Below are 115,343 nucleotides of genomic sequence, written 5' to 3' on the forward strand. Positions count from 1 at the left end.
CCGGTGATCTGGTCATTGACCTGGGTTTCGCCTTTGAAGCCGATACGCACGTAAGTCTGGTCGCCATCGCTACCGTCGTCATCGGAGAAATAGTGCAGACCATCAACTTTACCGTACAGGTCTAATTTGTTGCCGTCTTTGTTATAAACTTCAGCCGCATTCGCTGCGCCTGCTACCAGCAGAGCTGGTACCAGGAGGGATAGTGCTTTAACTTTCATGTTATTAACCCTCTGTTATATGCCTTTTATATGCTTTTTTTAGTTGCCACTGCTTTACTGGTTATTGGTTGCCCATTAACCCGTCGGCGAAACCATTTTGCGGCAAAATACAGAATAATCCAACTGGAATATGATACGAAAACTTCTAAGATGTTTCAGTTTTCCATATAGGTGTTTCATTTTGTGAATTTTTGGGAACTTTTTTTTGCTACAAATAGCTAAAAATATCCGCACTAATAATCAAAATAAAAATATTAAATAACCCAATCAATCACTTAGGTTAAAAAAATGTTTTAGCACTGATTGCCAAAACAAAACCTGTGAAGGCGACTAGAATAGATATCGCTATCATCATTAACTTTATTTATTACCGTCATTCAGTTCTGAATGTCTGTTTACCCCTATTTCTACCGGATGCTTCGCATCCGGTTTTTTTTTACCTTTCTTTACGTTAATTGATAAAGGATGTACTACCGCCTGGAAATCATAACGACTATTAATTAATCATTTTAATCACTTAAGGTGATAATTCCCGCTCCGTTTGTTGCGGTATTTTGTTTGATATTTTGTGCGACTCTCGGTACCTGAATTGTCTTTTGTACCGCCAGAGGAAGACATCATCCCCACCACGTGTCTTACTCCACGACCGTTTCGCTGTAGTAAAAATCAGGTAACTGGCTCGTTAAGAGTCTGGAATTTCATCCATTACCCTTTATACTGCGAGCAGTACAAAATCATGCAGCATAATGGCTTACATCAGCTTTCTTAATGTGGCTGCAATGCAAAAGCATGGTCAACACAGTATCTCAGTTGCGCTAACGGCTCTGAGCTTTTTTCGTCTTTCAGTGCGGTCACAACGGGTACACATGCAAAATGAGTCAGTCTGATACAATGAGCCCTTCTAAGTTCTCCCTGATGCCAGCAAGCCTTACGCGCTACTTTCTGCTGCTCATCATTGTATTGCTGGTAACAATGGGTGTGATGATCCAGAGCGCGGTCAACGCCTGGCTCAAAGACAAGAGCTATCAGGTTGTCGATATCACTCATGCCATTCATAAACGGGTTGATACCTGGCGCTATGCCACCTGGCAGCTTTACGACAATGTCGCCGCCACGCCGCTCACCGCCGGAGAAGGCCTACAAGAAACGCGTCTCAAGCAGGACGTGTACTACCTTGAGAAGCCTCGCCGGAAAACCGAAGCGCTGATTTTTGGCTCGCATGACAGTTCGACGCTGGAGATGACCCAGCGTATGTCAACGTATCTGGATACGCTCTGGGGCGCGGAAACGGTTCCCTGGTCGATGTATTATCTGAACGGTCAGGACAACAGCCTGATCCTGGTCTCAACGCTGCCACTGAAAGATCTCTCCTCTGGTTTTAAAGAATCCAACGTCGGCGGCGTCGTCGATTCTCGCCGCGCGGAAATGCTTCAGCAGGCCAACTCGCTGGACGAGCGTGAAAGCTTCTCTGCCCTGCGCCGTCTGGCCTGGCAAAATGGCTATTACTTTACGCTACGCACGACCTTTAACCAGCCGGGACATCTGGCGACGGTGGTGGCCTTTGATTTGCCGGTTAACGATATCATTCCGCCAACTATGCCGCTGGAAAGCTTCCGTCTGGAGCAGGACAATACGCCGTCCGCGCTGCGCACGGCGGAAAAGGAGGCGGCAGACAGCGCCAGCGTTAACCTTAACGGCTCGCGTATTGAGATTGCTTCCGCTATCAACTCCACCGGCATGCGCCTCGTGTGGCAGGTTCCTTTCGCCACGCTGCTGCTGGACACCCTGCAAAATATCCTGCTGCCGCTGTTGCTGAACATCGGTCTGCTGGCGCTGGCGCTGTTCGGCTATACCACCTTCCGCCATCAGCCAATACGTCAACAGGGTGAACCTGCCACGCCAGCGGTGGCGAATAATGAACTGCGGCTGCTGCGCGCGATTAATGACGAAATCGTCTCCCTGCTGCCGCTGGGTTTGCTGGTGCACGATCTGGAGTCCAACCGCACGGTACTGAGTAACAAGATCGCTGACCATTTGCTGCCGCATCTTAATTTGCAGAATATTACCAGCATGGCCGATCAGCACCAGGGCGTGATTCAGGCGACGATCAACAATGAACTGTACGAGATCCGTCAGTTCCGCAGTCAGGCGGTGCCGCGCACGCAAATCTTTATCATCCGCGATCAGGACCGGGAAGTGCTGGTCAGTAAAAAACTGAAACAGGCTCAGCGGCTGTATGAAAAAAACCAGCAGGGCCGCACCGCCTTTATGCATCATATCGGCGATGCGCTGAAACAGCCGGCCAGAACGTTAGCTTCTGAAGCCGCGATGCTGGGGACGGACGAAAGTAAAAAACTTGCCCATCACGCTGATATTCTGGTGCGGCTGGTGGATGAAATCCAGCTGGCAAATATGCTGGAAGACGGCAGCTGGCAAAGCGCCTCCCGTGAATTTTCGATTCAGGAATTGATTAACGAGGTAGTGCCGGACGTGCTGCCGGTGGTAAAACGTAAAGGTTTGCAGCTGCTGATCAACAATAACCTGCCCGCCAGCGAACAGCGTTATGGCGACCGTGATGCCCTGCGACGGATCCTGCTGCTGCTGATCCAGTATGCGGTCACCGCCACACAAATTGGCAAAATCACCCTGGAAGTGATCGCCGACGAGTCGGCAGAAGATCGCCTGACGTTCCGCATCCTGGATACCGGCAACGGCGTCTCTTCGCGTGAAATCGACAATCTGCACTTCCCGTTCCTTAACGATACTCAGGCCGATCTTTACGGTAAGGCCAATGCGCTCACCTTCTGGCTTTGCGACCAGCTGGCGCGTAAACTGGGCGGCCATCTTAATATCAAATCTCACGATGAACTGGGCACGCGCTACTTATTGCATGTGAAAATGGCGGCCAGTGCGCCGGAGACAGAATCGGATGAACGTTTGCTGGATGATGTGGTGGCGATGATTGACATCACCTCCAGCGAAATCCGCAGTATCGTCGTCAGACAACTTGAAAACTGGGGTGCCTCATGCATTTCCCCGGATGAAAGAGGCGGGAGTCAAGAATTTGATCTCTTTTTAACGGATAATCCGTCTAATCTTACAGCCGCGGGCTTGCTTTTAAGCGATGATGAGCCTGGCGTGCGAAGAATTGGCCCCGGTCAGCTACGGGTCAATTTTAATATGAGCAATGCTATGCAGGATGCTGTACTGCAACTGATTGAAGAGCAACTGGCTCAGGAAGAGAGTGTGGAGGCTCCCGGCGCAAACAATGAAAACGCCGAACTCCACGCCAGCGGCTATTATGCGCTGTTTGTTGACACAGTACCGGACGATGTTAAGAAGTTGTATACTGAAGCGGCAACGGATGATTACGCTGCGCTGGCGCAGACGGCTCACCGCCTGAAAGGAGTATTTGCCATGCTTAATCTGGTACCCGGCAAGCAGCTATGTGAAACTCTGGAACATGTCATTCGTGAGAAAGACTCTCCAGGCATAAAAAAATACATCAGCGACATTGACGCTTACGTCAAGAGCTTACTGTAGCAAGGTAGCCTTATAGATGAACAACATGAACGTAATTATTGCCGATGATCATCCCATCGTCCTGTTTGGTATCCGTAAATCACTGGAACAGATCGAATGGGTGAACGTTGTCGGCGAATTTGAAGACTCCACAGCATTGATAAATAACCTGCCAAAGCTGGACGCTCATGTGCTGATCACCGATCTTTCCATGCCAGGCGACAAATACGGCGACGGGATCACTTTGATCAAGTATATCAAGCGCCATTTTCCCGGCATTTCCATCATTGTCCTGACAATGAACAATAACCCGGCGATCCTGAGCGCGGTGCTGGAACTGGATATCGAAGGGATCGTCCTGAAGCAGGGTGCACCAACCGACCTGCCAAAAGCGCTGGCGGCGCTGCAAAAAGGGAAGAAGTTCACCCCGGAAAGCGTGTCGCGCCTGCTGGAAAAAATCAGCGCCGGTGGTTATGGCGACAAGCGTTTATCGCCTAAAGAGAGTGAAGTACTGCGTCTGTTTGCAGAAGGTTTCCTGGTTACGGAAATCGCCAAAAAGCTCAACCGCAGTATTAAAACGATCAGCAGCCAGAAAAAATCAGCGATGATGAAACTGGGTGTGGAAAACGACATCGCTCTGCTGAATTACCTTTCTTCGGTAACCCTGTCCTCTGCGGATAAAGAGTAATTCCCCTTTTCACCCCGGCCAGTGGCCGGGGTGATACTCCCCTATTCCCTGGCTTTTCTGACGCGATTGGCGTAAATGGTTAACGTCTGCTTAAGCACATCCAGCGTTACCGGCTTCGATAAACAGCTATCCATTCCCGATTCCAGACAACGCTGCCGCTCTTCTGCCAGCGCATTGGCCGTCACGCCCACCACCGGCAGCGTCAGTCCGAGCTGACGAATACGCTGCGTCAGGCGATAACCATCCATATTCGGCATATTCACGTCGCTGAGAATAATATCGATATGATTTTTGCTTAACACGTTGAGCGCATCCACGCCGTCGTTTGCCGTTTTACACTGATAGCCCAGCGATCCGAGCTGATCGGCGAGCAGACGGCGGTTAATCGGATGATCGTCAACTACGAGGATCATCATGTCGTCATTGGCGGCGATAGCGCTTTCACCCGCAGGCAGCGAGGCACTGCTGTCGGTGCTTTCGACATCAAGACTGTAAATTCTCGCCATCAGCGCCATCAGCTCATGCGGTGCAGCGACGCTGTGAACCCACTCTCCCGGCGCGCGCTCCAGTGGAATACCGATGTGGCGGCGGCAGAAAGCGATCGTCGCCCGTCCACCCCATCCCTCCGGCGGGGTGCCATCAGTAATGAGCGTATCTTCATGGTCGGGATATTGCCCTTCGTAACGCTCGACGCGCACGCCGTGGCGTTGCAGCAGGTTTTCGAGGAACAGATACAACGACGCATTATTCACCGCCAGCCAGCAGCGCTTATTACTGAGGCCGTGCAGCGAAAGTTGCGGCATATCTTCTACGCCGTACAGCGGAATGCGAATGGTGAACTGGCTGCCCATGCCCGGCTCGGTATCGACAGAAATATCGCCGTCCATCATGCCGATCAGCTTCTCGCAGATCGCCAGCCCAAGGCCGGTTCCCTGGAAGTTACGCTGCACGCCCGTCCCGACCTGGAAGAACGGATCGAACAGGCGCACCACTTCTTTTGCCGGGATACCCACCCCGGTATCGCGCACGCGAATGGAGAGGTATTCTTCGCTGCGCTGAATATGCAGGATAATACAGCCGGTATCGGTGAATTTGATGGCGTTGCTCAGCAGGTTAGAGATCACCTGTTGCAGACGCATCGGATCGCCCTTCATCTGCAGCGGAACGTCAGGCTCCACAAAGCAGTACAGCCCAAGCTGTTTTCTGACCACCAGCGGCAGATAGTTGGCCGTAATGTGACTCATCACCTCACGCGGCGAGAACTCGCGCGGCTCAATTTTCAACTGCTCGGATTCGATTTTCGAGAAGTCGAGAATATCGCTAATAATTTTCAGCAGCAGCGCCGAAGAGTTGTTCATCGCCGTCACCAGCCGGTCGACGCTTTTCGGTAACTCTTTGGTTTGCAGCAAATCGAGGTTGCCGATAATGCCATACAGCGGGGTGCGCAGTTCATGGCTGACGGTTGCCAGGAACATGGACTTCGACTGGCTGGCCTGCTCGGCGGCATGCGCCATTTCCTGAAGCGACTCTTCCATTTTGACGCGCGAAGAGACATCCACCAGCACGCAAATTGCCACGTTCTCGTTGCGGTAGCGCGAGTGAACGAAGCTGATTTGCAGATTGGTATTATTACTGGTCAGCACGTCAACAAAATTAACCTGCTGGCCGCAGATGATTTGCGTCAGCCGCTGGCGATCTTCGTGTGTAAGCATGTTGAGATAGTCATGCGCCAGCTCGTTACTCAGGATGTTAGTGCCGTCGAGGGTACGTAAAATACAGATCCCCACCGGCGCAGAGGCAACAATTTTGCGGTTGAACTGCTCATGCTCCTCCAGCCGCTGCGCGTCGGTTTCCGCCGGAATAAACAGCTTGCGCTCATACACCCGCGCCAGCCAAATCAGTCCGATACCGACCAGAATATTCAGCAGCGCTGCATTCATTATCAGCATCCGGATACGTTCCAGCACTACGTCTATCGGTACCGAATACACCACGCTCAGGGAAGATGGCAGCAGGTTTTTCTTCAGCACCAGCTCGCGGTAGCCGGAGGTATAGCCAAACCACATCCGCTCCTGCATCCAGCGGGAATCGATTTGCAGGGTGTTTTCCGGCCCGGTCAGCGCAATCAGCGAATGCCCGCTTTCATCGAGGATCGTCACGCCCATAGGCAGGTTGCCGGGTGTAAAAAAGTTTTCCATGCGAATGGTTTGCTCAACGCCCATCAACGCCTGTAAACGGTTTGCCAGATAGACGGGCGTTAAGGCATAAAAATAGCCGATGCCCGGACGCGGACCACGGCTGATCCAGAACAGATTATCCCCCCGCTCTTCCTGCGGCGCGCTGCGGTATTTCATGATCCGCTCATGTAGCGCGCTTAATGCTTCATCGCGTTCTACCGGAATATCACGCAGGCCAAAGTTCGCCATGCACAGATTTTCACCGCCGATCAGAAAAACGCGGTTCAGATCGTAGGCCGCTGAGAAATTGTCCCGCCAGTAGCGCATAAACCACGCCATTGATTCCAGCGACCCACGCCAGGTATTCCCCATAGCGGAACAATCAGAATCAGGGAATAGCGGCGCAAACTCAGGAATATTCATATCATTGAGGCGATTTCGTCCCGCTAAAACGCCATTTTCAGCCGTAAGACGATTCTCAGCGATGTATTTAAGCTCTTTCATCACATCGGAGGTTCGCTGGATATAACGCTGCGCCTGATCGGCGTTTAACGCAAATTCCTGATGAATTTCAGCTTCCCGGTCATGAAGCGCATTGACGATGTAAAAGACAGAGGCCAGCGCGATAAGCAGCCATAGCAGCAGCGCCAGCGCGCGAAACATATAGCGCGAGATTTTGAGCGTATTACGAAAGGAGGCAAGGTATTTCAAAGGAAGCAGCCATCAGAACCATCGGGATGGAAATAAAGTAGCGGTAAAACACGCTACCCGCAACGGTAATAAAAAGGGCCGGATGATCCAGCCCTTTCTTTACGCGTTCTGTATTAACGACAGGTGATAATCGTTATTCGTCGGCGTCGTCAGCAACGTCGTCATCGGTATCCGCTTCCGGGGCGATGTCTTCATCCCCTTCTGCCACGCTACCGTCGATTGAATCCAGTTCTTCATCATCAACCGGTTCAGCGACACGCTGTAAGCCCACCACGTTTTCATCTTCCGCGGTACGGATGAGGATCACGCCCTGAGTGTTACGGCCTACCACGCTGATTTCCGATACGCGGGTACGCACCAGCGTTCCGGCATCGGTGATCATCATGATCTGGTCGGTGTCAGTAACCTGCACTGCACCCACCACGGAGCCGTTACGCTCGGTGACTTTAATGGAGATAACGCCCTGAGTGCCGCGGGACTTGGTCGGATACTCGCTTTCCGCGGTACGCTTACCGTAGCCGTTTTGCGTGACGGTCAGAATGGCACCTTCACCGCGCGGTACGATCAGCGAAACGACCTTATCTTCTCCGGCCAGCCTGATGCCACGCACGCCGGTCGCGGTACGTCCCATTGCACGCACCGCGCTGTCTTTAAAGCGCACCACTTTACCCGCGGCTGAGAACAGCATGACTTCATCTGCCCCGGAGGTCAGATCAACGCCAATCAGTTCGTCGCCGTCGTTGAGGTTCACCGCGATAATACCGGCAGAGCGCGGACGGCTGAACTCGGTCAGCGCCGTTTTCTTCACGGTACCGCTGGCGGTCGCCATAAAGACGTTCACGCCCTCTTCGTACTCGCGTACCGGCAGAATCGCGGTAATACGTTCGTTGGCTTCCAGCGGCAGCAGGTTGACGATAGGACGCCCACGCGCGCCACGGCTCGCTTCCGGTAGCTGGTAAACCTTCATCCAGTACAGACGGCCACGGCTGGAGAAGCAGAGGATGGTGTCATGGGTGTTGGCCACCAGCAGGCGGTCGATAAAGTCTTCTTCTTTAATACGGGCGGCTGACTTGCCTTTACCGCCACGACGCTGGGCTTCGTAATCGGTCAGCGGTTGATATTTCACGTAACCCTGGTGAGACAGAGTGACGACCACATCTTCCTGGCTAATCAGATCTTCGATATTGATATCAGCGCTGTTGGCGGTGATTTCAGTACGGCGCGCGTCACCAAACTGCTCGCGTACCAGTTCAAGTTCTTCGCGGATCACTTCCATCAGACGCTCAGCGCTGCCGAGAATGTGCAGCAGTTCAGCGATCTGTTCCAGCAGCTCTTTGTACTCGTCGAGCAGTTTTTCGTGCTCAAGGCCGGTCAGTTTCTGCAAACGCAGATCCAGAATCGCCTGTGCCTGCTGTTCGGTCAGATAATACTGGCCGTCACGCACGCCGAATTCTGGCTCCAGCCATTCCGGACGTGCGGCGTCATCACCGGCACGTTCCAGCATCGCAGAAACGTTACCCAGATCCCAGGAACGCGCGATTAAACCCGCTTTCGCTTCAGCCGGCGTCGGCGCACGGCGAATCAGTTCGATAATCGGATCGATGTTCGCCAGCGCAATCGCCAGCGCTTCAAGGATATGCGCCCGATCGCGCGCTTTACGCAGTTCGAAAATAGTACGGCGCGTCACCACTTCACGGCGGTGACGCACGAAGGCGGCGATAATGTCTTTCAGGTTCATGATCTTCGGCTGGCCATGGTGCAACGCCACCATGTTAATACCGAAAGAAACCTGCAGCTGAGTCTGCGAATAAAGGTTGTTGAGAACCACTTCACCGACCGCGTCGCGTTTCACTTCAATCACGATGCGCATGCCGTCTTTGTCAGACTCGTCACGCAGCGCGCTGATGCCTTCCACGCGTTTGTCTTTCACCAGCTCGGCGATTTTCTCGATCAGGCGCGCTTTGTTTACCTGATACGGGATTTCGTGAACGATGATGGTTTCACGCCCGGTTTTCGCGTCAGCTTCCACTTCCGCGCGAGCGCGAATGTACACTTTGCCGCGACCGGTACGATAGGCTTCTTCGATGCCACGGCGACCGTTGATGATCGCGGCGGTCGGGAAGTCCGGGCCGGGGATATGCTCCATCAGCCCTTCAATGCTGATGTCTTCATTGTCAACATACGCCAGACAGCCGTTGATCACTTCCGTCAGGTTATGCGGCGGGATGTTGGTGGCCATGCCGACCGCGATACCTGAGGAACCGTTAACTAACAGGTTCGGGATCTTGGTTGGCATGACATCTGGAATTCGCTCGGTTCCGTCGTAGTTATCGACGAAATCCACCGTCTCTTTTTCCAGGTCGGCCATCAGTTCGTGGGCGATTTTCGACATACGGATTTCCGTATAACGCATCGCTGCGGCGGAGTCGCCGTCGACAGAACCGAAGTTACCCTGGCCATCTACCAGCATGTAACGCAGGGAGAATGGCTGCGCCATACGAACGATGGTGTCATACACGGCGGTATCACCATGGGGGTGATATTTACCGATAACGTCACCCACCACACGGGCAGATTTTTTATAGGCTTTGTTCCAGTCATTGCCCAATACGTTCATGGCGTATAGTACGCGACGGTGAACCGGCTTCAGGCCATCGCGGACATCCGGCAGCGCACGGCCAACAATGACCGACATCGCATAATCCAGATAGGAGCTCTTCAGCTCTTCCTCGATGTTAACCGGTGTAATTTCTCTCGCAAGGTCGCTCATCTAACCGCTATCCCTCTACTGTATCCCGGATTCAAAGGTCGCAAATTATAACACAATCGTCATAAGACAGGTAAAGGGAATGGCGCTCAGGGAAGGCTTTATTCATCCTGGTGTGCTGATATACTCAAACGAATTGCCAAATAAGGAGTAAAAGCGCCAATGAATGCCGAAAAAGCCCCGGTGGCCCCGAATGTTGACCATCAGGAGATTGCCAAATTTGAAGCGGTCGCCTCACGCTGGTGGGATCTGGAAGGTGAATTTAAGCCCCTGCACCGCATTAACCCGCTGCGTCTGGGTTATATCGCTGAGCGCTCAGGCGGCCTGTTTGGTAAGACGGTGCTGGATGTCGGCTGCGGCGGGGGCATCCTTGCCGAGAGCATGGCGCGTGAAGGCGCGACCGTTACCGGGCTGGACATGGGCGCAGAGCCCTTGCAGGTTGCCCGTCTGCACGCGCTGGAAAGCGGCGTCACCGTGGAGTACGTGCAGGAAACGGTCGAGGAACATGCGGCTCAGCATGCACAGCAGTACGACGTCGTGACCTGTATGGAAATGCTTGAGCACGTACCGGACCCGCAGTCGGTGATAAATGCCTGCGCGCAGCTGGTTAAACCCGGCGGTCACGTTTTCTTCTCGACGATCAATCGCAACGGTAAAGCCTGGCTGATGGCGGTCGTCGGCGCGGAATATGTCCTGCGGATGGTGCCGAAGGGCACGCACGACGTGAAGAAATTCATTCGTCCTTCTGAACTGCTGGGCTGGGTGGACCAGACGTCGCTTAAGGAAGTTCATATGACCGGGCTGCATTACAATCCGCTGAGCAATACCTTTAAGCTCGCGCCTGGCGTTGACGTTAACTATATGTTGCATACAACCGCCAAAAACGACTGACCTTAGTAAAAATAGTTCTGAAGATTGCGCGGTATCAAACGGCGCAATCTTTCAGGTCGTCGAAGAAATCAGCGCTCGATCAAAAATTCTATTTTTTTTCCAGAATATTGACATGCCCTCCAGCCCTTATGTGACGTGGATTTTGCCTTTCTTACGCTTCCGCAACCTCAATTTAACCTCAAAATCAACTCTTGTACTCAAAAGAATCCTTACTAGAATACTCACCATATAGCGTTCATTTTATTCATCACCCCCTACATATAGTATTTATCCACAGAGTTAGTCACAGCGACGTTTTGTGGATAAGCGGGGGATATTTCTTCACGGACAGGTAAAAACTACATGAATCAGAGTCTGCTGGTGACAAAGCGCGACGGTCGTACCGAGCGTATCAATCTCGACAAAATCCATCGTGTGCTGGATTGGGCGGCAGATGGGCTGAGTAACGTCTCTATTTCGCAGGTAGAATTGCGTTCGCATATTCAGTTCTATGACGGCATCAAAACCTCCGATATCCATGAGACGATCATCAAAGCGGCGGCGGATTTGATTTCCCGCGACGCGCCGGATTATCAGTATCTGGCCGCTCGCCTGGCGATTTTCCACCTGCGTAAAAAAGCCTACGGTCAGTTTGAGCCGCCTGCCCTGTATGATCATGTGCGCAACATGGTTGAACTGGGTAAATACGATACCCATTTGCTCGAAGATTATACTCAGGAAGAGTTTGCGCAGATGGACGCGTTCATTCAGCACGACCGCGATATGACCTTCTCCTACGCCGCCGTTAAGCAGCTGGAAGGCAAATATCTGGTGCAGAACCGCGTCACTGGCGAAATCTACGAGAGCGCCCAGTTCCTGTATATTCTGGTTGCCGCGTGCCTGTTCTCAAATTATCCTCGTGAAACCCGCCTTGACTACGTAAAACGTTTTTATGATGCGGTGTCGACCTTCAAGATTTCTCTGCCGACGCCAATCATGTCAGGCGTGCGCACCCCAACCCGCCAGTTCAGCTCCTGCGTGCTGATCGAGTGCGGCGACAGCCTTGACTCCATCAACGCCACCTCCAGCGCGATCGTGAAATACGTTTCCCAGCGCGCCGGTATCGGCATCAACGCCGGACGCATCCGTGCGCTGGGTAGCCCGATTCGCGGCGGTGAAGCGTTCCACACCGGCTGTATTCCATTCTACAAGCACTTCCAGACCGCGGTGAAATCCTGCTCGCAGGGTGGCGTGCGCGGCGGGGCAGCGACGCTGTTCTACCCAATGTGGCACCTGGAAGTCGAAAGCCTGCTGGTGCTGAAAAACAACCGCGGCGTGGAAGGCAACCGCGTGCGCCACATGGACTACGGCGTGCAGATCAACAAACTGATGTACACCCGTCTGCTGAAAGGTGGCGACATCACGCTGTTCAGCCCGTCTGACGTCCCTGGCCTGTACGACGCCTTTTTTGCCGATCAGGATGAATTCGAGCGCCTGTACACAAAATATGAACAGGACGCCAGCATCCGTAAGCAGCGTATCAAAGCGGTTGAGCTGTTCTCGCTGATGATGCAGGAACGTGCCTCTACCGGCCGTATCTACATCCAGAACGTCGACCACTGTAACACCCACAGCCCGTTCGATCCGCAGGTTGCGCCGGTTCGTCAGTCAAACCTGTGTCTGGAAATCGCCCTGCCGACTAAACCGCTTGACGATGTTAACGATAAAAACGGCGAAATCGCCCTGTGTACGCTCTCCGCGTTCAACCTTGGCGTGATTAAAAACCTCGACGAACTGGAAGATCTGGCGGTGCTGGCCGTGCGCGCGCTCGATGCCCTTCTCGACTATCAGGATTACCCGATCCCGGCCGCCAAACGTGGCGCAATGGGACGTCGTACCCTGGGTATTGGCGTGATCAACTTTGCCTACTGGCTGGCGAAAAACGGCAAGCGCTATTCTGACGGCAGCGCCAACAATCTGACCCATCAGACATTTGAAGCGATTCAATATTATCTGTTGAAAGCTTCGAATGAGCTGGCGAAAGAGCAAGGTGCCTGCCCGTGGTTCAACGAAACCACCTATGCGCAGGGTATCCTGCCGATCGATACCTATAAGAAAGATCTCGACGGCATTACCGATGAGCCGCTGCATTATGACTGGGAAACGCTGCGCGAATCCGTCAAAACGCACGGTCTGCGTAACTCCACGCTGTCAGCCCTGATGCCGTCTGAAACCTCGTCGCAGATTTCAAACGCCACTAACGGCATTGAACCGCCGCGCGGCCATGTGAGCATCAAAGCGTCGAAAGACGGCATTCTGCGCCAGGTAGTGCCGGATTATGAGCTGTTGAAAGACCAGTACGAACTGCTGTGGGAAATGCCGAATAACGACGGCTATCTGCAGCTGGTGGGAATTATGCAGAAGTTTATCGACCAGTCGATTTCTGCCAACACCAACTACGATCCGACGCGTTTCCCGTCAGGTAAAGTGCCAATGCAGCAATTGCTGAAAGACCTGCTCACCGCCTACAAATTTGGCGTGAAAACGCTGTACTATCAGAACACCCGCGACGGCGCGGAAGATGCTCAGGACGATCTGGCACCGTCTATTCAGGACGATGGCTGCGAAAGCGGCGCGTGTAAGATCTGATGAACTCTGCCGGGTGGCGCTACGCTTACCCGGCCTACGGTTTCACGGTTTGAAGGCCGGATCCGCTATCCGGCACGCATCCCACAAAGGACTCACTTTCATGGCATACACCACCTTTTCACAGACGAAAAATGATCAGCTGCTGGAACCGATGTTTTTCGGCCAGCCGGTGAACGTGGCACGCTACGATCAGCAAAAATATGACATCTTCGAAAAGCTGATTGAAAAGCAACTCTCCTTCTTCTGGCGCCCTGAAGAAGTCGACGTCTCCCGCGACCGCATTGACTACCAGGCGCTGCCGGAGCACGAAAAACACATCTTTATCAGCAACCTGAAATACCAGACGCTGCTGGACTCTATTCAGGGACGCAGCCCGAACGTGGCTTTGCTGCCGCTGATCTCGATCCCTGAACTGGAAACCTGGGTAGAGACCTGGGCCTTCTCCGAAACGATCCACTCACGCTCTTATACGCATATCATCCGTAATATCGTTAACGATCCGGCGATTGTATTTGACGATATTGTCACCAATGAGCAGATCCAGAAGCGTGCTGACGGCATTTCCAGCTATTACGATGAATTAATCGAGATGACCAGCTACTGGCATCTGCTGGGCGAAGGCACGCACCAGGTGAAGGGTAAAACCGTCACGGTTAACCTGCATGAGCTGAAGAAAAAACTCTACTTGTGTCTGATGAGCGTGAACGCGCTGGAGGCCATCCGCTTCTACGTCAGCTTCGCCTGCTCATTTGCCTTCGCCGAGCGTGAACTGATGGAAGGCAACGCCAAGATTATCCGCTTGATCGCCCGCGACGAAGCGCTGCACCTGACCGGCACTCAGCATATGCTGAACCTGCTGCGCTCCGGAACCGACGATCCGGAGATGGCGGTAATCGCTGAAGAGTGCAAACAGGAATGCTATGACCTGTTCGTACAGGCGGCGTTGCAGGAGAAAGAGTGGGCAGGCTATCTGTTCCGCGATGGCTCTATGATTGGCCTGAACAAAGATATTCTGTGCCAGTACATTGAGTACATCACCAATATCCGCATGCAGGCCGTGGGTCTGGATTTGCCGTTCCAGACCCGCTCGAACCCTATTCCGTGGATCAATACCTGGCTGGTGTCCGACAACGTACAGGTTGCACCGCAGGAAGTGGAAGTCAGTTCTTATCTGGTCGGTCAGATTGACTCTGAGGTCAATACCGACGACCTGAGCGATTTCCAGCTCTGATGAGCCGGGTCACGCTGTGCATCACTGGCACCCATTTGCTGTGCCAGGATGAGCACCCGTCGCTGCTGGCGGCGCTGGAATTTCATCAGGTGACGGTGGAATACCAGTGTCGTGAAGGGTACTGCGGCTCCTGTCGCACCCGGCTGGTGGCAGGTCAGGTCGAATGGCTGACGCAACCGCTGGCATTCATTCAGCCCGGCGAGATTTTGCCCTGCTGTTGCAGGGCGAAAGGCGATATTGAAATTGAGATTTAAGCGGCTTAATGCAGTTCTCTGGTGGAAACCAGCTTGACGTTGCCGCGCATTTTCATCTGTACGATATACAGCGCACCAGCAAGTACCACCACCACCGCGCCTACCAGATAAATCGCCCGATACCCTGCCCCCTCAACCATCAAGCCCATAATAAAGGCACCCATGGCCATGCCGGCATCCATCGCATTAAAAAATAGCGAGTTGGCGACGCCGATTTTATGCGGCTCAACCGAACTGATAATCTGCGTCTGGAATACCGGGGTGACTGAGCCGTAGCCAATACCGATCAGCGCCCCTGACAGCACCATAGTTACGCTGCCGTGGGTATAGCCCAGCACCACCAGCCCAAGAGTAAAGGCCAGCAGGCAGGGATAGACCACATACTTTGGCCCTTTCTTGTCGCAGAGGTTGCCGGTGAAAGTACGGCACGCCATCAGAAATAGCGCGTAACAGAGCAGAAAATTACTGGCCGCCGCCATTAAATCCAGCTCGTGCGCCATTTTGAAACGCACTATCCGCATATTAAAATTATCCCCTATGAAGCCAACAGCGCGGAAATAATAGACTCGCTGCAAAAAGCAGACATCGATGCCGGCTTTGTCCATTTTCCGATAAATGGCCTGTATTCTGTCCCGGTTTATACCGATAAATTTTGCGTGGTAGTGCCTGAACAGCATCCTTTTGCGCAGCGTGAGAATGTCGCCCTTGAGGCGTTATTTAATGAGCCGCTGATTATCAGTAAAGGGCGCTATGAATTAAGTATTATGAGCCTGTTTAAAGAGCATAACATCACGCCCAGAATTAAATATGAATTTAACCATCCGGCAACGGCCATCAGTTTTATTCGTCAGGGGCTGGGGATCGCTCTGTTACCCGAGCTGACGCTAAACAGCGTGGAGCATAATCTCTGTTCTGTGCCGCTGGAGCCAACCTTTTACCGGACTATTTCGCTGGTCAGTAAAGAAGAACCCATCAGCGGTAGCCCGCTCGCGTTGCTGAATGCCTGCCTGCAACATTCTGCGACCGTGAAGTAGCCGGGCGGCCTTGCGCCGCCCGGCCAGTATTACCGTTGCTTCTGCGCAAGGGCAGCATGGTGACGCTTCTCGCCGATCATCACCACAATCAGCAGGAGCACGGCCAGCACGCTGCCGCCAATCATCACAATAAATCCGCCGTCCCAGCCAAAGAAGTCGACGGTATAACCGACAATCGCACTGGCCGCTACCGATCCGCCGAGGTAGCCAAACAGGCCGGTAAAGCCCGCCGCCGTACCCGCCGCTTTTTTCGGTGCCAGCTCAAGGGCATGCAGACCAATCAACATTACCGGGCCGTAAATCAAAAAGCCGATGGTAATCATACAGACCATATCGACCGTCGGGTTGCCCGGCGGGTTAAGCCAGTAAACCACGGTGGCAATGGTCACCAGCGTCATAAAGAAGACGCCGGTCGCACCGCGGTTACCACGGAAGACTTTGTCCGACATCCAGCCGCAAAGCAGCGTACCGGGGATCCCCGCGTATTCATATAAGAAGTATGCCCAGGAAGATTTATCCAGCGCAAAATGCTTCACTTCTTTCAGATAGGTCGGTGACCAGTCGAGAATGCCGTAGCGCAACAGGTAAACAAATACGTTAGCAATGGCGATATACCACAACAGTTTGTTGGGCAGTACGTACTGCATAAAGATTTGCTTCGCGGTCAGTTCCTCTTCCGCTTTCTCGTTATAGTCATCCGGATAATCGTTTTTGTACTCTTCAATAGGCGGCAGGCCGCAGGACTGCGGGGTGTCGCGCATCAGGGAGAAAGCAATGACAGCCACCACAATCGCGGCAAACGCTGGCATATAGAGCGCCGCTTTCCAGTCGTTAAACCACGCCATCCCCAGCAGAAATAACAGCGGAGGAATACCGCCACCGACGTTATGCGCGCAGTTCCACACCGAGACGATCCCACCGCGCTCTTTTTGCGACCACCAGTGGACCATCGTGCGCCCGCACGGCGGCCAGCCCATGCCCTGAAACCAGCCGCAGATAAACAGCAGCACAAACATGATGGCGATGCTGGAGGTGGCCCAGGGCACAAAGCCCATAAACAGCATCACTAACGCCGCCAGAATCAGGCCCGCCGGGAGGAAAACGCGCGGATTCGACCGGTCGGAAACCGAGCCCATAATGAATTTGGAGAAACCGTAGGCGATGGAAATCCCCGACAGCGCAAAACCCAGGTCGCCGCGTGAAAACCCTTGTTCAACCAGATACGGCATGGCGAGAGCAAAGTTTTTACGCACCAGATAATAGGCGGCATAACCGAAGAAGATCCCCAGGAAAATTTGCCAGCGCAGTCGACGATAAGTCGGGTCAATTTCCGCCTCAGGCAGGCGCGCCCGATGAGGAGCAGGTTTAAAAATACTCAGCATAATAGCCTCCGTGGCCATGTCATATTCAGAGGTAAAAAGCAGAACGTCTGCTTCAGGGGGTTCATACGTTATAAATCGGCAACCACAGGCTGAAGTAAAGCACAGATTGTTACATTTTTATGACAAATGTTCAGAAAGGCGCATGCGGTCACATTTAATCTTCGTAAAATGCGCGAATGTGCTCGAAATCAAACATTCCTTACCTTTTCTATGGCTAAATGTTAATAAACGAACAGTAAGGGGAAGGCGATGAAGGCACCGGTAGCGCAGGAAAGTGATGTGATTGTCATTGGTGGCGGAGCCACCGGTGCCGGTATCGCGCGCGACAGCGCCCTGCGCGGGCTGCGGGTTACGCTTCTTGAACGCCATGATATTGCGACGGGTGCCACGGGGCGCAATCATGGATTGCTGCACAGCGGCGCGCGTTATGCGGTGACCGATGGCGAATCAGCGCGCGAGTGCATTAGCGAAAATCAGATCCTCAAACGCATCGCCCGCCACTGCGTTGAACCCACCGATGGCCTGTTTATTACCCTGCCAGAGGATGAGCTGTCATTTCAGGCAACCTTTGTCAGCGCCTGCGAAAGCGCCGGGATCCGCGCGGAGATTATCGACCCGGCCCTCGCCAGGCGGATTGAACCCGCGGTTAACCCGCACTTAACGGGTGCCGTCAGAGTCCCGGATGGCACCCTCGATCCTTTCCGCCTGACCGCCGCGAACATGCTGGATGCCCGCGAGCACGGTGCCACTATTCTTACCGCCCATGAAGTGACCGGGCTGGTGCGCAACGGCGCGACGGTGTGCGGCGTGCATGTCATTAATCATCTGACCGGCGAAGCGCAGACGCTTTATGCCCCGGTCGTGGTCAACGCGGCAGGGATTTGGGGTCAGCGCATCGCGGAGTATGCCGACCTGAGTATTCGCATGTTTCCGGCCAAAGGATCGCTGCTGATCCTCGATCACCGTATTAATCAACACGTGATCAACCGCTGCCGCAAGCCTTCCGACGCCGATATTCTGGTGCCTGGCGATACCATTTCGCTGATTGGTACCACCTCCCTGCATATTGATTATGCTGAGATTGACCAGAATCGGGTGACGGCCGAAGAAGTGGATATTCTGTTGCGCGAGGGGGAAAAGCTGTCGCCGATTATGGCGCAGACCCGTATTTTACGCGCCTATGCCGGGGTTCGCCCGCTGGTCGCCAGCGATGACGATCCGAGCGGGCGCAACGTCAGCCGGGGCATTGTTCTCTTCGATCACGCCAGCCGCGACGGTATGGAAGGCTTTATTACCATTACCGGCGGCAAACTGATGACCTACCGGCTGATGGCGGAATGGGCAACCGACGCCGTCTGCCGCAAGCTGGGAAACCATCAGCCGTGCACCACCGCCAGCACGCCGCTGCCCGGATCGCAGGGGCCGGTGGAACATACGCTGCAACGCATGATCTCGCTTCCTGCGCCGCTGCGCGGCTCGGCGGTATACCGCCACGGCGACCGCACTCCCTCCTGGCTGGGCGAAGGCCGCCTGCACCGCAGCGTGGTGTGCGAATGTGAAGCGGTGACCGCCGGAGAAGTCCAGTACGCGGTGGAAAATCTGGCCGTCAACAGTCTGCTCGATCTGCGCCGCCGCACCCGCGTCGGCATGGGAACCTGCCAGGGCGAACTGTGCGCCTGCCGCGCCGCAGGCCTGCTCCAGCGGTTTAACGTCACCACATCAGCCCAGTCATTACGCCAGCTTTCCGACTTTCTTAACGAGCGCTGGAAAGGCATCCAGCCCGTCGCGTGGGGCGATGCGCTGCGCGAAAGTGAATTTACGCGCTGGGTTTATCAGGGCCTGTGCGGTCTGGAGAAGGAGCAAAAGCATGAGATTTGATACGGTGATCATCGGCGGCGGTCTGGCGGGTCTGCTGTGCGGGCTGCGATTACAGAATGCAGGTCTGCGCTGTGCGATTGTCAGCCGGGGGCAAAGCGCCCTCGCCTTCTCCTCCGGATCGCTCGATCTGTTAAGCGTCCTGCCGGATGGCACGCCAGTCAGTGATATTCGTACCGGTCTGGAAAAACTTGGCGTGCAGGCACCAGAACATCCCTATTCGCTGCTGGGGGTGGAAACGGTGCTCACGCTGGCCCAACAAACGCAGCACCTGCTGGCGGAATGCGGGGCATTAATGCAGGGAAACCTCAGCCACAATCACTCCCGCGTGACGCCGCTCGGCACGCTGCGCAGCGCCTGGCTTAGCCCGCAGGAGGTACCCGTCACGCCGCTGACTGCCCGGCGAATTTGCGTGGCGGGCATTACCGGCATGATGGATTTCCAGCCCCACCTCGCAGCCGCCTCGCTGCGCGACTACGGACCCACGGTGGAGGTCGCCGAGATCGACCTGCCAGAACTGGATATGCTGCGCGACAATCCCACGGAATTTCGCGCCGTCACCATCGCCCGCGTGCTGGACGATGAAGCGCACTGGCCGCGGCTTTATCAGGCGCTTCTGCCGCTGGCGCAGCGCTGCGATGCCCTGTTTATGCCCGCCTGCTTTGGCCTGGAAGATCGTCGCCTTTATGAATGGTTAAGCCAGCGGCTTCCCTGTTTGCTGCATTTATTACCGACGCTGCCGCCGTCGGTGCCTGGTCTGCGTCTGCATCGTCAGCTACAGCGTCAGTTCGTTAAATCCGGCGGTACCTGGCTGCCTGGCGACGAAGTTAAGCGGGTCACGCTGAGCGAAGGAAACGTGAGCGAAGTCTGGACCCGTCATCATGCGGATATTCCGCTGCGTCCACGTTTTGTGGTTCTCGCCAGCGGCAGCTTTTTCAGCTATGGCCTGCTGGCCGAACGCAACGGTATTCGTGAGCCTGTTTTAGGGCTTGAGGTCCAGCAAACCGCCAGCCGCGCCGACTGGTATGCGCGTGATTTTTTTGCCCCTCAGCCGTGGCAGCAATTTGGGGTGAAGGTCGATAGCCACCTGCGTCCGCAAGCGGCTGGCGAAACCCTTACCAATGTGTTCGCGGTCGGCGCGGTCCTTGGCGGATTTGATCCGATTGCCCAGGGTTGCGGCGGCGGCGTCTCAGCCGTTACCGCGCTATTTGCCGCCCGGCACATTATCGCGCTTGCCGGAGGCCAGTCATGAGCGATACGCGTTTTGAAAGCTGCATCAAATGCACGGTTTGTACTACCGCATGCCCGGTGAGCCGCGTTAATCCACGCTATCCCGGCCCGAAACAGGCCGGGCCGGATGGCGAACGGCTGCGTCTGAAAGATGGCGCGCTGTATGACGAGGCGCTGAAATACTGCATCAATTGCAAACGCTGTGAGGTGGCCTGCCCGTCAGACGTGAAGATTGGCGACATTATCCAGCAGGCTCGCGCGCGCTACGCTACCACGCGTCCTTCATTACGGAATATTATACTGAGCCATACCGATTTAATGGGCAGCCTGTCCACGCCCTTCGCGCCCGTGGTTAACGCCGCAACCTCGCTGAAGCCGGTGCGTCAACTGCTTGATCATGCATTAAAAATTGACCACCGCCGCACGCTGCCAAAATATTCTTTTGGCACCTTCCGCCGCTGGTACCGGAGCGTGGCGGCGCAGCAGGCGCAGTACCCCGATCAGGTCGCCTTTTTCCACGGTTGCTTTGTGAATTACAACCATCCGCAGCTGGGTAAGGATCTCATTCGCGTGCTGAATGCGATGGGCACCGGCGTACAGCTACTGAGTAAAGAGAAATGCTGCGGCGTGCCGTTAATCGCCAACGGTTTTACCGATAAGGCGCGCAAACAGGCAGTCAGCAATGTGGCGTCGTTACGGGAAGCGATTAGTGAGAAAGGTATCCCGGTCATCGCGACCTCTTCCACCTGCACGTTTGCCCTGCGCGATGAATATCCGCAGGTGCTGGACGTGGACAATAGCGGACTGCGCGAACATATTGAACTGGCAACCCGCTGGCTATGGCGCAAACTGGATGCGGGGCAAAGGCTGCCGCTGAAAACGCTGCCGCTGAAAGTGGTGTATCACACGCCGTGCCATATGGAAAAAATGGGCTGGACGCTGTATACGCTAGAGCTGCTGCGCCTGATCCCAGGGCTGGAACTCACGGTGCTGGACTCGCAGTGCTGCGGAATTGCCGGCACCTACGGCTTCAAGAAGGAGAATTACCCGACGTCGCAGGCAATAGGCGCGCCGCTATTTCGGCAAATTGACGAGAGCGGTGCCGATCTGGTGGTGACGGACTGCGAAACCTGCAAATGGCAAATTGAGATGTCCACCAGCAAACGCTGTGAACATCCCATTACGTTACTGGCGAAAGCGCTGGACGGGTAACAGCGCCACATTAGCAGAAGTGCCTACAGCGCCAGCGACTCCACCACGTTAATCCAGCCGTGTTCGCTGGCAATCGGTTTACCCGCCAGCCAGCGGCGCAGCATATTGAGCGCCATCATCGCCGCAACCTCCTGGCGGACCTGAAGGGAATGACGGGTGGCACTGAACTTCACCCGCAGCGCCCACGTACCATCCGGGGTAGAGAGGGCAAAGTTCAGGTGATCGGACTCCAGCCCGGTCACTGCCAGCGCCAGTCCGGCAAAATGGCTGCGGCGACGCTCTCTCACCCAGCGCGCCGTCTGCGCCAGCGTCTCTTGCTGGGCGGGGATCACTTCTGAAGCCAGCAGCGGCGCTCCGGCGCGCGAAAGCTGTAATGCCACCAGACCGGCGGTAAACTGTTCGCTGAGGGTCAGACTAAGCTGTCGTTCCTGAAGCTGGTGGGTAATTTCCGCCGGAAGTCCATCGGTGCCTTCGAAAATCAGACTCTCCCCGGCGACGCGTTTCACTTCCGGCCACAGGGCCAGCATCGCGTCGCGCTGCGCGGCAGGTCCGGTCAGCTTCAGTTCAATAATCGGCATTGAAGAGCGGTAGCCCATCGTGACGCCCGGCGGCAATGCCAGCGGATCGAGGCTTTGCGCTAAATCGCTTTCTGAACGACCAAAGGTGGTCAGACGCAGGCACAGCGGCGGTTCGACGTGGGTATAACGTTTCTGTAAACGCGGCAGGATCTGCTGCTCGACCATCACTTTAAATTCCGACGGCACGCCGGGGGTGAAAAAAATCAGGCAGCGGTTAAGCTCAAGGGCAAATCCACAGGCGGTTCCCACCGGATTGTCCACCAGCTCCGCGCTGGCCGGAATTTCGGCCTGCTTACGGTTACTGGGGGCCATGACGCGTCCACGTTCGCTAAAAAAGCGCTCCATTTGTACCAGCCACACTTCATGCAGCACCAGCGCTTCACCTTTCGCCGTGGCGGCGGCTAAGGCGCTTAAATCGTCACTGGTCGGCCCCAGTCCACCGTTAACGATCAGCACATCTGCATGTTCGCTGCGCTCACGCAGGACGGCGACTAAATCGTCCAGGTTATCGCCAACCGTATTGCGGCGAGAAAGCGGAAATCCCTGAGTAAATAAAAAATCGGCAAGCCAGGCGGCGTTGGTATCGACGATCTGCCCGTGCAGCACTTCGTCACCCGTGGATAGCATCTCCACATTTATCATCATTTTCTCCAGCAAAAGAGGACGATTCACTATAGCGCATGCGGAGGGGAAAAAAAGCGGCGCGGCGATTTACCGCACCGTGGGGATCAGAAGCTGGCATTCACGCCGACGTAAGGGCCGTCTGCCACCGCGCTGTCGCGGTCACCATCTTTACCGGACAGATTGATATAGCGATAACCGGCTTCAACGCTTAACGGACGCATGATGGTCATACGCGCACCCGCGTTAGCTTCCTGGTAATCTTTCACCCCGCTGGAGAGGGAGTCAGGAGAATAGTAATACTCGCCAAACAGACGGAAACGATCGCCGATTTTCCACTGCAGGCCACCGCCAACTGCCGCGGCATAGCCCTCATCGCCTTGCTGAGGATTAAGGTAAACACCTTTTCCGCCAGCGGTCGCCAAAAACGGACCCAGCGGAATATTTAAACCTAAGCCCAGCCCAGCGATATCGCCGTCATCATCGTTATGCGCCCAGTTGCCGGTCATGGCCAGGCCAGTAGACTCGGTGCCCAACCCTACGTCGATATTGGTGTAATCCTCACCGGCCTGGCCGCTAATGCTAAGCGCGTTAGCGGCAGCAGAAACAAAAAGCAGTCCACATACGCCTACCAGAATTCTTTTTTTCATTGTATTGCTTCCACACAAATGCAAAGTAAACATCCCAAAACGCCGGGATTGTACAGCTGAATCAGAGAGAAGCAATGCACGAAAAACGCGATCGCAGGTAATAAATGTAAAACAGGATTACCGCCAGGTTGAGAGGTACAAGGTATGGTTGTAATAGCGAAAGACAAATTGCGTGAGATCAATATTTTGCTTACAAATATGCTCTAGATTAATTTCTTAAATTAAACGGAAATTAAATATTTTTTTAACATTTATATCCTGAATAATTCGAGTTGCATCATACAGTAGGCAAATGAATATATCTCCAGGGACATCGATAATGATGAAACTGGGATAAATAAGCCTGATGCAGTTTGAAGTATGACGGATATGTCGGGAGATAAAGATGAGCAAAAAAGGATTAACCACCTCCGCTGGCGCACCGGTTGCGCATAATAATAACGTCGCCACTGCCGGTCCTCGCGGTCCCATGCTGTTACAGGACGTCTGGTTTCTGGAAAAGCTGGCACACTTTGACCGCGAGGTGATCCCGGAACGTCGTATGCACGCCAAAGGCTCTGGTGCGTATGGTACGTTTACCGTCACCCAGGATATTACCCGTTACACACGCGCTAACCTATTTTCTGCGGTTGGCAAAAAAACCGATCTGTTTTTACGCTTCTCTACCGTCGCAGGTGAGCGCGGCGCGGCAGATGCCGAACGCGACATTCGCGGTTTCTCGATTAAATTTTATACCGAAGAAGGCAACTGGGATTTAGTCGGTAATAACACGCCGGTGTTTTATCTGCGCGATCCGCTAAAATTCCCGGACCTGAATCACGTAGTGAAACGCGATCCGCGCACCAACCTGCGCAATCCGACCTATAAATGGGATTTCTTTTCGCATTTGCCGGAATCGCTGCATCAATTGACCATTGATTTCAGCGATCGCGGTCTGCCCTTCTCGTATCGCACGATGCATGGTTTTGGTAGTCATACGTTTAGTTTTATTAACCATAACAACGAACGCTTCTGGGTGAAGTTCCACCTGAAATCCCGGCAGGGGATTGCCAACCTGATGGACGATGAGGCCAAACGGCTGGTGGCAGAAGATCGGGAAAGCTCGCAGCGTGATTTGTTTGATTCCATTGAAAAAGGCGATTTCCCGCGCTGGACATTTTACGTGCAGATCATGCCAGAGGCTGAGGCATCAAACGTGCCTTACAACCCGTTCGATCTGACGAAAGTCTGGCCGCACGGGGATTATCCGCTGATTGAAGTTGGCGTGCTGGAACTGAACCGTAACCCGGACAACTATTTTGCCGAGGTGGAACAGGTGGCGATGTCGCCCGCTAACGTGGTACCGGGCATTGGTTTCTCTCCGGATCGCATGTTGCAGGGCCGTCTGTTTTCCTATGGCGATGCGCACCGCTACCGTCTCGGCGTCAATCACCATCAGATCCCGGTGAATGCCCCGCGCTGCCCGTTCCATAACTACCATCGCGATGGCGCGATGCGCGTGGACGGCAACAGCGGCAACGGTCCAACCTACGAACCGAATAGCTTTGGCGTGTTCCAGGAGCAGCCGGATTACAGCGAACCGCCGTTAAGCCTGGAAGGTGCAGCCGATCACTGGAATCACCGCGAAGATACCGACTATTTCAGCCAGCCGCGTAAGCTGTATGAGTTACTGAGCGAAGAGGAGCATCAGCGGATGTTCGCCCGCATTGCCGGGGATATGAAAGATGTGCCGGAGTTTATTCAGCAGCGGCAGATTGGCTTATTTAGTGAAGTGCATCCGGAGTACGGCGCAGGCGTGGCGGCCGCGCTGGCGGCATTGAAGGAAGCAAACTAATCACCCGAAGGGGCTTTATGCCGGGCGGCGCTGTGCTTGCCCGGCCTGTAAAATTCTGCCATATCAATGAGCTGGCATTGTCACCGCATTGCCGGGTGGCGGCTTCGCCTTACCCGGCCTACATTTCATTGGTGGTTTGGGGATCATTGCGGGGTGGAGATTTCATTACTCGTAGGCCCGGGCAAGCGCAGCGCCGCCGGGCATGTTGTGCGCTGGTGCGTCGTTTAACACCATGCCAAAAACCTTCACCTCGTCTGCTTATTGCCCTGCTACCCACGCCTGTAACGCCTGCCGGGAGATTTTGATCCCCCCGGTCTTGAGCGTATCGGGCAGTGGCAGCCAGCGTACCGGCTGCTGAAAACCGGCGAGTTTGTCTTTAACCCACAGGGATAGCTGCGCGCTATTCAATGGCGTATCGCTCTCCACCACCGCCACCGGGCGTTGGCCAAATTCCGGGTCCGCGACGGGCACCACAAATACCTGCATCACCTGCGGGTGCGCGGCAATAACCCGCTCCACCTCTTCCGGCTGAACGCCCTCCCCGCCGCTGAAAAAGAGATTATCCAGCCTGCCGAGAATGGTTAGCCTGCCGTCACGCAGTTCACCGCAGTCGCGGGTGGCAAACCAGCCCTGGTCGTTTACCAGCGGCAATACGTTTCCGTCACGCCAGTAACCTTCAGCCATACTGGCGGCACGCAGCCAGACTTCGCCGTTGACCAGTTGTATTTCTCGCCCCGGCAACGGCGTACCCACATCGGCCAGACCGTCCGCTTCCTTCGCGCAAACCGTTGAGGCGAATTCCGTCAGACCATAGCCGCACCAGCTGCGAATGCCGCGCTGCTGCGCCTTGCGGGTCAACTCAACCGGGATCGCCGCCCCGCCCAATAATACGGCTTTCAGCGCGATGCGGGCATCGTTCTCTAACAGCCGCCAGAGTTGCGTCGGCACCAGGGAAGCATGAGTACATCCTTCAAGCGCCTGCTCCAGTGGCTGCTTCACGCGCACCGTCAGCCGCGCACCCGCCCGTAACCAGCGCCAGAGTATTCCCTGCCCGGAGACGTGAAACAGCGGCAGCGAGAGCAGCCAGTCGTCGTCACGGGCAAAGGGGATCATCGCCAGCACGCCTTTGGCGCTGGCAAGATGCGCCTCGCAGGTATGCACCGCCGCTTTCGGCAGGCCCGTTGAGCCGGAGGTCAAGGTCATTGAGGCCAGACGCTGAGGCTGCCAGACGACGGCATCCTGTCCTTCCGTTTCTTCCAGTCTTAACGCGGTGAGACCGGGAAAATGCCCATCGCTTTCCGCATCCAGCGCATGATGCAACGTCAGCCGGGGCAGCAGCCGATCCAGCAACGGCTGAGGTAACTGCGGATTGACTGGCAGTACTCTTGCGCCGCACTGCAACAGCGCCAGCCATGACAGGAGCACCGAAGGATGATTCGCGCCGCGTAACATCACGCCATCGCCCTCGCGCACGCCCTGCGCCGCAAAGCCTGCCGCCAGGGCGTCAATGCGCAGGCACAGCGTACTCCAGCTTAACGTCTGGTTGTCGAGACGCAGCGCCTGCGCCTCGCCCCGCAGCCGTCGCCAGTGTCGCCACGGCCAGTCGGTAAAGATCATAGCAGCGGCTCCAGCGCGCATTTATCCAGGCACGGTAACGGGCTGCCGGGCCAACGGCGAAGCAATTGCGATTGCATCAAACTCAGGGTATCAAGACCGGGAATCGTCTGCGGCGTCAGCCAGGCGGCAATGCGTGCCAGCTGGGTCAGCCCTAAGCTGGACTCAATCGACGAACTGATCACCGCCGTCAACCCCAGCGCGTGGGCGGCGTTGACCTGCTCACGCACCTTTTGCACACTGCCGGTTAATGTCGGCTTGATGATAACCGCCCGCAGTCCGGGCTCCGCAGCAAACACAAAATCCGCCTCGCGCAGGCTTTCGTCCCACGCGATACCGATTCCGCTTTCCCCGGCAAACGCGCGGGAATCTTCGCGGGTTTTGCATGGCTCCTCCAGAAAGGCAATGCGATCACGCCAGGCAGGGTTAACGTATTTAGCAAACTGCTGCGCCTTGAGCGGCGTCCAGGCGCGGTTGGCGTCAAGCCGAAGTTGCAGATCCGGAATGGCTTCCAGCAGCAGGTTGACCACCATACCGTCACGCACCGCCTCATACAAACCGACTTTCACCTTCGCCACTTTCTCGCCGGGCATCGCGGCCAGCACCGGCAGAAGCTCATCCGGATCGCCGGTGCACAGCGGTGCGGCGCGATAGTCCGCCGCCTGCGGTAGCTCGCCGTTCAGCTCAGCCAGCGCGCAGCTGGTGCCAAACGCTACCGAAGGGAGGACGGGCACGTCAGTCTCGCCGTACTGCTGCCAGCGCTGCGCCCACTGAAGCAGTTCAGCCTGCGCCTCTTCCCGGGTTTCCTGACTGAACCCGGGCAGCGGGGAGATCTCTCCCCACCCTTCGCGCTCACCGTCACGCAGGCATAAAAACAGACCGTCGCGGGTTTTTAAACGCCGGTCCCGCAGTACGACGCCCGCGTCCATCGGGATCTGCCAACGCCAGACCTGTGCGCGACGCATTATGGGTTCCGTTTGAATTTACTGAAGTCAGGCTGACGCTTCTGATTAAACGCGTTGCGTCCTTCCTGCCCTTCTTCAGTCATATAGAACAGCATAGTGGCGTTACCCGCCAGCTCCTGCAATCCAGCCTGACCATCGCAGTCAGCATTCAGCGCGGCTTTCAGGCAGCGCAGCGCCATCGGGCTGTTTTGCAGCATCTCACGACACCAGCGCACGGTCTCTTTTTCGAGATCCGCCAGCGGAACCACGGTGTTAACCAGGCCCATATCCAGCGCCTGTTTTGCATCGTACTGGCGACACAGGAACCAGATTTCACGCGCTTTTTTCTGCCCGACGATACGCGCCATGTAAGACGCACCCCAGCCGCCGTCAAACGAACCTACTTTCGGCCCGGTCTGACCAAAAATTGCATTTTCAGCGGCAATCGTCAGATCGCACATCATATGCAGCACGTGACCACCGCCAATGGAATAGCCAGCCACCATCGCCACCACCGGTTTTGGACAAGTCCGGATCTGGCGCTGGAAATCCAGTACGTTCAGATGATGAACGCCAGAATCATCCTGATAGCCGCCGTAGTCACCGCGTACTTTCTGATCGCCACCGGCACAGAAAGCCCGATCGCCTTCGCCGGTCAGAATGATCGCCCCGATATTGTCATCGTAGCGGGCATCGGCCAGCGCCTGAATCATCTCTTTAACGGTCAGAGGACGAAACGCATTGCGCACCTGCGGACGATTAATGGTGATTTTGGCGATGCCATCAGCAGATTTTTGATAGCGAATATCGGTGTAACCTTCCGAACAGTCCTGCCATTCAGCGGGGGCGTAAAGCATGTTTTCATCAGGATAAATCATCTTGTTTCCTTAGATCAGAGTGGCAATAGCTGCACCAGAGCGGCCGCAACGCCAGCGGGTGCTTCCCGGTGGGCGTTATGTCCGGCGGCAGAAATACAGTGGCAAGGCACGTTAAGTTCATCAGCAATCGCCCTGAACTTCGCGTCACGCTCGCCGCAGAGATACCAGAAGGGAAAATCCCGGGCATGGAGTGCCGGGCGTAAATCAGGCTGCACCGCCAGCGAGGTCGCCAGCAGCATATCCGCCAGCGCCGGACCGTTATTCTGCTGGCGGAGTAAAACCAGTTCATCACGCTGCGCGGCGGTAAGCGAGGCAAAAACGGGCTGCTGATACCAGAGCGCAAAAACCTCGTCGAGCGGCGGGTGACGAAAGCGCCCGGCCCAGCGCTGGTCTGAGAGCCAGCGATCGTGGCGGGCTGTGTCATCCTGCAAGCCCGGATGCCCGCCCTCCACCACCACGCCCCGCAATCCGGGCCATTTGGACTGGCAAGCCCAGTGCATCGCAACGCGGCCGCCGAGCGAGTACCCCACCAGCCAGACTTCAAGTATGTTGTAACTAATTAGCGTAGCGGTAAGCGCCGCATCCACGTCGGCGAAATCATCAACCCGCAGCGCCGCTGAACCGCCGTGACCGGGCAAATCAATATAGAGACGCGAATAGTCCTGAAACTGCTCCCCGATTTCACGCCATTCGCGGTGGTCGCCGGAAAAACCGTGCAGGAAAACCAGCCAGGGCTTCGTCGCCGATCCACGTTTGGCCACCGCATGGAGTTTCACAGCTGGCTTACCTGGGCAAGAAGATGCTGCAGGGTCTGCGCCCCGTCGGTGCCGTTCACCACCACCTCAACAATCGTTGCAGAAGGCATTCGCCATGCCCCCGCCAGCGCATCTTCAAACGCTTCCCAGTCACTGACGCGGGCATAGCCGAGGCCAAACATTGCCGCCGCATGATCAAAGTGAAGGTTTTGCGGCATCGTGTAGAAACGTTCGCGTTCGTTAACCGGGGTCGGCAGCAGGGAAAATATCTGCCCGCCGTTGTTATTGACCACGATAAGCACCAGCGGTGCTGAGACCTGACGCAGCAGCGCCAGGCTATTAAGATCGTACAAGGCCGATAAATCACCAACCATCGCCAGCGTCGGTCTGGCGCTGGCACGCTGAACACCCGCCGCGGTGGCGATCAGCCCGTCAATGCCGCTGGCCCCGCGATTGCTGTACACCGGATAGCCAGCGGGAAGCTGGCCCAGGGCGTCAATCAGACGCACCACCAGGCTGTTGCCGACAAAAAGCTGCCCCTGTTCCGGCAGATAGTCGCTGATACGGTGCGCCAGCTGTGCTTCGCCAAACGTCTCGCGACTGGCCTGCACTTTCTGCCATGCCTGCTGCGCCAGCTGCGGAACGGCCACGCACCAGGGCTGGCGTTTTTCTGCCGGATGCGTCGCCAGCCAGTCGCTTACCGTGCTGACCAGTCGACGTCCACGGTGCTGTGCCGGATCAAGACGTCCGGTAAGATTATCGACCAGCCAGTACTCTTCCGGCGCGCAGCTCATTTGCCACTGCAACAGCCGTTTCCCGGTCAGACTGCTGCCGAACTGCACCACGATCTGCGCCTGCTGAAGCTCGCTGACGGCACGCGAATTGCCAAGCCATAAATCCGCGCAGGGCAGCGGCTGCCCGGTCTGCGCCAGCACATCGCCAATCAGCGGCCAGCCCAGCGTTTTCGCCCATTCCGCAACCTGTTTTCCCTCGCTCGCGCTCATTCTGCCGGCAATCACCACACCGCGTTTTTGCCGCCAGTAAAACCAGTCGCGCTGGGTCTCGCTCTTAAGCGTCAGGGTACTCTGTAGCCAGGGCTTTTCATCCTGCCACCAGTCGCCCAGCGCCTGTTGCCACGCCAGGTCGGTCTCATCCATTTCACCGTACAACGGCTCGGCAAAAGGACAGTTAATATGGACGCCGCCCGCGTGCAGAGTGCCGAGCGCGTTGTCAATGGAGGACACCAGCCATCTGGCAGGAATATCCGGGCTGGGGCGAGGCAGAGACAGCGATCCGGCAGGATGAGTGGCAAACATGCCCGGCTGACGAATCGCCTGGTTTGCGCCGCAATCAATCAGCTCCGGTGGACGGTCGGCGGTGAGAAGAATAAGTTTTTCACCGGTCAGCCCCGCCTCAATCAGTGCCGGATAGAGATTCGCCACCGCCGTTCCGGAGGTGACAATCACCGCTACCGGCTCGCCGCTGACTTTTGCCAGCCCGAGCGCCAGATGTCCCAGCCCACGCTCATCAAAATGGGTGTGCGGGATAAGCGTTCGGTTTGCCGCCGCCGCAAGCGTCAGCGGCGTGGAGCGGGAGCCGGGTGCGATACATACATGCCGTACGCCGTGACGCGTTAAGGCTTCAAGAATGACCGTCGCCCAGCGTCGGTTAAATGCGCTTACTGACATAAATTTGTCCGCTATCAATATTGCGACACATTATAAATAATAGAAAATGATGAATTTTTGATATGGGTCGGGATTGTGTGAGTCATTGCAACAAAAGCGGCAATAAATCCGGTCACGCGGTTTCAAGAGAGAGAAGGAAGATCGTGGGCTATACAGTCAGGGAATCAAACGTCTCCTGCTTAAAACCCGGCAATTATAAAGGGTACTGCCGTAAAAGGCAGTACCCATGAGGAGGGAGCGTCAGAAAATTAGCCGCGAAGCAGCAGACCCAGTACCAGACCCGCTGCTGCACCGATACCCACGCCCTGCCACGGTTTTTCACGCACGTAGTCATCGGCGCGGTAAGCAACTTGTTTTGCCCGGTAATAATAGGTGTCAGACGCCTGGCTTACGCGGTTTTTCACGTCTTCCAGAGACTGCTCGGCGCGGGCTTTCAGCTCAATGTATTTCTGATCGGTAGGATCCCCGGAGGAGCGCAGTACTTCCTCCAGCGTCTCGCTCAGAAGAGTCAGATCGTCGTCGATTCGTGATTCATAAGAGTGATAAGACATTTGCTTTCTCCATGTTTTACAAGGCCAGTCAGTTAACTATAGACAATGACTTTGCGTTACGCCTGGTCAACTTCGCGTGCCATGCCGATATGCGGAATATCATCCTCAAGATAAATGTCCGTCACCGGGCGGAAGCCGAACCGGGCATAGAAATTTTGCAAATGAGCCTGCGCGCTCAGGTATAACGCGTGCTGCGGCCAGTGCTGCTCGCAGCTTGCCACCGCTCTGGAGAGAAGCTGATACCCCAGTTTTTCACCGCGAACCGCCTCGCTGACAATCACCCGGCCAATCACCACCGGGTCATATTCGCTGTCACTTTTCAGAATCCTCGCATACGCCACCAGCGTATTATCGCGCCAGCCGAGGAGATGCCGGTTCTCGCCCACCAGATCGTCATCATCAATATCCAGATACGGACAGTTTTGTTCAACGACAAAGACTTCACAGCGCAGTTTGAGCAACGCATAAAGCTGAGGAACGGTTAACTGCGAATGATGAAGATCCTGCCACTGAATCATGCCGTGCTCCTTAATGAGATCGTCGCGTTATAATAAGGTTTTCATACGCGGCGAGGATAACAATTGATGGAATTAACTTTTTTGGGAACGTCCGCCGGGGTGCCGACCCGTACGCGTAATATGACGTCGATTTTAGTCAATTTGCAACAGCCAACCGCATCAGCCATATGGCTGTTTGACTGTGGCGAAGGCACTCAGCACCAGTTGCTTCACACCGCTTTCCATCCTGGCAAACTGGATAAAATCTTTCTTACCCATCTGCACGGTGACCACCTGTTCGGTCTGCCCGGCCTGTTATGCAGCCGTTCGATGCAGGGTAACCCGCAGCCGCTCACGCTCTACGGACCACAAGGGTTACGCGAGTTTGTCGAAACCGCGCTGCGCTTAAGCGGCTCGTGGACCGATTACCCGCTGACGATTGAAGAAATCAGCGCCGGGCACGTGTTTAGCGACGAACACTATACCGTCACGGCGTTTGCCCTAAATCATCCGGTCGAGTGTTACGGCTACCGTATCGAGGAGCACGACAAACCCGGCGCGCTGAATGCCGCCGCGCTGAAAGCCCAGGGCATTGCGCCCGGCCCGCTGTTCCAGCAGCTCAAACAGGGGTTGAGCGTCACTCTGGAGGATGGTCGGGTGGTTAACGGTCAGGATTACCTGAGCGCGCCAACGCCGGGTAAAACGCTGGCTATTTTTGGCGATACCGCGCCCTGCCCCGCTGCCTTAAGCCTCGCTGACGGCGTGGACCTGATGGTGCATGAAACCACGCTGGAGCACGCCATGGCGGAAAAAGCCAATAGCCGGGGGCACTCCTCAACGGTCCAGACCGCCGAACTGGCAAAGGCGGCCGGGGTTGGCAGGCTGGTCGTGACTCACGTCAGTTCCCGCTACGATGCTGCTGGCTGCGCAGAGCTTCTGGCTGAATGCCGTCGCATCTTTCCTGAAACCCAACTGGCGGAAGATTTCGCCGTCGTCACGGTTTGAACGTAAAGCCCTCGATTTTTTCTACAAGGTGCCGATAACCCGGTAATACGGTTTCGCGTTTACCTTACCTCCTGAGGGCTTTATGGATACTTTTCAGAAAGACATCGACGACAGGGCCAATCTGACCCTGTCGAACCGCTTCGAACTGCTGCTGTTTCGGCTGGGCGAGTCCGCCCATGATGCGAAATCCGAGCTGTTCGGCATTAACGTCTTTAAGCTGCGCGAGATTGTGCCGATGCCGGCCTTCACGCGCCCGGCGGGGATCAAGCCGCCGCTGCTCGGAATGGTCAATATTCGCGATCAAATTATTCCGGTGATCGATCTGCCTGCCGTCGCTGGCTGTAAGCCCTCAACAGGGCTGAATATTCTGTTAATTACGGAGTACGCCCGCAGCGTGCAGGCCTTTGCGGTGGAATCGGTGGAAAACATTATTCGCCTCGACTGGACGCAGATCCACACCGCCGAGAAAGCCATTAACGGTCAATACATCACCAGCATTGCCTGTCTTGATGAAGATAAAAACAGTAATAATCTCGCGCTGGTTATCGACGTTGAACAGATCCTGTATGACATCGTTCCGGCGGAACACGATCTGCACGCCACCAACTTGCAGACGCAAAAATTTAAGGTCAAAGACGGCTCTACCGCCATCGTGGCGGAGGATTCGAAAGTGGCAAGAATGATGCTGGCGAAAGCGCTGGAGTCGATGGAAATCCCGGCGCAGCTGCATATTACCGGTAAAGAAGCGTGGGAAAAAATCGAAAAGCTGGCTGAAGAAGCCCGCAATGAAGGCGTACCGGTGACCGATAAAATTTCGCTGGTGCTCACCGACCTCGAGATGCCGGAGATGGATGGCTTCACCCTCACCCGCAAGATCAAAACCGATGAGCGCCTGAAACACATTCCGGTGGTGATCCACTCGTCGCTGTCCGGCAATGCTAACGAAGATCATATTCGTAAAGTGCAGGCCGACGGCTACGTGGCCAAGTTTGAGATTAACGAACTCTCGTCGGTCATTCAGGAAGTGCTGGATCGCGCGGCAACAAACGGTCAGGGACCGCTGATCAGCCGCAAAAGCGCCTGACGTTAAAGGGGATGCCTGTCATGCAGACATCCCCGGACAATCAATGAGATAAGCCTTCCGCCAGTTTTACCAGTTTGATAAACTCCGCGCGATAGCCCTGTTTATCTTCCCCGCGGGCCTGTTCACCCCATTTGATAATTTGCGGCCAGGTCGTATCCGCCAGATATTCTGAACCACGCAGTTTTTCCCCGTATGCCGCTACCGCAGCCCGGAAACGAAAATCTTCAGAAGCGTTAGTAAAGGTTGGCATCTCTCCCTTAACGACCGGGAACTCGGCTAAGGTGCTTTCGCTGGCCTGCGGCGCTTTCCAGCGCAGCTTGATCCACGCCAGCTCGCTTGATTTTGTTGGCTTTGATGCGGCGTTGTCCTGAGCGTAGCGCAGTTTATCCACCGAGGCTTTCTGCCCGTTAAGCGTCAGTTCAAAGAACAGCGTGACGTGTTTACCCGCGCCGATATCACCAGCATCCACCTTGTCGTTATTAAAATCCTCGTCGCGCAACTGGCGTTTTTCATAACCAATCTGCCGGTACTCGGTCACCCACTGCGGGTTAAATTCGATTTGCGATTTTACATCTTTGGCAACGGTGACCAGCGTTTGATGCATTTCATCATTGAGGACTTTTTGCGCCTCAGAGAGGGAGTCGATATAGCTGTAATTGCCGTTACCTACATCAGCAATTCTAACCATCATGGCTTCGTTGAAGTTGTCATCGCCGACGCCCAGCGTGGATAAGGTGATACCTTTCTCGCGCTCTTTTTTCACCAGCGCTTCGATGTCTTTGGGATCGGTAATACCGAGGTTAAAGTCACCGTCGGTGGTCAGCAAAATACGGTTTACGCCGCCTTTAATAAACCCTTTTTCAGCCTGCTCGTAGGCCAGCCGTAACCCAGCCTCTCCTCCCGTACCGCCATAAGCATTCAGGCTGTCAATTGCCGCTTTAATCGCGTTTTTGTCATTCCCTGCCGTGGACTCAAGCGCGACGCGAGTTTCGCCCGCGTAAGTCACGATGGTGATGTGATCCTGCGCGCGCAGGTCGTTAACCAGCAGCTTTAATGCTGACTGGATCAGCGGCAGGCGTTCTGCGGAGTGCATTGAGCCGGACGTGTCAATGAGAAAGACCAGATTGGCAGGCGGCAGCTCCACGGTCTTCATGTCCCTTGCCTGAACATCGACTTTTAACAGCGTGCGCTGCGCATTCCACGGCGAGGGAGCCAGTTCGTATTTGACCGCAAATGGCATCGGTTTACTGGCGGCCTGTGAGGTGTTGATATCTTTTTTAACCTGAGGGGCAGGAAAATAGTTGAGCATCTCTTCTACCCGCACGGCGTCGGGCGGCGGCAGTTGCCCCTGATTCAGAAAGCGCCGCACGTTAGCGTAGCTGCCAGTGTCTACATCCAGACTAAACGTGGCGAGGGGTGACTGGCTTACTTGTTTGATCGGGTTTTCATCGTAGTGTTCGTAACGTGCGGTACCCGTCCTGGGGTTTGAAACACCATTAAGGTTTGCTTGCAGGCGACCGCTTAGTGCAACGGGCACTTTCTGTGCCCGTGCTTTAGCACGTGACGGCATCTCATATTGCGTTGCATCGGCTGCTGCCTGAGCTTCGGCTTCAGCTGCCATCTTAGCGGCGCGTGCTTTAGCTTCAGCATTAGCTTTATCTTCGGCTGCTTTTTCCGCTGCCTGGCGGGCGGCCTCGGTTTGACTTTTCGCGATGGCGTTATCCCCGGCCTGAGCGCTATTTTCTTTCTGAACAGCCTGCTCCTGTTTTGGCTCATCCGGATTATTTCCTTGCGGGTCGGAAGGCTCTGGCCCACAGCCTGAAAGAATAACTCCACCCATCAACAGCATTAATGCTTTTCTATTAAGCATACAAATTCCTTTTCAATTATACCCGGTAATTCCCGGCAGATAGCCTGCATTATATTCCGCTTTACTTTTATTATCAGCATAGCGAAAGTAAAATATCGCATCACCCGCAATCGATAACCGCCAATAATAAAAAACACAATTATATTTTTGAGGTAAATAATGTTCAGGTTTAAACGGGGGTTATTCACCGCTCTGTTCATGGCTTTTATTGTTATCGCGTCTGCCGCTGCAATCCTGTATCAGCCCTGGGTGACGCCCTTGCCTCCCGGTAAACAGCATGCCGATCCACAACGGCTGGAGAAAGACGTTCGCTATTTCTCCGAAACGCTTTTTCCACGCAGCGCCGATCGCCGCGAACATCTGGACGCCGCAGCAAAGTATATTACGCAGGTGTTTGAGCAACATGGCGCACAGGTCAGCGAACAGGCTGTGCCGATAACGGGAGGCCCTTTCCGTAATATCATCGCCCGCTATGGCCCGCAGCAAGGCCCGGTGATTATCATCGGTGCGCATTATGACGCCGTGGCCGGAGATGATGGTGAGGCGATGCACTACACGCCCGGCGCGGACGACAACGCCAGCGGCGTCGCCGGTCTGCTGGAGCTGGCTCGCCTGCTACAACACGCGCCGCTAAAAACCGGCGTCGAACTGGTCGCCTATGCTTCGGAGGAACCGCCCTTTTTCCGCAGCGATGAAATGGGCAGCGCGGTCCATGCCAGCACTGTGCAGCGCCCGGTAAAACTGATGGTGGCGCTGGAAATGATCGGCTATTACGATTCACAGCCCGGCAGTCAGCGCTATCCCTTTTCCGCACTCAGCACGTTATATCCCGATCGCGGAGATTTCATCGCCGTAATTGGACGACTGAACGATATCAGCGCGGTGCGCCAGGTGAAAGCGGCGTTGCTGGGTGCCGAAGGCTTACCCGTCTACTCCATCAACGCCCCGGAATGGGTGCCTGGTATCGACTTTTCCGATCATATGAATTACTGGCGTCAGGGCATCAGCGCTGTGATGGTGACGGATACGGCATTTTATCGTAATACAGAATATCACCAGCCGGGAGATACGGCGGATCGGCTGAATTATGAGAAAATGGCAAAAGTGGTGGATGGGGTTTTTATATTATTGATGAATGATAAAAATGAATAAAGCTTTCCGGCTGCTGGCGGATGCATTTTTATTACTGCCATGCTATTAATAATTAATCTTTATTATGCATTATCATTTCAGGCCAGGAATCGTCAATGAAACTCCCTTTTTTAAATCATTCCTTATCCATAGAGGCTGATGGCATTTGTCCCGGTCCTTTTCCGCCTTGCGGATTTCTTCCTCTTGCGGACGCGGCACTGGGTAATGGTGACTGTTTTGGCTTGTACTGGCCACTGGAGAAAGAAAACAACGATCCTATCGTTTGTGAGCTTTACCACGACGAATGGCTTATGGTGCCAGCATTCTCCAGCGTAGAGAAATTCAGAGAATGGCTGGATATCAATGACGGCGATCCTTATGAAAATGATATCGCGATTGAAGATCACAGCTTTGCTCCTGTGCAATTCAGGTTAGCCAAAGAATATCTGTCTTCCGGGGAAATGGATGACGCCCTGCCCCGCTTAATCAACGCCACAAAGCAATTGCCCGAAGTCAGTGAGTATTGGTTAACCCTTGCTGGTCAGCATCGTCGGCGCAGAGAAGACGATGCTGCCGCTGAAGCAGCGCTTAACGCCTGGCTCAGTAACTGGACCTTCGGTATGCCAGATAATAAAGTTATTCAGATGCTGACTCAGGCAGCCAGACTGCCTCAATTCAGGGACGATCCTGTTGTACGCAGAGTAGCGGCAAAAGAAATGGATCTGAACTATGGTGGCGTTAAAGAAAATACTAATTACCTGATGATGCAGGCCTGTATTGATGATTATTTTTCTCAAGACAAGCCACGATTGGCACTAACGTTATTGCACAATTATGGCTATATCATGTCCAGTGAGACGACGGCGTTTCAGGATCGATATGGTTTTAATTTAAATGAATGGCGAATGCAGTTCAGTAAATTGTGTTCAGAGCATCTGGGTGATGCGCGTAACCATGCGGAATAACATATTATGTAGTACTATTATTTACCCGGCTAACTAAATAAAAAAGCTGTTCCTTAATGAAACGAAATGCTTTATTAAGGAACCTTTTGATGACGGCATGGAAACACATCAAGATTATTTTTAGCCAGCGTCACCAGGGCGTCATCAATGGCGTACTCCTGCTGATGATACAGCGCTTCTAACGCGTTAAACCGCTTGTCCTGGCAGACTATTTCATGTGCTTTTTTACCATGCACTGATAAGAGTTCATCATAATATTTCCTTGCAGTCATCAATGTTGCTGCCAGCTTATGTAACCCCAGCATTGTTAATTGTTCACAATATCTCGTCAATTCAAAGAATAGTGCGCTGGAGAAATCTTCCCAGCCATCATAATTTCGCCATTCGCAAACCAGCATAAAGCAGCGTAAAACGGGCGGCAGATTTTTCAGATCATCATCGCAAAACCAATAGCGGCGAGTGAGGTTCCATTCATACGCAATGGCTAACGCGATCTTGTCTACCGCTTCATTTTTATTGTTATATTTACGCAGGATTAATTCAGTCAGCGTATAGCGTTTTTGTTCTATAAGTTTGAGGGACTGCGCAAAATCATAGCCAGCCTGAAGCAGAAAGCGCTCTGCCTCCTGAAGCGTGATACCCGCTTTTTCCTTCAACAAAGCCGTCTGTTCGGCATGAAAACACGTCACTGCCGCGGCGACATCGCCTTTGGTTTGGGTTAACAATCGTTGGGCAGGTTTTATACCTACGGGGATGCGTTCCCTCAATTGCTGAATTTCAGTCCACAAGTGGATGCTCATTTTCACGTCCCTGTCTGATAATGCGTTCCTTTTATAACATGTTCGAAAAAAGATCGGTTAATGTATCGTTGGGAATGTGCCATAAAAAAACCGCCGGTTTCAGAGCGCTGACAAATGTTAGTCCGTGGAATTATGCCTGGCGGCGCTGCGCTCACACAGGCCTGTGGATCACGAATAACCTGTTGATATTCATCATTTTCGTAGGCCGGGTAAGGCGAAGCCGCCACCCGGCAAAACGGCGCATACAATAGCCAGGCAGGTTTGTTATCGACCATAAAAAAACCGCCTATTCCGGCGGTTTTTTTACTTCTGCATCGCGCTTACATCAGCGGTAATGCCCGCTGCACAATACTAATCAACGGCTGCGGCCAGACGCCGAGGATCAGCACCAGCAGCGCGGAGATCAGCACCACGATACCGCCCGCGCTGTACTGCCAGTTTGATGGCGCATCGCGGTTCAGTTTCTCCGGCGCGCTCAGGTACAGACTCACCGCCACGCGCAGGTAGTAGTAGAGACCAATCGCGGAACCGACCACCACCGCGCCAACCAGCCACCACAGGTTCGCCTGGACACCGACGGCCAGCACGTAAAATTTACCGATAAAGCCGAGCGTCATCGGAATACCCGCCAGCGACAGCATCATCACCGTCATCACCGCGGCCAGAATCGGACGGTGCCAGAACAGACCACGATAGGAGAACAGCGAATCAGCATCCGGGCCGCGATACGGGCTGGACATCAGGCTGACCACGCCAAACGCGCCGAGGCTGCTGAACAGATAACCGGCCAGATAAACGCCTACTGCTTCCATCGACATCTCGCCGCTTTGCAGGGCAATCAGCGCCACCAGCAGGTAGCCGAGGTGGGAAATGGAGGAGTAACCGAGCAGACGTTTGATGTTGGTCTGGCTCAGCGCCATCAGGTTACCGAAGATGATGGAGGCAAAGGCAATAATGCCCAGCACCACGCGTACCGCTTCACTGTGGCCGACCGGGGCATAGAGGAACAGACGCATTACCACGCCGAAGATAGCGATTTTGCTTGCCGTCGCCAGGAAGGTGGAAACCGGCGCAGGCGCGCCCTGGTAAACATCCGGCGTCCACAGGTGGAATGGCACCAGCGACAGTTTAAAGCCGAGGCCAACGATCATCAGACCAAGCCCCGCCAGCAGCAGCGGCTCGTGCAGCATGCCGTCGCCGAGGCTCTTACCGATGGCGAGGAACGACAGGTTGCCGGACTGCGCATACACCAGCGCCATGCCGAACAGCAGGAAAGACGAGGCTGCGGCAGAGAGGATGGTGTATTTGATGCTGGCTTCCAGCGAGCGTTTCTGGCGGAAAGCGTAACCCACCAGACCAAACAGCGGCAGCGAGATCAGCTCAATACCGAGGAACAGCGACGCCAGATGGTTGGCGTTTGCCAGCAGGATCCCGCCCAGCGCGGCAATCAGTACCAGCAGGTAGAACTCTTCCTGGTTATCGTTATAGCCTTCCAGCCACGGATAGGCAAAAGTACAGGTGGCGAGGCTCGCCAACAGGACCAGCCCGGTATACAGCATTGCATATCCATCGACGCGCATCAGCGGCGTGACGTCCATTGCGCCCGCCTGGCCAACAAACCAGAGCGAAACTAACGCGACATTAAGCCCAATGACCGACAGCGTGGCATTGAGAAAATGATTGCGTCGCCACGCAATGCTGAGCATCACGACCACCACCGTCAGACCGACGATTAGCAGCGGTAGCAGCGCAATCAGGTGTTGTGGAGTTATTGTCATGGCGATTTACGGCCTTGTAGTAGAAACGGAATTAACAAACCACTGCTGGATGTTGCTCATCGCTGAATGCGAGGTATCCAGAATCGGCTGAGGCCAGAAGCCCAGCAGTACCAGCAGCACAACCAGTAGCAGAATGATAGACAGCTCGCGCAGCGACATTCCCGGCAGTTCTTGCGCGGCGATTTCGCTCTTCGCTTTACCGAAATACGCGCGGTGCAGCATCGCCAGCGAATATACGGAGGCGAACACCAGACCGAAGGTTGAAATCACCGTAATGACCGGAACCACCTTGTAGCTGCCGAACAGGATCATAAATTCGCCGACGAAGTTACCGGTGCCCGGCATCCCGAGCGTTGCCACTGCGAAAAACAGCGACATGGCTGGCAGCCATTTAATTTTGCTCCACAGACCGCCCATCATGCGCATGTCACGGGTATGCAGACGCTCATAAAGCTGGCCGCAAATAATGAACATCCCGGCGGCAGAAAGTCCGTGGGCAATCATCTGGATCACCGCGCCCTGGTACGCCAGCTGGCTGCCAGTGTAAATTGCAATCAGCACGAATCCCATGTGCGACACGGAGGTGTAAGCAATCAGACGTTTGATATCGGTCTGGGCAAAGGCCATCCACGCGCCGTAGAAAATGCCGATCACGCCGAGCCACATGGCAATCGGCGCAAATTCCGCCGACGCGTTCGGGAATAATGGCAGGGAGAAACGTAGCAGACCGTAGGCCGCCGTTTTCAGCAGGATGCCCGCGAGGTCGACGGAACCGGCAGTCGGGGCCTGCGAGTGTGCGTCAGGCAGCCAGCCGTGCAGTGGCACCACCGGCATTTTCACCGCAAAGGCGATGAAGAAGCCCAGCATCAGCAGGTATTCCACACCGTGCGACATCGGCGTTTTCAGCAGCGCTTCGTAGTCGAAAGTCCAGACGCCGGTCGCGCTGTAGTGCACGAATACCAGCGCCAGAATGGCAATCAGCATGACCAGACCGCTGGCCTGGGTATAGATGAAGAACTTGGTGGCCGCAGAAATACGCGTCTTCCCGTCGGAGGCTTTGTGGCCCCATAGCGCAATCAGGAAGTACATCGGTACCAGCATCATCTCCCAGAAGAAGAAGAACAGGAACATATCGATGGCGAGGAACACGCCGATAACGCCGCCGAGGATCCACATCAGGTTCAGATGGAAGAAGCCCTGATATTTTTCGATCTCACGCCATGAGCAGAGCACCGCCAGTACGCCAAGCAGACCGGTCAGGGTCACCATCAGCAGCGACAGCCCATCCAGCGCCAGATGAATGGAGATACCAAAACGCGGGATCCACGGCAGCAAAAATTCTGACTGCCACTGCGGTAAACCGGCGGATTGCGTCAGAGAATAGCCACCCTGCAACCAGAGTTGCAGGGAGAGCAAAAACGTCAATCCCATGGTGATCAGCGCGATCCAGCGCGGCACCTTCACGCCGAAGCGTTCGGTCTGCCAGCACAGGAAGCCGCCGATAAAGGGAATTAGTATTAGCCAGGGTAATAGCATGGCGATCTTTGTTCCTTGTTTAAGTCTCCTGAGAGACCTGATTTCAACGAATTCTCACAAAACTCACGTGGGACTTTGGGACTTGATGCCCGGTGGCGCTGCGCTTACCGGGCCTACTCTATGCAGGTCGGGTCAACACAGCCCGACCATCCCAAAGTCTCAACTCAACGCAATACCATCAGCAGACCCAGCACCACGACTGCGCCAATGCTCATCGACGCCACGTACCAGCGCAGATAACCGTTTTCGCTGAACAGCAGTCCTTTACCTGCAAAGCGGGAAAGGATAGCCGGGATGTTCATCAGCGCGTTAAGCGGATCGCGACGGATAAGCCAGGCAATGCCAAGGAACGGCTTCACGAACACTTTGTCGTACAGCCAGTCAAATCCCCAGGCATGGAACCACCAGGTGCCGAAGAAGCGGCCCGGTGCGCTGTTCGCAATTGAAGTCACCAGCGTGCGTTTACCCAGCCACAGCCAGGCAGCAATCAGGATACCGGCAATCGCCACAACGCCTGAGGTGAACTCCAGCGTCAGTACACGTCCGTGCTCCATCTCAGTGGTATGCGGCAGCACATTCTGCAACGGCGGCACAATCAGCGCGCCGAGGAAAGTGGACAGCAGCATCAGCACGATCAGCGGCAGATGGTGAGTGATCCCCTTCCCTGCGTGGGCGTGGATCTGTTCTTTGCCGTGGAAAACAATGAAAATCATCCGGAAGGTATAGAGCGAAGTCATAAACGCCCCGACCAGACCGGCAACCATCAGGTTGATGTGACCGTTGGCCATCGCACCTGCGAGGATTTCGTCCTTACTGAAGAAACCTGCGGTAATCAGCGGCAGCGCCGACAGCGCCGCGCCACCAATCAGGAAGCTCAGGTACACCAGTGGAATCGACTTACGCAGGCCGCCCATTTTAAAGATGTTCTGCTCGTGGTGGCAGGCCAGGATCACCGAGCCGGATGCCAGGAACAGCAGCGCTTTAAAGAACGCGTGGGTCATCAGGTGGAAAATCGCCGCATCCCACGCCTGAACGCCCAGCGCCAGGAACATGTAGCCAATCTGACTCATGGTGGAGTAGGCGAGCACGCGTTTGATGTCGGTCTGTACCAGCGCGGCGAAACCTGCCATCACCAGCGTCACCGCACCGACGATACCGACCAGATGCAGGATTTCCGGGGTCATCAGGAACAGGCCGTGCGTACGTGCAATCAGATACACGCCCGCGGTGACCATCGTTGCGGCGTGGATCAAAGCGGAGACCGGCGTCGGACCGGCCATCGCATCAGCAAGCCAGGTCTGCAACGGCAGCTGTGCCGATTTACCGACCGCGCCGCCCAGCAGCATCAGCGTTGCCCACTGCAGCGTGGTGCTGCCGTTGGCGAAGTGCTGCGGTGCCAGTTCGACCATTTCGCGGAAGTTCAGCGTACCCAGTTCGTTATAGAGAATGAACAGCGCGAAGGCGAGGAACACGTCACCGACGCGCGTCACCACAAAGGCTTTCATCGCTGCCGCGCCATTCTTCGGATCGGTATAGTAGAAGCCGATCAGCAGATAGGAGCACAGGCCCACGCCTTCCCAGCCGAGATACATCAGCAGCAGGTTATCGGCCAGCACCAGAATGACCATGCTGGCGATAAACAGGTTAGTGTAGGCGAAGAAGCGGGAGTAGCCCTCTTCCCCACGCATGTACCAGGAAGCGAACATATGGATCAGGAAGCCGACGCCGGTTACTACCGAGAGCATGGTCAGCGACAGGCCGTCCAGCACGAGGTTAAAACCGATATTAAAATCGCCGACCGACATCCAGGTCCACAGCGGCTGGCTGAACGGGGTACGATCGCCATTCAGGAAATCCATGCCGACAAACGCGGTGACCAGCGCCGCAAGGCCGATAGAGCCCACGCCAACCGTGGCTGAGAGATTCTCAGACCAGCGTCCGCGTGAGAACGCCAGCAGAAGGAAGCCAATCAATGGCAGAATAATGGTTAAGGCAAGCATGTTCATCCACGCAACTCACTTACTGAATCGATGTTCAGATTCTGGCGGCGACGATGGAGCTGCAGCAACAGCGCCAGGCCAATACTCGCCTCGGCAGCCGCAAGGCTGATGGCGAGAATGTACATCACCTGACCATCGGTCTGGCCCCAGTAGCTTCCCGCCACCACAAAGGCCAGCGCGGAAGCGTTAATCATGATCTCAAGCCCAATCAGCATAAACAGCAGATTGCGGCGGATGACCAGTCCGGTTAAACCCAGCACAAACAGAATGGCTGCAAGGATCAGCCCATGTTGTAAGGGGATCATGCGTGCTCCTCCGTTTTTCTTTTCGCGCTGTCATTCGGACGGTTGCTCAGCACCTCGCCCGCGCGATCTTCGCGCCCGACGTGGAAAGCGACAACCAGACCCGCCAGCAGCAGCATAGAAGCCAGTTCAACCGCCAGAACGTAAGGGCCAAACAGCGTAATGCCAACCGCTTTCGCGCTGATTGCCGCGCCGTCGATACCCTGATCGTTAACGTGCAGAATGGCGTAAATCATCACCACCAGCAGCACCGCGGATAACACCGCAGGGCCAGCCCAGATTTGCGGCTTCAGCCACTGGCGCTCCTGTTCGATTTCAGAACCGCCCAGGTTGAGCATCATCACCACGAAAACGAACAGCACCATGATGGCCCCGGCGTAAACGATGATCTCCAGCGCCCCGGCAAAATACGCGCCGAGGGAAAAGAAAACCCCCGCAATCGCCAGCAGGGACACAATCAGATACAGCAGCGCATGGATCGGATTGGTATGCGTAACGACCCTGAGCGTCGTCAGGATGGCAACCAGGCCACAGATATAAAAAGCGAACTCCATTGCCCCTCTCCTTACGGTAACAGGCCTTTGACGTCGATAGGCTTAGCTTCGTTTTCCGCTTCGCCCTTATCTTTGCCGTCGATTGCCATACCTGCCATCCGGTAGAAGTTATATTCCGGGTATTTGCCCGGACCGGAGATCAGCAGATCCTCTTTTTCGAATACCAGATCCTGACGCTTGTACTCGCCCAGCTCAAAGTCCGGCGTCAGCTGAATCGCCGTGGTCGGACAGGCCTCTTCGCACAGGCCGCAGAAAATGCAGCGTGAGAAGTTGATGCGGAAAAATTCCGGATACCAGCGGCCATCTTTGGTTTCCGCTTTTTGCAGCGAGATACAGCCTACCGGACAGGCTACCGCACACAGGTTACAGGCAACGCAGCGCTCTGAACCATCCGGATCGCGCGTCAGCACGATACGGCCACGGTAGCGCGGCGGCAGGTAAACCGGCTCTTCCGGATACATGCGCGTTTCGCGTTTGGCGAAGGCGTGCAGGCCGATCATCCAGATACTACGAACCTGGGTGCCGAAGCCCACTACTAATTCTTTTAAGGTCATGGTCTATAAGCCCCTTATTGCGCCTGCCAGAGAATGACAGCCGCCGTTACCAGCAAGTTGATCAGCGTCAGCGGCAGGCAAATTTTCCAGCCGAAGGACATTACCTGGTCATAACGCGGACGCGGTAACGATGCGCGGATCAAAATAAACATCATCATAAAGAACGCCGTTTTGATGGCGAACCAGATGAATGGCGGTAAGAACGGGCCCTGCCAGCCCCCGAAGAACAGGGTGACAATCATCGCCGATACAGTAACGATACCGATGTATTCCCCCACAAAGAACAGACCGAATTTCATGCCGGAATATTCAATGTGGTAACCGTCAGCCAGTTCCTGCTCGGCTTCCGGCTGGTCAAACGGATGGCGGTGACAGACCGCCACGCCCGCGATGGCAAAGGTCACAAAACCAAAGAACTGCGGAATGACGTTCCAGATGTCGGCCTGGTTATTAACGATGTCGGTCATATTGAATGAACCGGCCTGCGCCACCACGCCCATCACGGACAATCCCAGAAACACTTCATAGCTCAGGGTCTGCGCAGACGCACGCATCGCACCGAGCAGCGAGTATTTGTTATTACTGGACCAGCCGGCGAACAGCACCGCATAGACTGCCAGACCCGCCATCATCAGGAAGAACAAAATCCCGATGTTCAGGTCGGCCACTACCCAGCTGGGACTAACCGGCACGATAGCGAAGGCCAGCAGCAGCGAGGTGAAAGCGATCATCGGTGCCAGGGTAAAGATGACGCGGTCCGAGAATTTCGGGATCCAGTCCTCTTTAAAGAACATCTTGATCATGTCCGCGACCAGCTGGAGCGAACCGCCCCAGCCCACGCGGTTCGGTCCGTAACGGTTCTGGAACAGACCGAGCAGACGACGTTCGCCGAAGCTCATGAACGCGCCGCAGGTTACCACCACCAGCAGGATCACAACTGCTTTCAGGATGCTTAACAGAACATCAATAACTTCCGGTGTTAACCAGCTCATGCTTGTGCCTCCCGCAGATCCTCAAGACGTGCGCCAGCCAGTACCGGGGCGATACCCGGCATCCCCATCGGTAAGCCCACCTGCCCTGCCGTCAATCCTTCGGCAATCACCACCGGCAGGCTGACGGTCTGGCCTTCATAACTGAAGGAGACGTTGGCCCCGGCGTTAACGCCAAGTTTGGCTGCATCCGCCGGATTCAGGCGAATATAAGGCTGCGGCATACGCTGCTGGAACACCGGCGAACGCTGCGACATTTCATCGCTGCCGAACAGATGGTAGTAAGGCGCGATACGCCATTTCCCGTCTTCTGCCCGGAAGCTTTCCGGCACGCTGGCAAAGAAATCCAGCCCCGTTTCGGAGGCTTCAATCAGGCGCACGCCCGGATCGCCATGACGCAGATGCCCACCCACTTCGGCCTGGAACTTGTTCCACGCCTGCGGGGAGTTCCAGCCCGGTGCCCAGGCAAACGGAATTTGCGAGCGCGGCGCGGACGGCTGGTTGTTCCCTTCCATGGAGAAGGCGAACATAGTGTCTTTATCCTGCGGCTGACGCGGTTCATGCACGCTGATATTGGCGCGCATCGCCGTGCGGCCACTGTAGCGGTGCGGTTCACGCGCCAGTTTCTGTCCGCGAATACGAAACGCGGCATCCGGCGCAGCATCTTTAATGCCTGCCAGTTGCGGCATCGCCGCGATGGCCGCGTCAATGACATGGTCAAGCTGCGTCCAGTCCACTTCGCGATTTTCGACGGTGCTGTGCAACGAATGCAGCCAGCGCCAGCTTTCCAGCATGACGGTGCTGTTATCGTAATACGCCGGATCGTAAACCTGGAAGAAGCGCTGCGCGCGGCCTTCGTTGTTAATGACCGTGCCGTCGCTTTCAGCGAAGCTCGCCGCAGGCAGAACCAGATGCGCATAATCCATAATGGCGGTGCGCTGATGGTCAACCACCATCACCAGCGGTGCTTTGGCAAGCGCAGCATCAACGCGAGCGGCGCTGGCGTGACGATGCAGATCGTTTTCCAGTACCACTACCGCGTCTGCCGCGCCGGATTCCAGCTCGTCAAGCGCGTCGTCCAGCGAGCCGCCGCCAATCATGCCGAGGCCCATGCTGTTAACCGCGCGCGCAATCATGGTGATGCCCACGTCCGCGCCACGCCCGTGAAGTGCTTTCGCCACGTTGGCCGCCGCCTGGATCACATCCGCGCTGCCCGAGTTAGTCCCGGAGATAATCAGCGGTTTCTTCGCCCCCGCGAGGGCCTGTACCACGACGTCAATTTTGTTTTGCAGATCGCGATCGATACCGTCTACCGCCGGCGAATTGCTGTCCAGCGCGTTAGCGATGGCAAAGCCAAAGCGCGCCTGATCTTCCACCGGGGCACGGTAGGTCCATGCCGCGATGTCGTCCAGACGGGTGCTATCGACGTTGGTCACAAACAGCGGATGCTTCGCACGCTGGCCGATGTTCAGGATGGCGGCAATCTGCCAGTCGGCGACTTTCTGCGCCGCTGCCATTTCGCGCGCTTTACCCTTCACTGCCTGACGCACGGCCAGCGAGACGCGTGCGCCGGTCTGGGTAATGTCTTCACCCAGAATCAGCACCGCATCGTAAGATTCGATTTCACGCAGCGCCGGGGTACGGATGCCGCCTTCGCGCAGCACTTTCAGTACCAGTTCAAGGCGCTGCTGCTCGCCGCGCGCGATGCCGGTATAGAAGTTTTCCGCGCCGACCAGTTCACGCAGCGCGAAGTTACTTTCAACGCTGGCGCGTGGTGAGCCGATACCAATCACTTTTTTCGACTGGCGCAGAATATCCGCCGCGCCCTGCATCGCCTGTTCGGCGTTGAGGGTGATGACATCCGCGCCACGGCGCTGTACCGGCTGACGCGGACGGTCTTTCAGGTTCACGTAACCGTAGCCAAAACGACCGCGGTCACAGAGGAAGTAGTGGTTCACGGTACCGTTATAACGGTTTTCGATGCGACGCAGTTCGCCGTAGCGCTCACCAGGGCTGGTATTACAGCCCAGCGAGCACTGCTGGCAGATGCTCGGTGCAAACTGCATGTCCCACTTACGGTTATAACGCTCGGAGTGGGTTTTATCGGTGAACACGCCGGTCGGGCAGATTTCCACCAGGTTGCCGGAGAATTCGCTTTCCAGGGTGCCGTCTTCCGGACGACCGAAGTAGACGTTGTCGTGCGCGCCATACACGCCCAGATCCTGACCGTCGGCATAATCTTTGTAGTAACGCACGCAGCGGTAGCAGGCGATGCAGCGGTTCATTTCATGCGAGATGAACGGCCCCAGATCCTGATTGCGGTGGGTACGTTTGGTAAAACGATAACGACGGAAGCTGTGGCCCGTCATTACGGTCATATCCTGAAGGTGACAGTTGCCGCCCTCTTCACACACCGGACAGTCGTGCGGGTGGTTGGTCATTAACCACTCCACCACGCTTTCGCGGAACTGTTTCGCTTCTTCATCATCGATGGAGATAAACGTTCCGTCCGAGGCCGGCGTCATACAGGACATGACCAGGCGACCACGCGTGTCTTCCGCGTTTTGATATTGCTTCACCGCACACTGGCGGCAAGCCCCGACGCTGCCCAGCGCCGGGTGCCAGCAAAAGTAAGGAATATCAAGGCCGTGAGACAGACATGCCTGTAGCAGGTTGTCCGCACCGTTGACCTCGTATTCTTTGCCGTCTACATGAATCGTAGCCATTAGCATGCTTCCAAATTAAAAATCGTTAACTCACCAGCGCGCTTTCAGCAGGTTCGGCTGAATACCACCAATCACATGGGTATTGCTGAAGGTCTGCTTGATGCCTGCTTCGAATTCGTCGCGGAAATATTTAATCGCGCTTTGCAGCGGTTCGACCGCGCCTGGCGCATGTGCACAGAAGGTTTTACCCGGCCCGAGGAAACGACACAGTTGCTCAAGTGTCTCGATATCCCCCGGCTGGCCTTCGCCGCGCTCAAGCGCGCGCAGAATTTTCACGCTCCACGGCAGACCGTCGCGGCACGGCGTACACCAGCCGCAGGACTCGCGGGCGAAGAACTCTTCCAGGTTGCGCACCAGCGGCACCATGCCAATTTCATGGTCAACCGCCATCGCCAGCGCCGTACCCAGACGGCTGCCCGCTTTGCCGATGCTTTCAAATTCCATCGGCAGATCAAGATGCGCTTCGGTCAGGAAGTCGGTTCCCGCGCCGCCCGGCTGCCAGGCCTTGAATTTCAGCCCGTCGCGCATGCCACCCGCATATTCTTCGAGGATTTCGCGCGCGGTGGTGCCAAACGGCAGCTCCCAGACGCCCGGATTTTTCACCCGGCCGGAGAAGCCCATCAGTTTGGTACCCGCGTCTTTGCTGGTTGAAATGCCCTGATACCACTCCACGCCGTTGGCAAGGATCGCCGGTACGTTACACAGGGTTTCGACGTTATTGACGCAGGTCGGTTTGCCCCACACGCCGCTGCTCGCCGGGAACGGCGGCTTGGAACGCGGGTTGGCGCGACGGCCTTCCAGAGAGTTAATCAGCGCGGTTTCTTCGCCGCAGATATAGCGCCCTGCCCCGGTATGCACGAACAGTTCGAAATCAAAACCGGTGCCGAGAATATTTTTGCCCAGCAAGCCCGCTTCGGTAGCTTCAGCAATCGCGCGGCGCAGATTTTCCGCCGCTTCGATATATTCGCCGCGCAGGAAGATGTAGCCGCGGTACGCTTTCAGGGCGAACGCGGAGATCAGCATGCCTTCCACCAGCAGGTGGGGCAGCTGCTCCATCAGCAGACGGTCTTTATAGGTGCCGGGCTCCATCTCATCGGCGTTACACAGCAGGTAACGGATGTTCATGGATTCGTCTTTCGGCATCAGGCTCCACTTAAGACCAGTGGAGAAGCCCGCGCCGCCGCGACCTTTCAGGCCGGAGTCTTTCACCGCGTTAACGATATCGTCAGGGGCCATGCCGGAGAGCGCTTTGCGCGCGCCTTCATAGCCATTTTTGCTCTGATATTCGTCCAGCCATACCGGCTGCTTGTCGTCGCGCAGACGCCAGGTCAGCGGATGCGTTTCGGGAGTGCGTATAATGTTCTTCATTTATACTGCTCCAGCAGATCGGGGATCGCCTCCGGCGTCAGATGGCTGTGAGTATCCTCATCAATCATCATGGTCGGCCCTTTGTCGCAGTTGCCCAGACAGCAGGTCGGCAGGAGAGTGAAACGCCCGTCAAAGGTGGTCTGGCCCGGCTTGATATTGAGTTTTTTCTCAATCGCTGCCTGAATGCCCTGATAGCCAGTGATATGGCAAACCACGCTGTCGCAGTAGCGGATCACGTGACGGCCCACCGGCTGACGGAAGATCTGGCTGTAAAATGTCGCCACGCCTTCAACGTCGCTGGCCGGAATTTGTAAGACTTCAGCAATAGCGTAGATCGCGCCATCCGGCACCCATCCACGCTGCTTCTGAACGATTTTCAGCGCTTCAATGGACGCGGCACGCGGATCTTCATAGTGATGCAATTCATGTTCGATTGCTTCACGTTCTGCCGCACTCAGCTCAAAAGCCTCGGTCTGTGGTTGTTGATTTTCGTGCATAATTAGCGGTCCACGTCTGACATAACAAAATCGATACTGCCCAGATAGACAATAAGATCCGACACCAGGCTGCCGCGGATCGCCGAGGGGATCTGCTGCAGGTGCGCAAAGCTTGGGGTGCGCACGCGGGTGCGGTAGCTCATGGTGCTGCCGTCGCTGGTCAGGTAGTAGCTGTTGATCCCCTTGGTCGCCTCGATCATCTGGAAGGATTCGTTAGCAGGCATGACTGGCCCCCACGATACCTGCAGGAAGTGGGTGATCAGGGTTTCGATATGCTGTAGCGTGCGCTCTTTCGGCGGCGGCGTCGTCAGCGGATGATCCGCTTTGAACGGGCCTTCCGGCATGTTATTGAGGCACTGCTCAAGAATACGCAGGCTCTGGCGCAGCTCTTCAACTTTCAGCATTACGCGGGTATAGCAGTCGGACACCCCGCCGCCGAGCGGAACTTCAAAGTCGAAGTTTTCGTAGCCAGAGTAAGGACGCGCCTTACGAATGTCGAAGTCAATGCCGGTCGCACGCAGGCCCGCGCCGGTGGTGCCCCACTCCAGCGCCTCTTTGGCACCGTAAGCGGCCACGCCCTGGGCACGGCCTTTCAGAATGGTGTTGCGCAGCGCCGCTTTCTCATAGGACGCCAGACGTTTCGGCATCCAGTCGAGGAATTCACGCAGCAGACGATCCCAGCCGCGCGGCAGATCGTGCGCCACGCCGCCGATGCGGAACCATGCCGGGTGCATACGGAAACCGGTAATGGCTTCCACCAGATCGTAGATTTTCTGACGGTCGGTAAAGGCGAAGAACACCGGCGTCATCGCGCCGACGTCCTGAATGAAGGTCGAGATATACAGCAGATGGCTGTTAATGCGGAACAGCTCAGAGAGCATCACGCGGATGACATCAACGCGTTCCGGCACCTTAATGCCTGCCAGTTTTTCTACCGCCAGTACATAGGGCATCTCGTTAACGCAGCCGCCGAGGTACTCGATACGGTCGGTATACGGAATGTAGCTGTGCCAGGATTGGCGCTCGCCCATCTTCTCAGCGCCACGGTGGTGGTAGCCGATGTCAGGCACACAGTCGACAATCTCTTCGCCGTCCAGCTGCAGGATTATACGGAACGCACCGTGCGCGGACGGGTGGTTCGGGCCGAGGTTGAGGAACATAAAGTCCTCGTTTTCGGTACCACGCTTCATCCCCCAGTCTTCCGGCTTGAAGGTCAGCGCTTCCATTTCCAGATCTTGTTTCGCTTTGGTCAGCTCAAACGGATCGAACTCGGTGGCGCGCGCCGGATAGTCTTTACGCAGCGGGTGGCCGGTCCAGGTCTGCGGCATCATAATGCGCGTCAGGTGCGGGTGGCCTTCGATATCAATACCGAACATTTCCCAGGTTTCACGCTCGTACCAGTTGGCGTTAGGGAAAAGTTTGGTGAAGGTCGGCACGCGCAGGTCGTTTTCAGACAATGCCACCTTGAGCATGATATCGCGATTGCGTTCAATGGAAATCAGGTGGTAGAAAACGGAAAAATCCGCGGCGGGTAACCCGTCACGGTGCGTGCGAAGACGTTCGTCCATGCCGTGTAAATCAAACAGCATGACGTAAGGTTTTGGCAGTCTCTTTAAGAAATCGCCCACTTCCAGTAACTGCTCACGCTTAACCCAAACAACGGGAACCCCGGTGCGGGTCGCCTGAACGGTAAAGGCATCCGGCCCAAAACGGTTGCGCAGTTCGCCAATGACCGGGTCATCCAGATGGTCCCGGGTCTGCCATGCAGCGTCTTGCGCGGTTAAATCGGTCATAATGTTCACCATTGCAAATGGTCCGTGGTGACTGTCCGGCAGAGCTTCGCGCTATTTGTTTTGCTATGCGAAGATGTTGTCCTCTGCCGACAGGCGCAAATTAAATCTCGTCAGGCGTACGCAGATTAGTCACTGCAATACGTTCGCCGCGTTTACGCTCGCGTTCCGACTGCATGTTGGCGCGGTACACGCCCTGATCGCCGACCACCCATGACAGCGGACGACGCTCTTTGCCAATCGACTCCTGCAGCAGCATCAGTGCCTGCATATAGGCTTCCGGACGCGGCGGGCAGCCGGGGATATACACATCCACCGGGATAAATTTATCGACGCCCTGCACCACCGAGTAGATATCGTACATACCGCCAGAGTTGGCACAGGCGCCCATGGAAATAACCCATTTCGGCTCCAGCATCTGATCGTACAGACGCTGGATCACCGGGGCCATCTTGGTAAAGCAGGTTCCCGCTACCACCATGAGATCCGCCTGACGCGGCGAGGCACGCAGAACTTCTGCGCCAAAACGCGCAACGTCATGCACCGCAGTGAATGACGTCACCATTTCGACATAGCAGCAGGACAGGCCGAAGTTGTACGGCCAGATTGAGTTTTTACGGCCCCAGTTCACCATGTCATGCAGGGCGTGCTCAAGCTTGCCCATGTACACGCTTTTGTTAACTTCCTGCTCGAGGGGATCGGTTACAATCTCCTGTTTTTGCAGGGGGTAACGGTCGTTCTCACCGTTAGGATCTATGCGGGTGAGCGTATAATCCATCTTATTGCCTCGCTTCTGGCGTTAACGATTAGTGCGGTCTGTTTCCGGGTTCATCAGTTCACGGCGCGAACGTACAGGCGTCCAGTCCAGGGCACGCACACGAACGAGGTAAACCAGGCCAGCCAGCAGCACTAAAATAAAAATTGCAGCTTCTGCAAAACCTACCCAGCCACTTTCGCGGATTGAAGTCGACCATGCAAAGAGATAAAGGGCTTCTACGTCAAAGATAACGAAGAACATCGCGACCAGATAAAACTTGGCGGACAGGCGCAGTCGGGCAGTGCCGACTGAATCAATACCCGATTCAAAGGGGGTGTTTTTGTGCCTGGCACGGGCGCGGCCGCCAAGATACCAGCCGCCAACCAGCATTAAGCAGCACAGGCCGATGGCAACGACGAGAAATACAGCGAATGCCCAGTGATGAGCGATGACTTCAGTGGATGTTGACATACGCATTGCTTAGCTCAAAAGGTAGCACTAAAACCCCTGCTCTTAACGGCAGGTGAGCGCCACATCTGTTCATGGGGAGGAATAAAAAACCATACATTTACTGGGTAAATATTAAAACCGCTAAATGATGTGGTTTTTTACTCCTTTCTATAACCTTTTGTCAACTTTAACAAAAGTTTCTTCACATTAATTCACATCAAACACGTTTCATTAACATTTAGTGCCTTTTCCCCTGAAAGAAACCGGGTTCATTGTCAGGGTTTGGCGCTGTTGAATCGTGTCCGTCAGCGACAGAGAAATGTATTACCCTCCTATTTTGACAGGATTTTGCCGTAATGCCTCCCCCTAATGAGGAGTATTTTCTTGATCTGTGACACGCTTTTGTTAATCCAACCCTAAAAAAGGCAACAAATTTGCGGTAATTATTAACATTAGCCAATAGTCTGAAGAGAAAAAGGGTTATTCAACAATAAAGGTTAAACAAGGACTTAAGCGTGAAGCAGCCAGAAAACCAGCTGGAGACACGATCGGTGTACATTGACAATTGTTCAAAAAATAAACCACAGCGACGTTTTCTGTCGTCTGCGGTTTATTTTTACATTTACAATTTGTTACGGGATAACGCGGAAAGCGTTACTCGACATCCTCTTCAATGACGAGGTTTTTCTCTCCCCCTTCATAGGTAGGCAGCGGACTCAGCAAAGGACGTTGAGCGTCATACAATGTTCTGAAAATAGTATGCGCCAGCTCATTGGTGCTGTACGGGTTATAACAGAGCTGATAGTCCGTATCCGGTAATGAAGGTAATCCGTCGGCACGCCCTAATACCCGCAACTCCGGTCCCATCATTTCCACAGGTCGGGCGGTCACGCCTAACCCGGCTTTTACGGCACTCCTGACCGCAGAGAGCGTGGAGGCGACATAGGCAAGCCGCCATGGAATTTGGGCTTCATCCAGGGTGCGAATGGCCATTTCCCGGAACGGGCTCGGTTCATCAAGGATGACCAGCGGAATCGGCTCCGATTTCTGTAACATAAATTCCGCTGCACAATACCACAGCGTAGGGGAAGTCCGTAACATCTGACAGGCAAACTGCGACGGGCGTTCGGTGGTCAACATCAGGTCGACTTCCTGACCTTCCATCATGTCAACAAGAGTCGAGTTGTGCTTTATACGAATATCCAGCGCCAGCCGCGGCCAGGCTGAGCTAATACGGTTGAGCAAAAACGGCAACAGAATATCAGCAGATTCGCTGGATGCCCCGATAGTCAACTCGCCGTGTAAATCATTGAAGACCAGCGACGAACACGCTTCATCATTAAAACGCAGGATTTTGCGTGCGTAGCCCAAAAGCTGGATCCCCTGTTCGGTGAGCAGCTTATTACGACCATGACGAACAAAAAGCTCTTTTTCTACCAACTGTTCGAGCCGCTGCATCTGCTGACTGACGGCAGATTGAGTTCGACAAACCGCGACAGCCGCCGCTGCAAAGGTGTTGCAATCGGCGACCGCCACAAAGGTTCTCAGCAGATCGAGGTCGAGATTAATTATCGGACGATTTGCGTTAATCATATTTTTCCACTTACAGGCTGCTCGCAACTGACCTGCCTGGATTGATGCTGTGCTCAAAAAGTCAGGCAATTCCATTTATACCCACCCGACAGGTTTGTCCTGCACAGGGGATCTGAACGAGCGTTATTGCAAATACATACCTGCTAACACTCAGCAGGCTCCCTGGCTATATTTTGAAATGCAAAAGTAAGAAAGAATATTCACGCCGGGCATTTATAGATAACGTCAGCCATAAATACTTCACGCCTGCAAACTACCGTGCAATACGGTTTGTGACCGCTTTGCACGATATTCCTTACTATATTGCAAACGAAACATAAGCAATAACAACGTAATAAAGCATTTTCACATGAAGGTCATGGCCGCGACTGGCACGCCCCCAGACTATTCATACTGGTATCTTAACCGAAAAATTCTTCGGTTATAAGAGCATCTACGAATAATCTTACAAAGATCTTTTTCGTCGTCGGAATTCACTTTATTCAATTAACATTTACTTAAGCTGAATCATAAATAATAAAGAACCTTTAATTATCTAATGAATATTTTATTAACAATATTTAACACCAAATTCACATAAATGGTTTCATATATTAGAGATATATTGCTCAGACAAATAAATGACACCGTTGGACAGTACAGAAGATATGCGCTTGCTTAGGGCGGTCTATGAGTGCGCTTAGCCACCGATTTTCAGCATAAAATAGAGTTCTGTAAGCGGAACAGCAGACATAAATCACCCCCTTTACTATTACATTAAAGGTTAATAGCGTTTATATGATGTAAAGCAGCAAGAATGCGCGGGCTGAAAACCGCTATTTCGCGAAATCTTCATCTATAGACCCTTCAAAAAACGCCCTGTGGGGAGTACATTATTCGGTAACGCTTCCACGGCAGGGAGTGGTACTCATCGCTAAAAGGTCAAGGTTCATGTCCCCCATCGAAAAATCCAGCAAATTAGATAATGTCTGTTATGACATCCGTGGCCCGGTTCTGAAAGAGGCAAAACGTCTTGAGGAAGAGGGTAATAAAGTTCTGAAGCTTAACATTGGTAACCCAGCCCCTTTTGGCTTTGAAGCACCCGATGAAATTCTGGTCGACGTGATCCGCAACCTGCCGACCGCGCAGGGCTATTGCGATTCAAAAGGGCTGTATTCCGCACGTAAAGCCATTATGCAGCACTATCAGGCGCGCGGTATGCGCGACGTCACCGTTGAGGATATTTATATTGGTAACGGCGTGTCTGAACTGATTGTGCAATCTATGCAGGCGCTGCTCAACAGCGGCGATGAGATGCTGGTTCCGGCTCCGGATTACCCGCTGTGGACGGCGGCTGTCGCGCTCTCCAGCGGTAAAGCCGTACACTATATTTGCGACGAATCCTCCGACTGGTTCCCGGATCTCGACGACATTCGCGCCAAAATCACTCCGCGCACCCGCGGGATTGTCATCATCAACCCGAATAACCCAACCGGCGCGGTGTATTCCAGAGAGCTGCTGCTGGAGATCGTCGAACTGGCACGCCAGCATAATCTGATTATCTTTGCTGATGAAATCTACGACAAGATCCTCTACGACGAGGCAGAGCATCACTCTATTGCCCCGCTGGCTCCGGATTTACTGACCATCACTTTTAACGGGCTGTCAAAAACTTACCGTGTGGCGGGTTTCCGTCAGGGCTGGATGGTGCTGAACGGGCCGAAGAAACACGCGAAAGGCTATATCGAAGGGCTGGAGATGCTGGCCTCCATGCGCCTGTGCGCCAACGTTCCGGCGCAGCACGCGATTCAGACCGCGCTCGGCGGCTATCAAAGCATCAGTGAATTCATTCTGCCGGGCGGACGGCTTTACGAGCAGCGCAACCGGGCCTGGGAACTGATTAACGATATTCCTGGCATCTCCTGCGTTAAACCGAAAGGCGCGTTGTATATGTTCCCGAAAATCGACGCCAAACGCTTTAATATTCATGACGATCAGCGCATGGTGCTCGATTTTCTGTTACAGGAAAAAGTATTGCTGGTCCAGGGCTCCGCCTTTAACTGGCCGTGGCCGGATCACTTCCGCATCGTGACGCTGCCGCGCGTGGACGAACTGGAAATGGCACTCGGCAAATTTAGCCGTTTCCTTTCCGGCTATCATCAGCTTTAATTTCGCCTTCTCTGGCCGCCGGGGTTTGCATCCGGCGGCCCTCTCAGCGCACAATGCCCTTCACTGTTGTTGTTCAAAAGGGTCACCATGAGCCAGAGTCATTTCTTTGCCCACCTCTCCCGCCTGAAGTTAATTAACCGCTGGCCGCTGATGCGCAATGTGCGCACCGAGAACGTTTCTGAGCATAGTTTACAGGTTGCGATGGTTGCTCACGCGCTGGCGGCGATCAAAAACCGCAAGTTTAACGGCACGCTGAACCCCGAACGTATTGCGTTGCTGGCAATGTACCACGATGCGTCGGAAGTGCTGACCGGCGACTTACCGACGCCGGTGAAGTATTTCAACTCGCAAATTGCCCAGGAATATAAGGCAATTGAAAAGATCGCCCAGCAAAAACTGGTGGATATGGTGCCGGAAGAGCTGCGCGATATTTTTGCCCCGCTGATTGATGAGCATCAGTACAGCGAAGAGGAGCGGTCCATCGTCAAGCAGGCCGATGCGCTGTGCGCGTATTTAAAATGCCTCGAAGAGTTATCTGCGGGGAATAACGAATTTTTGCTGGCGAAAGGCCGCCTGGAAAAAACGCTGGAAGTCCGCCGCAGCGAGGAGATGGATTATTTCATGCAGGTGTTTGTGCCAAGTTTTCATTTGTCGCTGGATGAGATTAGCCAGGACTCGCCGCTGTAACCGGAGTATCGCCCACAGCATTGGCCCGGTGCACACGATGCCGGGTGGCGCTGCGCTTACCCGGCCTACGGTATATTACCCGGACTTACGCCTGCAAATTAAGTCAGTTTAAGGCCGGGTAAGGCGAAGCCGCCACCCGGCAAAACTGCACAATGCCCCAGCCGCCCTCCGTCAGAACGGAAACAGCACCGGGATAAGCAGCACGCAAACCACCATTACCAGCACGGTAAACGGTACGCCGATTTTAACGAAATCGCTAAAAGTGTATTTCCCTGGCCCAAGCACCAGCGTATTGACCGGCGAAGAAACCGGGGTCATAAAGGCGGCTGAAGCCGCCATCGCCACCATCATGGCAAAAGGATATGGCGAAACGCCCATCGATTTGGCCGCGGCCAGCGCGATGGGGGCCATTAGTACGGCGGTGGCGGTGTTCGAAATAAACAAGCCGATTACCGCGCACATGATAAACAGGCAAATCAGCATAAAATACGGTCCCCTGCTGCCGCCAAGTTCCATCAATCCTTTCACCACCAGATCGATACCCCCCGTTTTTTGCAGCGCCAGCGCAAAAGGCATCATGCCGATGATCAGGATCACACTCGGCCAGTGAATCGCTCTGTAGGCGCTGGCGGCATCAATACAGCGAAACTTCGCCATCAGCAGGCAGGCAATAATGGCTGCCACCGGGTTGGGGATTTCATCGGTCAGCATCAGGGCTACCATCAGCATTAAACAAAATACCGCGTGCGGAGCCTGGCTGTGTGCAGGAGACGCGTCGCTCTCCTCTACAGGCATGTTATGTACCACAAAGTCGCGCCCGGTTTGTGCCAGCTGGCTTATCTGCCGCCAGTTTCCCACCACCAGCATAATGTCGCCAACCTGCAAAGGTTCATCGACCACCGCCCCTTCCATGGCAACGCCGTTGCGCTTCAGGCCGACGATATTCAGTCCATAGCGAGTACGAAAAGCCATCTCGCGCACCGTTTTACCCACCCGCTCAGAATCAGGGATCAGCGAAATTTCCGCCATGCCGACATCCAGCGCCTGCTCGGAGAAATACTCCCCGCGCAAAATCATCGGTTCCAGCATTTGCTCGCCGCAGAACTGGCGTAAATCGACGTCCGCCGCCGACATATCAATCAGCAGGACATCACGGGCACGAAACTCGGAAACCCCGTTAACATTGACAATTACCCGCCGGAAACGTCGCCAGCGCTCCACGCCAATCACGTTGGCACCGTATCGCTCACGCAGTTTAAGATCGTCCAGCCGCTGTCCGACCATCGGTGAACCGGGACGAATGGCCAGCCGCCGCGCCCGTCCCGTCAGATGATAAGCTTTGATTAAGTCACGAAACGATGAGCGTTTGCTGCTCTCGCGCAGGGGATCCTGTTTTTCGCCGTTCAGCATAAAGCGCATCAGCAGCATGTAAATCACGCCCAGCACCAGCACCACCACGCCAATTGGCGTGACGCTGAAAAAGCCAAACCCGTCCATGCCTGCACGCAGCAATTCGCTGTTGATCACCATGTTCGGCGGCGTGGCCACCAGCGTCATCATGCCGCTAATCAGCCCGGCAAAACTTAGCGGCATCATTAGCCGTGAGGGGGAGGTTTGCATCCGGGTGGCGACGCTGAGCACCACCGGAATAAAAATGGCGACGACGCCCGTCGAGCTCATGAATGCCCCCAGGCAGGCGACGGTGAGCATCAGGTAGACCAGCATTTTGATTTCGCTGTTGCCAGCGACTTTGATTAGCCACGCCCCCATACTGGTCGCCACGCCGGTACGCACCAGCCCGTCGCCAATGATAAACAGGGCCGCAATCAGGATAACGTTCGGATCGCTGAAGCCGGAAAAGGCTTCTTCCGTCGTTAACGTGCCGCTCAGAATAAACGCCACGATCACCAGCAGCGCCACCGCATCCATGCGAATTTTACCCGTGGCGAACAGAATGATCGCCACCGCCAGAAGACAGAGAACCCAGATTAATTCACCGTTCACAACATATCCTTGTCAGCCCAGGGGAATTCTTATAGTGCCATAAAAAAGCCCCGCAGAAGCGGGGCTATATCATGAGATCAGGCGTTAATGCTTACCCTGACCGTACTATCGGGTTGTTTTTGCACGACAACGTTGGCAAGCGTGTTGAGATTAAAATCGACTTCATTCAGTCGTGGCATATCCTGGGGAACGTTTACCGCCATCACGCGACACCCGGCGGCCAGACCAGAAAGCACGCCAGCGGCAGCATCTTCCACCACCATGCACTCCTGGGGAGCCAGACCCAGCAGCTCAGCGCCGAGCAGATAGGCATCCGGCTCCGGCTTGCCGCGTTTCACGCGTTCGGCGGTGACAAACACCTCTGGCATCGGTAAACCCGCCGCTTTATGACGCGCATGGGCGACAGGAACGGAGCCTGAAGTCACAATGGCCCATGGAATATGATGTTGCTCAAGCGTCTTCAGCAGCTCCAGCGCCCCCGGTAACGCCACAATACCGTTAGTGTCGGTGGCTTCAATGCGCTCAAGAAGGGTAAATTCAGCAAGAATTTCTTCTTCCGGTCGTCCCGCCAGAAAGTGACGCAGGGAGGTGATCGCCTGCTTACCATGGATGTAATTCAGTATTTCATCATGGCTGATGCCAAACCGATCTGCCCACTGGCACCACGATCTTTCCACCACGGGAAGCGAATCGACCAGCGTCCCGTCCAGATCAAACAGAAATCCTTTGCACAGCACAGCACTCTCCCTCAGGCGTTGATGATTTGGTTAATCTCGTTGCTGCTCAAATGATACTGCCGCGGGCAGTTATGCCAGGCGCTCAGCATACGCTGATATTTTTCCCACATCGGAGTTTGCGCATTGAAACCGTGAGTTCCCGCGTCGAAATGGGTATAGCGGCCTTCGGTATTGACCATAAAACGGACGTAGCTGAGGTAGCGCGCTTCGGTCGCCGCATCAAAGCCGAGAAAGGTCACGCGACGCTCGTCGATGGTGTCCTGATCTTTGAGATTGTCCCAGGAGACGCGCAGCGCGTGGTACATCTCCATAATATCAATGATCGAGCGGCAGGTTTCTTCAGTGAGCTGGCCGAATTCACGATCCAGTTCGCGCATTTGCAAGCCGTAGCCACGCTCAATGATGGTTTGCAGACGACGATAGCGTTCGGCATTATCCGGGTCGAGCATGGTCATCATTTTGTACTGATTAGACAAAATCAGGCGTTGAGCGTTGGTCATTTCCATTTCTGACTCCTTTAGCACTTCTCGGCGTTAAAAAAAGAGGCACATTATTTATGTGCCTTCTTTTATATGCGTAATTGGAGGGTATTACAAATCATCCAGGAAAGTTTTATCCAGTTGTTTGAAGGCGCGCTTAAGCGTGTCAGCTAATGCCTGGTAATCCGGTTTGCCTTCGACTGGCGCAAGCGCCTGCCCGGATTCCTGAAGTTTCCCACGCACTTCATAAAACCAGTTTAAAATAGAAGGAGGGAGCGGCGTGACTGAGCGTTTACCCAGCCACCATAGTCCCTGCATTGGCAGGCTGATGGCAAAAATGGCCGTGGCGACCGCAGGCCCAAGTTGCCCACCCAGCGCGATTTGCCAGCAAAGGGTGAAGATAGCAATGGGAGGCATAATACGAATACCGAAACGTGTCGCCCGGATCGCCCGATTTTCAACAAACACCGGCGCGAGGCGTTTTTCCATCGGCCACGTCTTTGCGTAGTGCTGACCCCGACGAAAATGGCTGAAGAATCCCGACGGGCTGATTTCTGGTGTCGACATGGCTCTACCTCAACTTCACATATAAAAATTAAAAAATTTGTGCAAAACAACAACTGAGTACGGCATCGTTCAAAACATTTTGTCACGGGGGCCCGGTATCAGGTATCCTGTGCCCGCTGAGATGGCCTTAGTCCCCATTCTCTGGCTTGTCAACTTGTCGTAAAGCCAGCTGTTGGCTGAAAATTACGCAAAATGACATAGACTCAAATGAATTTCTTCCATCGTGCCCGAAAAGCGATTTGAGCATGATGTTAATCATAAATGTCAGTGTCGTCATGCGCTACGCTTTAGACTCCTGACGTTTTTTTAGCCACGTATCATAAATAGGTACTTCCATGTCGAGTAAGTTAGTACTGGTTCTGAACTGCGGTAGCTCCTCACTGAAATTTGCAATCATTGATGCAGTCAACGGTGACGAGTACATTTCTGGTTTAGCCGAGTGTTTCCATCTTCCGGAAGCACGTATTAAATGGAAAATGGACGGCGGTAAACAAGAAGCGGCTTTAGGTGCAGGTGCCGCTCACAGTGAAGCGCTGAACTTTATCGTTAATACTATTCTGGCACAAAAACCAGAACTGTCCGCTCAGTTGACCGCAATCGGTCACCGTATCGTTCACGGCGGTGAAAAATACACCCGTTCCGTAGTGATCGACGAGTCGGTGATTCAGGGTATCAAAGATTCCGCCTCTTTTGCACCGCTGCATAACCCGGCGCACCTGATCGGTATCGCTGAAGCGCTGAAATCCTTCCCGAATCTGAAAGATAAGAACGTTGCCGTATTCGATACCGCGTTCCATCAGACTATGCCGGAAGAATCTTACCTCTACGCCCTGCCGTACAGCCTGTATAAAGAACACGGCGTTCGTCGCTACGGTGCACACGGCACCAGCCACTTCTACGTGACTCAGGAAGCAGCAAAACTGCTGAACAAACCGGTTGAAGAACTGAACATCATCACCTGCCACCTGGGCAACGGTGGTTCTGTTTCTGCTATCCGCAACGGTAAATGCGTTGATACCTCTATGGGTCTGACCCCGCTGGAAGGTCTGGTCATGGGCACCCGTTCTGGTGATATCGACCCGGCAATCATTTTCCATCTGCACGATACCCTGGGTATGAGCATCGAACAGATCAACAAGATGCTGACTAAAGAGTCTGGCCTGCTGGGTCTGACCGAAGTCACCAGCGACTGCCGCTATGTTGAAGATAACTACCAGGCCAAAGAAGACGCGAAACGTGCAATGGACGTTTACTGCCACCGTCTGGCGAAGTACATCGGTTCCTACACGGCGCTGATGGATGGTCGTCTGGATGCGGTTGTCTTCACCGGGGGTATCGGTGAAAACGCGGCGATGGTACGTGAACTGTCCCTCGGCCGTCTGGGCGTACTGGGCTTTGAAGTTGACCACGAGCGCAACCTGGCTGCCCGCTTCGGCAACACCGGTTTCATCAACAAGGAAGGCACCCGCCCTGCGGTGGTGATCCCGACTAATGAAGAACTGGTCATTGCGCAAGACGCCAGCCGTCTGACTGCCTGATTCACCTCACCGCCAGCCAATGCTGGCGGTGCTGTTTTATCTCCCGCCCACACCGGGTGGTAACGAAAGAGGATAAACCGTGTCCCGTATTATTATGCTGATCCCGACCGGAACCAGCGTCGGCCTGACCAGCGTCAGCCTCGGCGTGATCCGCGCTATGGAACGTAAAGGCGTGCGCCTGAGCGTGTTCAAACCTATCGCGCAACCGCGTGCCGGTGGCGATGCTCCTGACCAGACCACCACTATTGTGCGTGCAAACTCTGGCCTGCCAGCGGCTGAACCGCTGAAAATGAGCCACGTTGAATCTCTGCTTTCCAGCAATCAGAAAGATGTGCTGATGGAAGAGATCATCGCTAACTACCATGAAAGCAGCAAAGACGCTGAAGTTGTGCTGGTAGAAGGTCTGGTACCGACCCGCAAACATCAGTTTGCCCAGTCGCTGAACTACGAAATCGCCAAAACGCTGAACGCCGAAATCGTGTTCGTGATGTCTCAGGGTACCGATACCCCGGAACAGTTGAAAGAGCGTATTGAGCTGACCCGCAGCAGCTTCGGCGGCGCGAAAAATGCCAGCATCACCGGCGTTATCGTCAACAAGCTGAATGCGCCGGTTGACGATCAGGGCCGTACCCGTCCTGACCTGTCCGAAATTTTTGACGATTCCACCAAAGCGCAGATCGTGAAAATCGATCCGGCGCAGCTGCACGGCTCGCTGCCGGTGCTGGGCGCGGTGCCGTGGAGTTTCGATTTGATTGCCACGCGTGCTATCGATATGGCGCGTCACCTGAATGCCACCATCGTTAACGAAGGCGACATCAATACCCGCCGCGTGAAATCCGTGACCTTCTGTGCACGCAGCATCCCGCACATGCTGGAACATTTCCGCCCGGGCTCACTGCTGGTGACCTCCGCTGACCGTCCTGACGTGCTGGTTGCCGCCTGTCTGGCCGCCATGAACGGCGTTGAGATTGGTGCCATTCTGCTGACCGGTGCCTACGAAATGGACCCGCGCGTCAGCAAACTGTGTGAACGCGCATTCGCCACCGGCCTGCCGGTATTCATGGTGAACACGAACACCTGGCAGACCTCGCTGAGCCTGCAGAGCTTCAACCTGGAAGTGCCGGTTGATGACCATGAGCGTATTGAGAAAGTGCAGGAATACGTTGCCAGCTATATTAACGCCGACTGGATTGAGTCTCTGACCGCAACGTCAGAACGCAGCCGTCGCCTGTCTCCGCCGGCATTCCGCTATCAGCTGACTGAGCTGGCGCGCAAAGCGGGCAAACGCGTGGTGCTGCCGGAAGGCGACGAGCCGCGTACCGTTAAAGCCGCGGCTATCTGTGCCGAACGTGGTATCGCGACCTGCGTACTGCTGGGTAACCCGGATGAAATCACCCGCGTTGCCGCGGCTCAGGGCGTGGAACTGGGCGCTGGCATCGAAATCGTCGATCCGGACGTGGTACGTGAAAGCTACGTTGCTCGCCTGGTTGAGCTGCGTAAGAGCAAAGGCATGACCGAAGCCGTTGCCCGCGAACAGCTGGAAGACAACGTGGTTCTCGGCACCCTGATGCTGGAGCAGGACGAAGTTGACGGTCTGGTTTCCGGTGCGGTGCATACCACTGCCAACACCATCCGTCCGCCGCTGCAGCTGATTAAAACCGCGCCGGGCAGTTCACTGGTGTCTTCCGTGTTCTTCATGCTGCTGCCGGAACAGGTTTATGTTTACGGTGACTGCGCAATCAACCCGGATCCGACTGCAGAGCAGCTGGCTGAAATCGCTATCCAGTCTGCGGATTCCGCGATTGCCTTCGGAATCGAACCGCGCGTGGCGATGCTGTCCTACTCCACCGGCACCTCTGGTGCAGGCAGCGACGTAGAGAAAGTACGCGAAGCAACGCGTCTGGCGCAGGAAAAACGTCCTGACCTGATGATCGACGGCCCGCTGCAGTACGACGCCGCGGTAATGGCAGACGTTGCGAAATCCAAAGCGCCGAACTCCCCGGTTGCCGGGCGCGCTACCGTGTTCATCTTCCCGGATCTGAACACCGGTAACACCACCTATAAAGCGGTACAGCGTTCTGCTGACCTGATCTCCATCGGGCCGATGCTGCAAGGGATGCGCAAGCCGGTGAACGACCTGTCTCGTGGCGCGCTGGTTGACGATATCGTCTACACCATCGCTCTGACCGCGATCCAGTCTTCACAGCAGCAGTAATCCTGCTTATTAAAAAAGCCGCAACGGTTATCGTTGCGGCTTTTTTTTACAGCTTACGCAGGATCAGAATGACCAGCGGACATTGGCGTTAACCGCATTATCGCGGGTATCAGAGCCATATTGCCCCTGGTAACCGAGATCCAGACTGGCAGTACGAGACAGCCTGACGCTTACGCCAACATCACCCACCAGCGTATCCTCATCCACCGCGTTACCCTGAGTGACAAACGTGTCGCTGCCGGTAAACGCCATCCGCGATGACGCCGTTTTATCGCCATAAGCATGCTGCCAGCCGAGCGAGCCATACAGGCTGACATTCTGCGGCAGTTCGGTAATACCGCGAACGCCCAGCGTGGAGAAGAAGGTGTCCATAGTGTCATTACGCACGCTCAGCGCGGCGGCACCGCCTTTTTCCTCAAAACTATCCGTGTGCAGGCGAACATAGCTCAGATTGATGAACGGCTCGACGTTGAGTTCCGGCTGGCCAAAACGGTAAGCCGCTTCGGTGAACGCCAGCAGCGAGTTCGCATCGTAATCCGATTTCAGACGATCCGAGAAGCCGCTGAAATCAACATTCCGTTCGCCGTCGATTTTATGCCAGGTATAACCGACTGCGCCGCGCAAGGAGAACGCCTCCTGCTGTCCTGCCGCGTACAGACCGAGATGGTAGTTATCGCTGTCGATGCTGGAACGACGGCTATCGACGTCATAATCACCCCGGCTGTAGCCAAAATAGCCGCCGATGCGCACGTTGTTGTCATCCAGTTTGCGATCGGCCCCAATCAGGAAACCAGCGGTGTTGCCATCCAGCTTACCGGTATTACCGTCGCCGCTGTTTTTGCTCCATGAGCCAAACGTCTGGCCCCATACGCCGTTGTTCTGATCCTGCAGCGGCTGTACCAGAGACATCGCCATCGGCGGTACGGGCAGCGCGTCATTATCGAACACGCGCAGCATACGCTGATTCAGGACATTGAACAGTTTGTTACTGCCCGCAATCAGGTTTGACTGCATGGACGGATAGACTTCGCCTGAGAGCTGGTTAAACGCCTCACGCGCTTCTGGTGCACTTAACAACAGCAGCGAGTTATACAGCGCCAGCGAAGGACCGCTCTGGGTCAGCGTGGAAAGTGCGCCAGCGGTATTCCACTGGTTGCTGGTTTCCGCCACCGTCTGGAAAATGCCCGGCTTGCTGCCGCCTGGGTTCTCGCCACCCGGATTTCCAGCGCCGGGGCTTTCACCGCCCGGGTCACCACCGCCGGGATTCTCACCGCCCGGGTCACCACCACCCGGATTTTCACCGCCCGGATCGCCACCGCCGGGATTCTCACCGCCCGGGTCACCACCGCCAGGATTTTCACCGCCCGTATCTTTCTGCGCGATAGTTAAGTCAACCGCATTTGCGCTCTGGTTAAGCGCCACGTCCAGGAAGGCGGATTTGGAAATCGCCGAGGCAAACTGACCGTCAATACCGCCATTTGACGTCAGGATGCGGTAGTTTTGTCCGGTCTGATAGCTGGTCTGCGGATCCAGGGCGGTTACCTGTACCTTTGCCTGGTCGCTAATGGTGGTTTTCCCCTCCACCAGCAATTGATCGCTGCGACCATCGCCTGCGATATCAACGTCGTAGAACGATTCACCGATAAAGTTAAGATAGCGCTTTAACGTCAGCGTACCGATATTGCCGTCACCCGGAGAAATATGACCGCCAGCCAAAATCTCAGTTTGTCCCAGCGTACCGTTACCGCCCAGCGTACCACCGTCTTTGATGGACGCGGCGCTGCTGTAACCCAGCCCGTTGCTGACATCCGCGCCAGCGGTGCCGTTGAGGATCAACGTACCACCGTTCTCGGCGCTGAGGGTTTGCACATCGAAAGGACTGTCTTCTTCGCGGGTATTGATGTCGCCTGCGATGATAATTTTCCCACCGCGGGCAGTAACGTTAGCCTGCAGTTGCGTCAGATCGCCAGTTAGCGTCGTCTGCCCGGCAGTATTAATTACGTCGCCTTCGCCGCTCATCGTGTTGCTGAATTCATAATTTTCTTCAGTATGGTTAAAGTACACATAGCTGCCGAAAAGTCCGCCCCGCAGATTTATTGCGGTTTGCGCGTCAATAACCCCTGCCCTGCCTGCTGCGTCAAGCGTTGGCTCAGTCAGGCCAGTGCCGGTATCCATATTGCCCCGGCTACCCACGATCAGCGCACCCCGGTTCGAACCTGAACCGGACGTTCCCAGCACCAGTTCGTTATTGCCGGCGGAGAACACCCCGCCATCGGCCACCGACAGTACGCCATTGCCGTAATCCCCTACCGCAACGCTGCTGCCGCTGGTAAAGCGTGAACCTTCACCGGCAATATATAATTCGGCGGTTTTACTCGATCCTGATACACCGTTAACCTCGACGTTGCCGACATTCACCGCCCCGCCGTTCAGTACGTCCAGATCGCCGTTAAGGGTAAGCGCGTTGGTGACATTCCACCGGGAGTTATTGCCCGTCACCGTCACTTTTGGATTGCCTTTGTCAGCCTCATCGGGCTCGAAGCCATCACCAATGCGCGCCTGATTTGCCGTCTCCATTACCGCACCCTCTTCAATCAATACGGTGGAGCGCGCGCCTAAATCAGTCCCTACGCTGAGATAGTTGCTGGTAACCCGGGAACCTGCTCCCATCGCAATAAGGTGGCTGTCATAACCCCGATTCGCGCCAACGACGATCTCTTTCGCGCTGGCCAGTGCGCCATCTTCGACCCGCAGCGTGGCCAGTCCGAGATTCAGGTCACCACGTAAAACATACTGATCGTTGACCGCATTTAATTCGGCATTGGGTCCTCTGACGGTTACCAGACTGTCATAAACCTGGCCGTTAGATACCCTGCCAATATTAATGTTATAGGCGGTAATCTTGCCATTATCGATAAGCAGATTGGCGCTTTGATTACGTCCTGCATACATATTTCCGGTATAGCCCAGCGACTCGGTAACGGTCGATTCGCCGTCAAAAATAACATCATCAGCGCGTGCACTGTCGACAGGTGCCAAAAATAGTAGGGGTGCCGAGAATAACGCGAGGTAAAGTTTTGAAAGCGGTGTTTTAACCGCTAGCGGATGCGACAGATTTTCACTCACGGGCTTTCTCCGTTTTTTATTAGCGTGATATCGCGAAGGTCGCTGTTATAAAAAATCCAGTTCACCACGATGTTTAACCCGTTATTTCGCGAAAGCAGGCTTGCAGGTTTACTTGTCAGCGCAGCGAGAGCTTATTGTTTTCTCTCGCGTCGCCAGGCAGTGGCCGGGAACAGTAACATTGTTCCCGTAACAGATTATTTATGGGTAACTATTGGCACGCAGGTTGGCGCACTTAATGTTGGCGCAGAACCTAAAATGCCCGGCATCATCAGTGATGAACAATCAAAAATTCGCCCTTTTTCGGTCGTCGCCCGATAAGAAAGTTTTTGCCCGCCCAGCGCATCAGGCTGCGCGCCATTCACATTCGTTACGGTAATTTCATCGGATGAACCAAGGCCCAGCATTTTTGCTGTTTCCGCTTGCAGCAACGGAACTGCCTGATCGGTTTTCATTGTGGAACAACCCGCTATCATCATCGTAGTGGTTAAAGCGATGAGTACTTTTTTCATAAATTATCCTTTTTCTCCAGACAGTTGCAAACGCTGAATGGCTTTATATTTTCTTATACCAACATCCTGAGATAATATATTTTGCTTTCCTAAACAAAAAAACCCTCCTAAAGTAGGGAAGGTTCATTAATAAAATTCGTCAGTTTTTTCTGAGACCCACAGTGAAAAGGAGAGACCTTTGCACCAGGATTATGCGTTGGTCGTCGATGACCATCCGTTAGTCGCCAGCGGTATTGCCAATTTCCTCAATACGCATTGTCAATTTAAAAAGGCGTGCGTGGTAACCTCCGAGGATAATTGCTACCGTCATATTTTGGACTACGGCCCCCCACGTTTATTGGTTATTGACTTTTGGCTCTCTTCCGGCACCGCTTTGAAATTACTTAAAGAAATAAAAGAACGCTATCCTAAGGTACGTCTGCTGGTTGTCAGTGGTGATGAAAATAACGAACTATGTTTAAAAGTACGACATGCTGGCGGGCATGGTTTCGTGCTGAAAAACGAGTCGCCAGAAAAATTCGCGCGGGCGGTAATGGCACTGAAAGAAAATAAAGAATGGTTTCCGGTAGATGATCCAGCAGCGGTAGTAAGCGATAATGATTTGCTGCGGAAATTTAACTTAACGCCGCGCCAGATAGACGTTATCAATATGATGATGCGCGGCTTACCAAATAAAAGGATCGCGTCACAACTCTCAATTTCTGAGCCTACCGTAAAAGAGCATATTAGCAATATCCTGAAAAAAATTGGCGTCAATAGCCGGGTTGAGGCCATCACTCTGCTCCACAGCAAGCGTGGGTCATCGCAATGATTTTTTCTCAGGATTTACAAAAAGATGGCATTTCTTCTCGTGCGCAGATCAGCATGCTCGACAACACGTTTCTGCGCCTGGTTTTCAGTTTTTCCGCCGTGCCTTTTGTTGGTATTCCCTTCGCGATCTGGCTTTATTTACTGGACGATGAACTGGGTCCGACGATTGCCTGGATAATCTTTTACCTGTTCTGCGCCGTCGCCATCAGAATATGGCATCGCCATTATCTGCGTGATAGCCAGGAACATGAGGCAGATGCCGTATTACGCCGCTGGCTACCGCGGGTTAATAATATCGCGTTCATCCATGGGCTAGGTATCTCGTCGCTCTATGCCATTATGCCGCAAACGCGTAATTTCGATTTTTTCCTGCTACTTAATATCAGCATTGCCGCCATTGTCGCCGCTAATGCAACCCATTTGACCCCGGTGATCAGCACCTTCACCCGCTTTTTCTTCGCCTCCTGGGGAGTATTAATTTTTGGCATGCTCTGGCGGCTTAACGACGCTATGGTCATCGTGTTGATGCTGAACCTGCTGTATGGTTTTGCCATTTACCGTCACGCCTTAACGTCGCATGCATTTTTCATCCAGCAGGCGCGGCTTGAAGAACAAAGCTCCCGCCTGGCGGAACAGTTTCGTCAGGCCAAAGAAGAGGCGGAACAGGCGTTGCTGGATAAAAACCAGTTTCTGACCACTGCCAGCCACGATCTGCGCCAGCCGGTGCATGCGATGGGATTTCTTATTGAAGCGATTATTCACAAAAATCAGGATGACACCCTCACGCCACAACTGTTGGATCTGCAACAAAGCGTGCGTTCAGTACACCTGATGTTCAATTCGCTGCTCGATCTCAGCAAAATAGAATCCGGCAACGTCAGTATTGCCACCACGCGGGTGGATATCGGTGCCCTGCTCAATTCAGTGATAGCCTTGTTTCGTGAAGAGGCCAATAGCCGTTCGTTGACCCTGCGCATCTGGCGACCCAAACGACGCATTATCGTGATGGGCGATCCGCTACTCATGCGGCAATCGCTGATTAACCTGATACAAAATGCGCTGCGCTATACACAACAAGGTGGCGTGCTGGTCGCCATTCGTCCGCGCGGAGCGGAGTGCCTGACAGAAGTCTGGGATACCGGCGTAGGTATCGCCGATGAAGAGAAAGGCAAGATTTTCTCCCCTTACTATCGCCCCGAACTGGCATGGAAAATCGACAGTGCCGGTCACGGCCTGGGGCTGGCCGTCGTCGCACGCTGCGCCAAGCTGATGAAGGTCAGGTACGGTATGCATTCTGTTGAAGGGAAAGGCTCGCGGTTCTGGATGCGTTTTACCCAGTACGTCGGGGACGAAAATATGCCTGAAAGCCTGCCTGCCGGGGAAAATACGATTGCACCCGCGCGCTATGCGCCGCTGCGCGGTTCCTGCCTGGTGGTGGATGACGATCCGCTGGTCACCTCGGCGTGGGAAAGTTTGATGAGTACCTGGGGGATCACGGTGCGCTGTGCGGCCTCTGCGGGGGAGGCTTTCGCCATCATTGATGAGGGTTTCAGGCCGTTTGCCGTGCTGTGCGATCAGCGCCTGCGATCCGGTGAGAGTGGCTTTGATGTTCTTAAAGCGCTGTTCGAACGTCTGCCGGAGGTGAGCGGCGCGATGGTCAGCGGCGAATTCAATTCGCCAACGTTGCAGGAGGCCGAGGAGGAAGGCTATCTGGTGCTGCGCAAGCCGCTGGAGCCTGCGAAGCTGTATGCCCTTTTGACGCAGTGGAGCACGCGTTAGCTCAACTGAAACACTTTCCCGCGCGGCACAAAAGGCAAGCGCCTCCCCTGCGGTAACAGCCACGCATGTTCCATTGCCACGCTTATCCGATCTTCACAATAGCCGTCGGTGATCACCAGCACCGGCCCGCCTTTGGGAAAATCGCCTTTCATCGCCAGCGCGCTGAGCATGTCTATTCCCGGCTGTAGCACGGTACCGCCGCGCCCCTGAAGGGCGAAATGATGTAAAAGCTGCTCTGGCGGCACCCAGCCGCGATCGTACGCTCTGGCATCACAGCAAATAAAACGTACCGCAAAAACCTCCCGCGCCAGAGAATAGCTGGCAATCGCGCCCAGCGCTTTGCCCAGCAGCTGCGGATCCATTGAACCTGAGGTGTCGAGCACGACGCCAAACACCCGCGAACGGCGCTCCTCTTCTGAGGGTTTCATTATTGCCGGACGTGGAATGGCGGGCGTGGCGCTCTGGCGACGCGAGGGCCGGGCGTAGCTGCGCCGCTGTTCCGGCGGTGGAAAATGCTCGTCAAACCACTCTGCCAGCGCCACATCCCACGGCACCGGCGGCTGGGCCAGACTGCGGATCTCTTCGATAAGGCCCGCCGGCAGCGTTCCGCGCGTCGGGGCATAAAGACAGCGGTCCAGCCCCTGATACAGCGCCCGCCGACACCAGGCTTCGGCATCGGTAAACCGGCTTTCATTTTCTTCCGTCAGGATGTCGCCCCCGGCACGCCCGCGCAGGGTGATTAACTTGCGCGACTGACGCATATTCTGCGCCAGCGCATCGTAGATCTCTTCCGCCGACATCATGCTGAACTGGGGATCGTAAAGCAGCCCCAGTTCTGGTGGCGTGCCGACCTGCATCTGGATCAGCCAGTCGTTGATAATAAAATCGCAGGCGACGTTCCACAGTTCAGCATCGCGTCCGCGACGGCGCGAGGCGTGGTTCAGCCCCGCATGCAACAGTTCATGCGCGAAGACGAACACCAGTTCATCATGCTGCAGGCGGGCGTGAGGGTTAATCCAGATCTTGCCGATGCTGACGTCAATCGCCGCCACGGCAATGTCGTACTGGCTGCAAAGCTGGCCGTCCTCTTCGATATCAAAACTGGCGGCCAGCGCACCCAACAGCGGATAAAGCGTCATAATGTGCTGACGCGCTTTCTGCGCCGCGCTCATTTTGTACTGGCTGCGATCGGAAGGTTGATAGCCCCCCGCCTGCTCCAGCGCCAGACTCACGCTATTGCTTAGTCCGTCAGCCAGCAGCATTTTCCAGTCGGGAGGCGAAGAATAGTATTTCTTCGGCGTGGAAAAATGAAAGCAGCTTTGTTCACCGCCGCAGTAGCGCATATGCCACTGATACAGCTCATCCGCGATGCCCTCTTCGCGCATCTGGCGAAAAAGCGCGTCGGCATCCGCGTGGTTTCCCTGCGGAAAGGGAAAAGACTGTAACTCTTCCGGCAACGGGCCGATTTTCAGCTCGTCGCAAAAGCGCATCATGGCGATCAGCACTGCCAGCTCCCATTGCAGCGCGGGCGCTGGCGCAGGGTCGCGGATCAGACCAAAGCCGAGCGCCGACAGCGCCTGGGCGATCATCCGCGCCCACTGCTCAGGCGTGGCATGCCGCTTTGCATTGAGCCATAAATAGCCGTCGTTGCCGATACTTAACCAGCCTTTCGAAGAGACGCAGGTACGGTCATGGTCAAAACGCTCGTACACCCGCGACCACATCGGCGCAAACAGCGGATGTTTCGCCACGATAGCAATGCCCGCTTTGCACGCCTCAAGCGCCGGATTGCGCACCGCTTTACTCATGACGATTTTGCCCGTGCCGCCAGACGAGGCAAATCGCGCGCCACCTCAATCAAAAACCAGGCAGGTAATTTTTTACCATTTTCATCCTCGCTCATCACCGACTGGGCAATCTCCACGCTAATGCGCGCCAGGGTTTTCAGGCAATCTTTCGCCTGCACCGCCAGCCGTTTGTGCTCGCTGCGCAGGGATTGATCGTCAACCGGCAACTCTTTATACAGATAAGAGCGGAATGACTGGGCCAGAAAATAGAGCACGTCGCGATCGGCAGGATCGTCCGGCCACACCGCGTCACCTTTTAAAATCGCCGTGACCGTATGCTTCTGGCGGATTTGCTTAACAAAACCTTTGAAGCTGCCTGCATGTGCCGGAGAGAGCAGCCCGTAAATCAGCGCCTCGAGCATTTCGACCGGGATATCTTCACCGAAGGAGAACAGCGCATCCGACAGCATATGCCAGCTGCGCGGCGTGGAAAAAGGCTCCTCGTGTTTTGGCGGTTCATTCCAGAGCTGATCCGGGCGCAGCTGGATGTATTCCACCACCCACGGATGAAGCCCGGCGTCATTAATCGCCCAACGCAGCCACTGGCGATGATCGGCACGTAAGTGAACGTGTACCATACGGTTAATCAGCGCCGATGGCATCGGTTTAACAATCGCGGCATCTTTTGCCCGGTTCCCGGCACCGATGACCACCGTGCCTTCCGGCAGGCGATATTCACCGATACGCTGTTCCAGGATCAGGGAATAGAACGCTTTCTGGATTTCATGTGAAGAAGCGTTGAGCTCATCCAGAAACAGTACAAAGGGTTTTTGGCGCACGATATTCGCGGGCGGATAAAAACGCGAACACTGGCCGTCAATTTGCGGGATACCGAGAAGATCTTCCGGCGCCAGCTGGCTTCCGAGCAGGGAAACGCACTCCATCCCCACTTCATCGGCGAAACGCCTTACCAGCGCACTTTTACCAATCCCCGGCGCGCCCCACAGAAACACAGGACGGGTGATGGCAACGTTAAGGAGAAAATCAAACGTTTGTTCAGGGGTTAGCTGAATCGCAGACTGCATGCGGTGATTCCTTTTCGTCGTTATGCACAATTTTCAGCATAACCTTTTAAAATACGCCTCACCGGCGTCACCGCAACTGCTAAAAAAAGCAGTGGCCTTTATAAATTCCGAATTTTGCCCCGTCCCTTAACGCCATATGGAATAATTATTCCACTATTCGCATACTTATGCTTTCGCCTTGCAACAGGGATAGTTTGCTATGTCTGCTATACAGAATGCTCAACCGGTCAGAAAATGGGCGATGCCCGACACGCTGGTCATCATCTTCTTTGTCGCTATCCTGACCAGTCTGGCGACCTGGGTTATCCCGGTCGGCCTGTTTGATAGTCAGGAGGTGCAGTATCAGGTTGATGGACAAACCAAAACCCGCCACGTTGTTGATCCTCACTCATTTCGCATCCTGACCAATGAAGCGGGAGACGCGCAGTATCACCGCGTTCAGCTTTTTACCACTGGCGAAGAACGCCCCGGTCTGATGAATTTTCCTTTTGAAGGCTTAACCTCCGGCTCTAAATTCGGCACCGCCGTCGGCATTATCATGTTTATGCTGGTGATTGGCGGTGCGTTTGGCATCGTTATGCGTACTGGCACCATTGATAACGGCATCATGGCGCTGATCCGCCATACGCACGGCAATGAAGTGTTATTCATTCCGGTGCTGTTTATTTTGTTTTCCCTCGGCGGCGCGGTGTTTGGCATGGGCGAAGAGGCGGTGGCGTTCGCCATTATTATCGCCCCGCTGATGGTGCGGCTGGGGTACGACAGCATTACCACGGTACTGGTCACCTATATTGCAACCCAGATTGGCTTTGCCAGTTCGTGGATGAACCCGTTTTGCGTGGTGGTCGCGCAGGGTATTGCCGGTATACCTGTGCTTTCCGGCTCCGGACTGCGCATTGTCGTCTGGGTTATTTCGACCCTTATCGGACTGGTATTTACACTGGGCTATGCGGCACGCGTGAAGAAAAATCCGCACCTGTCGAGAGTGCATGGATCTGACCGCTACTTTCGCGAAAAGCAGGAGGATATCGTCCAGCGTTCCTTCACGTTCGGCGACTGGCTGGTGCTGCTGGTACTGACGGCAGTCATCGTGTGGGTGATCTGGGGCGTCGTGGTTAACGCCTGGTTTATCCCTGAAATTGCCAGCCAGTTTTTCACTATGGGCGTCGTTATCGGCATTATTGGCGTGGCTTTCCGCCTGAATGGTATGACGGTGAATATCATGGCATCTTCATTTACGGAAGGCGCGAGGATGATGATTGCCCCGGCACTGCTGGTGGGCTTCGCTAAAGGCATTTTGCTGCTCATCGGTAATGGCGAAGCGGGCGATGCCAGCGTGCTCAATACCCTGCTTCACGCTATCGCGCAGGGCATCAGTGGCCTGAACAATGCCGTGGCCGCCTGGTTTATGCTGCTGTTCCAGGCGGTGTTTAACTTCTTCGTGACCTCAGGCTCGGGGCAGGCGGCGTTGACCATGCCGCTACTGGCACCGCTTGGCGATCTGGTGGGGGTTAATCGTCAGGTAACGGTACTGGCATTCCAGTTTGGCGACGGCTTTAGCCATATTATCTATCCGACGTCCGCCTCGCTGATGGCAACGCTGGGCGTTTGCCGGGTCGATTTCCGCCACTGGCTGAAGGTGGGCGCGACGCTGCTGGGGCTGCTGTTTATTATGTCCAGCGTGGTGGTAACTGGCGCGCAGTTGATGGGATATCATTGACGGAAAAGCATCGCCGGGCGGCCTGCCCGGCGATGCTGATATTACAGGAGTTCTCTTGCCGCCTTCACGATGTGCTCTGCCGTAAGTTCATATTCCTGCTGTAAAAAGTCCTGCGTTCCCACCTGTCCGTAGCGCTCCTTAACGCCGACGCGACGCATCGGAACCGGACTGTTTTCCACCAGCACTTCTGCCACCGCTGAGCCGAGGCCATTATGAATACTGTGATTCTCACAGGTCACGATGCGACCGGTTTTCTCGGCGTAATTTTTCACCAGCATGCGGTCAATCGGTTTGAGGGTGAACATATCAATCACCGCAGCGCTCACGCCTTCCACCTCCAGTATCTGCGCAGCCTTCAGCGCTTCGGTAACCATAATGCCGTTGGCAATGAGCGTAATGTCTTTGCCTTCACGCAGCACGTTGCCTTTGCCAATCGTAAAGACCGATCCCTCGGCGTAAATTTTCGCGGCCTGCTTGCGAATGGTGCGTACCCAGTAAAAACCATCGAGCGCCATAAGCTGATGAAGGATGTTGTCAAACATCACCGCGTCGGTTACTTCCAGTACGATGGAGTTTGCCAGCCCGCGCACAATGCCCATGTCTTCGAACGACATATGCGTACCGCCGTTATGGCAGGCGGTCACCCCAGAGTCAGAGGCGATAACTTTGACGTTATTGCGCTGATAATCGAGCGACATAAAGAGCTGGTCGAAACAGCGGCGGCTGGCAAACGCGGTGAAAGTATGCACAAAAGGTTTGCGTCCGGTCAGCGCCAGTCCGGCAGCCGTGCCAATCACATTCGCTTCCATGATCCCGCAATTAATCACCTGCTGCGGGTATTTTTTATGCACGCCGTCCATCGCCATGGAACTCATCAAATCCGCTTCAAGGGCGATGATCTCGCTACCCGCCTCAATCTGCTCGCTGACAAAGCCTGCATAGACCTTGCGCATTTCAATACTGTCTTTTTCCCCGATGGGTGCAACCTTAATCATGCGCGGCCTCCAGTTGTGCAATGGTGCGGGTAATTTCCTGGGTCATTTCGTCCGTCAGGCGCAGATGATGGGAATTGCCTAACTGTTCCAGATACGGCACCCCCTGCCCTTTAATACTGTCAAGGATCACCACGCGCGGGCGGTCTGTTGCCTGCGGGCGCGGTTTTACTACCTCCAGCAGACCGGCAATATCGTCGCCTTTTACCTTGCAGACGTCATAGCCGAAGGCGCGGAACTTCTCTTCAAGATCGAAGGCACAGATGATTTCATCCAGCTCGCCATCGAGCTGCTGCTTATTCCAGTCGATGAAAATGGTCAGATTATTCAGACAGTGGTGCGAAATAAACTGAAACGCCTCCCAGCATTGTCCTTCGTTCAGCTCGCCATCCCCCACGATGCAAAATACGCGGTTATCGCGCCCGGCAAGCTTATGCGACAGCGCCATCCCGCCAGCGATGGAAATGCCCTGCCCCAGTGAGCCGGTGGTGGCATCCACGCCGCGGGTTTTCAGACGGTCAGGGTGGCTCGGCAACCGGGTGCCGTTTTGATTAAGCGTCTGTAGTTCATCAACCGGAAAATAGCCTTTGATTGCCAGCGTGCTATATAGCGCTGGCCCGGCATGCCCTTTCGACAAAACAAAATAGTCACGTTGCGGCCAGTCCGGATCCGCCGGATCGATATTCATGACGTCGCCGTACAGAACCGCCAGCGTTTCGACGACCGACATGCTGCCGCCGTAATGGCCAAATCCCAGCGTCGTCAACGATTTCAGCGTAGCGAGGCGGATATCGCGCGCCAGTTGTGTCAGCTCTTTGATGTTACTCATAACTTTTCTCCGGTATTGGTGTGCCCTGGATTACCGGCGGAACGGTTTTTCGCCAGAATGTTATAGATAACCAGCACGGCGAATAGCGCCACGACGACACCCGTAATCGCCAGCGGCGGCAGATAGCGCGCCAGGTTGCCCAGCACAATCCCTATTACGCCAAAGTCGGCGTCGGAAAAGGTGGTATTGGCAAAGCCCAGGGCGCCCAGCACGGGCAGCAGTAGCACGGGCAGGAAGGTAATCAGCAGGCCGTTAGCAAATGCGCCCAGCATCGCGCCGCGTCTCCCTCCGGTAGCGTTACCAAAAACGCCTGCCGTTGCGCCGGTGAAAAAGTGAGGGACTACGCCTGGCAGGATCAGCACCAGTTTCATCTGGCCGAGAAGAAACAATCCCACCAGCCCGCCCAGAAAGCTGAACAAAAAACCGATTAATACCGCATTCGGCGCATACGGGTAGACCACCGGGCAATCCAGCGCCGGGCGGGCATTCGGCACCAGCTTTTCCGAAAAGCCGGTGAAGGCCGGTACGATTTCCGCAAGAATGAGACGCACGCCCTGAAGAATAATAAAGACGCCCGCTGCGAAGGTGATCGCCATGATGATGGCGTAGACCAGATAGTTTTGTCCGCCGCTAAACTGGCTTTCTACATATTCTCGCCCGGCACAGACCGCCATAATCAAATAGATGATCATCATGGTCAGCGAAATTGAGATTGAACTGTCGCGCAGAAAACTGAGGTTTTTCGGCAGGTTCATCTCTTCCGTAGAACGGGAGTTTTTACCGCAAATGCTGCCAATCCAGCCTGAAAGCACATAGCCCAGGGTGCCAAAATGACCGAAAGCAATATCATCATTGCCGGTGATACGTTTCATATAACGCTGTGCCAGCGCGGGGAAGAAGGCCATGACCAGCCCTAGGATCAACGAACCGGTGAATACCAGACCGATACCCTCAAACCCGGCAACCGTCAGGATCACGCCAATCATACAGGCCATATAAAAGGTATGATGGCCGGTTAAAAAAATGTATTTGAGGCGCGTAAACCACGCGACAATAATATTCGCCACCATCCCAAACGCCATAATAAGCGCAGTAGAGGCACCGTATTTCTCCAGCGCAATAGAGACTATCGCTTCGTTATTTGGGATAATCCCCTGAATAGTGAATGCATGTTCAAACATTCCTCCTAATGGATTAAGTGAACCGACTAATACGGTTGCACCGCCCCCCAGCACAATAAAGCCGAGAATAGTTTTAACCGTACCTTTTACAACATCCGAAAACGATTTTTTCTGCGCTACCAGACCAATTAATGCAATTAGCCCTACCAGCACCGAGGGTACTTTCAATATATCAACGACAAAATTTAGCGTTTCAAGGATAAACATATCCACCTCGCTTTAGGGTGAGTTACCGTTGGTCGAAGTAAGCGCTGAGCTTCGCTTCCAGTTCATTGATGTCAATAATGTTATTAATGACCACGAGCTGACTGGCGGGTACGCTGGCGCTATCGGCTATGTCTTTAGCCATGACAAACAAGTCTGCCGCGCCGGGCGTCGCTGAAGATAAATCCGAGTGTTCAACCTCTGCGTCGATATTCAGCTTTTTGAGCACTTTTTTGATATTCATCTCGACCATAAAACTACTACCAAGTCCGGAACCGCAAATCGCCATGATTTTCATTATTTCACCTTATTTTGAGTAGAGTACATGCGCATCATGTCTGGCAACATAATGGTGTTATTGAGGCTGATAACAAACCGCCCGTGAAATACGGGGCAGCCACCTGCGTTGTCGACAATCTGATTGTGATGTTATGACGCGAAATTAGAATGCGTAAATAATGGCTTTTATCTCCTCTGGATGATTTGCTTTGTGTAATTTTTCCATTTCAGACTCGCTGGAAAATAATTCTGCCAGCGCGGCGATCATGTCAATATGGCTATGCTTATCCGGCGCTGCCAGCATAATAATCAGATCGACCGGATCAAATTCTCCGGCGGAAAATGAAATCCCCTGGTGTAATTTCAGTAAGGATAACCCCATGCCCCGAGCCCCCTCTTCGGGGCGAGCATGCGGCATGGCAAGCCCGGGCGCTAACACAAAGTAAGGACCGAGCGTTTGGTGCTGCTGAACGATCGCCGTGACGTAGTCGGGCGTGATCACCTTCGCCTCAAGCAGCGGCTGCGCACAGATTTCCAGCGCCTGCGTCCAGTGGTCAACGCGCTCATGCGTTTGTATGGTGCTATCCGTAAGCCATTTTTCGAGCATTACGCTTTCCTCACTTGCTGAAAAGGTGAACAAACTGTATGCGAGGAAATCACCATTAGCTGTGACAACAGTCACAAAGATAGCGCTATCAAAAAGCCGTTATCAAAAGTGTGATAGCGCTATCAAATTACAATCATTGCCTGAAATCGCATCAAAGATGAGGTTATCAGGCGTATACTAACGATCTCAGACGCGCGCAAAAAAACGAAAAAGCGTATAAGTTCATTGAGGTTACGCAGGAAACAGAATGGCTATCACCCGAAAACGGCGAAATACCGGTAAGGTCACGCTGGCAGACGTTGCCCAGCTTGCAGGCGTAGGGACAATGACTGTATCGCGGGCGATCCGCACACCGGAGCAGGTTTCAGACAAACTACGTGAGAAGATTGAGGCGGCGGTTCATGAGCTTGGCTATATGCCAAACCTGGCCGCCAGCGCCCTGGCCTCGGCCTCGTCGTGGACTATCGCGATGGTAGTGCCGAATCTGGCGGAGTCCGGCTGTTCTGAAATGTTTGCTGGCTTACAGCAGGTTCTACAGCCCGCCGGATATCAGATTATGCTCGCGGAGTCTCAGCACCGTCTGGAGCAGGAAGAAAAACTGCTGGAGACACTGCTGGCTTCCAATCTTGCCGCAGCCATTCTGTTAAGCGTTGAGCACAGCGAGACCGTGCGACAATGGTTAAAAAACGCCACTATCCCGGTGATGGAAATCGGCGCGGTAAGCGCCTCCCCAATCGATATGAACATTGGCATTGATAACGTGGCGGCGATGTTTGAACTTACGCAGACGCTGATTGAACGCGGCTATCAGAACATCGGTCTGCTGTGCGCTAATCAGGAGCAGTGGATTTTTCAGCAGCATCTTCAGGGCTGGTACAAAGCGATGCTGCGCCACCATATGTCGCCGAACCGGGTAATTAATGCGGCGGCCGCGCCGACGTTCTCAACCGGTGCGGCCCAGTTACCGGAGTTTATTCTTGCCTGGCCGGAGCTGGATGCGCTGGTATGCGTGTCGGACGAGCTGGCCTGCGGCGCGCTGTACGAATGCCAGCGCAGGCGAATAAAAGTGCCGGACGATCTGGCGATTGTTGGCTTTGGCGATAGCGACGTAAGCCGGGTCTGCCAGCCGCCGTTGACGACGATCTCCGTGCCGCACCGCCAGATTGGAATTGAAGCAGGACGCGCACTGCTGGCGCGCCTGAATGATGAAACGTGGAAAAGCAAAGCGCCGATTGCCTCGAAGCTTTGCCTGCGTGAGAGCTGTTAACTTACTCCGCGACTTCCAGCTTCGATGCCTCATTATTAGCGTTGCGTGTCATCCACAGGGCCAGCGCTTTTAATGAATCCGCAGTGAATTCATCACAGCGGGCGGTAATTTCAGCGGGCTCCATCCAGCTCACTTCGCTGACTTCCTCTTCCTGTAATGCGAAAGGACCGTGTGAGACACAGCTGAAGAGTCCACCCCAGACGCGACAGTGTTTGTCTTCAAAGTAGAACTGACCATGCTCGGCAAACGGCACGCCGGCAATGCCCAACTCTTCTTCTGCTTCCCGACGCGCGGATTCCAGCATGCCTTCATCAGCCTGCACAACGCCACCGGCGGTGGCATCCAGCATACCGGGCATAAAATCTTTGTTGTCGGTACGGCGCTGCACCAGGATTTTGCCCATTCCATCGTGAACGACAATATAGGTTGCACGATGACGCAGGCACTGCGCGCGCATTTGCGAGCGAGTTGCCTGAGCCACGACTTCATTGTCCTCGTTGACAATGTCCACCCACTCCATACCTGCCAAATGCGTCTGCTCCACCATCAGAAAACCTTCTCTTACAAGCGCTCTAAAGGCGCGTTTATGGTTGACGGGTAAGTTACGGATTAATCGCTATTTCTGCAATAACCCGTTGATCATTGAGTGCGATAACGCGCAAAACATTGTTCTCAAGCATGCCATAACTGGCGTCATTGCCGCCTTTGGGAATACTCACCGAGCCCGGATTAAAATGGTAGATGGCGTCACGTTTTTCCGCCACTGGCAGATGCGTATGGCCGTAAATCAGGATATCTCCTGGTGATAACGGCGGCGGATTGTCTGCCCCAAACAGATGCCCGTGAGTCAGAAAAAGCCGCTGGTCGGCGATTAACACCTGCTGCCACGGGGCCATTATCGGAAACGTCAGCAGCATCTGGTCAACTTCGCTGTCGCAGTTACCGCGCACGGCAATGATGCGTTCCGCCTGTTCATTAAGCCGCTTCGCCACCTCAGCGGGCGCGTACCCTTCCGGTAGCGCGTTGCGCGGGCCATGATTAAGGACATCTCCCAGAATGACCAGCCAGCGCGCGTCACTCTGCGCGAAAAGCGCCAGTACGCGCTCCGTCGCCGGTAACGAGCCATGAATATCCGAGGCAAACATCAGTTTCATCGCGGTTATCTCCTTTACATTGATTAGCCGATAGTAAGGGATTTTACGATTTCCCGCCTTGATGAAAACCCGCCTGGCTGCAACCGCCTATACTTTCTCATAACATGAACAAAGCTGAGCATAAAATAATGATTGATCTCTACTATGCCCCAACCCCTAATGGCCATAAGATCACGCTCTTTCTTGAAGAAGCCGGAATCGACTATCAGTTGCTGCGGGTCAACATCAGTAAAGGCGATCAGTTTCGCCCCGATTTCCTCGCTATTTCGCCAAATAATAAGATCCCTGCCATTGTTGACCATTCCCCTGACGACGGCGGCGAGCCGCTCAGTCTGTTTGAATCCGGGGAGATTTTACTTTATCTGGCGGAAAAATCAGGCCAGTTCCTCAGCGGCGAATTGCGCGAGCGTCATACCACGCTTCAGTGGTTATTCTGGCAGGTGGGCGGGCTGGGGCCGATGCTCGGCCAAAATCATCATTTTAACCATTTTGCGCCACAGCCGGTGCCGTATGCCATTGAGCGTTATCAGGTTGAAACCCAGCGTCTTTATAACGTGCTTAACAAACGGCTGGGACAGTCGCCGTGGCTTGGTGGGGAACACTACAGCATCGCGGATATGGCCTGCTGGCCGTGGGTCCACTCCGCTCAGCGTCAGCGGATTGATTTGAATAATTATCCGGCGGTCAATAACTGGTATCAGCGCATTCTTCATCGTCCGGCGACGGAAAAAGCGCTCCAGCTGGCACAGCCCGTGTAGTACCGATAAACTTCATGCGCTGCGCTATGCCGACGCCGTATCAATGACCCTGAACTGGCAGCGTTAAGCGCTACCATGGAGGTTGTATGAATATTCTGATTACCGGGGGCACCGGTCTGGTAGGCCGCCACCTTATTCCACGCTTACTGGAACTGAAGCATCAGGTTACCGTGGTCACGCGAAATCCCGAAAAGGCGCGGCACACATTTAGCGATCGGGTGACGTACTGGAAGGGCCTGGCAGGCCAGACGCATCTCAACGAGATCGATGCGGTGATTAATCTGGCGGGAGAACCGATTGCCGATAAACGCTGGACCGAGGCGCAGAAGCAGCGGCTGTGTAATAGCCGCTGGAATATGACGCAGCAGCTGGTTGATTTGATCAACGCCAGTGATACGCCGCCAGCGGTATTTATTTCCGGGTCGGCGATTGGCTACTACGGCGATCTGGGCGAGGTGGTGGTGAACGAAGAGGAGCCGCCGCACAATGAGTTTACCCATAAGCTGTGCGCCCGCTGGGAGCAAATTGCCTGCGGCGCGCAAAGCGATAAAACCCGTATTTGCCTGCTGCGAACCGGCGCGGTGCTGGCTCGCCATGGCGGTATGCTGGCGAAACTGCTGCCGATTTTTCGGCTCGGTGTGGGCGGGCCGATTGGTGATGGTCGTCAATATCTGGCGTGGATCCATATTGATGATATGGTCAACGCTATTCTCTGGCTGCTGGACAACGACCTGCGCGGCCCGTTCAATATGGTCTCCCCCTACCCGGTACGCAACGAACAGTTCGCTCACGCCCTCGGCCATGCGCTGCATCGTCCGGCCATCCTGCGCGCGCCGGCACCGATAGTGCGACTGATGATGGGCGAATCCTCGGTACTGGTGTTAGGCGGCCAGCGCGCGCTGCCGAAGCGGCTTGAGGCCGCCGGTTTTGCCTTCCGCTGGCACGATCTGGAGGAAGCACTACAGGATTTGGTAGGGTAGCCACGTTGATTCAGGGATGATTTTATTCGCAGACCGGTGATATGGTTATTTGCCTGTTTCACCGGACTGATGATATTCATGCTCACGCTGTTAACTCCCCGCTTTACCCTCTCTTCATTTCAGGAATCTGACTGGCTTTTCTTCCGCCATCTGCGACAGAACCGCGAGGTTATGCGCTATATGGCGGGCATTGCTTCAGAAGAAGATACCCGCCGCGTGTTTGAACAACGGCTGCTGGAAAAAAATGCCTTTGTCATTCGTATGCATGGCGATGATACCGCGTTAGGGGATGTTGGCCTGCGTATCAGCAAATTACATCCTGACGAGGCGGATGTAGGCTATTCCGTTCTACTGGCAATGCAGGGGCGCGGTATCGCCAGCGAAGCGCTACAGGCGGTGTGCCAATACGCGTTTTACCAGGCGAGCGTCAGCGCGTTAAATGCGTGGGTGCTGGCGGAGAATACCGGCTCGGTGAGAGTGCTGGAAAAGGCGCGCTTTCGCCGGGTACAGACGCTGGAGAAGGCCTTTTTGCTTAATGATGAATATTATGACGACTGGGCGTTCCGTCTGACGAAAGCGGACTTTTTACAGGCGGGCTGATCCCCACGGGAGGATCAGCCCATCACCGCTACTTCAGCGATCCCTTCAAAAACTGCTGCAAACGAGGACTCTGCGGATTACCGAACACCTGTTCCGGATCGCCCTGCTCCTCAATTTTGCCCTGATGGAGGAAAATAACGTGGGAGGAGACGTGGCGGGCAAAGCCCATTTCATGCGTCACTACCACCATGGTTTTCCCCTCTTCGGCCAGCTGTTGCATGATGCGCAGCACTTCTCCCACCAGCTCTGGATCCAGCGCGGAGGTCGGTTCATCAAACAGTAAGACTTCCGGCTCCATTGCCAGCGCGCGGGCGATAGAAACGCGCTGCTGCTGGCCGCCCGACAAATGCACCGGGTACTTACCCTGCGCCATTTCATCAATGCCGACTTTTGCCAGGTATTTCATCGCCCGCTCGCGCGAGGCTTGTTTACTCAGCCCCAATACCTGAATCGGTGCTTCCATCACGTTTTCCAGCACCGTCATGTGGCTCCACAGGTTAAAGTGCTGGAACACCATGGTGAGCCGCGTACGCAGTAGCCGGAGCTGATTTTTATCGGCGACCTTAAGCTGTCCGTCTTTATCGCGCACCAGAGTGATATTCTGCCCGCTGACGGTAATGGTGCCTTCGCTCGGTTTTTCAAGAAAGTTAATACAGCGCAAAAAGGTACTTTTACCCGATCCGGAGGAGCCGATAATCGAAATCACATCACCGGCGTTAGCCGTCAGCGAAACCCCTTTCAGCACCTCATGCTCGCCGTAGCGCTTGTGCAAATCAATCACGTTTAATTTGTTTTCAGACATCGTATTTCTCAGTGCGTCGATGAAGGTTTCACGTGCTGTAACCAGCGCTTTTCCGCCTTGCGGAATAAACTAATCAGCACATAAGAAATCATTAAATAAAGAACGGCCGCAATACCGAAAGCGGTGAAAGGCTGATACGTCGCTGAGTTGATATCACGGGCAATTTTGAGCAGATCCGGCACCGTGGCGGTAAACGCCAGCGCGGTCGAATGGAGCATTAAAATCACTTCGTTACTGTACGCTGGCAGCGCAATGCGCAGGGCTGAAGGCAGAATAATGCAGCGGTACATTTTGAACGACGAAAAGCCATACGCGCGCGCCGCTTCAATTTCACCGTGCGGCACCGAGCGAATAGCCCCGGCAAAAATCTCGGTGGTATAGGCGCAGGTGTTGAGCGTCAGCGCCAGCACCGTACAGTTCAGGCCGCTGCGAAAAAAAGCATTCAGTAGCTCGGTGCCTTTCACCACTTCCAGCGTATACATGCCGGAATAGAACACCAGCAGCTGAACGTAAAGCGGCGTTCCGCGGAAAACGTAAGTAAATAACCAGATGGGATAGCGGATTAATCGATTGCTGGAAACGCGGCCAATCGCCAGAAGAACCGCCAGCAGGCCGCCCATTACCACCGAGGAGATTAGCAGCCACAGCGTTACCGCCACGCCGGTCATCCGGTAGCCATCGCTCCACAGTAATGACTGCCAGTATTCCTGAATAATGTCGATCACAGGTCAGCCCTCTTCACACCTACGGAGTAGCGGCGTTCGAGCAGCAGCAGCACACCATTAGAAACCGTGGTAAATACCAGATAAATCAGCCCGCAGACGATAGCGAAATAGAACGGCTGCCAGGTACTTTTACCTGCCAGCTGCGTCGCCTTTACCACATCTTCCAGTCCAAGCAACGAGACCAGCGCCGTTGCCTTAAGGATCACCTGCCAGTTATTGCCGATGCCCGGTAAGGCATAACGCATCATCGCCGGAAACAGAATACGCCGGAAGGTCTGGCTGCCGGTAAAACCGAACGCCGTTGCCGCTTCAATATGCCCTTTCGGCACCGCCATAAACGCGCCTCGAAAGGTTTCAGTGAAGTAGGCGCCATAGATAAAGCCGAGGGTAATAATGCCCGCCACCATCGGATCGATGTCAAATTGCGCCAGGCCCAGCGCATCGGTGATGCTGTTAAGGGCAATTTGCAGACCGTAAAAGATCAACAGCATCAGCACCAGATCCGGCACGCCGCGAATCAGGGTGGTGTAACCTTCAAAGATCAGCGCCAGCGGGCGACTACCGGAAAGCTTTGCTCCCGCGCCAATCAGGCCGATTAGCACTGACAGCACCACGGAACTTAAGGCCAGCTCCAGCGTGACTATCGCGCCCTGTAAAATTACCTGTGAAAACCCGTGCAGCATTCAGTCTTTCCTGTCCTGGTACGGACCCGGCGTTGAGTTAACCGGGTCCGGGCGGAGATTAACCGCCGTAAACGTCAAAATCGAAGTACTTTTTCGCCAGTTTGTCGTACGTTCCGTCAGCACGCATGTCGGCAAAGGCTTTATTCAGCGCTTCGCGCAGTTCGTTATCCTCTTTGCGCAGGCCCATTCCGGTCCCGACGCCAAACAGTTTTTCATCTTTGATTGACGGACCGCCGAAGGCATAGTCCTGACCGATCGGCTGTTTCAGAAAGCCCTCGCTGGCAGCCACTTCATCCTGAAACGCCGCATCAATACGTCCGGCGGTCAGGTCAGCGTAGATATTGTCCTGGCCCTGATAGGAGACGATCTCGACGCCTTTCGGTGCCCAGTGGACGTTGCCATAGGTTTCCTGGGTGGTTCCCTGCAACACACCGATGCGTTTGCCCTGCAGTTTGCTCAGCTCTGGTGCAATGTCAGAGCCTTTCTTCACGACCAGACGGGAGTCAGCCGCATACAGCTTGTCGGTAAAGGCAATCTCCTGCTGGCGTTTTTCAGTAATCGACAGCGAGGACATAATAACGTCGATTTTTTTCGCTTTCAGGGAAGGGATCAGCGCGTCCAGCGGGTTTTCCATGAAGGTACATTGCGTTTTAATCCGCTTACAGAGTTCTTTTGCCAGATCGATATCAAAACCCACTAATTCACCCTGCGAATTTTTGGATTCAAACGGGGCATAGGTTGGATCGGTACCAATACGCAATTTTTGTGGAAGAGCGGCGAAAGCGCCTGAGATACTGGAAACCGCCAGCACTAAGGAAAGAGACAACACCAGCTTTTTCATAATTATCCTCAACAAACCGTCATTCTAATGGGATTCATGGCCCAAATAAGGTGCAGATATCGTGCCATTATTCGGGGCGGCAAGGCAAAATATTCTGCACGCTTATCGCATTTTTTTCGCATTATAAACGCGTAACTATGCATTAGTGCCCAACCGTAGTGCATCCTTCGCACCACTACGATGCATAAATCTCATTAATACTCCGTGCTGAAGATCCAGCACGGAGGACGTTGAGTTCGTTGTCGCAGGCTTAATCGCCGTAAACGTTGAAATCGAAATATTTTTTCGCCATTTTGTCGTAGGTACCATCAGCGCGCAGGTCTTTCAGCGCTTTATCAAAGGCGGCCTTCAGCTCGGTGTCATCCTTGCGCAGACCGACGCCCGTGCCATCGCCAAAGAATTTTTTATCTTTTACCGAGGCCCCTGCAAAGGCAAAGTCTTTCCCGGCGGGCTGTTTGAGAAACCCTTCGCTGGCGGCGACTTCGTCCTGCAAGGCGGCGTCAAGACGGCCTGCGGCGAGGTCGGAGTAGATCAGATCCTGGTTAGCGTAGGCAATGACATCCACACCTTTGCTGCGCCAGTGGTCGTTGCCATAGGCTTCCTGAGTGGAGCCCTGAAGCACGCCAACGTGTTTGCCTTTCAGTGATTCCAGCGTGGGCTGGATTGGCGAGCCTTTGGCGGCAATCAGGCGAGAGTCGGCAGCGTAGAGCTTGTCAGAGAAGGCAATTTCCTGCTGACGCTTTTCGGTGATGGAAAGCGAAGAGATAATCGCATCGATTTTTTTCGCTTTCAGCGACGGAATGAGCGCATCAAAATCGCTGCCGACCCAGGTACATTTGACCTGAATGCGTTTGCACATTTCGTTGCCCAGATCGATATCAAAACCGACAAACTGCCCTTTTGCATCTTTCGAGGAAAAAGGCGCATAGGTGGCGTCAGTGCCAATCCGCACCGTTTGCGGTAGCGCGGCATAAACGCTGGCGGCGCTGCTTAAACCGACCAGTAAAGATAGAGCCAGGACCGACTTCTTCATACATTCCCCTCAATGTGGTGATTTTATTATGTACTGTCTGTGTTGTGCTGCGGATAAGCCTTGCAGGTTTTGTGCCATCTCTGCGCCCGGAACGGGGATACACGGATGTGTTAATAAAACGTTGCAAACTATCGTAAGGTGAAAGATAGCAGGTCCGCCGAGCGAACCGCAGCGGTAAAAGAAGGAAAATGTCGGGGATATGATCGCGGTTACAAAAATGCCCTGAAACAGGGCATGAAGGTGTGACAACTAGTCGATGAGATGCGGCGGGTGCCTGGTTTGGCTTTCTTTCGATGGCGCGTCCTTGCACGTCACTCAGCAACCGATCTTGATAAGTATGCAAATATATTCATCGCTAACCATCATTGATTTTATTTCATTCATATTCTGAATGATTATTATCGCCCACATTATGGATAAAATTTATTAAATGATGCCGTCATATAAAACGTTAATACTCCCGTCTGTTATGTAGTACCAGGCATCATGACAATAATTCAGATCTCAATTTCTTGCCTGAACTATGAGGAGAATGCTTTGCTAATATTTAGCCAATTCGTTGATAGATATATATATTAACCAACGATAAAAGATCTCCTTGTCTTGTATACTTCTCAAGGATGTCTCCCGTGCTTCTCTCTATTACCTTCCACCTTTCAGAAAATAGAGACTTCACTGATTAAAACATAAATAAAATTGTTGATTTCCAGGGCATGCCTTCATAAGATACATTCATAATTAACAAGACACGCCCTCTGTTTATGGGAGTATTATGGATGATATAACATAATATAATTCATGCAATCAATATACTTCACTGAAGATATAGAAATCATTTATCATTCATAGGATGAGTGAAAGTCACAATCTCATTCACGGCACTACTAACTAACATAGCTTTTATAAGCTTACATCGTGGCATTTTTATTTACTGACAACGGTAAATACATTATTGCAACAAGTATAATTATGAATATTAAACATGGCATCTATTATATTAATTTATAAATAAAAAGGAGATATCCAAAATGGCTCAGAATATTATCAAAATTGAGCGTTTTTTTGACACTGAATTGTCGACAATAAGTAGGTATCATATTGCTGGAACACGTATAAAGGGATATGTACTGGAGTGCCCCGGCCCCGACACGACTATGTCAAATCAACGTAAAAGAATCCCGGTTGGCACTTATAAACTAAAATGGCACAACAGCCCTTCTATGCCCGCACATAATCCTCTGATATTACTCCATAATATCAATGTTCCAGAGTCAAGGAAAATTCTTATTCATTGTGGAAATACCGTAAATGACACTAAAGGCTGTCTAATTGTAGGCAGTACCTTCAGTCAAAATCGCGTAATGCAAAGTGGAGCAGCGTTTACAGCATTACAGACGTACATAAGTAGCATAGGTATTGAAAGATTTGAAGTTGTAATTAGTCAAAATTTAGGTGAACGTATTTAATGGCAAGATGAATAAGGACATCAACATGCTAAAGAAATCTGTATTCCTATTGTTATTTTTATTTATTTCTCAAAATTCTTTTGCCGCCTCAAAAGAGGTACATAATGGCGTCCTACAAGCGTACTGGGAGCTTGAATGGAACAAAGACTTTACCAAAAGCATCCCTAAATTACATTTGCGCTATCTTGTTACAGAAAAATCTAAGTCTGTTAAAGTTATTATGCTTGATATGAAGCAAAGTGACATTAAACATGTAATTAATCTATATTTTAAAAAGATCCCACCTTCATTTTATAAATATAGCGAAGGCCATATAGAAAACAGTGGGGACATTATTATTGATAACGTGGTCGAGACAGGTGATTGTGATGGAACATTCAGTTCTGCTCAGTTACAATCCTATACCCCATTAGCGTCGATAACATTAAAAGATATCGATACCATGCAAAGGGCTATATTGTGTGATATATCACACCCATATACAACAACTTATGAGCCAGGAGAAGATCTGAAAGATATATACTTAAGAAAAAGCCCCTCACTTGAATCAGAAATTGTTGCTCAGGTACATGCGACAAATGCATTAGTCAAAATAAAAACTGTCGATGATAAATGGATACTAGTTGGGGTCTATGATTATAATGCTCCTGATTTCATAGGCACACCTAAAGGATATGTCGAGATTAAAAATCTTAATTTAAATAATTAAAAAACGAGTAATAAGTATATTAGTGTCAAAAATATGATGGAGTCGAATGATGCCCTGAAACAGGGCATCATTTTATGCATTTCACTCAGCGGCAGCGCCGCCCGGCCAGCGGGTGAAAAGGTCTTCCGGTAGTTCGATAGCGAACTGGTCGAGCACCCGATTAACGGTCTGGTTGATCAGATCGTCAATGGTCTGCGGCCGGTGGTAAAACGCTGGCACCGGCGGCATGACCACTGCGCCCAGTTCCGCCGCCTGGGTCATCAGGCGCAGGTGGCCCAGATGCAGCGGGGTTTCCCGCACGCACAGCACCAGCGGGCGGCGCTCTTTCAGCACCACGTCCGCCGCGCGGGTCAGCAACCCGTCGGTATAGCTGTTAACAATGCCGGAGAGCGTTTTGATCGAGCACGGGAGGATCGCCATGCCCGCCGTTTTAAACGAACCGGAGGAGATACTGGCGGCGATATCGCGGGCGTCATGAACCACATCCGCCAGCGCCTGAACCTCGCGCAGGGAAAGATCCGTTTCCAGCGCCAGCGTCTGCCGGGCGGCCTGGCTCATCACCAGATGAGTTTCGACCTCTGCGACGTCACGTAAAACCTGTAGCAGCCGCACGCCGTAAATCGCGCCGCTGGCGCCGGAAATCCCTATGATGAGTCTCTTCACATTCGTCGTCCTTTAAGTCGCTTTGGCAAATTTTGCCCGATTAAGACGGCGAACGCAAAGGCGTCAGGCCACCAGAAGAGCTTTCACGAACGACCAGGCGAACTGGCAGAAGCAAATTTCTTTCCCCCTCCTCGTTTAACAACAGACGAAACGCATCGCGTCCAAGTTCGCGTTTATCTATCGCTACCGTGGTCAATGGCGGGTGCGCCCACGCCGCGGTATCAATATCATCAAAACCGACAACAGCGATATCTTCTGGCACCCGAAATCCCTGACGTGTGCAGGCTCGCATCGCGATTAGCGCCGCCACGTCGTTATAGGCAAAGATAGCATCGGGTGGCTGCGGCAGGGCCAGCAGCTTGTTCATGCCATCTGTCAGCGCCTGTTCGATGTCTTTGACGGGCGGCATTTCTGTCCGGTATTCCTGCGGCATCGACAGCCCCGCGTCGAATAGCGCCTGCTGATAGCCTTCAAGACGCTGACGGATACTGTAATGGTGCTGAGAATTGCCGAGAAACGCAATTTTGCGCCGCCCCTGCTCAATTAAGTGGCGCGTGACCACAAACCCGCCGTGATAGTTATCCGGGTTTACGCAGGGAAAATCCGCCGCCCACAAATCTACCAGCGCAATGGGTAATAAAATTTTACGCAGCCCGGCAAGAATTTCCGCCTCGAGATATCCAGCGCAAATTAACGCGTCAGGCTGATGTAACGCGATAAGCTCCGCTATTGAATCATCGGGGCCGATGGGCTGGAAGCTCATCGCGATATCATTTTCCCGGCAGGCGTCCGCCACCCCCAGCATGACGGTGGAGTAAAAAGGCAGCGCGCTGGCAATATTGTGCTGACGGTGGAGAAGAAACAACAGCCGCTTAATGCGTCCGCTGCGCAAACGGCTGAAGTCATAGCCTTCAGCTTCCGCCATGGACAAGATCCGCTGACGCGTCTCATCGCTCAACCCCGGCTGCCCTTTCAGCGCCCTGGACACCGCGGCGAGAGAAACGCCGCACGCGGAAGCGATATCTTTAATTCTGGTTTTTTTTACCATTCCGTTTGTTCTTCCGCTTCCGGGACAGCGCCTCTTTTCAACCCGCATGACGGGTGATCCGTAATGCCGCCTGCTATCTGTTATGCAAAAGAAACGCTAAGAGTACCATGCCATAGTATGTGGCATTCAACCGTTTTGCCTTCTTTTATACTAAAAACGTTTCACGCCATCCTTTTGCTATGCATCATTTCTCGTAAAAAAGTTCATGAAAATAAAGAAAAATATAGGCACAAAGCAGCTATAAGCGAAAATTTGTGATCTATATCGGCATTTAAAAAACTTTTATAGTAAAAATTCAGATCATTTTCACAATGAAAGCAGCCCGATATGTACCGAAAGTCCTTTGCAGATTTATGCTTGGCATCGTTGTTTTTTACTAAAAATAGTCAGAGATATGTCGTAATGACTTTTTATCCCTCACAACGTGTTAACGCATAAAAGGATTGATTATGACTACTGCTCACGATCTGGATAATGAAGTGCAGATAGTTGATGCGGGTGAAACGCTCTCTACCCGCGAAAAGATAGGCTATGGATTAGGGGATGCCGGAGGACACTGCATTTCTGACTTGATTAGCGGTTTTTTGCTTTTCTTCTATACCGACATTTTCGGTCTTAGCCCGGCCATTGTCGGAGCGATGTTTTTGATATTGCGGATCTTCGACGCCGTCTCCGATCCGGTGATGGGCGTTATTGCAGACCGCACCCGTAGCCGTTGGGGCCGTTTTCGCCCCTGGCAGCTATGGATCGCCGTTCCGCTGGGCATTATTGGTATTCTGACTTTTACCGTACCGGACCTGAGTCCGAACATGAAAATTGCCTGGGCGTTCGGCACCTACTTTTTACTTTCAGTAGGTTACACAGCAATCAACGTTCCCTACTGCGCCTTGATCAATGTGATGACCAACCGCCACGATCAGGTCATGTCCTGTCAGTCATGGCGTTTTGTGCTTAGCGGAATTGCGGGGTTTCTGGTCTCCGTCGGGCTACCGTGGATGGTGGACGTTTTCGGCAAAGGCGATCTGGCGACGGGCTACCAGTACGGCGTCACCGTACTCTGCACGATTGGCGTAGTGATGTTCCTGCTGTGTTTCTTTTGGGTCAAAGAACGGGTGCCGTTATCGTTGGCGGGTACGTTTACCCTGCGTCAGCATCTGCAGGGGCTGCGAAAAAACGATCAGCTTTTAATGATGCTAATAATGTCTTTTTTACTGGTGAATATTCTCTGTATCCGCGGCGGCGGCTACATGTATTTTATTTCTTACTCCCTTCAGGGCAGCGCCGGGTTTATGTCGCTGTTTTTCGCCATTGTGACCTTTGCGGCTATCCTGGGAGCGATCGTGGTAAATCCTCTTTCTCGCCGTATCGACATGGTAAAACTGTATTACTACACCAATCTGACGCTGGTCGCCTTTGGCGTGGCAATGTGGTTTTTACCGACCGGACCGCAATACCAGACGCTGTGGCTGGTCTGCATTTTAATCAACAATATTGTCCTTGGATTTACCCTGCCGCTGCACTTCTCCATTATGGCGTTTGCCGATGACTACGGCGAATGGAAGAACGGCGTGCGCTCTTCCGGCATGAACTTCGCGTTTAACCTCTTTTTTATCAAGCTCTCATGGGCGTCATCCGGCGGCATTATCAGCCTGATTCTGATCCTCGTGGCTTATCGCCCGGGTCTGGAAAATCAGACCGCAGCGTCAATCCAGGGCATTAACACCTTACAAAGTCTGGTCCCGGCAATTTTCCACCTCGTACTGGCGTTATGCCTGCTTAAGTGCCGCCTGAATGGCCCCTTAATGCAACGCATTTCTCACGATCTTCAACAACGACATTTACACATTTCCTGAGGTAAACATGATGCAGTCTGATGTGATCGAGGCCGATCTAAACCGAATCACCATTACCGATCCGTTCCTGGGAGAGTACCAGCGGTTGATTAGAGAAGTTGTCATTCCCTGGCAGTGGCAGGCGCTTAACGACACGCTTCCTGATACGGAACCGAGCCACGCCCTGACCAATTACCGTATTGCCGCAGGTCTACAGGAAGGTGAGTTTTACGGTATGGTTTTTCAGGATAGTGATGTCACCAAATGGCTGGAGGCGGTCGCGTGGTCGCTAAGCCAGAAGCCCAATGCGACGCTGGAAAAAACCGCCGATGAGGTTATTGAACTGCTGGCACTGGCGCAGTGCGAAGACGGCTACCTTAATACCTGGTACACCGTGAAAGAGCCGGGCATGCGCTGGACAAACCTTGCAGAGTGCCATGAGCTTTACTGCGCCGGGCATTTGTTTGAAGCGGCGGTGGCGTTCTGGCAGGCCACCGGTAAGCGCCGGCTGCTGGATATCGTCTGCCGTTTCGCCGACCATATTGCTGACATTTTTGGTCCGAACGAAGGCCAGCTCCGCGGCTATCCCGGACATCCGGAAATCGAGCTGGCGCTTATGCGCCTCTATGAAGTGACCCGGGAACCGCGTTATCAGGCGCTGGCACGTTTCTTTCTTGAAGAGCGCGGCCAGCAGCCTTACTACTATGATATTGAGTTTGAAAAACGCGGCGGTACCTGGCACTGGGATAACTGGGGCGATGCCTGGATGGTGAAAGATAAAGCCTACACGCATGCACATAAACCGCTGAAGGAACAGGATCAGGCGGTCGGGCATGCCGTCCGCTCGGTTTATCTGATGACCGGACTGGCGCATCTCGCCCGCACCACGCAGGACGAAGAGAAACGCCAGACCTGCCTGCGCATCTGGGATAATCTGGTGCAGCGACGCATGTATATCACTGGCGGCATCGGCTCACAGGCGATTGGTGAAGCATTTACCAGCGATTACGACCTGCCGAATGACACCGCTTACGGTGAAAGTTGTGCTTCCATTGGCCTGATGATGTTCGCTCGCCGGATGCTGGAAATGGAGGGCGATTCACGCTACGCCGATGTCATGGAGCGCGCGTTTTATAACACCGTGCTCGGCGGTATGGCGCTGGATGGCAAACACTTTTTCTACGTTAACCCGCTTGAGACCTATCCGAAGAGCATTCCGCACAACCATATCTATGATCACATCAAACCGGTACGTCAGCGCTGGTTCGGCTGCGCCTGCTGTCCGCCCAATATCGCCCGCACGCTGGTCGGTATTGGTCACTATATTTTTACGCCGCGCCCGGACGCGCTGTTTATCAACATCTACGCGGGCAGCCAGGCGCAATTTGCCGTTAATGGCGGAGACCTGCGGCTGACGATCGCCGGAAATTACCCCTGGGATGAACGCGTCGAAATCACCTTCGATAATCCGCAGCCGGTCGAGCATACTCTGGCGCTGCGTCTGCCGGAGTGGTGCGACGATCCGCAGTTCCTGGTTAACGGCGAAGCAGCTCAGGGCGAAAGAATTAAAGGATATCTGCATCTTCATCGTCGGTGGCAGCAGGGTGATACCCTTACCCTGCTGTTGCCGATGCGCGTTAAGCGGGTTTACGCTAACCCTCTGGTGCGCCATGCGGCGGGTAAAGTGGCCATCCAGCGCGGGCCGCTGGTGTATTGCCTCGAAGAGGCGGATAATGGCGCAGAATTGCATAATCTTTCATTGCCTGCACAAAGCGGATTTCGGGAAATTGCCGGCACTGGCGTACTGAAAGGAAAAATACTGTTGCAGGCCGATGGAGTCCGCGTGACGACACCGTCTGAAGATCAGCCGCTTTACAGCTTCGATCGGCAACAAACGCCCGTGAAGAATCAGACGCTAACCTTTATTCCGTGGTTTAGCTGGGCCAATCGAGGCGAAGGCGAAATGCGGATCTGGGTGGACGAAGCCTGAAGCAGCAGAAACAACGCCTGGCGTGCGTTGATGAAAAACCTGTTTTACAGGTGTATGCGCCGTTTTGCCGGGTGGCGGCTTCGCCTTACCCGGCCTACGAAAGGCATCAACATCAACATCAACATCAACATCAACATCAACATCAACATCAACAGGTTAGTCGCAACCTGTAGGCCTGCGCAAGCGAAGCGCCGCCAGGCATAATTGCACGGTATAACGTTTGTCAGCAGTCTGAACGCCTGGCATTGCCAGGCGTTGTAAAGGATTTACCCTTCGTTGTGCATCTCAAGGTTTTCCACTTCGTTCTGCCGCTGCACCGCTTTGGAGTCATCGTTACGCAGAGAGTCAAGATAATCGAGATACTGCTGATCGACATCTTTGGTCACGTAGATACCGTTAAAGACCGAGCATTCGAACTGCTGGATTTCCGGGTTTTCCGCGCGAACCGCGTCGATCAGATCGTCGAGATCCTGGAAAATCAGCCCGTCCGCACCGATGATCTGGCGAATTTCATCGACTTCTCGACCATGCGCGATCAGTTCGTTAGCGCTTGGCATATCAATACCGTACACGTTCGGGAAGCGAATCTCCGGTGCCGCGGAAGCCAGATAAACCTTTTTCGCACCCGCTTCGCGAGCCATTTCAATGATCTGCTCAGAGGTGGTACCGCGCACGATGGAATCATCCACCAGCAGCACGTTTTTATCACGGAACTCGGCGCGGTTAGCGTTCAGCTTGCGGCGCACCGATTTACGGCGCAGCTGCTGGCCCGGCATGATAAAGGTACGGCCCACATAGCGGTTTTTCACGAAGCCCTGACGATACGGTTTGTCCAGGATACGGGCGATTTCCAGCGCGATATCGCAGGAAGTTTCCGGGATCGGGATCACCACATCGATATCCAGATCTTCCCACTCGCGGGCAATTTTTTCGCCGAGCTTTGTGCCCATATTGACGCGGGCGCTGTAGACGGAAATTTTGTCGATGAAGGAATCCGGACGCGCGAAGTAGACGTATTCAAACAGGCACGGATTGCTCACCGGATGGTCGGCGCACTGGCGGGTAAAGAGCTGCCCTTTTTCAGTGATATAGACCGCCTCGCCCGGCGCAACGTCGCGCAGGAATTCAAAGCCGAGGGTATCCAGCGCCACGCTTTCAGAGGCGACCATATACTCGGTGCGGCCATCGCCGATTTCACGTTTGCCCAGCACCAGCGGGCGAATGCCGTTTGGATCGCGGAAGGCGACCATACCGTGACCGATAATCATCGCCACGCAGGCGTAAGCGCCGCGGATCAGGCGGTTGGTGGCGGCAATGGCGGCAAAAATGTTGTCTGCTTCCAGCGGATAGTGGCGGAAGTTATCCAGCTCGCTGGCAAACACGTTGAGCAGAACTTCAGAGTCAGACGTGGTGTTGATGTGACGACGCTTCTCTTCGAACAGCTTTTTACGTAGTTCGTGCGCGTTGGTCAGATTGCCGTTGTGAGCAAGCGTAATACCATAAGGGGAGTTAACGTAGAAAGGCTGCGCTTCAGAGGCGCTGGAGCTGCCAGCTGTTGGGTAGCGAACGTGGCCGATACCCATATTGCCCTGCATACGCTGCATGTGACGTGCTTCGAACACATCGCTCACCAGACCATTAGCTTTACGCAAACGAAAGCCGTTATTCGCATCAATGGTGATGATGCCTGCGGCATCCTGCCCGCGGTGCTGAAGCACCGTTAACGCGTCATAAATAGACTGGTTGACCGGCATAACACCGGCGATACCGACAATACCGCACATACGTCTTTTCCTCGTTAAGCTACGACCCAAAGTTTATACTTTGGGCAAGAAACTTGACGAGCTTTGGAGGTATTCGAAAAACCATCTGATGACGGGGGAAAAATAAGGAATAAACTGCGAGTGCTGCCAGTCATCGCTCTTCGCCATCCCTGTGAACGTGTCAAGAAAGAACAGGATAGCAGCGATGATCAGTACCCCACGCAATGCGCCGAAGCAGATCCCCAATACCCTGTCTGTACCCGACAGCCCGGTCTTCTCCACCAGTTGACCTATCACGTAGTTCACGATGGCACCTACGATGAGCGTCGCAATAAACAGCGCCGCAATAGCAATCCCATTTCGAACCCGTTCATCTTCAAAGCCCGTAAACCAGACAGACAGTTCCGTGTAGTAATGGCTGGCAACATAAAAGGCACAGCCCCATGTCACCAGCGATAATGCTTCACGAACAAAGCCGCGGATAAGGCTCACTAAGCAAGAAAAGCCCAGTACCGCGATAATGGCGTAATCAATCCAGACCATATATGTCCCACGATGTTACGCCCTGTCGTCCAGTTGGGGCGCATTCTAACAGAAAAAGAAAACGTTTGCGTAGGGATTTCCCGTCCCTGGTCAAATAAAAATGGCGCTGAAAAAACAATCAACGCCATCGCCATTTTGGGGTACGAGGGGCAAAGCCCTTCGCCCTAGTTCACGCTGTAGTTCATCACTACGCCGTTCAACCCCGATAACTGGTTCAGCTCACCCAGCGAGCCTTTAAGCTTATCTTTCGATGCGTCGGGCCCGACCAGAATGCGGGTAATTTTACCCTGTACCGGCGTCGAAGGCGACGTATAAACCCGGTATCCGGCGCCGCGAAGTTTGCTGACGATCTCGCTGACTTTATCAGCATTTTTCAGCGCGCCCAGCTGCACCACATACGCCTTGCCGGTGGGCGCAGGTTTATCTTCAGCGACGGGCTTCGCTGGCGGCGTTTCGCTGGCCGCGGCCAGTTGTTCGCTGGCTTTGTCACGCGCCGGTTTTGGCTGCGGTTTGTCGGCCGGTTTCGGTTTTGGCGGATCGGGCTGGACCGGGATTTGATCGATATCTGCGCCGTTGTTCGCCGCCAGACGCGACGGGTCCAGCGTCGGTGCCGCAGCATCGCCCGCCCTCACCTCTTCTGCCGCGCCTTCCGGCGGCTGAGCAGGTAGCGCCTGCGTTGCGGCAGGCAGCATATCAGGCTCGTCACGATCCCCCGCTTTCGGCACCAGCGGGATTGCAGCAAACTCATCCTGATAATGTTTTTTCTGGCCGTCGAGCAGGCCGGGCAGAATGATAACGCCCAGCGCCACCAGCACGATAGTGCCCACTAAACGGTTCTGAAACTTACTTGCCACCGGATCTCCCCGCCTCTATTTCTTCCATTACATGCGCTACCGTGTGGAACGATCCACACACCAGCACGGTGTCTTCTGGCTGTGCATTCGCCATCGCGGCGCGCCACGCCTTCCCTACTGTGGCATAGATTTCGCCGTCAGGTAAATGCGCCAGTAACTGCTCTGCCGATGCGCCGCGCGGCCCTTCTAACGGTGCACAATACCAGCTGTCCACAATGTCAGTCAGGCAGGCCAGCGTTCCGGCAATATCTTTATCGTGCAGCATACCAATGACCGCCAGCACGCGCCCGGTTTTTGCTTGCGTTTTGAGACGCCCGGCTAAATATGCTGCGGCATGCGGATTGTGCGCCACGTCGAGGATCACCCGCGGCGATTCGCTGATGATCTGAAAACGGCCCGGCAGAATAGCGCTGGCAATGCCGTCGCGGATCGCCTGCTCGCTGATCTTAAGCTGACTGGCGCGCAGCGCCGCCAGCGCGGTGGCCGCATTCGGCTGCGGCACCTGCGGCAGGGGCAGCGCGTTGAGTTCGCCCTGCGCGTCGACAAAGCGCCAGTGGTGTTCGTTGATATCATAATGCCAGTCAACGCCGCGACGCAGCAGGATTGCACCTTTTTCTTGCGCGACAGCGGCAATCGACTGCGGCATATCCGGCTCGCCAACGACAGCCGGCTTACCGGCGCGGAAAATCCCGGCCTTTTCGCGCCCGATGCTTTCACGGTCCGGGCCCAGCCAGTCGGTATGATCGAGCGCAATACTGGTCACCACCGACACATCCGCGTCCACCATATTGGTGGCGTCGAGCCGTCCGCCCAGCCCCACTTCAAGGATCACCACATCAAGCTGCGCCTGTTTAAACAGCCACAGCGCTGACAGCGTGCCGTATTCAAAATAGGTGAGCGAGGTTTCACCGCGTGCCGCTTCAATCGCCGCAAATGAGGCCGTATGCGCCGCTTCCGGCAATTCAGCACCCTGTACGCGCACGCGCTCGGTATAGCGCACCAAATGCGGCGAGCTGTAAACGCCGGTTTTATAGCCCGCTGCCGTCAGGATCGACTCCAGCGTGCAGCAGGTAGTGCCTTTACCATTGGTGCCTGCCACGGTGAAGACGAAGGGCGCAGGCCGTAGCACATTCAGGCGAGCGGCAACCTCGCCGACGCGCGTCAGCCCTAAATCGATGGTCTTCGCGTGCAGATTTTCCAGATAAGAAAGCCACGTCGTCAGGGGCGACGTGGCGTCAGGGATGAGTTCTTTTTCCATGATGTCCGCAACGTTTAACGGGAAAGGAAAGCAAAAGGGCAGCGCCGTCTGGCCCTGCCCTTGTGCATTATCAGGCCTCGATTTCCTGATCCGGTACCGGAGGTACCACCACCTCTTCGCGTGGCGCATCCGGATCCGGTGCCGGAAGATTCATCAGCTTCGCCAGGATGCTGGCCAGCTTCAGGCGCATCTCCGGACGGCGGACAATCATATCGATGGCCCCTTTTTCGATCAGGAATTCACTGCGCTGGAAGCCCGGCGGCAGTTTTTCACGCACAGTCTGCTCGATAACACGAGGACCGGCAAAACCGATCAGCGCTTTTGGCTCAGCGATGTTCAGGTCGCCCAGCATGGCGAAGCTGGCGGAAACGCCACCCATGGTCGGGTCGGTCAGCACCGAAATATACGGCAGACCGCGCTCCTGCATTTTTGCCAGCGCCGCAGAGGTTTTCGCCATCTGCATCAATGACATCAGCGCTTCCTGCATACGTGCGCCGCCTGAAGCGGAGAAGCAGATCAGCGGGCAGTTGTCTTCCAGCGCCTGTTCAACCGCACGCACGAAACGTGCGCCGACGACGGACCCCATTGATCCCCCCATAAAGGCGAACTCAAAGGCCACTGCGACGACCGGCATGTCATAGAGCGTGCCTTTCATCACCACCAGCGCGTCTTTCTCGCCCGTCTCTTTCTGCGCACTTGCCAGACGATCTTTGTACTTTTTGGAATCTCTGAACTTCAGTACGTCCTTAGGCTCAAGCTCGCTTCCTAGCTCGACCAGCGATCCTTCATCCAGCAGGCTATGCAGGCGATTACGCGCCGACATACGCATGTGATGATCACACTTGGGACATACTTCAAGATTGCGCTCCAGCTCGGCCCGATAAAGAACCTGACCACAGCTATCGCATTTCGTCCACACCCCTTCAGGGATACTGGCCTTACGGGTGGGAGTGATGTTGCTTTTAATTCGTTCAATCCAGCTCATTGATAACCTTTCTGCCTGAACCTGGTCGATGCCAGTTTTGTCAGCCGGGATGGATTTTCACTCCCGTCTGACCATGAATGTTGCACATTAAAACATAACGGTTCGCAAGTTGGGATAAAAAAGTGGTCGAACCGCCGTTACCCCGTCATTTTCTCAGCTTTGACGCTGCCCGTTTGTGGCGGATGATTTCAATCACGCCAGGTAAAACCGACAGCACAATGATTGCTACAATCAATAGCTTAAGGTTTTCCTGTACCACAGGGAGATCGCCAAACAGGTAGCCTGCATAAGTAAAGAGCAGCACCCACAGCAACGCGCCTGCCACGTTCCAGGCGGCAAAATGACGATACGACATCTTCCCCATTCCCGCCACAAAAGGCGCAAAGGTTCTGACGATGGGCACAAAACGCGCAAGAACGATCGTCTTCCCACCGTGCTTATCATAAAACGCGTGGGTTTTATCCAGATAGCTGCGGCGGAAAATTTTCGAGTTCGGGTTACTAAACAGTTTATCGCCAAATACGCGTCCAATCGTGTAGTTCACCGCATCGCCCAGTACCGCCGCGACGATCATCAGCGTCACCATCAGGTGCACGTTCAGATCGTTGGTGGGCAGCGCGGAAAGCGCCCCGGCCACGAACAGTAACGAATCGCCCGGCAGAAACGGCGTCACGACCAGACCCGTTTCGCAAAACAGGATCAAAAACAGGATAGCGTAAACCCAGACGCCATACTCCGCGACCAGTTCCGCCAGATGCACATCAATATGCAGAATAAAATCAATCAGGAAATAAATCAGATCCATGAGGTTATATGCCTTTATACAATCCACTCAGTCCGCTAAAAACAGCGGGCCCATCGGCATGACCGGAAGCCCGAAATGGTCAGGATAATCTACCGCCACCAGATACAGCCCTTCCGCTTTTGCCGTTGCTGCCGCCAGATTCCGGTCCTTTGCAGCAAGCAGTTCTGCTATCCAGCTCTCTGGCCGGTTGTTCGCGCCCACTTCCATCAGACTGCCGACAATATTCCTTACCATATGATGAACAAAGGCATTCGCTTTGATATCAACCACCACGTAAGCGCCGTAACGCTCGACGTTAATGTGCATGACGTTACGCCACGGGGTGCGCGACTGACAATGCACCGCCCGGAACGACGTAAAATCATTCTCACCTAACAGCGACTGGGCGGCACGATGCATCCGTGCGGCGTCCAGCGGCAGGTAGTAATGGGTCACGCCCTGGCCTAACACTGCCGGACGTAAACGCTGATTGTAGATGACGTAGCGGTAACGGCGCGCCGTGGCGCAAAAACGCGCATGAAAGTCATCCGCCACATGTTTCACCCAGCGCACGGCAATGTCACCAGGTAAATTCGCATTTACGCCCAGCGTCCAGGCAGCATCCTGACGCACGGCGCGCGTTTCAAAATGCACGACCTGGCCGGTACTGTGAACGCCTGCGTCGGTACGCCCGGCGCAGAAAACGTTAATCGGCTCGTCGGCGACTTTTGAGAGCGCTTTCTCCAGCTTTTCCTGCACGCTGCGCACTTCATTCTGCCGCTGCCAGCCGTAATATTTACTGCCGTCGTACTCAATGCCGAGCGCAATTTTCATGAGCGGCTGCTGTAACACTTCCGCCATAATTACAGGTACTCCTGCACCAGTTTCTCGGCGATTTTGACCGCCATCAGCGCGCCGCCAAAGCGGACGTTATCGGCAACGGACCAGAACTGGACCTGTTCCGGCATCCCGTAATCGTTGCGCACGCAGCCAACTGACAGGTGCGCGCTGCCGGAAGCGTCGCCGACCTGGGTGGGGAAATCATTTTCTTCAGACAGCACAATGTCTTCACCACGCGCAAACGCATCACGCGCTTCTTCCGCAGCCAGCGGACGCATCGCCTCGAAGCTGACCATCTGCGCGTGGCCGTAAAATACCGGCGTACGCACGCAGCTGGCGGAAATCATCAGCCCCTCGTCCTGCAAAATTTTGCGCGTCTGATCGACAATGACGCGCTCTTCGCGCACGGTGCCTTCGCGATCGGCCACGAACGGCAGCAGGTTAAACGCCAGCTGGCGCCCAAAAAAATCGTCTTCATCAATTGGGATACCGTTAAGCAATTTCGCACTCTGTCCCGCCAGCGCATCCACTGCTTTTTTGCCCTGTGCGGAGGCAGAGAGCAGGCTGGTAACGCTGATACGTGACAGTCCGCCGTCGTCAATCAGCGGCTTCAGGGCGATCAGCAGCTGGCTGGTCTGGCTGTCGGGAACCGCAATGATATTGCGATTACGGTAGTCGGCCAGTACGAACGGATTTACCTCCGGTACCACCAGCGGAACGTCTGGCTCAAGGGCAAACAGGCCGCTGGTGTCGATAACCAGACACCCTGCATTGGCAGCATCTTCAGCGTAAGTCGCCGCCGCTTCAGCGCCCGCCACAAAGAAGGCCAGCTGGACCTGCGTCCAGTCAAAGTCAGCGGCATCTTCTACACGCACGGTTTTACCTGCATAGCGCAGGGAATCTCCGGCACTGTCACCGCGTGCAAGGGCGTACAGTTCGCCTGTCGGAAATTCACGCTCGGCAAGCGTTTCAAGCAAAGCTTCGCCTACGGTGCCCGTAGCGCCCAGCACGGCAATATTCCAGCCTTCAGACATGATGATTGACTCCAGAAATAGCAATGCTCCCCGCCCCATCAGGCAGGGAGCATAAAAACAGGATTAACGAATGGGGTGATGAACGGCGTTAAAACCGAGCTCATGCAGCAGCGTTGCCGCCTCAGCGTCGTCACACTGCACATATAATGAAGACCACTCGCGGCGCTCAAGATAATTTTTACGCAGCTTGTCGAACTCACCCGGCACGCCTGCCACTTTTCGCAGCGGCGCATCGTCGCGGCGCACATCATACACTAAATGCACCAGCCTTTTTAGCGTGGCTTGATCGACCGGTCCCTGCAAGGTGATGCGGCCAAATTCCGGTGCGGGCAACAAGGTTGCCAGCGCGACCTGCTGGCGTTGGCCGATAAACTCGCTAAACGCCTCGAAGACCTGAGTGGTGCCGCGCGCTTTGCCTTCCAGCGTGTAACCGGCAATGTGCGGCGTACCGATATCGACCCGTTCCAGCAGGTCAGTCAACAGATCCGGCTCCGGTTCCCAGACGTCCAGCACCACGCTCAGCGCCTGGCCCGCCTGCAAACAGGCTAACAGCGCGGCGTTATCCACAACCGGTCCGCGACAGGCATTAATCAGAATGGTGCCGGGTTTCAGGCGGCGGAGAAGCGCATCGTCTGCCATGTGCAGCGTTTTGTACGGGCCGTCTTTATACAGCGGCGTATGGAAGGTCAGCACGTCAGCTTCCTGCACCAGCTCGTCCAGCGAGCGGAAATCGCCGTCGTCACCCCGATCGGCCCGCGGCGGATCGCAAAGCAGCGTGCGTATGCCGAGCGCCTCAAGACGCTCAGCCAGACGCCGTCCGACGTTACCGACGCCCACAATCCCTACCGTGCGATCGGTCAGGCTAAAGCTATCGCGTTCTGCCAGCATCAGCAGCGAGGAAAAGACATACTCGACGACGGCAATGGCATTACAGCCCGGCGCGGCGGAAAAACCAATCCCCGCCTGCGTCAGCCACGCTTCGTCAACATGATCGGTGCCTGCCGTGGCGGTGCCGACAAATTTAATGCCCTGTCCCGCCAGCAGCGCTTCATTCACTTTCGTGACCGAACGTACCATCAGCGCGTCTGCACCCGCCAGCGCCGCCAGCGGGATCGGACGTCCCGGAACCGCTGTTACCTCGCCCAGACGGCTGAACAGTTCACGCGCGTAGGGCATATTTTCATCAACGAGGATTTTCACGATAAAGTACCTGTCTGAAACGAGAGATCATCAGGCAAGTGTGCCATAATCCCGCCGCCAGGCATACTCGCAAACCTGGTTGAGTATGATGACATTAAGGATCCCGAATGACGCAACCCATCTCAGGTATGCCCGCTCGCCCTCCGGGTGATGGACCTGCCACATCTTCAGTCGCCGGAGAGCAGCCGCTTTCCACCCAGCAGCGTACCGTGCTGGAGCGTTTAATTACGCGCCTTGTCGCGCTGACTCGCCAACAAAGCGCTGAAGTCTGGGCCGGGATAAAACACGATCTTGGTCTGAAAAATGAGATGCCGCTGCTGTCGCGTCATTTTCCTGCTGCCGAGCAAAACCTTACGCAGCGGCTGGATGCGGCTCAGCAGAGCCACAGCAACCGCCAGACGCTGGCGCAGCTTACCGAGCTTTTGAATCTGGGCAATAACCGCCAGGCGGTGAGCGATTTTATCCGCCAGCAATACGGGCAAACCGCGCTCAGCCAGCTTTCGCCTGAGCAGCTTAAGGGCGTGCTCAGGCTGCTCCAGAATAACGAGTTATCCATTCCGCAGCCGCAGCAACGGCCGGGGACCGATCGTCCCCTGCTGCCCGCTGAACATAATACGCTCAATCAACTGGTGACGAAGCTGGCGGCGGCCACCGGTGAATCCGGCAAGCTGATCTGGCAGTCGATGCTGGAACTTTCCGGGGTGAAAACCGGGGAGCTGATCCCGGCCAAACAGTTTACCCATCTGGTGACCTGGCTACAGGCGCGGCAGACGTTAAGCACGCAGCCTGCGCCGACGCTGCATACGCTCCAGGCGGCGCTAAAACAGCCGCTGGAACCGCAGGAATGGGATCAGCTTCAGGATCACGCCCGGCAACAGTGGCAGGTGACTCCGCAGTCGGTGCTGACCACGGCGCAGGTGCAGGATTTGTTGAATCAGGTCTTTTTACGCCGGGCAGAACGTCCGCAGAATGCTCCGGAAATTGGCGACATTCAGCCGATCCATCGTCCGTTTGCGCCGCTATATGACACCGTCAAAGCGCTGTCGGCACGTCCCGGCCTGATGTTGATTGCGCTGCTCGTGGCTTTCGCTGTGCTGTGGCTGGTGCTGTAAAGGCTTGCCCCTGCGCCAGAGCGGCTCAGGGGCGTGATGCTTACTCAGTCGGTTGCGATACATTGACCTTATTTGCCGCGATCACAAACGGCAGATAGATAAGCGTCGCCGCGGCGAGACACAGAAGGCCCACCACTAACGCCATCCAGTTTCCCCCCGTACCAAAAAAGGCAATCAGCGGACCGGGCGTGGTCCACGGCACGGCATACGCGATAGGCGGAATGATACCGGTACTAATGAAGATATACCCAATCAGCGAGCTGACCATCGGCACCAGGATAAAAGGGATAAGGAATATCGGGTTCAGAACGATGGGCAGTCCAAACATCACCGGCTCGTTAATGTTAAACAGCCCCGGTACAAATGACATCTTCGCCAGATCGCGATAATCAGAACGACGTGAGGCGATAAAAACCGCCAGCAGCAGTCCCAGCGTCATGCCGGAGCCGCCGTAATTGGCAAAGGCATCGTTTATACCCGTCCAGGTAATCGGGTAAGGTGCGCCCCAGGTATCACCGTGCTGCGCCGCCCACGACAGGTTTTCCAGATTGGCTTCGGAAAAAATCGATTCACGGATCGCCGCGATGGTATTCGGTCCGTGAATGCCGAGGAACCACAGCAGATTAGACACCACGCCGAGAATAAGCACCGCAAAGATATTGGTCCCCATATTTTTCAGCGGAGCCTGAATCAGCTTGTAGATCAGGTCATTCAGCCCTTCCGGCGACAGCATTAACAACAGGTAATTGAGGATCGAGAAAAGCATCATCACCACGATGATGGGGATCAGCACTTTAAAGGAGCGTGCCACCGCAGGGGGAACCGCGTCAGGCATGGTAATGGTAATTTTGGGGTTTTTCGCTAAGCGGCAGAAAAGCTCACTGGACAGTATCGCCACGATCACCGCGACAAACAGCCCCTGCGGACCGAGATATTTGGTGGTCATATACGCCTGACCGCCGATCTCCTGATACGGCGTGTATACCACGAAGAAAGCGCCAATGGCCGTCAATCCGCAGAGCAGATCGTCTTCGTGAAAGCTTTTTGCCATATTCCGGCCTACCAGGAAAGCAATCAGGATCGACATAATATTGACCGAACCATTCATTACCGGCGTAAAAATAGCCTGTGCCTTTTCAAGGTTGGGAAATACCGCGTTCAGATGGAGCAGTGTTGCGACAAAACCATCCGGCGATAAGATAGCAAAATTGATTAATACAATGATGGAGCTGGCCATCACAATCGGAAACGATAAAATAAACGCATCACGAATTGCAGAGACATGCCGCTGCGAATTCAGTTTAATCGCCACCGGGACCAGGATTTTCTCCATCCCTCGTTCAAACGAGCGCATAAACGACATAATGACTCCTTGCTTTACAAAAACTTATCTCCTTCAGGTAGCCATACTTTATTGAACGTTAAGATTTTCTTTTGTTATTTCGATCACATTTAGTGACTGAACCCGGCGTAATACAAATCCCGCCTACACAATAATATATTTAAAACAAAAGAAATGAATACCTCATATTAACAGCATGAATAATTACAATGGCATTAATGTGCAATATTCGCTTAAAAATAAGCGTTCAGCGAATAGTATTAATTAACCTTATCCGGGAAGCATTAATTATTAAGCAGCATCATTAGATGACAGGCAGGAGTCGCTGCTCCTCTGACAGAAGCAGCGACAAGTTTTGATTTACGCTTTACGAAACGAAACCAGAGTGACAATAATCCCAACGACCGCGGAAACCGCGCCAGCCAGGAAAACAGACGGGTAGCCGTACGACGTCGCCAGGACTCCCGCCAGCGGACCGGTAACGCCCATTGCGATATCCTGGAAGGCCGCGTAGCCTCCCAGTGCCGTGCCCCGTACCTGCGGCGGTACACGCTTCACCACTTCTACTCCCAGCGCCGGGAAAATGAGCGAACATCCGGCGCCTGTCAGCGCTGCGCCAGCCATCGCTACCCAGGAGACGGGTGCCAGCCACAGTAGCGCCAGCCCGGCAGTCTCAACCAGCAGTGAGAAAATAGCCACTCTGACGCCACCAAGACGATCGGGCATCCAGCCAAACAGGATCCGCACCAGCACGAAAGCGCCGCCGAAGGCGGTGAGCGTAAAGCCGGCCATTGCCCAGCCGTTACTGGCGAAATAAAGGGAAATAAATGTGCTGATAACGGCAAAGCCAACGCCCTGCAGCGCCAGTCCTACCCCTGGCTGCCAGATAAGCCCGACCACGCTCCATAATGAAGGACGCTCCCCGCCGTGCGCGGGCACCTTGCGTACCGTGCCGTTAAACGCCCAGGCGAGTACCGGCAGCAGCATGGTGACAATCGCCAGTACGGCGAAGCCATAGCGATCGTGAATAAACAGCCCCAGCGGCGCACCGGCAGCCAGTGCGCCAAAAATGGCCATCCCATTCCAGGACATCACCTTGCCCGAGCGCGCAGGCCCTACCAGCCCCATGCCCCAGGTCAGGGTGCCGGTCAGAAGCTGGCTTTCACCAAAACCGAGGATCAGGCGGCCAACGATGAGCAGGCCAAATTTTGCCATTGGATCAACCGGCAACAGCGCTGCCAGCAGCCAGGCACCCCCTGCTAACGCGCAGGCAAACATACCCTGCATCACCGAGCGTTTGGCGCCGAACTGATCGGCCAGGCGCCCGGCATAGCCACGGGTTAACACGGTGGCAAGAAACTGAATACCCACGGCCAGACCCACCAGGGTATTGCCATAGCCCAGTTCCTGATGCACGAACAGCGGAATGACCGGCAGCGGGAGGCCAACCGTCATATAAGTCAGAAAAACAGCAAACGCGATGCGAAAAAGCGAAGCGCTTCCTGACGAGGTAGCGATCTGAGGTGTTGCAGATGACATGCATTACTCCTAAATGCGAAGTAAGGCGGGAAGAAGCCACGCCCCCTTCACCCAAATAAACAGGATTAAGGTGCGTTGGTTAACGTTAAACGCTTACGCATTATCGCGTTGATAATGTTGGGGCGGAATTTTGCCTGCCGGAACCGTAGATTGTCAACACTCGCGGCCGTCATTGCTTATCACTGCGGGCAAAAGCGCTCTAATCCCCTCAGAATTAAACAGCGTAATAGCGCGCTGTTTCTGTTCCGCTGTCAGCTGTCTGAAAATAGAGCGCCACGTCTCTTCAAGCGGTAAGGCTCCCTCTTCCTCAACCCGACCGTAAACCGGTTCATCAAGCAGCCAGGGGCGGACATACAGGGGAAACAGGGAAATATGGTACTCCCAGGCTTTTGAACCTTTACGCTTGCGTATAAAGTCTGGTTTATCCTTCGCCAGCTGATTAAGCCTTTCACGCACCGAAGGCGCTGTTTTAGGATAACCAGGCAACGCCAGACATTCTTTCACCGTAAACCACTCTTTTGCCATCAGCTCGCTTTCCTTTCCCTGATTAAAGAATGTTTTAACTTTTGCGTCACAATATATAGTCGATGGGCTTGTATTAGCCGTTTTCGTCGACAATTCGTTTTAATAAAAAAGAAAGAAACATTCTTTACTAACTTTCTTTTGTGATTTAAGGTGCCTCATTCCTGGCTCAAACAGGCATATCGGCACCGATATAATAGTAAGGATTATTCAATGGAAAGTAAAATCCAGGACTGGCATCGCGCAGATATAAAAAGCGCACTGGAAAAGAAAGGTAAAACGCTGCGCGATTTGTCGCGCGAAGCGGGTCTGTCTCCTGATTCTCTGCGGAATGTTTTCACCCGCCGCTGGGCGAAAGCTGAAGCGATTATTGCTGATGCGCTTGACGTCTCTCCTGACGTGATATGGCCCTCACGCTACCCCTCACCGAATAACGACACCTCTGCTCAGAAACATTTGTCTGGAACTGATTCATAACTTCAATATATAAGACAAAAACATTATAAATCATATGTAGTTATTTCTACGTTTTTTATGACCCGCCCTGCTTCAGCATCTTTTGTAAAAAAGCGCGATCGGCACAGGCGCTTAATAAAACCTGTAACGTAAACACGTAATAGGGATTTTTATGGTCTGGGATAAACGTGCAGCCGGGAATTATGCGAAAGCAAATGCTCATGCTAACTCAATAAGAAAATGTGCGGAATATACCCGCAAGGCGATTGCGGCGGGAGGTATCAACATTGGCAATACCTTTCATGCGAAAGATTACGGTCCTTTCCTGGAAACAGCAGGATTTAGACCTGTCGGAACCTACGAGTCACCAAAGGCTGGCGACGTGGTCGTTATTCAGCCTTATGAAGGCGGTAACCCCAGCGGCCATATGGCCATTTATGACGGGCAGAACTGGTACTCCGATTTTAAACAGCGCGATATGTGGGGAGGTCCGGGCTACAGAACCGCGCAGCCTGCCTACAAAATATACAGGAAAGAATAATGCGAATACTTTTTATGCTACTGATGGTAATCACTCTCGGTGGCTGTAGTACGACACCTCATGATAGTGCCGATACGGTCAGCCAGTTTTATCATCACTATATGACGCGCTATACCGCCGACGATACGACTGCCCTTGATGATTATTCAGATCCGCTTTATCAACACTATGTGGCTAACGATGTCATTACCAGGCTGAAATATATTGCCGGTCTTGATGAACAGGAAATCGTTAATTCGGACTATTTTCTTTATGTACAGGACTTCTCCCCCGCGTGGGCCACAACCTTCAGAGTGGGGAAAGCAAGCGCCTTTCTCGGGGGTGAGCAGGTCGATGTCTGGATCGGCGGTCCGGGAGATATGCAGCAACATCTGAAAGTCTTTACCCGGCGGGAGAATGACACATGGAAAATTTATCGTGTCAGAGATGAAGGGCATCATTATGAGCAGGCCATCTATAGCCCGGGGGCGGTGACACAGGCAGCGGCGTGGGCTGAGCAGCTAAAAAAAGCATAACGCCGCCCAGGCTGCTGGCGCAAGTGCTGATATCTGCCGGGCTGTAGGTGTAACATCCCGGCCAGGCTAGTTTGCGGTAGAAAAATTAAACAGCACAATGCACGCCCAGCTATTATTCAGCGCATGCAGCAGTATTGGGATGAGCAGACCACCGTTATTGATCCTCACCGTGCACAAAATGGCTGAAAAAATAAAAAGATAAATAAAGGTGCTTATCGCCGAGTACTGAATGTGGATCAGTGCAAATAGCGCAGATGTAACAATGATGCCTGCTGTTTTTGCATAACGCCCCCAGCCAATGCTGCTATTGAGCACAAATCCGCGGAAAATAATCTCTTCGTTAACCGGCGCAAAGAGACTTATCGCCAGAATAGTTGCCCATTTTACAAAAGGCGTTTGCTGAGGCAGTTCATTTAGCCACGGCTCCGGCCGGGCAAAATAGCCGTGGATAAACGTCAGTACAATCAATGCTAACGCAGGAAGCAGAAAACCCTCAAAGGTGAAGCGTCCCAGCGTCAGAAAGGGGTAGTGTCGGGAATATAATTTCCACGCCATCACGGCGAAAGGGCACAGGATAACGGCGGTGACGAAAGACAATGCCAGCCCTGATTTATAAAGCGCAGTGTAACCGGGCAAAAACCAGACCAGAAAAAAACATCCATACCAGCCGGTAAAACCTGCGAGACATGTCAATGTATGGGTGAGGCGATCTGAGTGGCTATTCATAGTGTGTAATACGGTCCCTGTAATTATCTTTCCTTAAATGCAAAAAAACTGGCTACTTCATATAGCCAGTTTTGTCCTTTTGCGAAAACAGCCCCGCTTACGCTTTCAGCTTGCGCATAACCAGCGTGGCGTTGGTGCCGCCAAAGCCGAAGCTGTTGGACATTACGGTCGTCAGTTCGCGCTCGGTCGGCTCGGTAACGATGTCCAGGCCAGCCGCCTGCTCGTCAAGCTCGTCGATGTTAATGCTCGGCGCGATAAAGCCATGTTCCAGCATCAGCAGCGAGTAAATCGCTTCCTGTACACCTGCGGCTCCCAGAGAGTGACCGGTCATCGCTTTCGTTGCGGAGATAGCCGGAGAGTGGTCGCCAAAGACTTCACGGATCGCACCCAGTTCTTTCACGTCGCCAACCGGGGTGGACGTGCCGTGGGAGTTCAGGTAATCAATAGGGGTATCGACCCCGTGCATGGCCATCTGCATGCAACGCACTGCGCCTTCACCAGACGGTGCCACCATATCAGCACCGTCAGACGTTGCGCCATAACCAACGATTTCTGCGTAAATATGTGCACCGCGCGCCAGGGCATGTTCGAGCTCTTCGACCACAACCATACCGCCGCCGCCAGCGATAACAAAACCATCGCGGTGGGTGTCATAAGTACGGGACGCTTTTTCCGGCGTGTCGTTGTATTTGGTCGACAGCGCGCCCATAGCGTCAAATTCGCAGGACATTTCCCAGCACAGTTCTTCACCGCCGCCCGCAAATACAATGTCCTGTTTACCCAGCTGGATCTGCTCTACCGCATTGCCGATACAGTGCGCGGAGGTGGCGCACGCGGAGCTGATAGAGTAGTTCACACCGTGGATTTTAAATGGAGTGGCGAGACAGGCAGACACGCCAGAGGCCATCGCTTTCGTCACAACATAAGGTCCTACGGCTTTCAGACCGCGCGGACCGCGCATCGCATCTGCACCGAAGACCTGGAATCGTGGGGAGCCGCCGCCGGAACCTGCAATCAGGCCAACGCGCGGGTTATTCTGATAAACCTCTTCAGAGAGCCCGGCATCCGCAACCGCCTGCTCCATAGAAAGGTATGCATAGATAGAAGCATCGCTCATAAAGCGCACGACTTTACGATCGATGAGGCCAGTGGTATCCAGTTTTACGTTGCCCCAAACGTGGCTACGCATGCCGGCGTCCTTCAGCTCCTGAGAGAAAGTGATCCCTGAACGTCCTTCACGCAGAGATGCCAGGACTTCCTGCTGGTTATTACCGATGCTGGAAACGATGCCCAGGCCAGTAATCACTGCACGTTTC

Annotated in this window: 98 protein-coding genes and 2 pseudogenes (2 of these 100 running past the window's edge); 34 read left to right on the plus strand and 66 right to left on the minus strand. The window is 54.3% G+C overall.

Features of this window, described 5'->3' with window-relative positions:
* Nucleotides 1–218, minus strand: the 5' portion of a protein-coding gene (locus P0H77_RS14620) for a porin OmpC (protein WP_276157575.1). 901 nt of this gene lie to the left of the window's left edge; the window shows 218 of its 1,119 coding nt (coding positions 1–218); the start codon lies at nucleotides 216–218; its stop codon lies off the left edge, out of view.
* 873 nt (nucleotides 219–1,091) lie between these two features.
* On the opposite strand from P0H77_RS14620, the gene rcsD reads away from it, so the two are divergent.
* Complete coding sequence (rcsD, locus tag P0H77_RS14625; protein ID WP_276157576.1) at nucleotides 1,092–3,761, plus strand: phosphotransferase RcsD; 2,670 nt, start codon at nucleotides 1,092–1,094, stop codon at nucleotides 3,759–3,761.
* A gap of 16 nt (nucleotides 3,762–3,777) precedes the next feature.
* The gene (gene rcsB, locus P0H77_RS14630) at nucleotides 3,778–4,428 is read left to right on the plus strand and encodes a response regulator transcription factor RcsB (protein ID WP_103674331.1); all 651 of its coding nucleotides are present in this window, start codon (nucleotides 3,778–3,780) and stop codon (nucleotides 4,426–4,428) included.
* Nucleotides 4,429–4,469: 41 nt separating this feature from the next.
* On the opposite strand, the gene rcsC is transcribed toward rcsB, so the two are convergent.
* Together rcsC and gyrA are read right to left on the minus strand one after the other, a co-directional pair.
* Nucleotides 4,470–7,316, minus strand: coding sequence for a two-component system sensor histidine kinase RcsC (rcsC, locus tag P0H77_RS14635; protein WP_276157577.1), 2,847 nt, complete (start codon nucleotides 7,314–7,316; stop codon nucleotides 4,470–4,472).
* Between the two features lie 133 nt (nucleotides 7,317–7,449).
* Nucleotides 7,450–10,086, minus strand: coding sequence for a DNA topoisomerase (ATP-hydrolyzing) subunit A (gene gyrA, locus P0H77_RS14640; protein WP_276157578.1), 2,637 nt, complete (start codon nucleotides 10,084–10,086; stop codon nucleotides 7,450–7,452).
* A gap of 159 nt (nucleotides 10,087–10,245) precedes the next feature.
* Between gyrA and ubiG the strand changes: the two genes are divergently transcribed.
* The 4 genes from ubiG to yfaE all read left to right on the plus strand — a co-directional run bounded on the left by ubiG (nucleotide 10,246) and on the right by yfaE (nucleotide 15,087).
* Nucleotides 10,246–10,974 carry a bifunctional 2-polyprenyl-6-hydroxyphenol methylase/3-demethylubiquinol 3-O-methyltransferase UbiG gene (ubiG, locus tag P0H77_RS14645; protein ID WP_276157579.1) on the plus strand — a complete coding sequence of 243 codons (729 nt, stop codon included), beginning with the start codon at nucleotides 10,246–10,248 and terminating at the stop codon, nucleotides 10,972–10,974.
* Between the two features lie 342 nt (nucleotides 10,975–11,316).
* The gene (nrdA, locus tag P0H77_RS14650; protein ID WP_276157580.1) at nucleotides 11,317–13,602 is read left to right on the plus strand and encodes a class 1a ribonucleoside-diphosphate reductase subunit alpha; all 2,286 of its coding nucleotides are present in this window, start codon (nucleotides 11,317–11,319) and stop codon (nucleotides 13,600–13,602) included.
* Nucleotides 13,603–13,702: 100 nt separating this feature from the next.
* Complete coding sequence (gene nrdB, locus P0H77_RS14655; RefSeq protein ID WP_276157581.1) at nucleotides 13,703–14,833, plus strand: class Ia ribonucleoside-diphosphate reductase subunit beta; 1,131 nt, start codon at nucleotides 13,703–13,705, stop codon at nucleotides 14,831–14,833.
* Nucleotides 14,833–15,087 carry a class I ribonucleotide reductase maintenance protein YfaE gene (gene yfaE / locus P0H77_RS14660; RefSeq protein WP_276157582.1) on the plus strand — a complete coding sequence of 85 codons (255 nt, stop codon included), beginning with the start codon at nucleotides 14,833–14,835 and terminating at the stop codon, nucleotides 15,085–15,087. Before nrdB ends, yfaE begins: the two co-directional genes overlap by 1 nt.
* A gap of 5 nt (nucleotides 15,088–15,092) precedes the next feature.
* Here the strand turns inward: yfaE and P0H77_RS14665 are convergent.
* Nucleotides 15,093–15,578, minus strand: a pseudogene (locus P0H77_RS14665) (MFS transporter); the annotation flags it as partial.
* Between P0H77_RS14665 and P0H77_RS14670 the strand changes: the two are divergent.
* Nucleotides 15,579–16,121: pseudogene (locus tag P0H77_RS14670) on the plus strand (LysR family transcriptional regulator substrate-binding protein); the annotation flags it as partial.
* Nucleotides 16,122–16,150: 29 nt separating this feature from the next.
* Here P0H77_RS14670 and glpT read toward each other — a convergent pair.
* A complete protein-coding gene (gene glpT, locus P0H77_RS14675) occupies nucleotides 16,151–17,503 on the minus strand; it encodes a glycerol-3-phosphate transporter (protein WP_276157583.1) in 1,353 nt (450 codons plus the stop codon).
* 249 nt (nucleotides 17,504–17,752) lie between these two features.
* On the opposite strand from glpT, the gene glpA reads away from it, so the two are divergent.
* Genes glpA through glpC form a run of 3 tightly spaced genes read left to right on the plus strand, consistent with a single transcriptional unit; the run spans nucleotide 17,753 to nucleotide 21,820 of the window.
* Complete coding sequence (glpA, locus tag P0H77_RS14680) at nucleotides 17,753–19,381, plus strand: anaerobic glycerol-3-phosphate dehydrogenase subunit A (RefSeq protein WP_276157584.1); 1,629 nt, start codon at nucleotides 17,753–17,755, stop codon at nucleotides 19,379–19,381.
* Entirely contained in the window at nucleotides 19,371–20,630 is a 1,260-nt protein-coding gene (glpB, locus tag P0H77_RS14685; RefSeq protein WP_276157585.1) for a glycerol-3-phosphate dehydrogenase subunit GlpB, read from the plus strand. The genes glpA and glpB overlap by 11 nt, the downstream gene beginning before the upstream one ends.
* Complete coding sequence (gene glpC / locus P0H77_RS14690; protein ID WP_276157586.1) at nucleotides 20,627–21,820, plus strand: anaerobic glycerol-3-phosphate dehydrogenase subunit GlpC; 1,194 nt, start codon at nucleotides 20,627–20,629, stop codon at nucleotides 21,818–21,820. The genes glpB and glpC overlap by 4 nt, the downstream gene beginning before the upstream one ends.
* Nucleotides 21,821–21,843: 23 nt before the next feature.
* Here the strand turns inward: glpC and P0H77_RS14695 are convergent, their stop codons facing one another.
* The gene (locus tag P0H77_RS14695) at nucleotides 21,844–23,040 is read right to left on the minus strand and encodes a nicotinamide mononucleotide deamidase-related protein YfaY (protein ID WP_276165147.1); all 1,197 of its coding nucleotides are present in this window, start codon (nucleotides 23,038–23,040) and stop codon (nucleotides 21,844–21,846) included.
* 86 nt (nucleotides 23,041–23,126) lie between these two features.
* Nucleotides 23,127–23,669, minus strand: a complete 543-nt coding sequence (locus tag P0H77_RS14700; protein WP_276157587.1) for a YfaZ family outer membrane protein — start codon at nucleotides 23,667–23,669, stop codon at nucleotides 23,127–23,129.
* 385 nt (nucleotides 23,670–24,054) lie between these two features.
* Here P0H77_RS14700 and katA point away from each other — a divergent pair, with 385 nt between their 5' ends.
* On the plus strand, nucleotides 24,055–25,503 hold the full coding sequence (gene katA, locus P0H77_RS14705; protein ID WP_276157588.1) for a catalase KatA: 1,449 nt from the start codon (nucleotides 24,055–24,057) through the stop codon (nucleotides 25,501–25,503).
* 258 nt (nucleotides 25,504–25,761) lie between these two features.
* Here katA and menE read toward each other — a convergent pair whose 3' ends face one another.
* From menE to P0H77_RS14740, 7 genes are all read right to left on the minus strand, one after another.
* The gene (menE, locus tag P0H77_RS14710; RefSeq protein WP_276157589.1) at nucleotides 25,762–27,120 is read right to left on the minus strand and encodes an o-succinylbenzoate--CoA ligase; all 1,359 of its coding nucleotides are present in this window, start codon (nucleotides 27,118–27,120) and stop codon (nucleotides 25,762–25,764) included.
* The gene (gene menC, locus P0H77_RS14715) at nucleotides 27,117–28,082 is read right to left on the minus strand and encodes an o-succinylbenzoate synthase (protein ID WP_276157590.1); all 966 of its coding nucleotides are present in this window, start codon (nucleotides 28,080–28,082) and stop codon (nucleotides 27,117–27,119) included. Before menC ends, menE begins: the two co-directional genes overlap by 4 nt.
* Nucleotides 28,082–28,939: a 1,4-dihydroxy-2-naphthoyl-CoA synthase gene (gene menB, locus P0H77_RS14720; RefSeq protein WP_276157591.1), complete on the minus strand. Its 858-nt coding sequence runs from the start codon at nucleotides 28,937–28,939 to the stop codon at nucleotides 28,082–28,084. The genes menC and menB overlap by 1 nt, the downstream gene beginning before the upstream one ends.
* A 14-nt stretch (nucleotides 28,940–28,953) precedes the next feature.
* Nucleotides 28,954–29,715 (minus strand): 2-succinyl-6-hydroxy-2,4-cyclohexadiene-1-carboxylate synthase, encoded by a 762-nt coding sequence (gene menH, locus P0H77_RS14725; RefSeq protein ID WP_276157592.1) that lies wholly within the window; start codon nucleotides 29,713–29,715, stop codon nucleotides 28,954–28,956.
* Nucleotides 29,712–31,382 carry a 2-succinyl-5-enolpyruvyl-6-hydroxy-3-cyclohexene-1-carboxylic-acid synthase gene (gene menD / locus P0H77_RS14730; RefSeq protein ID WP_276157593.1) on the minus strand — a complete coding sequence of 557 codons (1,671 nt, stop codon included), beginning with the start codon at nucleotides 31,380–31,382 and terminating at the stop codon, nucleotides 29,712–29,714. The genes menH and menD overlap by 4 nt, the downstream gene beginning before the upstream one ends.
* 248 nt (nucleotides 31,383–31,630) lie before the next feature.
* On the minus strand, nucleotides 31,631–31,933 hold the full coding sequence (gene elaB, locus P0H77_RS14735; RefSeq protein ID WP_103674351.1) for a stress response protein ElaB: 303 nt from the start codon (nucleotides 31,931–31,933) through the stop codon (nucleotides 31,631–31,633).
* Between the two features lie 56 nt (nucleotides 31,934–31,989).
* Complete coding sequence (locus tag P0H77_RS14740; RefSeq protein WP_276157594.1) at nucleotides 31,990–32,451, minus strand: GNAT family N-acetyltransferase; 462 nt, start codon at nucleotides 32,449–32,451, stop codon at nucleotides 31,990–31,992.
* Between the two features lie 66 nt (nucleotides 32,452–32,517).
* Here P0H77_RS14740 and rnz point away from each other — a divergent pair, with 66 nt between their 5' ends.
* A complete protein-coding gene (gene rnz / locus P0H77_RS14745) occupies nucleotides 32,518–33,435 on the plus strand; it encodes a ribonuclease Z (protein WP_276157595.1) in 918 nt (305 codons plus the stop codon).
* Between the two features lie 82 nt (nucleotides 33,436–33,517).
* Entirely contained in the window at nucleotides 33,518–34,519 is a 1,002-nt protein-coding gene (locus P0H77_RS14750; protein ID WP_276157596.1) for a chemotaxis protein, read from the plus strand.
* Between the two features lie 40 nt (nucleotides 34,520–34,559).
* Here the strand turns inward: P0H77_RS14750 and P0H77_RS14755 are convergent, their stop codons facing one another.
* A complete protein-coding gene (locus tag P0H77_RS14755) occupies nucleotides 34,560–36,389 on the minus strand; it encodes a VWA domain-containing protein (RefSeq protein WP_276157597.1) in 1,830 nt (609 codons plus the stop codon).
* Between the two features lie 198 nt (nucleotides 36,390–36,587).
* Between P0H77_RS14755 and P0H77_RS14760 the strand changes: the two genes are divergently transcribed.
* Nucleotides 36,588–37,541 (plus strand): M28 family peptidase, encoded by a 954-nt coding sequence (locus tag P0H77_RS14760; protein ID WP_276165148.1) that lies wholly within the window; start codon nucleotides 36,588–36,590, stop codon nucleotides 37,539–37,541.
* Nucleotides 37,542–37,636: 95 nt separating this feature from the next.
* A complete protein-coding gene (locus P0H77_RS14765; protein WP_276157598.1) occupies nucleotides 37,637–38,485 on the plus strand; it encodes a tetratricopeptide repeat-containing protein in 849 nt (282 codons plus the stop codon).
* A gap of 74 nt (nucleotides 38,486–38,559) precedes the next feature.
* Here the strand turns inward: P0H77_RS14765 and P0H77_RS14770 are convergent, their stop codons facing one another.
* The 15 genes from P0H77_RS14770 to P0H77_RS14840 all read right to left on the minus strand — a co-directional run bounded on the left by P0H77_RS14770 (nucleotide 38,560) and on the right by P0H77_RS14840 (nucleotide 56,179).
* Nucleotides 38,560–39,285, minus strand: a complete 726-nt coding sequence (locus tag P0H77_RS14770; RefSeq protein ID WP_276157599.1) for a hypothetical protein — start codon at nucleotides 39,283–39,285, stop codon at nucleotides 38,560–38,562.
* 320 nt (nucleotides 39,286–39,605) lie between these two features.
* Nucleotides 39,606–41,063: an NADH-quinone oxidoreductase subunit NuoN gene (gene nuoN, locus P0H77_RS14775; protein WP_276157600.1), complete on the minus strand. Its 1,458-nt coding sequence runs from the start codon at nucleotides 41,061–41,063 to the stop codon at nucleotides 39,606–39,608.
* Between the two features lie 6 nt (nucleotides 41,064–41,069).
* Nucleotides 41,070–42,599 carry an NADH-quinone oxidoreductase subunit M gene (nuoM, locus tag P0H77_RS14780; RefSeq protein ID WP_176920351.1) on the minus strand — a complete coding sequence of 510 codons (1,530 nt, stop codon included), beginning with the start codon at nucleotides 42,597–42,599 and terminating at the stop codon, nucleotides 41,070–41,072.
* A 164-nt stretch (nucleotides 42,600–42,763) separates the two neighbouring features.
* A complete protein-coding gene (gene nuoL, locus P0H77_RS14785; RefSeq protein ID WP_276157601.1) occupies nucleotides 42,764–44,605 on the minus strand; it encodes an NADH-quinone oxidoreductase subunit L in 1,842 nt (613 codons plus the stop codon).
* The gene (gene nuoK, locus P0H77_RS14790) at nucleotides 44,602–44,904 is read right to left on the minus strand and encodes an NADH-quinone oxidoreductase subunit NuoK (RefSeq protein ID WP_049841347.1); all 303 of its coding nucleotides are present in this window, start codon (nucleotides 44,902–44,904) and stop codon (nucleotides 44,602–44,604) included. The genes nuoL and nuoK overlap by 4 nt, the downstream gene beginning before the upstream one ends.
* A complete protein-coding gene (nuoJ, locus tag P0H77_RS14795; protein ID WP_176920349.1) occupies nucleotides 44,901–45,455 on the minus strand; it encodes an NADH-quinone oxidoreductase subunit J in 555 nt (184 codons plus the stop codon). Before nuoJ ends, nuoK begins: the two co-directional genes overlap by 4 nt.
* 11 nt (nucleotides 45,456–45,466) lie before the next feature.
* The gene (gene nuoI / locus P0H77_RS14800; RefSeq protein ID WP_103674365.1) at nucleotides 45,467–46,009 is read right to left on the minus strand and encodes an NADH-quinone oxidoreductase subunit NuoI; all 543 of its coding nucleotides are present in this window, start codon (nucleotides 46,007–46,009) and stop codon (nucleotides 45,467–45,469) included.
* A 14-nt stretch (nucleotides 46,010–46,023) separates the two neighbouring features.
* Nucleotides 46,024–47,001: an NADH-quinone oxidoreductase subunit NuoH gene (nuoH, locus tag P0H77_RS14805; RefSeq protein ID WP_176920348.1), complete on the minus strand. Its 978-nt coding sequence runs from the start codon at nucleotides 46,999–47,001 to the stop codon at nucleotides 46,024–46,026.
* Entirely contained in the window at nucleotides 46,998–49,724 is a 2,727-nt protein-coding gene (nuoG, locus tag P0H77_RS14810) for an NADH-quinone oxidoreductase subunit NuoG (RefSeq protein ID WP_276157602.1), read from the minus strand. The genes nuoH and nuoG overlap by 4 nt, the downstream gene beginning before the upstream one ends.
* A gap of 30 nt (nucleotides 49,725–49,754) precedes the next feature.
* Nucleotides 49,755–51,092 (minus strand): NADH-quinone oxidoreductase subunit NuoF, encoded by a 1,338-nt coding sequence (gene nuoF / locus P0H77_RS14815; protein WP_176920346.1) that lies wholly within the window; start codon nucleotides 51,090–51,092, stop codon nucleotides 49,755–49,757.
* Nucleotides 51,089–51,589: an NADH-quinone oxidoreductase subunit NuoE gene (nuoE, locus tag P0H77_RS14820; protein WP_103674369.1), complete on the minus strand. Its 501-nt coding sequence runs from the start codon at nucleotides 51,587–51,589 to the stop codon at nucleotides 51,089–51,091. The genes nuoF and nuoE overlap by 4 nt, the downstream gene beginning before the upstream one ends.
* Nucleotides 51,590–51,591: 2 nt before the next feature.
* Nucleotides 51,592–53,394: an NADH-quinone oxidoreductase subunit C/D gene (gene nuoC / locus P0H77_RS14825; protein ID WP_276157603.1), complete on the minus strand. Its 1,803-nt coding sequence runs from the start codon at nucleotides 53,392–53,394 to the stop codon at nucleotides 51,592–51,594.
* 88 nt (nucleotides 53,395–53,482) lie between these two features.
* Complete coding sequence (gene nuoB, locus P0H77_RS14830; protein WP_002913178.1) at nucleotides 53,483–54,157, minus strand: NADH-quinone oxidoreductase subunit NuoB; 675 nt, start codon at nucleotides 54,155–54,157, stop codon at nucleotides 53,483–53,485.
* A gap of 21 nt (nucleotides 54,158–54,178) precedes the next feature.
* On the minus strand, nucleotides 54,179–54,613 hold the full coding sequence (gene nuoA / locus P0H77_RS14835) for an NADH-quinone oxidoreductase subunit NuoA (protein ID WP_103674371.1): 435 nt from the start codon (nucleotides 54,611–54,613) through the stop codon (nucleotides 54,179–54,181).
* Nucleotides 54,614–55,240: 627 nt separating this feature from the next.
* Nucleotides 55,241–56,179, minus strand: coding sequence for a LysR family transcriptional regulator (locus P0H77_RS14840; protein ID WP_276157604.1), 939 nt, complete (start codon nucleotides 56,177–56,179; stop codon nucleotides 55,241–55,243).
* A gap of 930 nt (nucleotides 56,180–57,109) precedes the next feature.
* Between P0H77_RS14840 and alaA the strand changes: the two genes are divergently transcribed.
* Both alaA and yfbR read left to right on the plus strand, forming a co-directional pair.
* The gene (gene alaA, locus P0H77_RS14845; RefSeq protein ID WP_276157605.1) at nucleotides 57,110–58,327 is read left to right on the plus strand and encodes an alanine transaminase AlaA; all 1,218 of its coding nucleotides are present in this window, start codon (nucleotides 57,110–57,112) and stop codon (nucleotides 58,325–58,327) included.
* An 87-nt stretch (nucleotides 58,328–58,414) separates the two neighbouring features.
* A complete protein-coding gene (gene yfbR, locus P0H77_RS14850; RefSeq protein WP_276157606.1) occupies nucleotides 58,415–59,014 on the plus strand; it encodes a 5'-deoxynucleotidase in 600 nt (199 codons plus the stop codon).
* 171 nt (nucleotides 59,015–59,185) lie between these two features.
* Here the strand turns inward: yfbR and P0H77_RS14855 are convergent, their stop codons facing one another.
* The 4 genes from P0H77_RS14855 to yfbV all read right to left on the minus strand — a co-directional run bounded on the left by P0H77_RS14855 (nucleotide 59,186) and on the right by yfbV (nucleotide 62,801).
* Nucleotides 59,186–61,018 (minus strand): SLC13 family permease, encoded by a 1,833-nt coding sequence (locus P0H77_RS14855; RefSeq protein ID WP_276157607.1) that lies wholly within the window; start codon nucleotides 61,016–61,018, stop codon nucleotides 59,186–59,188.
* 77 nt (nucleotides 61,019–61,095) lie between these two features.
* Nucleotides 61,096–61,755 (minus strand): sugar phosphatase, encoded by a 660-nt coding sequence (locus tag P0H77_RS14860; protein WP_276157608.1) that lies wholly within the window; start codon nucleotides 61,753–61,755, stop codon nucleotides 61,096–61,098.
* Nucleotides 61,756–61,766: 11 nt separating this feature from the next.
* A complete protein-coding gene (locus P0H77_RS14865; RefSeq protein ID WP_276157609.1) occupies nucleotides 61,767–62,261 on the minus strand; it encodes a YfbU family protein in 495 nt (164 codons plus the stop codon).
* A gap of 84 nt (nucleotides 62,262–62,345) precedes the next feature.
* Nucleotides 62,346–62,801, minus strand: a complete 456-nt coding sequence (yfbV, locus tag P0H77_RS14870) for a terminus macrodomain insulation protein YfbV (RefSeq protein WP_276157610.1) — start codon at nucleotides 62,799–62,801, stop codon at nucleotides 62,346–62,348.
* 335 nt (nucleotides 62,802–63,136) lie between these two features.
* Here yfbV and ackA point away from each other — a divergent pair, with 335 nt between their 5' ends.
* Together ackA and pta are read left to right on the plus strand one after the other, a co-directional pair.
* Entirely contained in the window at nucleotides 63,137–64,339 is a 1,203-nt protein-coding gene (ackA, locus tag P0H77_RS14875; RefSeq protein ID WP_276157611.1) for an acetate kinase, read from the plus strand.
* A 79-nt stretch (nucleotides 64,340–64,418) separates the two neighbouring features.
* A complete protein-coding gene (gene pta / locus P0H77_RS14880; RefSeq protein WP_276157612.1) occupies nucleotides 64,419–66,554 on the plus strand; it encodes a phosphate acetyltransferase in 2,136 nt (711 codons plus the stop codon).
* A gap of 63 nt (nucleotides 66,555–66,617) precedes the next feature.
* On the opposite strand, the gene P0H77_RS14885 is transcribed toward pta, so the two are convergent.
* Complete coding sequence (locus tag P0H77_RS14885) at nucleotides 66,618–69,680, minus strand: autotransporter domain-containing protein (protein WP_276157613.1); 3,063 nt, start codon at nucleotides 69,678–69,680, stop codon at nucleotides 66,618–66,620.
* A gap of 194 nt (nucleotides 69,681–69,874) precedes the next feature.
* The gene (locus tag P0H77_RS14890; protein WP_276157614.1) at nucleotides 69,875–70,189 is read right to left on the minus strand and encodes a hypothetical protein; all 315 of its coding nucleotides are present in this window, start codon (nucleotides 70,187–70,189) and stop codon (nucleotides 69,875–69,877) included.
* Nucleotides 70,190–70,367: 178 nt separating this feature from the next.
* On the opposite strand from P0H77_RS14890, the gene P0H77_RS14895 reads away from it, so the two are divergent.
* Both P0H77_RS14895 and P0H77_RS14900 read left to right on the plus strand, forming a co-directional pair.
* Nucleotides 70,368–71,000, plus strand: coding sequence for a response regulator transcription factor (locus P0H77_RS14895; protein WP_276157615.1), 633 nt, complete (start codon nucleotides 70,368–70,370; stop codon nucleotides 70,998–71,000).
* Nucleotides 70,997–72,778, plus strand: a complete 1,782-nt coding sequence (locus P0H77_RS14900; protein WP_276157616.1) for a hybrid sensor histidine kinase/response regulator — start codon at nucleotides 70,997–70,999, stop codon at nucleotides 72,776–72,778. The genes P0H77_RS14895 and P0H77_RS14900 overlap by 4 nt, the downstream gene beginning before the upstream one ends.
* On the opposite strand, the gene P0H77_RS14905 is transcribed toward P0H77_RS14900, so the two are convergent.
* Nucleotides 72,775–74,586, minus strand: a complete 1,812-nt coding sequence (locus P0H77_RS14905) for a hypothetical protein (RefSeq protein WP_276157617.1) — start codon at nucleotides 74,584–74,586, stop codon at nucleotides 72,775–72,777. The genes P0H77_RS14900 and P0H77_RS14905 overlap by 4 nt on opposite strands.
* The gene (locus P0H77_RS14910) at nucleotides 74,583–75,650 is read right to left on the minus strand and encodes a MoxR family ATPase (RefSeq protein ID WP_276157618.1); all 1,068 of its coding nucleotides are present in this window, start codon (nucleotides 75,648–75,650) and stop codon (nucleotides 74,583–74,585) included. The genes P0H77_RS14905 and P0H77_RS14910 overlap by 4 nt, the downstream gene beginning before the upstream one ends.
* Before the next feature lie 199 nt (nucleotides 75,651–75,849).
* On the opposite strand from P0H77_RS14910, the gene yfcC reads away from it, so the two are divergent.
* A complete protein-coding gene (gene yfcC / locus P0H77_RS14915; RefSeq protein WP_276157619.1) occupies nucleotides 75,850–77,370 on the plus strand; it encodes a putative basic amino acid antiporter YfcC in 1,521 nt (506 codons plus the stop codon).
* A gap of 41 nt (nucleotides 77,371–77,411) precedes the next feature.
* Here yfcC and P0H77_RS14920 read toward each other — a convergent pair whose 3' ends face one another.
* From P0H77_RS14920 to P0H77_RS14940, 5 genes are all read right to left on the minus strand, one after another.
* Complete coding sequence (locus P0H77_RS14920) at nucleotides 77,412–78,365, minus strand: transketolase family protein (protein ID WP_276157620.1); 954 nt, start codon at nucleotides 78,363–78,365, stop codon at nucleotides 77,412–77,414.
* Nucleotides 78,358–79,191, minus strand: a complete 834-nt coding sequence (locus P0H77_RS14925) for a transketolase (protein ID WP_276157621.1) — start codon at nucleotides 79,189–79,191, stop codon at nucleotides 78,358–78,360. Before P0H77_RS14925 ends, P0H77_RS14920 begins: the two co-directional genes overlap by 8 nt.
* Nucleotides 79,188–80,579 (minus strand): PTS ascorbate transporter subunit IIC, encoded by a 1,392-nt coding sequence (locus tag P0H77_RS14930; protein ID WP_276157622.1) that lies wholly within the window; start codon nucleotides 80,577–80,579, stop codon nucleotides 79,188–79,190. Before P0H77_RS14930 ends, P0H77_RS14925 begins: the two co-directional genes overlap by 4 nt.
* A 22-nt stretch (nucleotides 80,580–80,601) precedes the next feature.
* On the minus strand, nucleotides 80,602–80,874 hold the full coding sequence (locus tag P0H77_RS14935; RefSeq protein ID WP_103674391.1) for a PTS sugar transporter subunit IIB: 273 nt from the start codon (nucleotides 80,872–80,874) through the stop codon (nucleotides 80,602–80,604).
* A gap of 144 nt (nucleotides 80,875–81,018) precedes the next feature.
* The gene (locus tag P0H77_RS14940) at nucleotides 81,019–81,462 is read right to left on the minus strand and encodes a PTS sugar transporter subunit IIA (RefSeq protein ID WP_276157623.1); all 444 of its coding nucleotides are present in this window, start codon (nucleotides 81,460–81,462) and stop codon (nucleotides 81,019–81,021) included.
* Nucleotides 81,463–81,709: 247 nt separating this feature from the next.
* Here P0H77_RS14940 and P0H77_RS14945 point away from each other — a divergent pair, with 247 nt between their 5' ends.
* Nucleotides 81,710–82,729: a LacI family DNA-binding transcriptional regulator gene (locus P0H77_RS14945; RefSeq protein ID WP_276157624.1), complete on the plus strand. Its 1,020-nt coding sequence runs from the start codon at nucleotides 81,710–81,712 to the stop codon at nucleotides 82,727–82,729.
* 1 nt (nucleotide 82,730) lies between these two features.
* On the opposite strand, the gene yfcD is transcribed toward P0H77_RS14945, so the two are convergent.
* Nucleotides 82,731–83,276 (minus strand): NUDIX hydrolase YfcD, encoded by a 546-nt coding sequence (yfcD, locus tag P0H77_RS14950; RefSeq protein ID WP_276157625.1) that lies wholly within the window; start codon nucleotides 83,274–83,276, stop codon nucleotides 82,731–82,733.
* A 55-nt stretch (nucleotides 83,277–83,331) separates the two neighbouring features.
* Entirely contained in the window at nucleotides 83,332–83,883 is a 552-nt protein-coding gene (gene yfcE / locus P0H77_RS14955; RefSeq protein WP_276157626.1) for a phosphodiesterase, read from the minus strand.
* A 128-nt stretch (nucleotides 83,884–84,011) separates the two neighbouring features.
* On the opposite strand from yfcE, the gene yfcG reads away from it, so the two are divergent.
* The 3 genes from yfcG (at nucleotide 84,012) to P0H77_RS14970 (ending at nucleotide 86,221) form a co-directional block, all read left to right on the plus strand.
* Nucleotides 84,012–84,641 (plus strand): GSH-dependent disulfide bond oxidoreductase, encoded by a 630-nt coding sequence (yfcG, locus tag P0H77_RS14960; RefSeq protein ID WP_276157627.1) that lies wholly within the window; start codon nucleotides 84,012–84,014, stop codon nucleotides 84,639–84,641.
* Between the two features lie 86 nt (nucleotides 84,642–84,727).
* Complete coding sequence (locus tag P0H77_RS14965; RefSeq protein ID WP_276157628.1) at nucleotides 84,728–85,621, plus strand: TIGR01777 family oxidoreductase; 894 nt, start codon at nucleotides 84,728–84,730, stop codon at nucleotides 85,619–85,621.
* Between the two features lie 78 nt (nucleotides 85,622–85,699).
* Complete coding sequence (locus P0H77_RS14970; protein ID WP_276157629.1) at nucleotides 85,700–86,221, plus strand: GNAT family N-acetyltransferase; 522 nt, start codon at nucleotides 85,700–85,702, stop codon at nucleotides 86,219–86,221.
* A 28-nt stretch (nucleotides 86,222–86,249) separates the two neighbouring features.
* Here the strand turns inward: P0H77_RS14970 and hisP are convergent, their stop codons facing one another.
* The 5 genes from hisP to argT form a co-directional block, all read right to left on the minus strand.
* Nucleotides 86,250–87,023: a histidine ABC transporter ATP-binding protein HisP gene (gene hisP, locus P0H77_RS14975; RefSeq protein ID WP_276157630.1), complete on the minus strand. Its 774-nt coding sequence runs from the start codon at nucleotides 87,021–87,023 to the stop codon at nucleotides 86,250–86,252.
* 8 nt (nucleotides 87,024–87,031) lie between these two features.
* Entirely contained in the window at nucleotides 87,032–87,748 is a 717-nt protein-coding gene (locus P0H77_RS14980; RefSeq protein ID WP_276157631.1) for an ABC transporter permease, read from the minus strand.
* Nucleotides 87,745–88,431 (minus strand): histidine ABC transporter permease HisQ, encoded by a 687-nt coding sequence (locus P0H77_RS14985; RefSeq protein ID WP_276157632.1) that lies wholly within the window; start codon nucleotides 88,429–88,431, stop codon nucleotides 87,745–87,747. Before P0H77_RS14985 ends, P0H77_RS14980 begins: the two co-directional genes overlap by 4 nt.
* 58 nt (nucleotides 88,432–88,489) lie before the next feature.
* A complete protein-coding gene (gene hisJ / locus P0H77_RS14990; protein WP_276157633.1) occupies nucleotides 88,490–89,272 on the minus strand; it encodes a histidine ABC transporter substrate-binding protein HisJ in 783 nt (260 codons plus the stop codon).
* A 250-nt stretch (nucleotides 89,273–89,522) separates the two neighbouring features.
* Nucleotides 89,523–90,305: a lysine/arginine/ornithine ABC transporter substrate-binding protein ArgT gene (gene argT / locus P0H77_RS14995; RefSeq protein WP_276157634.1), complete on the minus strand. Its 783-nt coding sequence runs from the start codon at nucleotides 90,303–90,305 to the stop codon at nucleotides 89,523–89,525.
* Between the two features lie 1,028 nt (nucleotides 90,306–91,333).
* Between argT and P0H77_RS15000 the strand changes: the two genes are divergently transcribed.
* Both P0H77_RS15000 and P0H77_RS15005 read left to right on the plus strand, forming a co-directional pair.
* Nucleotides 91,334–91,771 carry a DUF5675 family protein gene (locus tag P0H77_RS15000; RefSeq protein WP_276157635.1) on the plus strand — a complete coding sequence of 146 codons (438 nt, stop codon included), beginning with the start codon at nucleotides 91,334–91,336 and terminating at the stop codon, nucleotides 91,769–91,771.
* A 25-nt stretch (nucleotides 91,772–91,796) separates the two neighbouring features.
* The gene (locus P0H77_RS15005; RefSeq protein ID WP_276157636.1) at nucleotides 91,797–92,480 is read left to right on the plus strand and encodes an SH3 domain-containing protein; all 684 of its coding nucleotides are present in this window, start codon (nucleotides 91,797–91,799) and stop codon (nucleotides 92,478–92,480) included.
* A gap of 81 nt (nucleotides 92,481–92,561) precedes the next feature.
* Here the strand turns inward: P0H77_RS15005 and P0H77_RS15010 are convergent, their stop codons facing one another.
* Both P0H77_RS15010 and P0H77_RS15015 read right to left on the minus strand, forming a co-directional pair.
* Nucleotides 92,562–93,143: a UbiX family flavin prenyltransferase gene (locus P0H77_RS15010; protein ID WP_276157637.1), complete on the minus strand. Its 582-nt coding sequence runs from the start codon at nucleotides 93,141–93,143 to the stop codon at nucleotides 92,562–92,564.
* A 40-nt stretch (nucleotides 93,144–93,183) separates the two neighbouring features.
* The gene (locus P0H77_RS15015; RefSeq protein WP_276157638.1) at nucleotides 93,184–94,191 is read right to left on the minus strand and encodes a LacI family DNA-binding transcriptional regulator; all 1,008 of its coding nucleotides are present in this window, start codon (nucleotides 94,189–94,191) and stop codon (nucleotides 93,184–93,186) included.
* Between the two features lie 449 nt (nucleotides 94,192–94,640).
* On the opposite strand from P0H77_RS15015, the gene P0H77_RS15020 reads away from it, so the two are divergent.
* A complete protein-coding gene (locus P0H77_RS15020; RefSeq protein ID WP_276157639.1) occupies nucleotides 94,641–96,044 on the plus strand; it encodes an MFS transporter in 1,404 nt (467 codons plus the stop codon).
* 7 nt (nucleotides 96,045–96,051) lie between these two features.
* On the plus strand, nucleotides 96,052–98,013 hold the full coding sequence (locus P0H77_RS15025) for a beta-L-arabinofuranosidase domain-containing protein (protein WP_276157640.1): 1,962 nt from the start codon (nucleotides 96,052–96,054) through the stop codon (nucleotides 98,011–98,013).
* A 266-nt stretch (nucleotides 98,014–98,279) separates the two neighbouring features.
* On the opposite strand, the gene purF is transcribed toward P0H77_RS15025, so the two are convergent.
* The 9 genes from purF to pdxB all read right to left on the minus strand — a co-directional run bounded on the left by purF (nucleotide 98,280) and on the right by pdxB (nucleotide 107,274).
* Nucleotides 98,280–99,797 carry an amidophosphoribosyltransferase gene (purF, locus tag P0H77_RS15030; protein ID WP_176920316.1) on the minus strand — a complete coding sequence of 506 codons (1,518 nt, stop codon included), beginning with the start codon at nucleotides 99,795–99,797 and terminating at the stop codon, nucleotides 98,280–98,282.
* A gap of 33 nt (nucleotides 99,798–99,830) precedes the next feature.
* Nucleotides 99,831–100,319 carry a colicin V production protein gene (gene cvpA, locus P0H77_RS15035; RefSeq protein WP_176920315.1) on the minus strand — a complete coding sequence of 163 codons (489 nt, stop codon included), beginning with the start codon at nucleotides 100,317–100,319 and terminating at the stop codon, nucleotides 99,831–99,833.
* A 164-nt stretch (nucleotides 100,320–100,483) separates the two neighbouring features.
* Nucleotides 100,484–101,173 carry a cell division protein DedD gene (dedD, locus tag P0H77_RS15040; RefSeq protein ID WP_276157641.1) on the minus strand — a complete coding sequence of 230 codons (690 nt, stop codon included), beginning with the start codon at nucleotides 101,171–101,173 and terminating at the stop codon, nucleotides 100,484–100,486.
* Nucleotides 101,163–102,431, minus strand: coding sequence for a bifunctional tetrahydrofolate synthase/dihydrofolate synthase (folC, locus tag P0H77_RS15045; RefSeq protein WP_276157642.1), 1,269 nt, complete (start codon nucleotides 102,429–102,431; stop codon nucleotides 101,163–101,165). Before folC ends, dedD begins: the two co-directional genes overlap by 11 nt.
* Before the next feature lie 70 nt (nucleotides 102,432–102,501).
* Nucleotides 102,502–103,416, minus strand: coding sequence for an acetyl-CoA carboxylase, carboxyltransferase subunit beta (gene accD, locus P0H77_RS15050; protein WP_276157643.1), 915 nt, complete (start codon nucleotides 103,414–103,416; stop codon nucleotides 102,502–102,504).
* A gap of 145 nt (nucleotides 103,417–103,561) precedes the next feature.
* A complete protein-coding gene (locus tag P0H77_RS15055) occupies nucleotides 103,562–104,221 on the minus strand; it encodes a DedA family protein (RefSeq protein WP_276157644.1) in 660 nt (219 codons plus the stop codon).
* A gap of 27 nt (nucleotides 104,222–104,248) precedes the next feature.
* A complete protein-coding gene (truA, locus tag P0H77_RS15060) occupies nucleotides 104,249–105,061 on the minus strand; it encodes a tRNA pseudouridine(38-40) synthase TruA (RefSeq protein ID WP_276157645.1) in 813 nt (270 codons plus the stop codon).
* A gap of 2 nt (nucleotides 105,062–105,063) precedes the next feature.
* Nucleotides 105,064–106,074: an aspartate-semialdehyde dehydrogenase gene (locus P0H77_RS15065; RefSeq protein ID WP_276157646.1), complete on the minus strand. Its 1,011-nt coding sequence runs from the start codon at nucleotides 106,072–106,074 to the stop codon at nucleotides 105,064–105,066.
* A 63-nt stretch (nucleotides 106,075–106,137) separates the two neighbouring features.
* Nucleotides 106,138–107,274 carry a 4-phosphoerythronate dehydrogenase PdxB gene (pdxB, locus tag P0H77_RS15070; protein ID WP_276157647.1) on the minus strand — a complete coding sequence of 379 codons (1,137 nt, stop codon included), beginning with the start codon at nucleotides 107,272–107,274 and terminating at the stop codon, nucleotides 106,138–106,140.
* 107 nt (nucleotides 107,275–107,381) lie between these two features.
* On the opposite strand from pdxB, the gene flk reads away from it, so the two are divergent.
* A complete protein-coding gene (flk, locus tag P0H77_RS15075; protein WP_276157648.1) occupies nucleotides 107,382–108,386 on the plus strand; it encodes a flagella biosynthesis regulator Flk in 1,005 nt (334 codons plus the stop codon).
* Nucleotides 108,387–108,426: 40 nt separating this feature from the next.
* Here the strand turns inward: flk and P0H77_RS15080 are convergent, their stop codons facing one another.
* The 3 genes from P0H77_RS15080 to P0H77_RS15090 all read right to left on the minus strand — a co-directional run bounded on the left by P0H77_RS15080 (nucleotide 108,427) and on the right by P0H77_RS15090 (nucleotide 111,792).
* On the minus strand, nucleotides 108,427–109,749 hold the full coding sequence (locus tag P0H77_RS15080; protein WP_276157649.1) for a PTS sugar transporter subunit IIC: 1,323 nt from the start codon (nucleotides 109,747–109,749) through the stop codon (nucleotides 108,427–108,429).
* A 339-nt stretch (nucleotides 109,750–110,088) separates the two neighbouring features.
* Nucleotides 110,089–111,267, minus strand: coding sequence for an MFS transporter (locus P0H77_RS15085; protein ID WP_276157650.1), 1,179 nt, complete (start codon nucleotides 111,265–111,267; stop codon nucleotides 110,089–110,091).
* 153 nt (nucleotides 111,268–111,420) lie between these two features.
* Nucleotides 111,421–111,792 carry a DNA-binding protein gene (locus tag P0H77_RS15090; RefSeq protein ID WP_276157651.1) on the minus strand — a complete coding sequence of 124 codons (372 nt, stop codon included), beginning with the start codon at nucleotides 111,790–111,792 and terminating at the stop codon, nucleotides 111,421–111,423.
* Between the two features lie 210 nt (nucleotides 111,793–112,002).
* Here P0H77_RS15090 and P0H77_RS15095 point away from each other — a divergent pair, with 210 nt between their 5' ends.
* The 3 genes from P0H77_RS15095 to P0H77_RS15105 all read left to right on the plus strand — a co-directional run bounded on the left by P0H77_RS15095 (nucleotide 112,003) and on the right by P0H77_RS15105 (nucleotide 113,301).
* Nucleotides 112,003–112,266 (plus strand): helix-turn-helix domain-containing protein, encoded by a 264-nt coding sequence (locus P0H77_RS15095; protein ID WP_276157652.1) that lies wholly within the window; start codon nucleotides 112,003–112,005, stop codon nucleotides 112,264–112,266.
* A 151-nt stretch (nucleotides 112,267–112,417) separates the two neighbouring features.
* Nucleotides 112,418–112,786, plus strand: a complete 369-nt coding sequence (locus P0H77_RS15100; protein WP_276157653.1) for a CHAP domain-containing protein — start codon at nucleotides 112,418–112,420, stop codon at nucleotides 112,784–112,786.
* Nucleotides 112,786–113,301 carry a YbjP/YqhG family protein gene (locus P0H77_RS15105; protein WP_276157654.1) on the plus strand — a complete coding sequence of 172 codons (516 nt, stop codon included), beginning with the start codon at nucleotides 112,786–112,788 and terminating at the stop codon, nucleotides 113,299–113,301. Before P0H77_RS15100 ends, P0H77_RS15105 begins: the two co-directional genes overlap by 1 nt.
* A 66-nt stretch (nucleotides 113,302–113,367) precedes the next feature.
* Here P0H77_RS15105 and P0H77_RS15110 read toward each other — a convergent pair whose 3' ends face one another.
* On the minus strand, nucleotides 113,368–114,027 hold the full coding sequence (locus tag P0H77_RS15110) for a type II CAAX endopeptidase family protein (RefSeq protein WP_276157655.1): 660 nt from the start codon (nucleotides 114,025–114,027) through the stop codon (nucleotides 113,368–113,370).
* A gap of 97 nt (nucleotides 114,028–114,124) precedes the next feature.
* A protein-coding gene (gene fabB, locus P0H77_RS15115; protein ID WP_276157656.1) for a beta-ketoacyl-ACP synthase I crosses the window boundary here: on the minus strand, nucleotides 114,125–115,343 show its 3' portion. The gene runs 2 nt beyond the window's last position; 1,219 of the gene's 1,221 nt are visible here — the last part of the coding sequence; only part of the start codon is in view: it crosses the right edge, with 1 base visible at nucleotide 115,343; the stop codon is at nucleotides 114,125–114,127.

Origin of the sequence: Superficieibacter sp. HKU1 (genome assembly GCF_029319185.1) — a bacterium.
Taxonomy (GTDB): Bacteria; Pseudomonadota; Gammaproteobacteria; order Enterobacterales; family Enterobacteriaceae; genus Superficieibacter.

What these genes read in the sequence shown, in the direction of transcription:
- rcsD (WP_276157576.1), top strand. Translation starts at nt 1,092, where the DNA reads ATGAGTCAGTCTGATACAATGAGCCCTTCTAAGTTCTCCCTGATGCCA.
- rcsB (WP_103674331.1), top strand. Translation starts at nt 3,778, where the DNA reads ATGAACAACATGAACGTAATTATTGCCGATGATCATCCCATCGTCCTG.
- gyrA (WP_276157578.1), bottom strand. Translation starts at nt 10,086, where the DNA reads ATGAGCGACCTTGCGAGAGAAATTACACCGGTTAACATCGAGGAAGAG.
- ubiG (WP_276157579.1), top strand. Translation starts at nt 10,246, where the DNA reads ATGAATGCCGAAAAAGCCCCGGTGGCCCCGAATGTTGACCATCAGGAG.
- nrdA (WP_276157580.1), top strand. Translation starts at nt 11,317, where the DNA reads ATGAATCAGAGTCTGCTGGTGACAAAGCGCGACGGTCGTACCGAGCGT.
- nrdB (WP_276157581.1), top strand. Translation starts at nt 13,703, where the DNA reads ATGGCATACACCACCTTTTCACAGACGAAAAATGATCAGCTGCTGGAA.
- yfaE (WP_276157582.1), top strand. Translation starts at nt 14,833, where the DNA reads ATGAGCCGGGTCACGCTGTGCATCACTGGCACCCATTTGCTGTGCCAG.
- glpT (WP_276157583.1), bottom strand. Translation starts at nt 17,503, where the DNA reads ATGCTGAGTATTTTTAAACCTGCTCCTCATCGGGCGCGCCTGCCTGAG.
- glpA (WP_276157584.1), top strand. Translation starts at nt 17,753, where the DNA reads ATGAAGGCACCGGTAGCGCAGGAAAGTGATGTGATTGTCATTGGTGGC.
- glpB (WP_276157585.1), top strand. Translation starts at nt 19,371, where the DNA reads ATGAGATTTGATACGGTGATCATCGGCGGCGGTCTGGCGGGTCTGCTG.
- glpC (WP_276157586.1), top strand. Translation starts at nt 20,627, where the DNA reads ATGAGCGATACGCGTTTTGAAAGCTGCATCAAATGCACGGTTTGTACT.
- P0H77_RS14695 (WP_276165147.1), bottom strand. Translation starts at nt 23,040, where the DNA reads ATGATAAATGTGGAGATGCTATCCACGGGTGACGAAGTGCTGCACGGG.
- P0H77_RS14700 (WP_276157587.1), bottom strand. Translation starts at nt 23,669, where the DNA reads ATGAAAAAAAGAATTCTGGTAGGCGTATGTGGACTGCTTTTTGTTTCT.
- katA (WP_276157588.1), top strand. Translation starts at nt 24,055, where the DNA reads ATGAGCAAAAAAGGATTAACCACCTCCGCTGGCGCACCGGTTGCGCAT.
- menE (WP_276157589.1), bottom strand. Translation starts at nt 27,120, where the DNA reads ATGATCTTTACCGACTGGCCGTGGCGACACTGGCGACGGCTGCGGGGC.
- menC (WP_276157590.1), bottom strand. Translation starts at nt 28,082, where the DNA reads ATGCGTCGCGCACAGGTCTGGCGTTGGCAGATCCCGATGGACGCGGGC.
- menB (WP_276157591.1), bottom strand. Translation starts at nt 28,939, where the DNA reads ATGATTTATCCTGATGAAAACATGCTTTACGCCCCCGCTGAATGGCAG.
- menD (WP_276157593.1), bottom strand. Translation starts at nt 31,382, where the DNA reads ATGTCAGTAAGCGCATTTAACCGACGCTGGGCGACGGTCATTCTTGAA.
- elaB (WP_103674351.1), bottom strand. Translation starts at nt 31,933, where the DNA reads ATGTCTTATCACTCTTATGAATCACGAATCGACGACGATCTGACTCTT.
- P0H77_RS14740 (WP_276157594.1), bottom strand. Translation starts at nt 32,451, where the DNA reads ATGATTCAGTGGCAGGATCTTCATCATTCGCAGTTAACCGTTCCTCAG.
- rnz (WP_276157595.1), top strand. Translation starts at nt 32,518, where the DNA reads ATGGAATTAACTTTTTTGGGAACGTCCGCCGGGGTGCCGACCCGTACG.
- P0H77_RS14750 (WP_276157596.1), top strand. Translation starts at nt 33,518, where the DNA reads ATGGATACTTTTCAGAAAGACATCGACGACAGGGCCAATCTGACCCTG.
- P0H77_RS14755 (WP_276157597.1), bottom strand. Translation starts at nt 36,389, where the DNA reads ATGCTTAATAGAAAAGCATTAATGCTGTTGATGGGTGGAGTTATTCTT.
- P0H77_RS14760 (WP_276165148.1), top strand. Translation starts at nt 36,588, where the DNA reads ATGGCTTTTATTGTTATCGCGTCTGCCGCTGCAATCCTGTATCAGCCC.
- P0H77_RS14765 (WP_276157598.1), top strand. Translation starts at nt 37,637, where the DNA reads ATGAAACTCCCTTTTTTAAATCATTCCTTATCCATAGAGGCTGATGGC.
- P0H77_RS14770 (WP_276157599.1), bottom strand. Translation starts at nt 39,285, where the DNA reads ATGAGCATCCACTTGTGGACTGAAATTCAGCAATTGAGGGAACGCATC.
- nuoN (WP_276157600.1), bottom strand. Translation starts at nt 41,063, where the DNA reads ATGACAATAACTCCACAACACCTGATTGCGCTGCTACCGCTGCTAATC.
- nuoM (WP_176920351.1), bottom strand. Translation starts at nt 42,599, where the DNA reads ATGCTATTACCCTGGCTAATACTAATTCCCTTTATCGGCGGCTTCCTG.
- nuoL (WP_276157601.1), bottom strand. Translation starts at nt 44,605, where the DNA reads ATGAACATGCTTGCCTTAACCATTATTCTGCCATTGATTGGCTTCCTT.
- nuoK (WP_049841347.1), bottom strand. Translation starts at nt 44,904, where the DNA reads ATGATCCCCTTACAACATGGGCTGATCCTTGCAGCCATTCTGTTTGTG.
- nuoJ (WP_176920349.1), bottom strand. Translation starts at nt 45,455, where the DNA reads ATGGAGTTCGCTTTTTATATCTGTGGCCTGGTTGCCATCCTGACGACG.
- nuoI (WP_103674365.1), bottom strand. Translation starts at nt 46,009, where the DNA reads ATGACCTTAAAAGAATTAGTAGTGGGCTTCGGCACCCAGGTTCGTAGT.
- nuoH (WP_176920348.1), bottom strand. Translation starts at nt 47,001, where the DNA reads ATGAGCTGGTTAACACCGGAAGTTATTGATGTTCTGTTAAGCATCCTG.
- nuoG (WP_276157602.1), bottom strand. Translation starts at nt 49,724, where the DNA reads ATGGCTACGATTCATGTAGACGGCAAAGAATACGAGGTCAACGGTGCG.
- nuoF (WP_176920346.1), bottom strand. Translation starts at nt 51,092, where the DNA reads ATGAAGAACATTATACGCACTCCCGAAACGCATCCGCTGACCTGGCGT.
- nuoE (WP_103674369.1), bottom strand. Translation starts at nt 51,589, where the DNA reads ATGCACGAAAATCAACAACCACAGACCGAGGCTTTTGAGCTGAGTGCG.
- nuoC (WP_276157603.1), bottom strand. Translation starts at nt 53,394, where the DNA reads ATGGTGAACATTATGACCGATTTAACCGCGCAAGACGCTGCATGGCAG.
- nuoB (WP_002913178.1), bottom strand. Translation starts at nt 54,157, where the DNA reads ATGGATTATACGCTCACCCGCATAGATCCTAACGGTGAGAACGACCGT.
- nuoA (WP_103674371.1), bottom strand. Translation starts at nt 54,613, where the DNA reads ATGCGTATGTCAACATCCACTGAAGTCATCGCTCATCACTGGGCATTC.
- P0H77_RS14840 (WP_276157604.1), bottom strand. Translation starts at nt 56,179, where the DNA reads ATGATTAACGCAAATCGTCCGATAATTAATCTCGACCTCGATCTGCTG.
- alaA (WP_276157605.1), top strand. Translation starts at nt 57,110, where the DNA reads ATGTCCCCCATCGAAAAATCCAGCAAATTAGATAATGTCTGTTATGAC.
- yfbR (WP_276157606.1), top strand. Translation starts at nt 58,415, where the DNA reads ATGAGCCAGAGTCATTTCTTTGCCCACCTCTCCCGCCTGAAGTTAATT.
- P0H77_RS14865 (WP_276157609.1), bottom strand. Translation starts at nt 62,261, where the DNA reads ATGGAAATGACCAACGCTCAACGCCTGATTTTGTCTAATCAGTACAAA.
- yfbV (WP_276157610.1), bottom strand. Translation starts at nt 62,801, where the DNA reads ATGTCGACACCAGAAATCAGCCCGTCGGGATTCTTCAGCCATTTTCGT.
- ackA (WP_276157611.1), top strand. Translation starts at nt 63,137, where the DNA reads ATGTCGAGTAAGTTAGTACTGGTTCTGAACTGCGGTAGCTCCTCACTG.
- P0H77_RS14890 (WP_276157614.1), bottom strand. Translation starts at nt 70,189, where the DNA reads ATGAAAAAAGTACTCATCGCTTTAACCACTACGATGATGATAGCGGGT.
- P0H77_RS14900 (WP_276157616.1), top strand. Translation starts at nt 70,997, where the DNA reads ATGATTTTTTCTCAGGATTTACAAAAAGATGGCATTTCTTCTCGTGCG.
- P0H77_RS14905 (WP_276157617.1), bottom strand. Translation starts at nt 74,586, where the DNA reads ATGAGTAAAGCGGTGCGCAATCCGGCGCTTGAGGCGTGCAAAGCGGGC.
- P0H77_RS14910 (WP_276157618.1), bottom strand. Translation starts at nt 75,650, where the DNA reads ATGCAGTCTGCGATTCAGCTAACCCCTGAACAAACGTTTGATTTTCTC.
- yfcC (WP_276157619.1), top strand. Translation starts at nt 75,850, where the DNA reads ATGTCTGCTATACAGAATGCTCAACCGGTCAGAAAATGGGCGATGCCC.
- P0H77_RS14920 (WP_276157620.1), bottom strand. Translation starts at nt 78,365, where the DNA reads ATGATTAAGGTTGCACCCATCGGGGAAAAAGACAGTATTGAAATGCGC.
- P0H77_RS14925 (WP_276157621.1), bottom strand. Translation starts at nt 79,191, where the DNA reads ATGAGTAACATCAAAGAGCTGACACAACTGGCGCGCGATATCCGCCTC.
- P0H77_RS14930 (WP_276157622.1), bottom strand. Translation starts at nt 80,579, where the DNA reads ATGTTTATCCTTGAAACGCTAAATTTTGTCGTTGATATATTGAAAGTA.
- P0H77_RS14935 (WP_103674391.1), bottom strand. Translation starts at nt 80,874, where the DNA reads ATGAAAATCATGGCGATTTGCGGTTCCGGACTTGGTAGTAGTTTTATG.
- P0H77_RS14940 (WP_276157623.1), bottom strand. Translation starts at nt 81,462, where the DNA reads ATGCTCGAAAAATGGCTTACGGATAGCACCATACAAACGCATGAGCGC.
- P0H77_RS14945 (WP_276157624.1), top strand. Translation starts at nt 81,710, where the DNA reads ATGGCTATCACCCGAAAACGGCGAAATACCGGTAAGGTCACGCTGGCA.
- yfcD (WP_276157625.1), bottom strand. Translation starts at nt 83,276, where the DNA reads ATGGTGGAGCAGACGCATTTGGCAGGTATGGAGTGGGTGGACATTGTC.
- yfcE (WP_276157626.1), bottom strand. Translation starts at nt 83,883, where the DNA reads ATGAAACTGATGTTTGCCTCGGATATTCATGGCTCGTTACCGGCGACG.
- yfcG (WP_276157627.1), top strand. Translation starts at nt 84,012, where the DNA reads ATGATTGATCTCTACTATGCCCCAACCCCTAATGGCCATAAGATCACG.
- P0H77_RS14965 (WP_276157628.1), top strand. Translation starts at nt 84,728, where the DNA reads ATGAATATTCTGATTACCGGGGGCACCGGTCTGGTAGGCCGCCACCTT.
- P0H77_RS14970 (WP_276157629.1), top strand. Translation starts at nt 85,700, where the DNA reads ATGCTCACGCTGTTAACTCCCCGCTTTACCCTCTCTTCATTTCAGGAA.
- hisP (WP_276157630.1), bottom strand. Translation starts at nt 87,023, where the DNA reads ATGTCTGAAAACAAATTAAACGTGATTGATTTGCACAAGCGCTACGGC.
- P0H77_RS14985 (WP_276157632.1), bottom strand. Translation starts at nt 88,431, where the DNA reads ATGCTGCACGGGTTTTCACAGGTAATTTTACAGGGCGCGATAGTCACG.
- hisJ (WP_276157633.1), bottom strand. Translation starts at nt 89,272, where the DNA reads ATGAAAAAGCTGGTGTTGTCTCTTTCCTTAGTGCTGGCGGTTTCCAGT.
- argT (WP_276157634.1), bottom strand. Translation starts at nt 90,305, where the DNA reads ATGAAGAAGTCGGTCCTGGCTCTATCTTTACTGGTCGGTTTAAGCAGC.
- P0H77_RS15000 (WP_276157635.1), top strand. Translation starts at nt 91,334, where the DNA reads ATGGCTCAGAATATTATCAAAATTGAGCGTTTTTTTGACACTGAATTG.
- P0H77_RS15005 (WP_276157636.1), top strand. Translation starts at nt 91,797, where the DNA reads ATGCTAAAGAAATCTGTATTCCTATTGTTATTTTTATTTATTTCTCAA.
- P0H77_RS15015 (WP_276157638.1), bottom strand. Translation starts at nt 94,191, where the DNA reads ATGGTAAAAAAAACCAGAATTAAAGATATCGCTTCCGCGTGCGGCGTT.
- P0H77_RS15020 (WP_276157639.1), top strand. Translation starts at nt 94,641, where the DNA reads ATGACTACTGCTCACGATCTGGATAATGAAGTGCAGATAGTTGATGCG.
- P0H77_RS15025 (WP_276157640.1), top strand. Translation starts at nt 96,052, where the DNA reads ATGATGCAGTCTGATGTGATCGAGGCCGATCTAAACCGAATCACCATT.
- purF (WP_176920316.1), bottom strand. Translation starts at nt 99,797, where the DNA reads ATGTGCGGTATTGTCGGTATCGCCGGTGTTATGCCGGTCAACCAGTCT.
- cvpA (WP_176920315.1), bottom strand. Translation starts at nt 100,319, where the DNA reads ATGGTCTGGATTGATTACGCCATTATCGCGGTACTGGGCTTTTCTTGC.
- folC (WP_276157642.1), bottom strand. Translation starts at nt 102,431, where the DNA reads ATGGAAAAAGAACTCATCCCTGACGCCACGTCGCCCCTGACGACGTGG.
- accD (WP_276157643.1), bottom strand. Translation starts at nt 103,416, where the DNA reads ATGAGCTGGATTGAACGAATTAAAAGCAACATCACTCCCACCCGTAAG.
- P0H77_RS15055 (WP_276157644.1), bottom strand. Translation starts at nt 104,221, where the DNA reads ATGGATCTGATTTATTTCCTGATTGATTTTATTCTGCATATTGATGTG.
- truA (WP_276157645.1), bottom strand. Translation starts at nt 105,061, where the DNA reads ATGGCGGAAGTGTTACAGCAGCCGCTCATGAAAATTGCGCTCGGCATT.
- P0H77_RS15065 (WP_276157646.1), bottom strand. Translation starts at nt 106,074, where the DNA reads ATGTCTGAAGGCTGGAATATTGCCGTGCTGGGCGCTACGGGCACCGTA.
- flk (WP_276157648.1), top strand. Translation starts at nt 107,382, where the DNA reads ATGACGCAACCCATCTCAGGTATGCCCGCTCGCCCTCCGGGTGATGGA.
- P0H77_RS15080 (WP_276157649.1), bottom strand. Translation starts at nt 109,749, where the DNA reads ATGTCGTTTATGCGCTCGTTTGAACGAGGGATGGAGAAAATCCTGGTC.
- P0H77_RS15085 (WP_276157650.1), bottom strand. Translation starts at nt 111,267, where the DNA reads ATGTCATCTGCAACACCTCAGATCGCTACCTCGTCAGGAAGCGCTTCG.
- P0H77_RS15090 (WP_276157651.1), bottom strand. Translation starts at nt 111,792, where the DNA reads ATGGCAAAAGAGTGGTTTACGGTGAAAGAATGTCTGGCGTTGCCTGGT.
- P0H77_RS15095 (WP_276157652.1), top strand. Translation starts at nt 112,003, where the DNA reads ATGGAAAGTAAAATCCAGGACTGGCATCGCGCAGATATAAAAAGCGCA.
- P0H77_RS15100 (WP_276157653.1), top strand. Translation starts at nt 112,418, where the DNA reads ATGGTCTGGGATAAACGTGCAGCCGGGAATTATGCGAAAGCAAATGCT.
- P0H77_RS15105 (WP_276157654.1), top strand. Translation starts at nt 112,786, where the DNA reads ATGCGAATACTTTTTATGCTACTGATGGTAATCACTCTCGGTGGCTGT.
- P0H77_RS15110 (WP_276157655.1), bottom strand. Translation starts at nt 114,027, where the DNA reads ATGAATAGCCACTCAGATCGCCTCACCCATACATTGACATGTCTCGCA.